Origin of the sequence: Pseudomonas sp. MWU12-2319 (genome assembly GCF_023242525.1) — a bacterium.
GTDB lineage: Bacteria > Pseudomonadota > Gammaproteobacteria > Pseudomonadales > Pseudomonadaceae > Aquipseudomonas > Aquipseudomonas gingeri_D.
Window position 1 is genome coordinate 283,103 of sequence record NZ_JALJES010000002.1, and the last position, 114,572, is coordinate 397,674.

At 63.2% G+C, this 114,572-nt stretch carries 97 protein-coding genes and 7 tRNA genes (2 of these 104 running past the window's edge); 73 read left to right on the forward strand and 31 right to left on the reverse strand.

Translation table 11 applies throughout. The features are described from left to right. Positions 1–548 carry the start of an aldehyde dehydrogenase family protein gene (locus M5C01_RS04000; RefSeq protein ID WP_152737366.1) on the reverse strand. The gene continues 844 nt to the left of window position 1, outside the view, so the window shows 548 of its 1,392 coding nt (coding positions 1–548); it begins with the start codon at positions 546–548; its stop codon lies off the left edge, out of view. Positions 549–648: 100 nt separating this feature from the next. Here M5C01_RS04000 and M5C01_RS04005 point away from each other — a divergent pair, with 100 nt between their 5' ends. Then, positions 649–1,527, forward strand: a complete 879-nt coding sequence (locus M5C01_RS04005) for a LysR family transcriptional regulator (RefSeq protein ID WP_152737367.1) — start codon at positions 649–651, stop codon at positions 1,525–1,527. A gap of 36 nt (positions 1,528–1,563) precedes the next feature. Here the strand turns inward: M5C01_RS04005 and M5C01_RS04010 are convergent, their stop codons facing one another. Then, complete coding sequence (locus M5C01_RS04010; protein ID WP_152737368.1) at positions 1,564–2,103, reverse strand: hypothetical protein; 540 nt, start codon at positions 2,101–2,103, stop codon at positions 1,564–1,566. Positions 2,104–2,351: 248 nt separating this feature from the next. Here M5C01_RS04010 and M5C01_RS04015 point away from each other — a divergent pair, with 248 nt between their 5' ends. From M5C01_RS04015 to M5C01_RS04055, 9 genes are all read left to right on the forward strand, one after another. After that, on the forward strand, positions 2,352–2,774 hold the full coding sequence (locus M5C01_RS04015) for a hypothetical protein (RefSeq protein ID WP_152737574.1): 423 nt from the start codon (positions 2,352–2,354) through the stop codon (positions 2,772–2,774). Between the two features lie 102 nt (positions 2,775–2,876). Further along, complete coding sequence (locus M5C01_RS04020) at positions 2,877–3,218, forward strand: hypothetical protein (protein ID WP_178129750.1); 342 nt, start codon at positions 2,877–2,879, stop codon at positions 3,216–3,218. 101 nt (positions 3,219–3,319) lie between these two features. Further along, entirely contained in the window at positions 3,320–4,585 is a 1,266-nt protein-coding gene (locus M5C01_RS04025; RefSeq protein WP_152737369.1) for a TolC family protein, read from the forward strand. Continuing rightward, complete coding sequence (locus M5C01_RS04030; protein ID WP_152737370.1) at positions 4,582–5,841, forward strand: efflux RND transporter periplasmic adaptor subunit; 1,260 nt, start codon at positions 4,582–4,584, stop codon at positions 5,839–5,841. Before M5C01_RS04025 ends, M5C01_RS04030 begins: the two co-directional genes overlap by 4 nt. Further along, positions 5,838–8,957, forward strand: a complete 3,120-nt coding sequence (locus M5C01_RS04035; RefSeq protein ID WP_152737371.1) for an efflux RND transporter permease subunit — start codon at positions 5,838–5,840, stop codon at positions 8,955–8,957. The genes M5C01_RS04030 and M5C01_RS04035 overlap by 4 nt, the downstream gene beginning before the upstream one ends. Before the next feature lie 257 nt (positions 8,958–9,214). Further along, positions 9,215–9,529: a cyanide-forming glycine dehydrogenase subunit HcnA gene (hcnA, locus tag M5C01_RS04040; RefSeq protein WP_103498975.1), complete on the forward strand. Its 315-nt coding sequence runs from the start codon at positions 9,215–9,217 to the stop codon at positions 9,527–9,529. Beyond that, on the forward strand, positions 9,526–10,926 hold the full coding sequence (hcnB, locus tag M5C01_RS04045) for a cyanide-forming glycine dehydrogenase subunit HcnB (RefSeq protein WP_152737372.1): 1,401 nt from the start codon (positions 9,526–9,528) through the stop codon (positions 10,924–10,926). The genes hcnA and hcnB overlap by 4 nt, the downstream gene beginning before the upstream one ends. A gap of 3 nt (positions 10,927–10,929) precedes the next feature. Then, the gene (gene hcnC, locus M5C01_RS04050) at positions 10,930–12,171 is read left to right on the forward strand and encodes a cyanide-forming glycine dehydrogenase subunit HcnC (RefSeq protein ID WP_152737373.1); all 1,242 of its coding nucleotides are present in this window, start codon (positions 10,930–10,932) and stop codon (positions 12,169–12,171) included. A gap of 61 nt (positions 12,172–12,232) precedes the next feature. Continuing rightward, entirely contained in the window at positions 12,233–13,153 is a 921-nt protein-coding gene (locus tag M5C01_RS04055) for a LysR family transcriptional regulator (protein ID WP_152737374.1), read from the forward strand. 6 nt (positions 13,154–13,159) lie between these two features. On the opposite strand, the gene M5C01_RS04060 is transcribed toward M5C01_RS04055, so the two are convergent. The 3 genes from M5C01_RS04060 to M5C01_RS04070 all read right to left on the reverse strand — a co-directional run bounded on the left by M5C01_RS04060 (position 13,160) and on the right by M5C01_RS04070 (position 14,904). Continuing rightward, a complete protein-coding gene (locus M5C01_RS04060) occupies positions 13,160–14,101 on the reverse strand; it encodes a cupin (RefSeq protein WP_152737375.1) in 942 nt (313 codons plus the stop codon). 148 nt (positions 14,102–14,249) lie between these two features. Then, positions 14,250–14,564 (reverse strand): transcriptional regulator, encoded by a 315-nt coding sequence (locus M5C01_RS04065; protein WP_152737376.1) that lies wholly within the window; start codon positions 14,562–14,564, stop codon positions 14,250–14,252. Beyond that, positions 14,554–14,904, reverse strand: a complete 351-nt coding sequence (locus tag M5C01_RS04070) for a toxin (RefSeq protein ID WP_152737377.1) — start codon at positions 14,902–14,904, stop codon at positions 14,554–14,556. The genes M5C01_RS04065 and M5C01_RS04070 overlap by 11 nt, the downstream gene beginning before the upstream one ends. A gap of 272 nt (positions 14,905–15,176) precedes the next feature. Here M5C01_RS04070 and M5C01_RS04075 point away from each other — a divergent pair, with 272 nt between their 5' ends. The 3 genes from M5C01_RS04075 to M5C01_RS04085 all read left to right on the forward strand — a co-directional run bounded on the left by M5C01_RS04075 (position 15,177) and on the right by M5C01_RS04085 (position 19,289). Then, complete coding sequence (locus M5C01_RS04075; RefSeq protein ID WP_152737378.1) at positions 15,177–16,346, forward strand: aromatic ring-hydroxylating dioxygenase subunit alpha; 1,170 nt, start codon at positions 15,177–15,179, stop codon at positions 16,344–16,346. A gap of 61 nt (positions 16,347–16,407) precedes the next feature. Further along, the gene (locus M5C01_RS04080; protein WP_152737379.1) at positions 16,408–18,069 is read left to right on the forward strand and encodes a choline dehydrogenase; all 1,662 of its coding nucleotides are present in this window, start codon (positions 16,408–16,410) and stop codon (positions 18,067–18,069) included. A 161-nt stretch (positions 18,070–18,230) separates the two neighbouring features. Then, positions 18,231–19,289: a GlxA family transcriptional regulator gene (locus M5C01_RS04085; RefSeq protein ID WP_152737380.1), complete on the forward strand. Its 1,059-nt coding sequence runs from the start codon at positions 18,231–18,233 to the stop codon at positions 19,287–19,289. 156 nt (positions 19,290–19,445) lie between these two features. Here the strand turns inward: M5C01_RS04085 and M5C01_RS04090 are convergent, their stop codons facing one another. The 6 genes from M5C01_RS04090 to M5C01_RS04115 all read right to left on the reverse strand — a co-directional run bounded on the left by M5C01_RS04090 (position 19,446) and on the right by M5C01_RS04115 (position 26,191). Then, entirely contained in the window at positions 19,446–20,207 is a 762-nt protein-coding gene (locus M5C01_RS04090) for a class II aldolase and adducin N-terminal domain-containing protein (protein WP_152737381.1), read from the reverse strand. Positions 20,208–20,301: 94 nt separating this feature from the next. Next, positions 20,302–21,627 carry an Nramp family divalent metal transporter gene (locus M5C01_RS04095; protein ID WP_178129751.1) on the reverse strand — a complete coding sequence of 442 codons (1,326 nt, stop codon included), beginning with the start codon at positions 21,625–21,627 and terminating at the stop codon, positions 20,302–20,304. A gap of 154 nt (positions 21,628–21,781) precedes the next feature. Next, positions 21,782–23,608: a glycoside hydrolase family 15 protein gene (locus M5C01_RS04100; RefSeq protein WP_152737383.1), complete on the reverse strand. Its 1,827-nt coding sequence runs from the start codon at positions 23,606–23,608 to the stop codon at positions 21,782–21,784. A 106-nt stretch (positions 23,609–23,714) separates the two neighbouring features. Beyond that, the gene (locus M5C01_RS04105) at positions 23,715–24,110 is read right to left on the reverse strand and encodes an SH3 domain-containing protein (protein ID WP_178129752.1); all 396 of its coding nucleotides are present in this window, start codon (positions 24,108–24,110) and stop codon (positions 23,715–23,717) included. 62 nt (positions 24,111–24,172) lie between these two features. Next, positions 24,173–25,117, reverse strand: a complete 945-nt coding sequence (locus tag M5C01_RS04110; RefSeq protein WP_152737384.1) for a 2-hydroxyacid dehydrogenase — start codon at positions 25,115–25,117, stop codon at positions 24,173–24,175. Positions 25,118–25,180: 63 nt separating this feature from the next. Continuing rightward, entirely contained in the window at positions 25,181–26,191 is a 1,011-nt protein-coding gene (locus tag M5C01_RS04115) for a helix-turn-helix domain-containing protein (RefSeq protein WP_152737385.1), read from the reverse strand. Between the two features lie 119 nt (positions 26,192–26,310). On the opposite strand from M5C01_RS04115, the gene M5C01_RS04120 reads away from it, so the two are divergent. After that, positions 26,311–26,859, forward strand: a complete 549-nt coding sequence (locus M5C01_RS04120; protein WP_152737386.1) for a cysteine hydrolase family protein — start codon at positions 26,311–26,313, stop codon at positions 26,857–26,859. Between the two features lie 54 nt (positions 26,860–26,913). On the opposite strand, the gene M5C01_RS04125 is transcribed toward M5C01_RS04120, so the two are convergent. Further along, entirely contained in the window at positions 26,914–28,338 is a 1,425-nt protein-coding gene (locus tag M5C01_RS04125; RefSeq protein ID WP_152737387.1) for an aldehyde dehydrogenase family protein, read from the reverse strand. A 103-nt stretch (positions 28,339–28,441) separates the two neighbouring features. On the opposite strand from M5C01_RS04125, the gene M5C01_RS04130 reads away from it, so the two are divergent. Continuing rightward, the gene (locus tag M5C01_RS04130) at positions 28,442–29,341 is read left to right on the forward strand and encodes a LysR family transcriptional regulator (RefSeq protein ID WP_152737388.1); all 900 of its coding nucleotides are present in this window, start codon (positions 28,442–28,444) and stop codon (positions 29,339–29,341) included. Positions 29,342–29,468: 127 nt separating this feature from the next. On the opposite strand, the gene M5C01_RS04135 is transcribed toward M5C01_RS04130, so the two are convergent. Both M5C01_RS04135 and M5C01_RS04140 read right to left on the reverse strand, forming a co-directional pair. After that, entirely contained in the window at positions 29,469–30,959 is a 1,491-nt protein-coding gene (locus M5C01_RS04135) for an MDR family MFS transporter (protein ID WP_177102602.1), read from the reverse strand. Between the two features lie 49 nt (positions 30,960–31,008). Next, positions 31,009–32,055 carry an HlyD family secretion protein gene (locus M5C01_RS04140; protein ID WP_103499117.1) on the reverse strand — a complete coding sequence of 349 codons (1,047 nt, stop codon included), beginning with the start codon at positions 32,053–32,055 and terminating at the stop codon, positions 31,009–31,011. A 228-nt stretch (positions 32,056–32,283) separates the two neighbouring features. On the opposite strand from M5C01_RS04140, the gene gltX reads away from it, so the two are divergent. The 9 genes from gltX to M5C01_RS04185 all read left to right on the forward strand — a co-directional run bounded on the left by gltX (position 32,284) and on the right by M5C01_RS04185 (position 37,459). Then, positions 32,284–33,765, forward strand: coding sequence for a glutamate--tRNA ligase (gltX, locus tag M5C01_RS04145; protein ID WP_103499116.1), 1,482 nt, complete (start codon positions 32,284–32,286; stop codon positions 33,763–33,765). Positions 33,766–34,114: 349 nt separating this feature from the next. Next, positions 34,115–34,190, forward strand: a tRNA-Ala gene (locus M5C01_RS04150). A gap of 79 nt (positions 34,191–34,269) precedes the next feature. Beyond that, positions 34,270–34,345 (forward strand) — tRNA-Glu (locus M5C01_RS04155). 57 nt (positions 34,346–34,402) lie between these two features. Beyond that, positions 34,403–34,478: transfer RNA gene (locus M5C01_RS04160), tRNA-Ala, on the forward strand. Between the two features lie 76 nt (positions 34,479–34,554). Beyond that, positions 34,555–34,630: transfer RNA gene (locus M5C01_RS04165), tRNA-Glu, on the forward strand. A 191-nt stretch (positions 34,631–34,821) separates the two neighbouring features. Next, a complete protein-coding gene (locus M5C01_RS04170) occupies positions 34,822–35,361 on the forward strand; it encodes a TetR/AcrR family transcriptional regulator (RefSeq protein WP_152737390.1) in 540 nt (179 codons plus the stop codon). 50 nt (positions 35,362–35,411) lie between these two features. Continuing rightward, entirely contained in the window at positions 35,412–35,846 is a 435-nt protein-coding gene (locus tag M5C01_RS04175) for a thioesterase family protein (protein WP_152737391.1), read from the forward strand. A 92-nt stretch (positions 35,847–35,938) separates the two neighbouring features. Next, positions 35,939–36,898 (forward strand): tRNA-dihydrouridine synthase, encoded by a 960-nt coding sequence (locus M5C01_RS04180; protein ID WP_152737392.1) that lies wholly within the window; start codon positions 35,939–35,941, stop codon positions 36,896–36,898. A 111-nt stretch (positions 36,899–37,009) separates the two neighbouring features. Beyond that, complete coding sequence (locus M5C01_RS04185) at positions 37,010–37,459, forward strand: Hsp20 family protein (RefSeq protein ID WP_103497622.1); 450 nt, start codon at positions 37,010–37,012, stop codon at positions 37,457–37,459. A gap of 55 nt (positions 37,460–37,514) precedes the next feature. On the opposite strand, the gene M5C01_RS04190 is transcribed toward M5C01_RS04185, so the two are convergent. Next, positions 37,515–40,790, reverse strand: a complete 3,276-nt coding sequence (locus tag M5C01_RS04190; protein ID WP_152737393.1) for a PAS domain S-box protein — start codon at positions 40,788–40,790, stop codon at positions 37,515–37,517. A 69-nt stretch (positions 40,791–40,859) separates the two neighbouring features. Then, positions 40,860–41,750 carry a LysR family transcriptional regulator gene (locus M5C01_RS04195; protein ID WP_152737394.1) on the reverse strand — a complete coding sequence of 297 codons (891 nt, stop codon included), beginning with the start codon at positions 41,748–41,750 and terminating at the stop codon, positions 40,860–40,862. A 152-nt stretch (positions 41,751–41,902) separates the two neighbouring features. On the opposite strand from M5C01_RS04195, the gene leuC reads away from it, so the two are divergent. From leuC to M5C01_RS04365, 34 genes are all read left to right on the forward strand, one after another. Continuing rightward, positions 41,903–43,321 (forward strand): 3-isopropylmalate dehydratase large subunit, encoded by a 1,419-nt coding sequence (leuC, locus tag M5C01_RS04200; protein ID WP_103497619.1) that lies wholly within the window; start codon positions 41,903–41,905, stop codon positions 43,319–43,321. Between the two features lie 10 nt (positions 43,322–43,331). After that, entirely contained in the window at positions 43,332–43,976 is a 645-nt protein-coding gene (leuD, locus tag M5C01_RS04205) for a 3-isopropylmalate dehydratase small subunit (protein ID WP_103497618.1), read from the forward strand. A 169-nt stretch (positions 43,977–44,145) separates the two neighbouring features. Next, complete coding sequence (locus M5C01_RS04210; RefSeq protein ID WP_152737395.1) at positions 44,146–44,910, forward strand: class I SAM-dependent methyltransferase; 765 nt, start codon at positions 44,146–44,148, stop codon at positions 44,908–44,910. A 57-nt stretch (positions 44,911–44,967) separates the two neighbouring features. Further along, positions 44,968–46,050 carry a 3-isopropylmalate dehydrogenase gene (gene leuB / locus M5C01_RS04215; protein ID WP_103497616.1) on the forward strand — a complete coding sequence of 361 codons (1,083 nt, stop codon included), beginning with the start codon at positions 44,968–44,970 and terminating at the stop codon, positions 46,048–46,050. A gap of 68 nt (positions 46,051–46,118) precedes the next feature. Further along, positions 46,119–47,231 carry an aspartate-semialdehyde dehydrogenase gene (gene asd, locus M5C01_RS04220; RefSeq protein WP_152737396.1) on the forward strand — a complete coding sequence of 371 codons (1,113 nt, stop codon included), beginning with the start codon at positions 46,119–46,121 and terminating at the stop codon, positions 47,229–47,231. 145 nt (positions 47,232–47,376) lie between these two features. After that, positions 47,377–48,375: an aspartate-semialdehyde dehydrogenase gene (locus M5C01_RS04225; protein WP_152737397.1), complete on the forward strand. Its 999-nt coding sequence runs from the start codon at positions 47,377–47,379 to the stop codon at positions 48,373–48,375. 208 nt (positions 48,376–48,583) lie between these two features. Then, the gene (locus tag M5C01_RS04230; RefSeq protein WP_152737398.1) at positions 48,584–51,208 is read left to right on the forward strand and encodes a FimV/HubP family polar landmark protein; all 2,625 of its coding nucleotides are present in this window, start codon (positions 48,584–48,586) and stop codon (positions 51,206–51,208) included. Between the two features lie 169 nt (positions 51,209–51,377). Further along, positions 51,378–52,202 (forward strand): tRNA pseudouridine(38-40) synthase TruA, encoded by an 825-nt coding sequence (gene truA / locus M5C01_RS04235; protein WP_177102600.1) that lies wholly within the window; start codon positions 51,378–51,380, stop codon positions 52,200–52,202. A gap of 63 nt (positions 52,203–52,265) precedes the next feature. Then, positions 52,266–52,898 (forward strand): phosphoribosylanthranilate isomerase, encoded by a 633-nt coding sequence (locus M5C01_RS04240; protein WP_103497612.1) that lies wholly within the window; start codon positions 52,266–52,268, stop codon positions 52,896–52,898. 94 nt (positions 52,899–52,992) lie between these two features. Next, positions 52,993–53,913, forward strand: coding sequence for an acetyl-CoA carboxylase, carboxyltransferase subunit beta (gene accD / locus M5C01_RS04245; RefSeq protein ID WP_100942980.1), 921 nt, complete (start codon positions 52,993–52,995; stop codon positions 53,911–53,913). Further along, positions 53,910–55,217, forward strand: a complete 1,308-nt coding sequence (gene folC, locus M5C01_RS04250; RefSeq protein ID WP_152737399.1) for a bifunctional tetrahydrofolate synthase/dihydrofolate synthase — start codon at positions 53,910–53,912, stop codon at positions 55,215–55,217. Before accD ends, folC begins: the two co-directional genes overlap by 4 nt. After that, positions 55,201–55,866 (forward strand): SPOR domain-containing protein, encoded by a 666-nt coding sequence (locus tag M5C01_RS04255; RefSeq protein ID WP_152737400.1) that lies wholly within the window; start codon positions 55,201–55,203, stop codon positions 55,864–55,866. Before folC ends, M5C01_RS04255 begins: the two co-directional genes overlap by 17 nt. Before the next feature lie 96 nt (positions 55,867–55,962). After that, on the forward strand, positions 55,963–56,520 hold the full coding sequence (locus M5C01_RS04260) for a CvpA family protein (protein ID WP_103497609.1): 558 nt from the start codon (positions 55,963–55,965) through the stop codon (positions 56,518–56,520). Between the two features lie 41 nt (positions 56,521–56,561). Then, positions 56,562–58,067 (forward strand): amidophosphoribosyltransferase, encoded by a 1,506-nt coding sequence (gene purF, locus M5C01_RS04265; RefSeq protein ID WP_100942976.1) that lies wholly within the window; start codon positions 56,562–56,564, stop codon positions 58,065–58,067. A 187-nt stretch (positions 58,068–58,254) separates the two neighbouring features. Then, positions 58,255–59,466 (forward strand): O-succinylhomoserine sulfhydrylase, encoded by a 1,212-nt coding sequence (locus M5C01_RS04270; protein ID WP_103497608.1) that lies wholly within the window; start codon positions 58,255–58,257, stop codon positions 59,464–59,466. Further along, a complete protein-coding gene (locus tag M5C01_RS04275) occupies positions 59,463–60,239 on the forward strand; it encodes an SDR family oxidoreductase (RefSeq protein ID WP_103497607.1) in 777 nt (258 codons plus the stop codon). The genes M5C01_RS04270 and M5C01_RS04275 overlap by 4 nt, the downstream gene beginning before the upstream one ends. 214 nt (positions 60,240–60,453) lie before the next feature. Next, positions 60,454–60,529 (forward strand) — tRNA-Val (locus M5C01_RS04280). 57 nt (positions 60,530–60,586) lie between these two features. Then, positions 60,587–60,663: transfer RNA gene (locus tag M5C01_RS04285), tRNA-Asp, on the forward strand. Positions 60,664–60,763: 100 nt separating this feature from the next. Then, positions 60,764–60,840: transfer RNA gene (locus M5C01_RS04290), tRNA-Asp, on the forward strand. Positions 60,841–61,253: 413 nt separating this feature from the next. Then, positions 61,254–62,270 (forward strand): type VI secretion system protein TssA, encoded by a 1,017-nt coding sequence (tssA, locus tag M5C01_RS04295; RefSeq protein WP_152737401.1) that lies wholly within the window; start codon positions 61,254–61,256, stop codon positions 62,268–62,270. Positions 62,271–62,299: 29 nt separating this feature from the next. Then, the gene (gene tssB, locus M5C01_RS04300; protein WP_103495071.1) at positions 62,300–62,815 is read left to right on the forward strand and encodes a type VI secretion system contractile sheath small subunit; all 516 of its coding nucleotides are present in this window, start codon (positions 62,300–62,302) and stop codon (positions 62,813–62,815) included. Positions 62,816–62,853: 38 nt separating this feature from the next. After that, on the forward strand, positions 62,854–64,344 hold the full coding sequence (tssC, locus tag M5C01_RS04305) for a type VI secretion system contractile sheath large subunit (RefSeq protein WP_103495070.1): 1,491 nt from the start codon (positions 62,854–62,856) through the stop codon (positions 64,342–64,344). 75 nt (positions 64,345–64,419) lie between these two features. After that, entirely contained in the window at positions 64,420–64,893 is a 474-nt protein-coding gene (locus tag M5C01_RS04310; RefSeq protein ID WP_103495069.1) for a type VI secretion system tube protein Hcp, read from the forward strand. A gap of 70 nt (positions 64,894–64,963) precedes the next feature. Beyond that, complete coding sequence (locus tag M5C01_RS04315) at positions 64,964–65,458, forward strand: GPW/gp25 family protein (protein ID WP_177102298.1); 495 nt, start codon at positions 64,964–64,966, stop codon at positions 65,456–65,458. Continuing rightward, entirely contained in the window at positions 65,433–67,316 is a 1,884-nt protein-coding gene (tssF, locus tag M5C01_RS04320; RefSeq protein WP_248764280.1) for a type VI secretion system baseplate subunit TssF, read from the forward strand. The genes M5C01_RS04315 and tssF overlap by 26 nt, the downstream gene beginning before the upstream one ends. Further along, positions 67,301–68,302 (forward strand): type VI secretion system baseplate subunit TssG, encoded by a 1,002-nt coding sequence (gene tssG / locus M5C01_RS04325; RefSeq protein WP_152737402.1) that lies wholly within the window; start codon positions 67,301–67,303, stop codon positions 68,300–68,302. Before tssF ends, tssG begins: the two co-directional genes overlap by 16 nt. Positions 68,303–68,383: 81 nt before the next feature. Continuing rightward, a complete protein-coding gene (locus M5C01_RS04330) occupies positions 68,384–68,773 on the forward strand; it encodes a DUF4280 domain-containing protein (protein WP_152737403.1) in 390 nt (129 codons plus the stop codon). Between the two features lie 16 nt (positions 68,774–68,789). Further along, positions 68,790–70,721 (forward strand): type VI secretion system tip protein TssI/VgrG, encoded by a 1,932-nt coding sequence (gene tssI, locus M5C01_RS04335; RefSeq protein WP_178129753.1) that lies wholly within the window; start codon positions 68,790–68,792, stop codon positions 70,719–70,721. Further along, entirely contained in the window at positions 70,708–71,214 is a 507-nt protein-coding gene (gene tssJ, locus M5C01_RS04340; protein WP_178129754.1) for a type VI secretion system lipoprotein TssJ, read from the forward strand. Before tssI ends, tssJ begins: the two co-directional genes overlap by 14 nt. Continuing rightward, entirely contained in the window at positions 71,207–72,544 is a 1,338-nt protein-coding gene (gene tssK / locus M5C01_RS04345) for a type VI secretion system baseplate subunit TssK (RefSeq protein WP_152737406.1), read from the forward strand. The genes tssJ and tssK overlap by 8 nt, the downstream gene beginning before the upstream one ends. Further along, positions 72,544–73,725: a type IVB secretion system protein IcmH/DotU gene (gene icmH / locus M5C01_RS04350; protein ID WP_152737407.1), complete on the forward strand. Its 1,182-nt coding sequence runs from the start codon at positions 72,544–72,546 to the stop codon at positions 73,723–73,725. Before tssK ends, icmH begins: the two co-directional genes overlap by 1 nt. A gap of 60 nt (positions 73,726–73,785) precedes the next feature. Continuing rightward, the gene (locus tag M5C01_RS04355) at positions 73,786–77,049 is read left to right on the forward strand and encodes an ImcF-related family protein (RefSeq protein WP_178129755.1); all 3,264 of its coding nucleotides are present in this window, start codon (positions 73,786–73,788) and stop codon (positions 77,047–77,049) included. Between the two features lie 316 nt (positions 77,050–77,365). Further along, entirely contained in the window at positions 77,366–78,061 is a 696-nt protein-coding gene (locus M5C01_RS04360) for a response regulator transcription factor (protein WP_103495061.1), read from the forward strand. Positions 78,062–78,166: 105 nt separating this feature from the next. Continuing rightward, entirely contained in the window at positions 78,167–79,081 is a 915-nt protein-coding gene (locus M5C01_RS04365; protein WP_152737409.1) for a DUF2242 domain-containing protein, read from the forward strand. A gap of 362 nt (positions 79,082–79,443) precedes the next feature. Here M5C01_RS04365 and M5C01_RS04370 read toward each other — a convergent pair whose 3' ends face one another. Beyond that, positions 79,444–80,484, reverse strand: a complete 1,041-nt coding sequence (locus tag M5C01_RS04370; protein WP_152737410.1) for an AraC family transcriptional regulator — start codon at positions 80,482–80,484, stop codon at positions 79,444–79,446. After that, positions 80,481–81,620, reverse strand: coding sequence for a carbon-nitrogen hydrolase family protein (locus tag M5C01_RS04375; protein WP_152737411.1), 1,140 nt, complete (start codon positions 81,618–81,620; stop codon positions 80,481–80,483). The genes M5C01_RS04370 and M5C01_RS04375 overlap by 4 nt, the downstream gene beginning before the upstream one ends. A gap of 212 nt (positions 81,621–81,832) precedes the next feature. Between M5C01_RS04375 and M5C01_RS04380 the strand changes: the two genes are divergently transcribed. Both M5C01_RS04380 and M5C01_RS04385 read left to right on the forward strand, forming a co-directional pair. Then, a complete protein-coding gene (locus M5C01_RS04380) occupies positions 81,833–83,869 on the forward strand; it encodes an NADPH-dependent 2,4-dienoyl-CoA reductase (RefSeq protein WP_152737412.1) in 2,037 nt (678 codons plus the stop codon). 250 nt (positions 83,870–84,119) lie between these two features. Further along, entirely contained in the window at positions 84,120–85,037 is a 918-nt protein-coding gene (locus tag M5C01_RS04385; RefSeq protein ID WP_103495056.1) for a pyridoxal-phosphate dependent enzyme, read from the forward strand. A gap of 141 nt (positions 85,038–85,178) precedes the next feature. Here M5C01_RS04385 and M5C01_RS04390 read toward each other — a convergent pair whose 3' ends face one another. Then, a complete protein-coding gene (locus M5C01_RS04390; protein ID WP_152737413.1) occupies positions 85,179–85,730 on the reverse strand; it encodes a cytochrome b in 552 nt (183 codons plus the stop codon). A 189-nt stretch (positions 85,731–85,919) separates the two neighbouring features. On the opposite strand from M5C01_RS04390, the gene M5C01_RS04395 reads away from it, so the two are divergent. Together M5C01_RS04395 and M5C01_RS04400 are read left to right on the forward strand one after the other, a co-directional pair. Beyond that, positions 85,920–86,267 carry a metalloregulator ArsR/SmtB family transcription factor gene (locus M5C01_RS04395; protein WP_113024085.1) on the forward strand — a complete coding sequence of 116 codons (348 nt, stop codon included), beginning with the start codon at positions 85,920–85,922 and terminating at the stop codon, positions 86,265–86,267. A gap of 41 nt (positions 86,268–86,308) precedes the next feature. Next, positions 86,309–87,595 carry an arsenic transporter gene (locus M5C01_RS04400; RefSeq protein WP_152737414.1) on the forward strand — a complete coding sequence of 429 codons (1,287 nt, stop codon included), beginning with the start codon at positions 86,309–86,311 and terminating at the stop codon, positions 87,593–87,595. A 23-nt stretch (positions 87,596–87,618) separates the two neighbouring features. Here the strand turns inward: M5C01_RS04400 and M5C01_RS04405 are convergent, their stop codons facing one another. Beyond that, positions 87,619–88,569: a DUF1853 family protein gene (locus tag M5C01_RS04405; RefSeq protein WP_152737415.1), complete on the reverse strand. Its 951-nt coding sequence runs from the start codon at positions 88,567–88,569 to the stop codon at positions 87,619–87,621. Positions 88,570–88,657: 88 nt separating this feature from the next. Between M5C01_RS04405 and M5C01_RS04410 the strand changes: the two genes are divergently transcribed. The 10 genes from M5C01_RS04410 to M5C01_RS04455 all read left to right on the forward strand — a co-directional run bounded on the left by M5C01_RS04410 (position 88,658) and on the right by M5C01_RS04455 (position 99,873). Next, positions 88,658–89,548 (forward strand): NAD(+) kinase, encoded by an 891-nt coding sequence (locus tag M5C01_RS04410; protein WP_103495792.1) that lies wholly within the window; start codon positions 88,658–88,660, stop codon positions 89,546–89,548. Further along, a complete protein-coding gene (locus M5C01_RS04415) occupies positions 89,545–90,519 on the forward strand; it encodes a metallophosphoesterase (protein ID WP_178129770.1) in 975 nt (324 codons plus the stop codon). The genes M5C01_RS04410 and M5C01_RS04415 overlap by 4 nt, the downstream gene beginning before the upstream one ends. Continuing rightward, the gene (locus M5C01_RS04420; RefSeq protein ID WP_152737417.1) at positions 90,516–91,388 is read left to right on the forward strand and encodes a rhomboid family intramembrane serine protease; all 873 of its coding nucleotides are present in this window, start codon (positions 90,516–90,518) and stop codon (positions 91,386–91,388) included. The genes M5C01_RS04415 and M5C01_RS04420 overlap by 4 nt, the downstream gene beginning before the upstream one ends. A gap of 27 nt (positions 91,389–91,415) precedes the next feature. Next, complete coding sequence (locus tag M5C01_RS04425) at positions 91,416–91,676, forward strand: DUF1315 family protein (protein ID WP_100942947.1); 261 nt, start codon at positions 91,416–91,418, stop codon at positions 91,674–91,676. Then, positions 91,673–92,503, forward strand: a complete 831-nt coding sequence (locus M5C01_RS04430; protein WP_103495789.1) for a DUF2797 domain-containing protein — start codon at positions 91,673–91,675, stop codon at positions 92,501–92,503. The genes M5C01_RS04425 and M5C01_RS04430 overlap by 4 nt, the downstream gene beginning before the upstream one ends. A 12-nt stretch (positions 92,504–92,515) precedes the next feature. Beyond that, positions 92,516–95,173 (forward strand): aminopeptidase N, encoded by a 2,658-nt coding sequence (pepN, locus tag M5C01_RS04435; RefSeq protein ID WP_152737418.1) that lies wholly within the window; start codon positions 92,516–92,518, stop codon positions 95,171–95,173. A 405-nt stretch (positions 95,174–95,578) separates the two neighbouring features. After that, positions 95,579–96,631: a YCF48-related protein gene (locus M5C01_RS04440; RefSeq protein ID WP_152737419.1), complete on the forward strand. Its 1,053-nt coding sequence runs from the start codon at positions 95,579–95,581 to the stop codon at positions 96,629–96,631. Between the two features lie 18 nt (positions 96,632–96,649). After that, complete coding sequence (locus M5C01_RS04445) at positions 96,650–99,034, forward strand: RND family transporter (protein ID WP_103495786.1); 2,385 nt, start codon at positions 96,650–96,652, stop codon at positions 99,032–99,034. A gap of 171 nt (positions 99,035–99,205) precedes the next feature. Then, complete coding sequence (locus M5C01_RS04450) at positions 99,206–99,481, forward strand: DUF5629 family protein (RefSeq protein WP_152737420.1); 276 nt, start codon at positions 99,206–99,208, stop codon at positions 99,479–99,481. A gap of 212 nt (positions 99,482–99,693) precedes the next feature. Then, positions 99,694–99,873 (forward strand): hypothetical protein, encoded by a 180-nt coding sequence (locus M5C01_RS04455; RefSeq protein ID WP_103495784.1) that lies wholly within the window; start codon positions 99,694–99,696, stop codon positions 99,871–99,873. 177 nt (positions 99,874–100,050) lie between these two features. On the opposite strand, the gene M5C01_RS04460 is transcribed toward M5C01_RS04455, so the two are convergent. The 11 genes from M5C01_RS04460 to M5C01_RS04510 all read right to left on the reverse strand — a co-directional run bounded on the left by M5C01_RS04460 (position 100,051) and on the right by M5C01_RS04510 (position 113,857). Continuing rightward, the gene (locus M5C01_RS04460; RefSeq protein WP_152737421.1) at positions 100,051–100,659 is read right to left on the reverse strand and encodes a glutathione S-transferase; all 609 of its coding nucleotides are present in this window, start codon (positions 100,657–100,659) and stop codon (positions 100,051–100,053) included. After that, a complete protein-coding gene (locus tag M5C01_RS04465) occupies positions 100,656–104,297 on the reverse strand; it encodes an AAA family ATPase (RefSeq protein WP_152737422.1) in 3,642 nt (1,213 codons plus the stop codon). Before M5C01_RS04465 ends, M5C01_RS04460 begins: the two co-directional genes overlap by 4 nt. Beyond that, the gene (locus tag M5C01_RS04470) at positions 104,294–105,538 is read right to left on the reverse strand and encodes an exonuclease SbcCD subunit D C-terminal domain-containing protein (RefSeq protein ID WP_152737423.1); all 1,245 of its coding nucleotides are present in this window, start codon (positions 105,536–105,538) and stop codon (positions 104,294–104,296) included. Before M5C01_RS04470 ends, M5C01_RS04465 begins: the two co-directional genes overlap by 4 nt. Before the next feature lie 20 nt (positions 105,539–105,558). Next, entirely contained in the window at positions 105,559–107,208 is a 1,650-nt protein-coding gene (locus M5C01_RS04475; protein WP_152737424.1) for a BatD family protein, read from the reverse strand. After that, positions 107,205–108,965, reverse strand: coding sequence for a tetratricopeptide repeat protein (locus M5C01_RS04480; protein ID WP_152737425.1), 1,761 nt, complete (start codon positions 108,963–108,965; stop codon positions 107,205–107,207). The genes M5C01_RS04475 and M5C01_RS04480 overlap by 4 nt, the downstream gene beginning before the upstream one ends. Further along, entirely contained in the window at positions 108,962–110,038 is a 1,077-nt protein-coding gene (locus M5C01_RS04485; protein WP_152737426.1) for a VWA domain-containing protein, read from the reverse strand. The genes M5C01_RS04480 and M5C01_RS04485 overlap by 4 nt, the downstream gene beginning before the upstream one ends. Then, positions 110,031–110,525, reverse strand: coding sequence for a DUF4381 domain-containing protein (locus M5C01_RS04490; RefSeq protein WP_100942933.1), 495 nt, complete (start codon positions 110,523–110,525; stop codon positions 110,031–110,033). The genes M5C01_RS04485 and M5C01_RS04490 overlap by 8 nt, the downstream gene beginning before the upstream one ends. Further along, positions 110,522–111,466 carry a DUF58 domain-containing protein gene (locus M5C01_RS04495; RefSeq protein WP_152737427.1) on the reverse strand — a complete coding sequence of 315 codons (945 nt, stop codon included), beginning with the start codon at positions 111,464–111,466 and terminating at the stop codon, positions 110,522–110,524. The genes M5C01_RS04490 and M5C01_RS04495 overlap by 4 nt, the downstream gene beginning before the upstream one ends. Positions 111,467–111,474: 8 nt before the next feature. After that, the gene (locus M5C01_RS04500) at positions 111,475–112,434 is read right to left on the reverse strand and encodes a MoxR family ATPase (RefSeq protein ID WP_103495776.1); all 960 of its coding nucleotides are present in this window, start codon (positions 112,432–112,434) and stop codon (positions 111,475–111,477) included. A 212-nt stretch (positions 112,435–112,646) separates the two neighbouring features. Then, entirely contained in the window at positions 112,647–113,399 is a 753-nt protein-coding gene (locus tag M5C01_RS04505; RefSeq protein ID WP_103495775.1) for a CDP-diacylglycerol diphosphatase, read from the reverse strand. Between the two features lie 101 nt (positions 113,400–113,500). Next, a complete protein-coding gene (locus M5C01_RS04510; RefSeq protein WP_152737428.1) occupies positions 113,501–113,857 on the reverse strand; it encodes a hypothetical protein in 357 nt (118 codons plus the stop codon). A 271-nt stretch (positions 113,858–114,128) separates the two neighbouring features. Here M5C01_RS04510 and M5C01_RS04515 point away from each other — a divergent pair, with 271 nt between their 5' ends. Next, on the forward strand, positions 114,129–114,572 hold the 5' end (the start) of the coding sequence (locus tag M5C01_RS04515; protein ID WP_283094104.1) for a glycosyltransferase family 2 protein. Its footprint extends 477 nt past the window's final position; the window shows 444 of its 921 coding nt (coding positions 1–444); its start codon is at positions 114,129–114,131; its stop codon lies beyond the right edge, outside the window.

A 114,572-nucleotide genomic window follows, 5' to 3' on the forward strand; every position in this document is an offset into this window, starting at 1 on the left:
GGGAAACCGGCGCGCTTGATGGCATCCAGCAGCAGGTAGGCGCTGCCCATGACGTTGGGCGCATGCTTGAGCACGAAGGTATTACCGGCCAGCAGCGTCGGCACTGCACCGCGCAGTACCTGCCAGATTGGGAAGTTCCATGGCATCACGGCGAGGATCGGACCCAGCGGGCGATACTCGATACGGGCCTTGCCGCCTTCCACCTGGGTCGCTTCGGCACTGAGCATGGCCGGGCCGTTTTCCGCGTACCACACGCACAGCTGTGCACATTTTTCAATTTCACCGCGGGCCTGGGCGATGGGCTTGCCCATTTCCAGGGTGATCATCTCGGCCATCTTCGTGGCGTTGTCACGCAGCGCCTGGGCCAGGGCGAGCAACGCCTGTGAGCGTTGTTCCAGCGCGGTACGGCGCCAGAGCGAAAACCCGGCCGCGGCCCGGGACAGGGCGGCATCCAGGGCCGAATCGGATTCGAAAGGGTAGTGGCCGATCTGCTCGCCATTGGCGGGGTTGATCGACAGGGCATGGGTAAGGCTGGAGATCGAAGACATGACACCGTCCTGCTGAATGGGTATGGCCTCAGATTACGGTGGCGCTAGTTTTCTGGAAACTGAATAATGGTGAGCATATCGTTCACGATTGGAGAATGACTTGGATCTGGTCCAGTTGGAGATTTTCAAAGCCGTTGCCGAGCACGGCAGCATCAGCGCGGCCGCCCAGCAGATCCATCGGGTGCCGTCGAACCTGACCACGCGGATCAAGCAGTTGGAGCAGGATCTGGGGGTGGATCTGTTTATCCGCGAGAAAAGTCGCCTGCGGCTGTCACCGGCGGGCTGGAGTTTTCTCGACTATGCCCGGCGCATCCTCGACCTGGTCGGCGAGGCGCGGGCCACCGTGGCCGGCGAGGAACCACAAGGCGCCTTTGCCCTTGGCTCGCTGGAGAGCACGGCGGCGGTGCGTATTCCGCAACTGCTGGCGGCCTATAACCAGCGCTATGCCAAGGTCGACCTGGACCTGTCCACCGGCCCGTCCGGGACCATGATCGATGGCGTGTTGTCGGGGCGCCTGGCGGCGGCGTTTGTCGACGGGCCGGTGTTGCATCCGGCGCTGGAGGGTGTGCCGGCGTTCGAGGAAGAGATGGTGCTGATCGCGCCGCTGCAGCATGGGCCTGTCCGGCGTGCGCGCGAGGTCAACGGCGAGAGCATCTATGCCTTTCGCGCCAACTGTTCCTACCGGCACCATTTCGAAAGCTGGTTTACCAAGGACGGCGCGGTGCCCGGCAAGATCCATGAGATGGAGTCCTACCACGGCATGCTCGCCTGCGTGAGCGCCGGGGCCGGCCTGGCGCTGATGCCCCGCAGCATGCTGGAAAGCATGCCGGGCTGCAGCACCGTGAGTGTCTGGCCGTTGACCGAGTCCATGCGCTATCTGCGAACCTGGCTGGTGTGGCGCCGGGGCACGGTCTCGCAAAGCTTGAGCATGTTCGTGCGCCTGCTCGAGGAGCAGGGTGTGGTCCGCGAGGAGGCCTGAGCCCCAGGGTAGGTTGGGAAAGTTGCTGCTGGCGGCTTAGCTGACCTCCAGTAAGTAATAGCCGGCGAAGCCCGTGTCGTTGACGGCGGTGACGGTCGCCTTGGGGTTGCTGGTCGTCACCTCGTCGGTGGTGACACCGTTGATCACTGCATGGATCGAGAAGGTGTTGCTGATGTCCAGCGTCTGGGTCTGGAAGCTACTGGTCACTACGATGTTTTGCAGAGGTTTGCCATTCTTGCCGATGGTGAAGGTCACTGGGTTGAGGCAGGTTTTCTGAAAGGCCAGTTGATTGGGGGCGACGTTTTGAAACATGACCATGTCGAAGTTATAAGCCTCTTGAGAGGGCGATTGCAGCACTTGCGCCAGAAAACCCATGCCGCCTGAAGCTGTCATCGGAGCAGAAGTGTAGGTGTTGCCATCGATCAGGGTGGTGGCGCTAACTTCATAGATGTCGTCCACCGGAATGATCGCCCGGGCGTGCGGGTTGACGTCGAGTTGCCTCACAATGACCTTTTGGTCTTTTAGGACGAGGTAAATAGCAGGGTATCGAGTCTGGTTGAGCAAGGTAATACTCATGGACGGCTCCTGGGTGTGGGGTTGGCCATTGCCCGGACAGGTTTTCGGTGGCCGGTGCAAAAAACGCTCTGGAGCTTGGTTGAAATATCCAGAATGTCCAGGCTTGCCTCGATTGGGCTGGCGGTGGAGCTCTGGACCGGCGGTTGCCCGCTGCTTTGACATCAGGCAGTCAAGGGATTAACTTCGCGACTTTTTTACCCGTCGCTCCAAACGGGTGCGGGCAGTTATGGTTAAGGAAGGGCACGATGATGGAAGAAATGGTACTGCAGGACGATTTGTTTCAGACGGACAAGCGACTCTCCCTCAAGCCCGTGACGGACTTCAATGCCTTCCTGCTCCAGGCGTTTGCCGACGGGCCGTGCAAATGCCTGCGCTGTGTGGAAGCAGCGGGTGTAGAAACCGGCTATGCCTTCCAGCACAGCTTCGAACTGGGCAAGGTGGTCAACCGCCAGTTCGCCAGGACCAGCCCAAGCGAGGTGCTCCTGGTGCTGAAGAAGGCCTGGCTGTCGTTCTTCAAGAGCGAACTGGAGGTTCCAGGTGTGCTGGATTTGTCCAAGGTGCATGAGTTCGTGAAGCCGGAGTTGCACGTTCGGTTACGCCCGCTGCTGCTGGCCTGTGGCCTGATCGTGGAACAGGAGGGTGGATGGGTGTTGCAGGCGGTTGCCGAGTAACCCATAGGCAAGCGCCGTCGGCACGAAGATTAATGCTCACTTAACCTGCAACCGTTCAAGTAGCGTATCTTTTCCCGCAACCCTTCTTCATTGGCGTCCTCGATGTTCAGATTTCAGCTGATCTTGACCCTGGTGCTCAGCCTGATGCTGCCGATCTTCGGCAGCGTGGCCGCGGCCGCGTCTTTTGCTGAACCTTGCCCGATGCCGTTGATGAACCACGCCGGGTCGAAAATGACCGGCGCCCCTTGCTGTAATGATATGGAGCATGGCGCCGCGTCCAAGTCGCCCTGCAAATCCGGCGAGGAGTGCAAGATCGGTGGGCTGGTCCAGGTCCTGACGATCAGCACCTTTACCCCTGTTCCGCCGCTCCCGCTTACCCTGCGGGCGCCCGCCGTGCTCCAGTCGGCGCCGGCCGATCTGTGGCGCCCTCCGCGTTACCTCTGATGCCTTGATCCGAATCCCCGCACGCCTGCACAAAGCGGCGTAGGGGCCATCGCGACCGCTATTTGCAGCGGACGCGTCGATCCTGCATTGGAGATGAAAGCATGTTCGCTTTCCTTCCCTCACACCGCGTATTGGCCGGTGTGATCGCTGTTGTCCTGGGCGCCAGCCCGCTGGTGGCCGTCAGGGCCGAGCCGCTGAGTTTCGAGCGGGCCCAGCACCTGGCCGAAAACACCGCCCCCGAAAACCTTGCGCGCCTGGCGCAGGTCGAGTCGGCACAGTCCTCGGTCGGTCCCGCCGATGCGTTGCCCGATCCCAAGCTGATGCTGGGGATCCAGGATCTGCCGATCCAGGGTTCCGGGCGTTATTCCTTTGACAGCGATTCGATGACCGAACGCCAGATCGGCCTGAGCCAGGAGGTACCCAACAGCGACAAGCGCCAGGCCCGCAAGCAGCTTGCGCTGGCGAACGTGGACGTCGCCGAAGCCGAGCGACGGGCCTCGCTGCTGGAGGTCAAGCGGCAAACCGCGCTGGCCTGGCTGAATGTCTATTACGCCGAACTCAGCGTGAAAAACTTCGATCAGCTGGATCATCAGGTCGCGCTGTTGCGCAACACCACCCCGTCGCGTATCGCCGCCGGCGCCGCGCAGGCAGGCGATCTGCTCCAGGCTGATCAAGAAGCCCTGGCGCTGGCCGACCGACGTGACGAACTGGTACAGAACATTGCCATGGCCCGGGCCAAGCTGCGCCGCTGGATCGGTGCCGATGCCGACCAGCCCCTGGCCGACGGACCGCCGACCTGGGGCCCGATCCTGCCACATACCCAGCACACCCTGGCCCGCCATCCGGACCTGCAAGCCGCCATGGCCCGGGTCAGCGAGGCCAACGCGGGACTGGCCGATGCCATCGCGCAGAAGAAGCCCGACTGGGGCGTCCAGCTGGTCTACGGTCACCGTGACCGGCAGCTCGGCGGCGATATGGCGTCGCTGCAATTCACCTTCGACCTGCCGCTGTTCACCGGTTCCCGCCAGGGGCCGCGGATCAATGCCCGGCAGCATGAGGTCGAGCAACGGGAGGCCGAGCAGGAAGTCATGTTGCGTGAGCACAAGGCCGAGCTGGAAAGCGGCCTGGCCGAACTCGAACGCTTGAAGAAAGCCCTGGAGCGTTCGCAACAATCAGCGATTCCCCTGGCCGAGCGCCGCGCCGAGCTTTCATTGGCCTCCTACAAGGCCGGCAAGAGCCCGCTGAACGAAGTGATCGGCGCCCGTCGCGATCTGATCGAGGCACAGCTGCGCAGCGTCAGCCAACAGAATCAGTTCAGCCAACTGTCCGCCAGCCTGTACTACGCCTATGTCGAGGGCCTGAAATGAACAAGCTCACTTACTCGCTGTTGACCCTCACGCTGGCCGGACTCGGTGTTGCCGGTGGCTATTGGCTCGGCCACGGTGGGCCCCTGATGTCCGCTGCGGCCGATGGCGCAAAAAAGGAACGCCCGACCCTGTACTGGTTTGACCCGATGTACCCGACCCAGCACTTCAATGCACCGGGGAAGTCGCCGTTCATGGATATGCAACTGGTGCCCAAGTATGTCGATGGCGCCGAGGACACATCGTCCGTCAGCGTGTCGCCGCAACTGGCCCAGAACCTCGGCATGCGCACGGCCTCGGTGGTACGTGAACGCCTGCCCGGCGGTCTTGATGCCGTCGGTTCGCTGGGCTACAACCAGCGCGATATCGCCAATCTGCAAGCCCGTGCGGCGGGCTTTGTCGAGCGCGTCTATGACCGCGCGCCCGGTGATGTACTGCCGGCCGGCGCGCCCCTGGTGGATCTGTTGATACCCGAGTGGTCGGCCGCGCAACTGGAGTTCGTCGCGGTCCTTGCCAGCGGCGACAGCCGTTTGATCCAGGCCTCGCGCCAACGCCTGCAACTGCTCGGCATGCCCGAGGCAGTGATCGCCCAGGTGGCGAAGACCCGCACGGTGCGTCCGCTGCTGACCCTGACCACGCCGATTGCCGGTGAGCTGCAAAGCCTGGAGGTGCGCGCGGGCATGAGCGTATCCGCCGGGATGAGTCTGGCGCGGATCAACGGGCTGGGCAGCGTCTGGCTCGATAGCGCGATCCCGGAGGCGCAGGCGACCCTGGTCCAGGTGGGGGCCCCGGTGTCCGTGGCCTTGTCCGCTTATCCCGCACAGACCTTGACGGGAAAGGTGGTGGCGATATTACCGAGTGTCGATCCGCAGAACCGCACCCTGACGGTACGCAGCCAGTTGCCCAACCCGGACGGCAAATTGCGTCCGGGCATGTTCGCCAGTGTGCGCCTCGCCGATCCCGATCCGACCCCGAGCCTGCTGGTGCCCAGCGAGGCGGTGATCCGCACGGGCAAGCGCACCCTGGTGATGCTGGCCGGGGATCAGGGCCGCTACAAACCGATGGAAATCCGTATCGGACGCGAGTCCGCCGGGCGTATCGAAGTGCTCGACGGTCTGAGCGAAGGTCAGAAAGTGGTGACCTCCGGGCAGTTCCTGCTCGACTCGGAAGCCAGCCTGCAAGGCATAGTTCCAACCGATGAAGCAATGGCTCCGATGGCGCCAATGGAAGCGACGGACTCGATGGAGGGCAGGAAATGATCAAGCGCCTGATCCACTGGTCCATCGGTAATCGTTTCCTGATCCTGCTGGCGACTCTGTTTATTGTCGCCTGGGGTATCTGGTCGGTGCGCAACACGCCGCTCGATGCACTGCCGGACCTGTCCGACACCCAGGTGATCGTGCGCACCACGTTTCCCGGGCAGGCGCCGCAGATCGTCGAAAACCAGATCACCTATCCGCTGGCCAGTACCTTGCTGTCGGTCCCCGGGGCGAAGACCGTGCGCGGTTACTCGTTCTTCGGCGACTCCTTTGTCTATGTGATTTTCGAGGACGGCACCGACCTGTACTGGGCCCGTTCGCGGGTACTGGAATACCTCAACCAGGCCCAGGGTCGTTTGCCCCGGGGCGTCACCAGCACCCTCGGCCCGGATGCCACCGGTGTCGGCTGGATCTATCAGTACGCCCTGGTGGACCGCACCGGGCAGCATGACCTGGCGCAGTTGCGCGGGATCCAGGACTGGTTCCTCAAATACGAGCTCAAGACCGTGCCCAATGTGGCTGAGGTCGCCACCATCGGCGGCATGGTCAAGGAATACCAGGTGCTGCTCGACCCGCAGAAGATGGTGACCTACGGCATCACCCAGCAACAGGTGAACGAGGCGCTGAAGAGCGCCAACCAGGAAGCCGGCGGTTCGGTACTGGAACTGGCCGAGCGCGAATATATGGTGCGTGCCTCGGGCTACCTGAAGAGCCTGGAGGACTTTCGCAATATCCCGCTGAAAACCTCGGCGCAAGGTGTGCCGGTGTTGCTTGGCCAGGTGGCGACGATCCAGATCGGCCCCGAGATGCGCCGTGGCATCGCCGAGCTGGACGGTCAAGGCGAGGCGGTCGGTGGCGTGGTGATCCTGCGTTCCGGCAAGAACGCCGATGAAACCCTCCAGGCGGTGAAAGCCCGTATCGACAGCTTGCGCGGCAGCCTGCCGCCCGGGGTAGAACTGATCACCACCTACGACCGTTCGCAGCTGATCGACCGGGCGGTGCACAACCTCAGCTTCAAACTGCTGGAAGAGTTCGGTGTGGTGGCGCTGGTCTGCCTGCTGTTCCTCTGGCACTGGCGCTCGTCCCTGGTGGCGATCATCACCCTGCCGTTGGGGGTGTTGATGGCCTTTATCGTGATGCGCATCGAGGGCGTCAACGCCAATATCATGTCCCTCGGCGGTATCGCCATTGCCATTGGCGCGATGGTCGATGCGGCGGTGGTGATGATCGAGAACGCCCATAAACATATCGAAGCCTGGCAACTGCGCCATCCCGGCCAGAAGCTGCAAGGCGAGGCCCATTGGCGGGTGATCGGCGAGGCGGCGGCGGAGGTCGGGCCGGCGCTGTTTTTCAGCCTGTTGATCATCACCTTGTCGTTCCTCCCGGTGTTTACCCTGGAGGCCCAGGAAGGGCGGTTGTTCGGGCCGCTGGCGTTTACCAAGTCCTATTCGATGGCGGCGGCGGCGGGATTGTCGGTGACCCTGGTGCCGGTGCTGATGGGCTACTGGATTCGCGGTCATATTCCCAGTGAGCAGCAGAACCCGCTTAATCGCTGGCTGATCGCGGCCTATCGTCCGCTGTTGGATGCGGTGCTGAAATGGCCGAAGTTGACCCTGGCGCTGGCGCTGATGATCTTCCTTTCCAGCCTCTGGCCCTTGAGCCAGCTGGGAGGGGAATTCATGCCGGCGCTGGATGAAGGCGACCTGCTGTATATGCCTTCGGCATTGCCAGGGTTGCCGGCGAGCAAGGCCAGCGAGCTGTTGCAGCAGACCAATCGGATGATTCGCACGGTGCCGGAAGTCGAGCATGTCTTCGGCAAATCCGGGCGGGCGGAAAGCGCCACTGATCCGGCCCCCCTGGAGATGTTCGAAACCACCATCAAGTTCAAGCCTCGTGAGCAATGGCGTGCCGGTATGACCCCGGAAAAGCTGATCGAAGCGCTGGACCAGGCGGTCAAGGTGCCGGGGCTGTCGAACCTCTGGGTGCCGCCGATCCGCAACCGTATCGATATGCTCGCCACCGGTATCAAGAGCCCGATCGGGGTCAAGGTGGCCGGCACGTCGCTGGCCGATATCGATGAGGTCGCCCATCAGGTCGAAGCGGTCGCCAAGCAGGTGCCCGGGGTCAGTTCGGCCCTGGCGGAACGCTTGACCGGAGGCAGCTACCTCGACATTCGGATCAATCGCCTGGCGGCGGCCCGCTACGGGCTGAGCATTGCCGATGTGCAGGCGGTGGTGTCCGGTGCCGTGGGTGGCAGTACGGTGGGGGAGACGGTCGAGGGCGTGGCGCGTTATCCGATCAATCTGCGTTATCCGAGGGAATGGCGCGACAGCCCGCAGGTCTTGCAGCAATTGCCGATGCTCACCGCCAGTGGGCAGCAGGTCACCCTCGGTGCGGTAGCGGATATCGGCGTGAGCGCGGGGCCGCCCATGCTGCGCAGCGAAAATGGCCGGCTGTCCGGTTGGGTCTATGTGGATGTCCGGGGCCGCGACCTGGCGTCGACCGCTCGTGACCTGCAGCAACAGGTGGCGCAGCAGGTGAAGCTCAAGGCCGGGATGACGGTGTCCTATTCCGGGCAGTACGAGTTCCTGGAGCGGGCCAATGCCCGTCTGATGTGGGTGGTGCCGGCCACCTTGCTGATCATTTTCGTGCTGCTGTACCTGACCTTCGGGCGTTTCAGTGAGGCGGGCCTGATCATGCTGACCTTGCCTTTTGCGCTGTCCGGCGGCGTCTGGTTGCTCTACCTGTTGGGCTTCAATCTGTCGGTGGCCACGGGAGTGGGGTTTATCGCCCTGGCCGGGGTGTCGGCGGAGTTCGGCGTGATCATGCTGCTTTATCTGAAGAATGCCTGGACGGCGCGTCTGGATGCCGGACGGGAGGAGAACGGCGATTTGCTGGAGGCCATCGGCGAGGGCGCGGTGTTGCGGGTCCGGCCCAAGGTGATGACGGTGGCGGTGATTATCGCCGGTCTGCTGCCGATTCTCTGGGGCAGCGGTACCGGGTCCGAGGTGATGAAGCGGATTGCCGCGCCGATGGTTGGCGGCATGATCACCGCGCCGTTGTTGTCGATGCTGGTACTGCCGGCGGCGTATTGGTTGATGAAACGTCGGCGTTAGAGCGATGGACCGTGTCGCCTGCTTCGCGGGCAAGCTCCGCTCCCACATTGTCCGAGTCAAACACAAAACCTGTGTACGACCGCAGACCTGTGGGAGCGGAGCTTGCCCGCGAACGGCGCGACGCGGAACCTCTGACACCACCGGAGCGCCGAAGCGGCCCCCAGGACTTTTGTTTCTCTTTACTGGCCTGGATCAAATGGCCGGAGTGCCGAATCCCTTAGCGTGCACCTCTCACGCTAGTCATGGATGATGCACCTATGCAAAACCTGGATCGACAACACGATATCCAACCCCTTTCCCAGGTGGACATGACCGTCCACCTCAACGGTCAACCCGTACCGGCCGCTGCCGGTGAGACCGTCCTCAGCGTGCTGCAATCGGTCGGCCTGCGACAACTGGCGCGCAACGATCATGGCGAGATCGCCGGAGCCTTCTGCGGCATGGGCGTTTGCCAGTGCTGTCTGGTCTCGATTGATGGCCGGCACAAGCGCCGGGCCTGCCAGACGCTGGTACGGCCCGGCATGCAGATCGAAACCGCTGTCAGCCGCTTCCCCGTGCTGGAGGTGCTATGAGCCGCCTGCCCGTGGTGATTGTCGGCGGAGGTCCGGCGGGCATGGCCGCCGCCGCCGAGCTGGCCCGGCACGCGGTACCCAGCGTGCTGTTCGAGGAAGCCTCGCGCCTGGGGGGCGTGGTCTATCGCGGACCGTTGCGCCGCGGCGTCGACCTCGGCTATCTGGGCACGCGCTACCGCCAAGTGCTGGAGCGTCTGCACGGTGAGTTCGCGCGGTATTCCGACCGGGTCGATGTGCGCCTGGGCACGCGGATTCTCGGTGGTGAAGGCACGCGAACGCTGATGGCCCTGGATGCCGACGAGCACCTGCGGCAGATCGAGTATTCGCAACTGTTGCTGGCGGCCGGCTGCCATGAGCGCAACGTGCCGTTTCCCGGCTGGACCTTGCCCGGAGTCATGCTGCTCGGCGGTTTGCAGTTGCAGATCAAGAGCGGCGTGGTCAAGCCGTTGGGGACCACGGTGATTGCCGGTACCGGTCCCTTGCTGCCGTTGGTGGCCTGCCAGTTGCACGCGGCCGGGGTGCCGGTGGCGGGTGTCTATGAAGCCAGCGCCTTGGGCCGGATCGCCCGCGAAAGCCTGGCCCTGCTGAACAAGCCGCAGATGTTTCTCGACGGTTTGAGCATGCTCGCCTATCTGAAATTGCACGGCATCCCGTTTTACTACGGCTGGGGTGTGGTCGAAGCCCAGGGGCAGGAAGAGTTGACCAGCGTGACCCTGGCGCCGTATTCCAGCGATTGGCAGCCGGACCTCGCCCAGGCGCGGCGGGTCGAAGCGCAGACCCTGGCGGTCGGTTATGGTTTTGTCCCGCGCACCCAACTCAGTCAGCAGATGGGCTTGGCCCATGGCGTCGGTGAGGACGGCTGCCTGCGGCCCGAGAGCAACGTCTGGCAGCAGAGCAGCGAACCGACCATCCATCTGGCCGGCGATATGGGCGGGATTCGCGGCGGCGAGGCGGCGATGCTGGCCGGCAGGATTGCCGCCGTGTCGATCCTGATGCAACGCGATGTGCTCGACGCCGAGGGGGCCCTGGTCCTGCGCCAGATCTACCTGGACAAACTGACGAAAATCCGCAAGTTCCGCGCCGGTGTTGATCGCTACACCCGGCGCGGTACCCGGCAGATCGACTTGCCCCGCGCCGACACACTGATCTGCCGCTGCGAACACACGACTCGCGCCGAGATCGACCTTGCTCTGTCCCAGGGCGTCGAGGACATGGCTGCGCTGAAAATGCGTACGCGGATCAGCATGGGCGATTGCCAGGGGCGCATGTGCGTCGGTTATTGCAGCGACCGCCTGCGGCAGGCCACCGGGCGCACCGATGTCGGCTGGTTGCGCCCGCGTTTCCCCATCGAGCCAATTCCCTTTTCCGCCTTCGAGAGTCTGGGTAAGGACGCCTGAACCATGAACAGAACCTATGATGTGGTGATTGCCGGTGGCGGCGTGATCGGTGCTTCCTGTGCCTACCACCTGTCCCGGCGCCAGAACCTGCGGATCGCCCTGATCGACGCCAAGCGTCCCGGCAATGCGACCCGCGCTTCGGCCGGCGGTCTCTGGGCCATCGGCGAGTCGGTGGGGCTGGGCTGCGGGGTGATCTTCTTCCGCATGATGTCGGCCCAGCGTCGCCAGGCCCATGGTGCGGCGGTGGCGGTGGACGCAAGTACCCCGCATATCCTGCCGCCGGCATTCTTCGAGTTCGCCTTGCAATCCAACGCGCTCTATCCGCAGTTGCACCGTGAACTGATCGAACGCCATGGCATGGACTTCAAGTTTGAACGCACCGGCTTGAAATACGTGATCTATGACGATGAGGACCGACAGTATGCCGAACATATCGTTTCACGCATTCCGCACCTGGCGGACCAGCTGCGCTGGCTGGATCGTGAAGCACTGCGCGAAGCGGAACCGGCGGTAAGCCATGAGGCGCAGGGGGCGCTGGAGTTTCTCTGCGATCACCAGGTCAGCCCGTTCCGCCTGGCCGATGCCTACACCGAGGCCGCGCGGCAGAATGGCGTGGACCTCTACTTCAACACCAATGTCATCGGCGTTCTGCATCAGGGCGACCGGGTCAGCGGCGTGCGCACCGCCGAGCAGGGCACCTTCCATTGCGGCACATTGATCAATGCCGCCGGGGCCTGGGCCGCCGAGCTCAGCGAGCAGGCCACCGGGATCAGGCTGCCGGTCAAACCGGTGAAGGGGCAGATCCTCCTGACCGAGCGCATGCCCAAGCTGCTGGAGGGCTGCCTGACCACCAGCGATTGTTATATGGCGCAAAAGGACAACGGTGAAATCCTGATCGGCAGCACCACCGAGGACAAGGGCTTCGATGTCAGTACGACCTTTCCGGAAGTCGCCGGCCTGGTCCAGGGGGCCATTCGCTGTGTGCCGCAACTCAAGGACATCAATCTCAAGCGCTGCTGGGCCGGCCTGCGTCCGGGCTCGCCTGACGAACTGCCGATACTTGGGCCGATGGCGGGTGTCGGGGGTTATCTCAATGCCTGCGGACATTTCCGTACCGGTATCCTGACGTCGGCAATCACCGGTGTGATGCTGGAGCGGCTGGTCCATCAGGAGCCGCTGCCCCTGGATATCACGCCGTTCCTGGCGGATCGCTTCGAGGTGGGCTTGCTCAAAGGCGTCGGATAACGGTATCTATCCAGGTGTTTCGCTGGCTCACGCATTGAGCCGCACCCGAGTGGATACCCGCATGGACTATTTCGCCGCTCTCACGGCCTTTGTCGAGGCCGCCCAGGCCAACAATTTTTCCCGGGCGGCCGAGAAGCTTTCGATCAAGGCCTCGACCGTCTCGCGTTATATCAAGGACCTGGAGCAGGACCTGGGCATCGCCCTGTTCAATCGTTCCACCCGTACCCTGCGCCTGACCGAGGGCGGCGAAACCTTTCTGCATCACGCCTTGCGGGTACTCGCCGAACTGGATCAGGCCAGGGCCGCGACCTCGGCCCTCAACCAGCAACCCCGGGGGCTGCTCAAGCTCAACCTGCCACCGGCCTTTGCCCGGCACCATGTGTTGCCGCTGCTGGGCGACTTTGCCGAGCGCTTTCCGCAAATCCGCCTGGAGCTGACCCTGGAAGACAGTCACGTCAACCTGATCAGTGCCGGTGTCGACCTGGCCCTGCGGGTCGGAGTGCTGCCGGACTCGTCGCTCAAGGCGCGCAAGCTGGCGGCCGAGCACACGCTGCTGTGCGTCAGCCCCGAGTACGCCCGGCGGCATTCGCCGCCACGCTCGCCGCAAGCGCTGGCGGAGTGTGCTGCGATACTGAATGGCAACCTGCCTGACGAGGTGTTTTTCGTTGCGCGGCAGTCCCCCGGTGCCCAGGCCGAGCGCGTTGCAATCAAGGGCCATCTGCGGATCAACGATCTGGATGCGCAACTGCTGGCGGTGCGCCAGGGCTTGGGCATGGCGTTGCTGCCGGACTGGCTGGTGGTCGATCTGCTCAGGCGAGGCGAACTGGTGCACTGGCTGCCCGATTGGCAGGCCCAGGCCACACAGATCGCCGCATCACTCTGGTTTGTCTATCCGCCCAAGCGCACCGTCTCGTCGAAGGTGCGCAGTTTTATCGACTTCATGCTCGAACGTATCGGCACGCCACCTTATTGGCAGCCCTGATTCTGCTCAGCTGAAGCGAATGTCCAGGGCGCGCAGGTAGGTCTGCAAGCCGGCATCCTGGATCGGAATCAGGAAGGCTTCGCGGTCCGACTCGTTGTAGTGCGCATGCCAATAGCCCGGCGGCGTCACGAACGCCAGTCCGGGCGCCCAGTCGACCCGGGTCGGGTTGCGGATCTGGCCGTGTTCATCGACCTCGGTGCCGACCAGGCTGTAGCAGCCGGGCGGGCAGTCGATGATGAAGTCCAGGGCGATGGACTGGTGACGATGGGGTTTCTGCACCGAGCCCGGCGGCAGGATGCCGTACATCGCCCAGAGCACATGGGTCACGGTGCGAGTCTGGGGGAAGTGCCGATTGCCCAGCAGGATGCTGATCCGGCTGCGGTCCTGGGCGCGTGGGTCGTCGGCGGCTTCGCGCAGCTTGGCATTGGCGGTCTGCGCCGGGTACAGGGTGGCACTGAAGCGGTCCTGCTGGCTGCTGACACCGAGGTAACGCAGCAGCGGTTCGTCGTGCACGTAGTAGAAGCGGCTGTCCTCGCCGGCGGCCAGTTCGACCGCCTGGCGGCCGGGCAGGGCGATAAAGCAGCCCTTGTCCCACTCGAAGCGGGACTCGCCCTGTACCAGGCGGCCATGCCCGGCAATCACATAAAGCACCTGGGACGTGGCGTTGGGTTGCAGGGTCAGCGAGTCGCCGGCATTCAAGCGGATAAAGTTCGCGCACAGCCCGGGACCGGTGGCCGGGCCTTCGCAGCCGAGGGCCTCGCTCAGGTCCAATGGCACCAGCCGCGACGGCCCGCTGTTGTAGAGCGAGGCGGGAAAGTCCTGATAGGGGATGCGCGAGATCAATCCGGCGTTGATCGGGTTGGCGGCCTTGCTGTACTCGAAGTACTCGGCGTCTTGTTCGCAGGCGGGCAGTTCGGTGCTGGCGATCATCGGCTGTTGAAGGTTCATGCTCGGGCCTCTCGACGTTGTGGTTATGGGGCGCAGAGCACTCACTATACGAAGCGTGCTGCTGTGGATTAAGGCCTCAACGGGAACAGCAGTTATGCGCAAAAGGGCAGTGGGGCGACGCTGCTGCATAGCAAACTCGCCCGTCGCTTCAGACCAGGGATGCCAGGCGCTCCACGGTTTCAGGGTACTTCTCGACCAGCCGGATCAGCGTGGTGGCCTGGGCATTGGGCTTGGCCCGGCCCTGTTCCCAGTTTTCCAGGGTTCGGGTGTTGGTGCGCAGGTACAGGGCGAACACCGCCCGTGACAGCTTCAGTTGGGTACGGATCGCCACCAGTTCATCGGCGCTGATCGGTTGCAACTTGTTCAACTGGACCTTGTGGGTGCGCAGGGTGACCTTGCCCCGGCGGTCATCGGCCAGGGCGTCGAAGCCCTCGACCAGTTCTGCAAAAATGTCACGCTTCATGATGGTTTCTCGCCTCTATCTCTGTGTCCAGAAGCCGCTTCAGGATTCCCTTCTGCTGCGGGCTCAAATCGTCCTGCTGGTCTTTGTCGTACAGGGTGAACAGCCAGAACTGGGAACCTGGCGGCCATTTGTAATAGATCACCCGAATGCCGCCCCGTTTACCTTTTTGCCGCTTCATGTCCATGCAACGGACCTTGCGTAGCCCGCCGGTGCCCTGGATGACCTCGCCGGCTTCAGGGTTGCGCAACAAGGCGAGTTGAAAACAGTGGAACGCCTCGTCACCCAGGTAGGCTCTGCGATGACGCTCGAAGGGAGGGAGTTCGATAAACAGAGCATTCATTATTTGTACGCTACTCACGTATAGATTGAAAGAGAGAATATGTGTCTGCTCTTCACCCTAGTTGAGTCCTGACAGTCGCTTTGTGGGGCATTTCCTTTGTGTTTGCAGCTCTTGGGGGCGAGATTTGTCGGGCGATTGCTGTCGGTCGCGGTTGATGTTTTCTCTATCGAACGAGTCGTTTTCCATCAATCCCGGCCCGGGAGGCTGCTCTAGATTAGGTTTCAACGCCGGCAGCCGAACCGAGCGCTCAAATCTGGTCGAGGAGCACGTCCATGCAACCTATTCATATCCAGAAACAACAATCCGGGGTCGAAGGTTGGGATCAGCAGGATCCCGAAGAAGCCTTCACCTTGCCGTCGCGGTATTTCTTCGATGAGGGGCTGTTCCAGGCTGAGCGCGACAATATCTTCATGCGCGCCTGGCATGTGGCCGGGCACAAGAGCGAGTTCGCCGAGCCGGGGCAGTACGTGGTCTGCGACCTGTTCGACCAGAGCATCGTGGTGGCCTGTAATCGGCAGGGGCAGATCCATGCCTTCCATAATGTCTGCCAGCATCGCGGCAACCGCTTGCTCGAACAGCGTCGTGGCACCACCGGCGGCGTGGTGCGTTGTGCCTACCATTCCTGGTGTTATGAAATGGATGGCGGCCTGCGAGGTGCACCACGTTGCGAGCGGATGAAAAATTTCGAGTTGCGGCAGTTCAATATCCCCAAGGTGCGGACCGAGGAACTGGGCGGTTTTATCTACTTCAACCTGGACCCCGAGGCAGCGTCGTTGCGCGAACTGTTTCCCGGGGCCGACGAGGAAATGCGCCGGGTCTTTCCCGACCTTGACCGCATGCAACTGATTGAAGAACAGGATGTGATCGTGCCGGCCAACTGGAAGGTGATCATGGACAACTCCATCGAGGGTTATCACTTCAAGCTTTCCGGGCCTTGTCATATCGACCTGGCCAAACTCATTGACTTCAAGGGCTACCAGTTGACCAAACGCGACAACTGGTGGACCTACGCCGCGCCGGCCAATCTCGCTGCCACCGAAGCTTATGGGGTGAAACTGCGAAGCGACCTGAACCCCGAGGAATGCTTTTTCAATATCGGCCTGTGGCCGAACAATACCTTCTATACCTTCCCGTTTTCCGAGTTCCTCGGCTCGTTCATGATGATTCCGCTGGATGCCGAGCGCTCGCTGCTGCGCTTCGGCTATTACTCCTCCAATGCTCGCACCGCCGAGGTCAGCAGCGCCTGCATGAAGTGGATGAACGAGGATCTGGGCCCCGAGGATATCGCCCTGAATATCTCGGTGCAGAAGGGCCTGCGCTCCCTTGGCTACGATCAGGGCCGCTACATGATCGACGCCCAGCGCAGCAATGAAAGCGAACACCTGGTGCATCACTTTCATCGGCTGGTGTTCCAGGGTATTCACGGCCAGAACGACCGCTGAAACGCCCCGGGGCGAGCCGCGCCGCTGCTCGTCTGAACCTTGCGATGGAGTACGCCCGGTCATGTCCGAACACGAATTCGATTACCTGATTGTCGGTGCCGGCTCCGCCGGTTGTGTCCTGGCCCATCGCCTGGGGGAGGACCCGAACGTGCGCATCCTGCTGCTGGAAGCCGGGCCCGCCGACAGCAGCTGGACCATCGATATGCCGTCGGCGGTGGGCATCGTCGTTGGCGGCAGTCGTTATAACTGGAGCTATCTGTCCGAGCCAGAACCGGGGCTCGACGGGCGTCGGATCGGCACGCCGCGCGGGCGCACCCTGGGTGGCTCATCGTCGATCAATGGCATGGTCTATATCCGTGGTCACGCCCGCGACTACGATCAATGGGCCGCCCAGGGCTGCAGTGGCTGGAGTTACCAGGAGGTGCTGCCGTACTTTATCCGTGCCCAGGCCCATGCCGAGGGGCCGGATACCTACCGCGGCGCCCAGGGGCATTTACATGTCACTCCGGGGGATATCGGTACGCCGTTGTGTGCGGCCTTCGTCGAGGCCGGGGTCGAGGCCGGTTATGCGCCGAGCAACGATCTCAATGGTTATCGCCAGGAAGGCTTCGGCCCGGTGGATCGCACCACCCGTGGCGGCAAGCGCTGGAGTACCGCCAAGGGTTATCTGCGAGAGGCCCTGCTGCGCGGCAATGTAAAGGTGGCCACTGGCGCCCTGGCGTTGCGGATCCTGTTCAAGGACAAGCGCGCCCATGGCCTGGAATACGAGCAGAACGGCCATGTCTGGCAGGCCCGGGCCCGGCGCGAGGTGTTGTTGACGGCGGGGGCGATCAATTCGCCGCAGTTGCTGCTGTTGTCCGGCATAGGTCCGGCCGCCGAGTTGCGTGATCTCGGCCTGCCGGTCCGGCATGATCTGCCGGGTGTCGGCCGACGCCTCAACGACCATCCCGACGCCGTGGTGCAGTACCTGTGCAAGCGGCCGGTGTCGCTCTACCCCTGGACCACCGCGCCGGGCAAATGGTGGATCGGTGCCCGCTGGTTCGTCAGTCACGACGGTCCGGCAGCCAGCAATCACTTCGAGGCCGGGGCATTTATCCGCTCGCGGGCCGGGGTCGAGCATCCGGACCTGCAACTGACCTTCATGCCCCTGGCGGTCAAGCCCGGCAGCGTCGACCTGGTGCCGGCCCATGCGTTCCAGGTGCATATCGACCTGATGCGCCCCAGCAGCCTGGGCCGGGTCACCCTCGGCAGCAGCGATCCACGCCAGCCGCCGCGGATTCTGTTCAACTACCTCAGTACCGAGCAGGACCGTGCCGATATGCGGGCGGGGGCGCGGCTGGTGCGGGAAATCATCGGGCAGCCGGCGATGGCGGCGTTTGCGGGGGAGGAACTGGTGCCCGGTGCCCAGGCGCAAAGCGATGCGCAGCTCGACGCCTGGGCCCGGCGTGTCACCGAAACCGGCTACCATGCCAGCGGTACCTGCAAGATGGGGCCTGGCGACGATCCCGAGGCGGTGGTCGATCCAGAGTTGCGGGTCCATGGCGTGGAAGGATTGAGGGTAGTGGATGCCTCGATCATGCCGGTGATTGTCAGCGGCAACACCAATGCGCCGACGGTGATGATCGCGGAGAAGGCCAGCGATCTGATTCGTGGGCGCTCGCCTTTGCCGGCTGCGCGGGCGCCGGTGTGGATACATCCGCACTGGCAAACCGAACAACGTTGAGAGCTGCGGTCCGATATATTGACCCCCCCACGGAACCTTGTAGGAGCAACTGTCTTGACCGTTTTTTTGAAAATCATTTCAAGGGACGGTCAAGCTCCCACAGGAGGCGTGGGAGATCCCCGCACTGAAATCAACCGTAGAGCCCGTCAAAGAGGCTAGCGATGAACCCGCAAACCAGTACTCAGCCACCCGACTGGCGCCGCGCCGATGCGGCGCCCTTGCGTATCGCCGTCTTGCTGTTGCCGTCGTTCTCCCACCTGGGCCTGGCGGCGGTCATCGAACCGCTGGCGATTGCCAACTGGCTGACCCAGCGCCCGCTTTTCGAATGGACCCTGTTGTCCCTCGACGGTCAGCCGGTCCTCGCCAGTAACGGCTTGTCCACCCTGGTCGCCGGCACTCCCGACGCCGGGCAGGGCTTTGACGCCTGCCTGGTGATCGCCAGTTTCGACGTGCACAAGCACAGCCGCAATCAATCGCTGAAAAGCTGGTTGCGCAAGCAGGCACTGTTCGGTGCGGTGTTGATGGGGGTGGAAACCGGCACCGAACTGCTGGCCGCCGCCGGCGTGCTGGACGGCTATGAAGCGGCGGTGCACTGGGACAACTGGCAGGGTTTCCAGGAAAGCTACCCACGGGTGAAGGCCCGTACCCAGCTCTATACCCTGGAGCGCCAGCGCCTGACCTGTGCCGGTGCCACCTCGACCCTGGACATGATGATCAGTTGGCTGGGGCAGAGCGTGGACAGCGACCTGGCCCGCGAGATTGCCATGCACCTGCTGATGGGCCGCGTGCGCCAGCCGTTGGACAACCAGCTCGACGACGGTTTGGCGAGTACCCGGTTGTCCAGCGCCAAGATGCGCCGTGCGGTGCAGTTGATGGAGCAGGCGCTGGAGGAGCCACTGGACTGCGAGGCGATTGCCGCCAAGGTCGGTTTGTCCCAGCGCCAACTGGAGCGCCAGTTCAAGCAACACACCGGGCTGTCACCGCTCAAGTACTACATGAGCCTGCGCCTGGCGCGGGCCCATAACCTGTTGCAACAGACCCGCATGAGTGTGGCCCAGGTCGCGGCCTGTTCGGGGTTCGGTTCGCTGGAGCATTTCTCCCGCACCTACCGCGCGCGTTTCGGTTGTCCACCGAGCGAGGACCGCAGCCAGGTATTCAGTGCGCCGGTGATGCGCCAGCCGCTGAGTCGCGAACCGCGCTCCTCGCTGATGGAGGAGTGAGGCCGACAAGCCCTGCTCCTACAGTCTTCTGTCGTTCACCCATTTTGTGTATGACACGAACCTGTAGGAGCAGGGCTTGCCCGCGAAGAGGCCCTCGAGACCGCCAAAAGCTTCGCTGGCAAGCCATGCTCCTACAGGTTCCGTGATGGCCGCTGGCTAGTGCGCAAACCCTGGTTCCTCTTCCTCGAGAATCCCCAACAACGCCGCGAAATGCTTCTCGGCAAACCCCGGATAGTCCAGCCATTGCCGCGCAGTCTTGCGCGCCACCTCGTCGCTGGCGATACGCAATGGCCTTCCCGTCGACAACGCGGTGATATACACCTCGCACGCCCGCTCGAAGTAATACAGATCATCGAAGGCCTGGGCCACGCTGGGCGCTGCCACCAACAGGCCGTGATTGCCCATCAACAGGATCGGCTTGTCCCCCAGCAGCCGGCTGACCCGCTCGGCCTCGTCCCCCAGGCCCATGCCATCGAATCCGTTATCGATTGCCACCCGCTCGAAAAAACGCATGGCATTCTGCTCGATGGGCGGCAGGCTTGAATCCGCCAGGCAGGCCAGCGCGGTGGCATATTTCGAATGGGTGTGCAGGATGCAGCGAGCATGGGGCTGGTTGCGATGCAGCGCGCTGTGCAAGGCCGAGGCGGTGATGTCCGGTGCGTTCGGGCCCGCCAGGCTCGACGGATCGTCGGCCTTGACCAGCAACAGGTCACTGGCCCTGATCCGCGAGAAATGTCGGCCGTAGGGATTGATCAGAAACTCCCGCCCATCCGCCGACAGCGCCACGCTGAAGTGGTTGGCGATCGACTCGTGCAACCCCAGCCGTGCGGCCCAGCGAAAGGCGCAGGCCAGCTCCCGGCGCAAGCGTACCTGCGCGGCTGAGGCCTCGACGGCGTGGCGTTCGGTGGCGATGTTCATGCTGGACTCCTGATCCCGGCGGATGATGTCCAGGAGTCTAGGGCTGTCAGCCGTGGCCGCTTGATGGGAAGCGACACGGCTTGACGTCATTGCCTCAGTCCGCGGCGAACAGTTGCACGATCAGCCAGGCATTCGCCGCACTGATCACCACGAACAACCCCCAGGCCAGAGCCTTGGTGTACCAGCGATTGACGAAAGGTCCCATCAGGCGTTCATCGCCGGTCATGCGGATCAACGGGTACAGCGCAAAGGGCAACTGCAGGCTCAGCACCACCTGGCTCAGCACCAGCAATTTGCCCACCGCGTCTTCGCCCATCAGCCAGACCCCGACGAAGGCCGGGATCAGTGCCAGGCCACGGGTGATCAAGCGGCGCTGCCAGCAGGGAATCTTCAGGTTCAGGTAGCCTTCCATGATCACCTGGCCGGCGATGGTGCCGGTAAAGGTCGAGCTCTGTCCGGACGCCAGCAGCGCGATGCCGAATAAAGTGCTGGCGAACGCGCCGCCCACCAGCGGGTCGAGCAGGTGGTAGGCGTCCTGGATCTCCACCACGGCGGTATGCCCGTTCTGGTGGAAGGCCGCCGCGGCCAGGATCAGGATCGCTGCGTTGACCAGCAAGGCCAGGGCCAGGGAACCCAGGGTGTCGATACGCGCCAGTTGCACAGCGTCCTGGCGGCTGGCCAGGTCCGTGCCGATCAACCGGGTCTGCACCACCGAGGTGTGCAGGTAGAGGTTATGGGGCATCACCGTGGCCCCGAGAATGCCGATGGCCAGGTACAGCGGTGCGGCGTCGCTGATGGCCGAGAGGGACGGCTTGAAACCCTGGAACACGTCCGGCCAGTAGGGTTTGATCAGCACCAGTTCGATAAAAAAACACACGCCGATGGTCGCCACCAGCACCAGCATGATCGCTTCCAGGCGCCGGAAGCCGCGGTTCTGCAGGGCCAGGATCAGCACCGTATCGAAGGCCGTCAGGGCAATGCCGAAGGTCAGCGAGCAGCCCAGCAGCAGATGAAAGGCCAGGGCACAACCGAGGACTTCGGCCAGGTCCGTGGCGATGATCGAGATTTCCGCCAGCAGCCATTGGAGTTTGGCGGAGCGCGGGCTGTAGCGCTCGCGGCAGAGCTGCGCCAGGTCGCGGCCGGTGGCGATCCCCAGGCGCGAGCAAAGGCATTGCACCGCCATCCCGGCGAGGCTCGCCAGCAGCACCACGAACAGCAGGTTGTAGCCGTAACGCGAGCCGGCCTCGATGGCTGTGGCCCAGTTGCCCGGGTCCATATAGCCGATGGAAATCAGCAGGCCGGGTCCGGCAAAGCGCAGGGCGCGCTTGAAGAACGGCGCCCCGCGATCGACGGCAATCGAGCCATTCACTTCAGAAGGACAGAAGGGGGCGGTGGCAACTTTCGGCAGGCTGAATTTCACACGGCGTTCCAGGACAACGGGCGGGAAATGCCAGCTTAGACGTTTGGCGCGCGTGGCCCAAGCTATCGAGGTGATTGAAAAGGATATTCAATCTGAAAAGCACCGCTCCCATACAAGCACCGCCCCTCACAAGATATGGGTTCAGCAAGCGGCGTCAGGGTTGCCACGGCGTGACCTCGCCGCTGAGTTTGCGGTCGAGGAAACACGCGGCGCTGATCAGCGCCAGGTGGGTCAGTGCTTGCGGGGTATTACCGAGGTGCCGGGCTTGCGGGTCGAACTCTTCGGCGTACAGTCCCAGCGGGTTGGCATAGCGCAGCAGTTGCTCGAACTCCAGGTGCGCCTGCTCCACCCGTCCGGCCCGGGCCAGGCATTCGACGTACCAGAACGAGCAGGCAGCGAAGGCCCCTTCGCTGCCCGGCAAGCCGTCGATGGGGTGATCGTCGTTGCGATAGCGATAGACCATGCCGTCGCGCACCAGGCTTTTCTGAATCGCCTCCAGGGTCGCCAGCCAGCGCGGATCGGTGGCGCCGACAAAGCGCACCAGTGGCATCAGCAGCATCGAGCCGTCGAGGCCGGTGCCGCCGATATGCTGGACGAAATGTCCACGTTCGGCGTTCCAGAAGTTGCTCCAGATATCGGCGTGGATCGCCTGGCGAGTCTGGTCCCAGCGGGCGAACGGGGCCGGTAGCGAGCGCTTGGAGGCCAGGCGGATGGCGCGGTCCAGGGCGACCCAGCACATCAGCCGCGAGTGCAGGAAGTGGTGTTTCTCGCCGCGCATTTCCCAGATCCCGACATCGGTCTGGTTCCAGGTGTCGCAGACCTGATCGACAATCTGGCCGACATGCAGCCAGCCTTCATGGGAAATCGCCTCGCCGTATTTGTTGGTCAGGTACACCGCGTCCAGCAACTCGCCGAAGATATCCAGCTGGACCTGCTCGTAGGCCTGGTTGCCGATACGCACCGGACGGGCATTACCGTGGCCGGACAGGTGCGTCAGCTCGGTTTCCGGCAGTTCCTGGGTGCCATCGATGGCGTAGAGAATGTTCAGCTTCAACGGCTGATCGCTGCAATCGCCGACCCGTCCGCGCAACCAGCGCATGAAACCGTTGGCTTCCTCGACATAACCCAGGCGCATAAAGGCGTAGATGGTGAAGGAGGCGTCGCGGATCCAGGTATAGCGATAGTCCCAGTTACGCTGGCCGCCGGGGCTTTCCGGCAGGCCGAAGGTAACGGCGGCGAGGATCGCGCCGTGCTTGCGCGAGGTCAGCAGCTTGAGGGCCAGGGCCGAGCGGTTGACCGCCTCGCGCCAGCGCCCGCGATAGTTCGAGCGTCCGAGCCAATGGCGCCAGAAGGTCAGGGTGCGTTGCAGGGCGAGGTCACTGCTGCCGACCTTGATGCGTGGATCGTCGACCGCACCGAGAAGGAATTCGGCGTTCTGTTGCTGTTCCAGGGTGAAGCGGGCGACGGCGGCCTGCCGCTCCAGTTGCAGCGGTTGGTCGGAGCACAGGCGCAGACTCGGCTGGCCCGGCGCCTCGAAGCACACATCGTCGCCGTCGAGACGGGCACGGGTCGCGGCGCGGGCATAGTCATGGCGTACGGCGCAGCGCATCTGGAAGGTGGCTCGACCGCTGATCACCCGGACCCGACGGATCAGCATCGGCAGGTCGTTTTCATCATCGCTGACCGGCAGCAGATCGGTGATTTCCACCACCGCGCTGGCGCTCAGCCAGCGGGTTTGCAGGACATTGGTGTCCGGCAGGTAGATCTGTTCGCGACGGGCATCGGGCAGGTCCGGGGCCAGTTGGAAAATCCCGGCGTCGGGGCTGTCGAGCAAGGCGCAGAAGATCGAGGGGCTGTCGAAAGCCGGCCAGCAGAAAAAGTCGACGCTGCCGCGATCGTTGACCAGCGCAGCGCTACTCATGTCGCCAATGACGCCGTGGGCCTCGATCGCGCTCTGGGGTTCGTTGGAAAGATCAGGCATGGCCGCGAAACTCCGGGTAGAGAGGCCTGCCGCTGCCAGCGCAGGCCTTTGAATGCACTTATTGAGCTGACTGGCATTCCTCGGCGGAGTTCAGGCGGGGAGACGCTTATTGCTCCGGGGTGTCTTCGGGCGCCGGGTCACCGCCGTAGTGCTGGCCCAGTTCGACGCGCTTTTCCTCGACCCAGCCGCTGAAGTCATCGCCGTTCTTGGCGACGTACATGACCTGGGCCCAGCCGTCCTCGGTGCTGGCGTACACCGTGAGGCCGTCGCCAGGCACGACGAAGACCTTCTTGGTGATGCAGGCACTGTTGGGCGCGCTGTGAAAGTAGACCCGGCCTTGGCCGATAACCTTGCCTTCGACGGGTGGGCGGTAGCTGCCGGCTTCGGCGTTGGCCTTTTCATGCAGGGCATCGCAATCGACCGGTGCCTCGGCGGCAAAGGCCGAGGGCGAGAGGCCCAGCAGCAGGCAGGCAAGAGGCAGCAGGCGGGCGGTGCGTTCCATGCGGGAGGTGTCCATCAGGCGTGTGGGAAGGTGGTGATCATAATGGGTTGGCTCGTTGGCCGTCAGCCGGGAAGGGCAATCGGCGTGAGTACCGGCTGGCCGGAAAAATACGCCAGCAGGTTTTCGGCCACCAGCGCTACCGTGGCTTCGGAGGCTTCCGGCGACAGACCGGCCACGTGGGGTGTCAGCACCACGTTGCCCAGGCTCTTGAGGACTTCAGGCACATTCGGTTCGTCGTCAAACACATCCAGTGCCGCACCGGCGAGGCGACCTTGCTGGAGGGCGGCGACCAGGTCGGCGGTCACCACCACGCTGGCGCGTGCAATGTTGACCAGGAACCCTTGCGGGCCGAGGGCTTCAAGAGCCTGTCGGCCGATCAGGCCGTCGGTGCCGGCACCGCCTGGGGTGGCGATGATCAGGTAGTCCGAGGCCAGCGCCAGTTCGGTGGTCGTGGCGCAATAGTGGTAATCGATATCCATGCGCGGTCGCCGGTTGTGATAGCTCACCGTCATGTCGAAACCCAGGGCCGCGCGCTGGGCAATCGCCTGGCCCACCGCGCCCATGCCGAGGATGCCCAGGCGCTTGCCGCCCAGGGATGGACGCATCAGCTTGCGCCACTCGCCACGGCGCACCGAGGCGTCGGCGCGGGGAATATCGCGCACCAGCGACAGCAACAGGGCCATGGCATGGTCGGCCACGGACGAGGCGTTGGCACCGGCACCGTTGGTCACGACGATGCCCCGTTGCGCGGCGGCGTGCAGGTCGACCTTTTCATAGCCGGCACCGATCACGCAGATGATTTCAAGTTTGGGCAGGGCGGCGATTTCCTCGGCGAACAGTCCCAGCGGGCCGCGGGTGAGCACGGCATTGATGCGTTCGCCCTGCTCGGCGATGGCTTGCGCGCGCAGGGCCTGGGTCGGCGCCAGGATCAGTTCGAAGCCGTGCTTCTGGATGATTGGCAGGTAGTCGTCGACGGTTTCCACGAGTACCAGCAGCACCTTGCTCATGTGTTTCTCCGGGCCGTATCAATAAGAGTGACCGGTAGGACATCGCCCTACCGGTGGTTGAGCTCAGGTCGCCCTGACGCCGTAGCGACCTCGGTAATCACTGGGCGAGAAGCCGGTGATTTTCTTGAAGGTCGAACGGAACGCACCGGGGTCCTGGTAACCCACGGTCCAGGCGATATGGTCGACGGTGCCGTTGGTGAATTCAAGCATTTCCCGCGCCTTGCCAACCCGCAGGTGCTGGCAGTACTCCGTCGGACGCAGGCCGGTGGCGGCGCGAAAGCGGCGCAGGAAGGTGCGCTCTTCCAGGCCGGCCTTGTCGGCCATGGCATTTACGCTCACCTCCAGGGCGCCGCTGCTTTGCAGCCAGTGCTGGACCTTGAGGATCGCGGCGTCGCCGTGGCCCAGGATCGGCGCAAAGTTGCCGGCGCATTCGCTGTTGTCACGGTGTTCGATCAGCAGGTAGCGCGCGGTGCGCGTGGCGATCCCCGGCCCCAGCAGCCGTTCGACCAGGCGCATGCCCAGTTCGGCCCAGGCCATCAGCCCGGCGGTGGTGATCAGGTCGCCGTCGTCGATGATCGGCTTGTCGGTGTCGAGGCGTATCTGCGGGTAGAGCGCGGCAAAGGCCTTGGCCGAATTCCAGTGGGTGGTGGCGGGGCGTTGGTCGAGCAGGCCGGTCTGCGCCAGCACGAAGGCGCCCATGCACACGGAACCGATGATTGCTCCGTGGCTATGTTGTTCGCGGACCCAGGCGGCACTGAGTTGCAGGGCGGCGGGCGAGGGCGTATCGCCCAGCGAAGGGGGAATGACCACGGCGACCGGATGGCCGTCCATGCCCGGCTGGCTGTCGTAGATCCGTTCGAGGGACTCGCCCGTGGCTCCGGTGGCCCAATGGCTGACACGCAGCCGCCGGGCCGCATCGCCGTGTTCGGCGACCATGCGATTGGCCACGCTGAACAGGTCGGTCAGGCCGTGGACGGCGGCGGTCTGCGCGCCGGGATAGAGGAGCAGGCCGATCTCGGACACGGCGTTGTCGGCTGGCGTGGCGCGGTCGATGGCGGCCGTGGGCGCGTCCATTGTCAGTTTTCCCCTCGAAAGTGTCGGTCCGGCCAATCCCCGGAACACCGTGGGAACTGGATACTTGATCCGGTAAGGCAAAGCAACCGAACGCTGCACCACTAATCGAGGAAGATGATATGTCCGTACAAGCGCTGATCCTGGTGGATATCCAGAATGACTATTTCCCAGGCGGAAAGTGGACCCTGAGCGGTGCCGACGCAGCAGCCGACAAGGCCGCCGCGATTCTCGCCGCCGCCCGTGAGGCGGGTGACCTGGTGGTGCATGTCCGCCATGAGTTCGCCAGCGCCGATGCGCCGTTCTTTGTGCCGGGTTCCGAAGGGGCGCGGCTGCACGCCAAGGTCCTCAACCGCGCCGACGAGCAGGTGATACTCAAGCATTTCGTCAACTCGTTTCGCGACACCGAACTGAGCGCGGTGCTGGAGCGCAATAAGATCAAGGAACTGGTGGTGGTCGGCAGCATGAGCCACCTGTGCATCGACGCCATCACCCGCGCGGCGGCTGACCAGGGCTACACGGTCACGGTGATCCACGATGCCTGTGCTTCACGGGACCTGGAGTTCAACGGCCTGACGGTGCCAGCGGCCCATGTGCACGGGGCGTTCATGGCCTCCCTGGCGTTCGGTTATGCCACGGTGGTTTCCGCCGAGCAGTGGCTGGCGCGCTAACCCGTCACGGATGGACGCGACTCCCCGGCAGGCACCGGCCTGCCGGGGAGTCGATTATTGAGTCCCTCCCAGAATCGATTTCGGCTCGAGGAACGCCTCGAGTCCGAAGGTCCCGTATTCCCGGCCGATTCCCGACTGCTTGAAGCCGCCGAAAGGCGCCGCCGGCTCGTGGGCCAGGGTGTTGATCAGCACGCGTCCGGCCTCGAGGCGGTCGGCGACCTGGCGGGCCCGTTCGACATTGGCGGACATCACATAGGCCTGCAGGCCGTAGGGTGTGTCATTGGCGATGCGGATGGCTTCTTCCTGGTCGCGGTAGGTGATGATCGACAGCACCGGGCCGAAGATTTCCTCGCGGGCGATGGTCATTTCATTGGTCACGCCGCTGAATACCGTCGGGCGCACGAACCAACCCTTGTCCGCGCCCTGGGGCAGGCCTTCGCCGCCGACCAGCAGACGGGCGCCGTCGTCGATGCCGATGCGGATATAGCGTTGCACCCGCTGCCATTGTTTTTCACTGATCATCGGCCCAACGGTGGTCTGTGGATCAAGGGGATCACCGACCTTGACCACGTCGATGGCCTGGAGCACGGCGGCTTCGACTTCGTGCAGGCGTTCCTCCGGTACCAGTATCCGGGTCCCGGCGATGCACGCCTGGCCGCTGTTCATGAAACCGGCCTGCAAGGCCAGGGGAATGGCCTGGCTCAGATCGGCATCGTCGAGGATCACCACCGGCGATTTGCCGCCCAGTTCCAGAGTGACGCGCTTCAAGGTCTCGGCAGCACTGCGCAGTATGCTTTTACCCACCAGGGTGGAGCCGGTGAAGGAGATCTTCGCGATATCCGGGTGGCTGCTGATCGTGGCGCCGACGGTTTCACCGCGACCGGTGACGATATTGAACAGCCCCGCTGGCAGGTCGGCCTCGTGCAGGGCCTCGGTGACGATACGGGTCTGGATCGCGCTCATCTCGCTGGGCTTGATCACCGCGGTACAACCGGCGGCCAGGGCGGCGGCAAGCTTGCCGCAGATAAAACCGGCGTCGTTGTTCCAGGGGGTGATCAGGCCGGCCACGCCGAGGGGCTGCATGATCACCTCGGCGGTTCCGGCGCGGCGCTTGAAGTCGTACTTTTCGAGGACCTTCGCCGCTTCCAGAAAGACGCTGGCGGCATGCTGGGCCATCCAGCGCGAGCGGGAAGCGGGGGCGCCGTATTCCTCGATGATGGCGTCGTTGAGCGGGTCTTCCCGGGCGACAATGGCGGCGTGCATGCGCTGCAACATGGCCAGGCGTTCGGCCTTGGTTGTGCGGGAGAAGGCTGGGAACGCGGCCTTGGCGGCGGCAATCGCGGCATGGGCATCCTGCTCGTCCGCCAGGCGCACCTGGCCGATGACCTGGCCGGTGGCGGGGTTGAACAGGTCGAACAGTTCCTCGCCGTGGGGCGTGACAAAGGCGCCATTGATATAGATATGGTCGATGCGTTGCATGGCTGCTCCGAGGTGTGCGTCTGTGGTGTGAGTCAGGATAAGCGGCTAGGATTAGCCTGATAAGCCGGACGAAGCGGCATGGGTTAATGAGTGATTTGGGATAATGCGCACATCAGGCCTGACAGAGTTGGAAGCGGTACTGGCCGTGGCCCGGCACCGGAGTTTCCGGGCGGCGGCGGCCGAGCTGGAGGTCTCGACCTCGGCCTTGAGCCATGCGGTGTCGGCGTTGGAGAGCCGGATCGGGGCGCGGCTGTTCAACCGTACAACCCGTAGCGTGGCGTTGTCCGAGGCGGGGGCGCAGTTTGTCGAGAGCATTTCGCCGGCCATGTCGACCATTCGCGCGGCCATGGAACAGGCGGGCAGTCACGCCGGTATTCCCGCCGGTACCTTGCGGATCAATACCGCCGTGGGCGCGGCGAAGCAGGCGATGCCGTTGTTTGTCGAATACATGCGCCGCTACCCGCAGATGAACGTGGATATCGTCACCGAGGGCAAGCTGATCGATATCGTGGTCGAGGGCTTCGATGCCGGGATTCGCCTGCACGACAGCGTGCCCCAGGACATGATCGCCATTCCATTGGGCTTGCCGTTGCGTTTGTTGGTAATGGGCAGCCCGGAGTATTTCTCGCGCCATCCGGTGCCGCAGACGCCGACCGATCTGCTCAAGCATCGGTGTATTCGCTTGCGCTTGCCGAGTGGACGGATCTACCACTGGGAGTTCGAGCGCCATGGCGAGACCCATACGGTGGATGTCCAGGGCGTATTGACCCTGGATGAATCGACCCTGGTGCTGGAGGCGGCGCGGGCGGGGTTGGGGCTGGTGTATGCGACACAGTGGAACGCGGCGGCGGACCTGGCGGCGGGCACGCTGGTGTCGGTACTGGAAGACTGGACACCACCGTTTGACGGCTTGTCGCTGTATTACCCGGGGCGGCGGCATGTGCCGGCGGGGTTGCGGGCGTTGATCGAGTTGATTCGCGAGCGCAATGCTCAAGGGCTTTGAGAGGTGCGTTGTTCGCTCGGGCCTCTTCGCGGGCAAGCCCTGCTCCTACAAAGTTATGTCGTACGCAGTTTTTGTGTTCGACGCAAAACTGTAGGAGCAGGGCTTGCCCGCGAAGGCGTCATCAGGATCAATGCGCTTCCCCAGCCTTGATCCCCGCCGGCAGCGCCTTGGTCAACAGCACCGCCAACATGCTGATCCCCAGGGCGATCCCGACAAAATGGAAGGCGTCGTTATAGGCCATGATCGATGCCTGCTGATGGGTGATCTCGCTCAGCTTGCCCAACGCCGCGCCGTCGCTGCCAAGCTTCTCCGAAAGCATCGTCAGGCGTTCCGCCACCTGCGGATTACCCGGCACGATCGCCTCGCGCAAATAGTCGAAATAGACCTTGGTCCGCGCATCCAGCAAGGTCGCCAGCAAGGCGATGCCAATGGCCCCGCCGAGGTTGCGCAGGATATTGAACAGGCTCGACGCCGACCCCGCGTCCTGGGGCAGGATATAGGCGGTAGCGATCAGCGAAATGGTCACCATGATCAGCGGCTGGCCCAGCGCCCGGATAATCTGGATCTGGTTGAACTGCGGGCCGGCAAAGTCCGGGTTGAGTACCCCGGAGGAAAAACTCGCCAGCCCGAACAGGCCGAAACCCAGGGTACAGAGCAGCTTCGGCGAGATGAATTTCATCAGCTTGGGCACCAGCGGAATCAGGAACAACTGCGGCACCCCCATCCACATGATCACTTCGCCGATCTGCAGGGCGTTGTAGTTCTGGATCTGCGCCAGGTACAGCGGCAGCAGGTAGATCGAGCCATACAGCCCCACGCCCATGCCCAGGCTGGCAATGCTGGACAGGCCGAAGTTGCGGTTCTGCAGGATGCGCAGATTGATCAGCGGATTGGCCTTGGACAGTTGCAGGATCACGAAGGTGATCAGGCTCAGCAGGGCGATACTGCCCAGGGTCACGATCAGATCCGATTCCAGCCAGTCCTTGCGGTGGCCTTCTTCGAGGAACACCTGCAGGCACCCCAGGCCGATGCCGAGGCTGACGATCCCGGCATAGTCGGTGCTCTTGAGCAGTTCCCAATGGGACTCCTTCTTTTCCAGGCCGTAGAGCAGGCCGCCGATCATGATCAGGCCGGGCGGGATGTTGATGTAGAAAATGTACTGCCAGCCCCAGTTCTCCGTAAGCCAGCCGCCTATGGTCGGGCCGATGGACGGGGCGAAGGTGGCGGTCATGGCGAACATGGCCATGCCCTTGGCGCGGTGGTGGTCCGGCAGTTTGATCAGGGTCAGGGTGAACGCCAGGGGAATCAGCGCGCCGCCGGTGAAACCCTGCATGGCGCGGAACACGATCATGCTTTCCAGGCTCCAGGCCATGGAACAGAGCAGCGACGAACCGAGGAAACCCAGGGAGACCCAGACCGCCAGCCGCCGCGCCGAGAGCAATTGCACCAGCCAGGCGGTGAGGGGAATCATGATGATTTCCGCCACCAGGTAGGAGGTGGAAATCCACGAACCTTCTTCCAGGGTCGCCGACAGGGCGCCCTGGATATCCTTGAGCGAAGAGTTGGTGATCTGGATATCGAGCACCGCCATAAAGGCGCCGAGCATCACGCTCATCACCGCAATCCAGTCCCGGCGGGTCGGCTCGCCCAGCGGTCGGATCAGTTGATCACCGGCCATGCTGGGCGTCGCGCAGATCGACCTTGACGGTGACCGACATGCCCGGACGGATCTTGCCCTGCAACGGATTGTCGGCGGCAAAGGTCAGCTTGACCGGAATGCGTTGCACCACCTTGGTGAAGTTGCCGGTGGCGTTGTCCGGCGGCAGCAGGCTGAACTGCGCGCCGGAGGCGGCGAACAGGCTCTCGACCTGGCCCTGGATCGGCGTGTCCTCATAGGCATCGAAGGTCAGCGTCGCGTGCTGGCCCGGCTGCATATGGCCGATCTGGGTTTCCTTGAAGTTGGCCTGGATCCAGATGTCCTGGTCTGGGACGATGGACAGCAGGTAGGCACCAGCCTGCACATACTGGCCATTGCGCGCCGCGCGCTGGCCGACCAGGCCGCTGATGGGCGCATGGATCTCGCTGCGGGTCAGGTTCAGCTCGGCCTGGGCCAGGTCGGCGCGGGCATTGGCGATCTGTGCGTCGAGGCGCTTGAGCTCGGCACTCAGGGCCGTGACCTGCTGGCGCTGGCCTTGCAGGTCGGCCTGGGCCTTGGCCACTTGCGAGCGGGCGATATGGTTGTCGGCGGAGAGCGTGGTGACCCGCTCTTCCGAGACGTAGCCGGGTTTGCGCAGGGTCTGCGCACGGTTCAGGTCGAGTTGCGAGCGGCCGAGGCTGGCCTGGCTGGCCGCGACCTGCGCATCGGCGGAGGCGATCAGGCTGGCTTGCTGGGTCAGCTTGCTCTGGGCCTGCACCCGTTCGGCCTCGCGGGTGGCGAGGACGGCATTGGCGCGGTCGATGGCCAGTTGGAAGTCAGCGCCTTCGAGCCGGACCAGCAACTGGCCTTTCTCCACATGCTGGTTGTCTGCCACCAGCACTTCGTCAATGCGTGCGCCCAATTGGCTGGAGACCCGGGTGATTTCGCCCTGGACATAAGCGTTATCGGTGCTTTCATAAAAGCGTCCCCTGAAAAACCACTGGACGAAAAAGCCCAGGGCAATCACCAGGACCAGGAACAGGAAAATAAACAGTCGACGCTTGAGTTGGGAGGGCATGGGCAGCAACACATCAATGTGTAAGTGAATTTTACGGTAGACGAATCTGGCACAGCAGGATTAATGGGTAAATGCCAGTAACCGAGAAAGCCCGGCTTTCGGGGCCTGGAGCCATTTTTAGACCGAAGCTTGGCTTATATGCCCTCGGCCGGATGCCCTGTACTGGAGCCCGGACGGCTGTGCCTGTTACCATTCGCCCTTTGTTTTATCTCCACTTCGAGACCGCCCATGACCACCGTTCGCACGCGCATCGCGCCATCGCCCACCGGCGATCCCCACGTCGGCACCGCCTACATCGCTTTGTTCAACTATTGCTTTGCCAAGCAGCACGGTGGTGAGTTCATCCTGCGGATCGAAGACACCGACCAGTTGCGCTCGACCCGCGAGTCCGAACAGCAGATTTTCGATGCCCTCAACTGGCTGGGTATCACCTGGGCCGAAGGCCCGGATGTCGGCGGTCCCCACGGTCCGTACCGGCAGAGCGAGCGTAGCGAGATCTACAAGAAATACACCCAGCAACTGGTGGACATGGGCCACGCCTTCCCGTGCTTCTGCACCGCCGAAGAGCTGGACCAGATGCGTGCCGAGCAGATGGCTCGCGGCGAGACCCCGCGCTATGACGGTCGTGCGCTGTTGCTGTCGAAAGAGGAAGTGGCCCGGCGCCTGGCCGCCGGCGAGCCCCATGTGATCCGCATGAAAGTACCGAGCGAAGGCGTCTGCGTGGTGCCGGACATGCTCCGTGGCGATGTCGAGATCCCGTGGGATCGCATGGACATGCAGGTGCTGATGAAGACCGACGGTCTGCCGACCTACTTCCTGGCCAACGTGGTCGACGACCATCTGATGGGCATCACCCATGTGCTGCGTGGCGAAGAGTGGCTGCCGTCGGCACCGAAGCTGATCCTGCTCTACGAATACTTCGGTTGGGAACAGCCGCAGCTGTGCTACATGCCGCTGTTGCGCAACCCGGACAAGAGCAAGCTGTCCAAGCGCAAGAACCCGACTTCGGTGACCTTCTACGAGCGCATGGGCTTTATGCCTGAAGCCATGCTCAACTACCTGGGGCGCATGGGTTGGTCGATGCCCGACGAGCGCGAGAAGTTCTCCCTGGAGGAAATGGTCGAGCATTTCGACCTGTCCCGCGTTTCCCTGGGCGGGCCGATCTTCGATATCGAGAAGCTGTCCTGGCTCAATGGCCAGTGGCTGCGCGACCTGCCGGTGGAAGAATTCGCCAGCCGGGTGCAGAACTGGGCGCTGAACCCCGAGTACCTGATGAAGATCGCGCCGCTGGTCCAGGGCCGGGTCGAGACCTTCAGCCAGGTCGCGCCGCTGGCGAACTTCTTCTTCGCCGGTAGCCTGCCGCTGGACGTCAAGCTGTTCGAGCACAAGAAACTCTCGGCCGACGACGTGCGCAAGTTGATGCAGTTGATCCTGTGGAAGCTGGAAAGCTTGCGCCAGTGGGAAAAGGACAGCATCACCGCGACCATCCAGGCGGTGGTCGACTCCCTGGAGTTGAAGCTGCGCGATGCCATGCCGCTGATGTTCGCCTCGATCACCGGGCAGGCCAGTTCGGTGTCGGTGCTCGATGCGATGGAAATCCTCGGGCCGGACCTTACGCGTTTCCGTCTGCGCCAGGCCCTGGATTTGCTGGGCGGGGTGTCGAAGAAAGAAAACAAGGAATGGGAAAAGCTGCTGGGCGCGATTGGCTGATCAGCGACAGGGGCGGCCCTGAGGGCGTCAAAAGCTTCGCGGGCAAGCCCTGCTCCTACAGTCCCTCGTCGAATACAAAATCCATGTACGACGCAAACCTGTAGGAGCAGGGCTTGCCCGCGAAGAGGCGCATAAGATCACCAAAAGCTTTGCTGGCAAGCCAAGCTGTTACGGGTTCTGAGTGCCTACAGGGTTGTAGAGGATTCCACAGTAGGTGGTATTCCCCCCGGTTTTACCGGGGCAGGGCGGTAAGTGGTTGTTATGCCGACAAAAAATTTTCAAAAAGTTTGAAAATAAGTTTGACAGCTCCCCGATACGCCCTTAAGATTCGCCCCGTCCTCACCGATGAGGGGCTATAGCTCAGCTGGGAGAGCGCTTGCATGGCATGCAAGAGGTCGACGGTTCGATCCCGTCTAGCTCCACCAATTTACACTTCAAGGCCTGGCCACACCGGTCTTGAAGCGATCAGCACTCAGCGTTGATCAGTTGTATAGAAGGGTTTGCGTCCCCTTCGTCTAGTGGCCTAGGACACCGCCCTTTCACGGCGGTAACAGGGGTTCGAGTCCCCTAGGGGACGCCAGTTTTACAGAAGCGATGTTGCAGGTTGATGTCGTTCCGCCTCCGAGGCGAAAAATCCGGGGCTATAGCTCAGCTGGGAGAGCGCTTGCATGGCATGCAAGAGGTCGACGGTTCGATCCCGTCTAGCTCCACCAATTTACACTTCAAGGTCTGGCCACACCGGCCTTGGAGCGATCGGCACTCAGCGCCGATCATGTTAGAAGGGTTTGTGTCCCCTTCGTCTAGTGGCCTAGGACACCGCCCTTTCACGGCGGTAACAGGGGTTCGAGTCCCCTAGGGGACGCCACGATTGCCCGCTCTGCGGGATTTTATAAGGGTCATTCAATTATTGAATGGCCCTTTTGTTTGTCTGGCGTTTGGCCCTTTGCTCCCTTGATTCATTTTTTAATACCCATGGTGCGGACCAGCGGTCAAAATAAAGTCTTGCGGAAAAATATTATGCGAATAATATTTTCTGTGTGATGTCTGGAGGTGGCAATGAACGACAAGAAAGCTCAAACCCGCGAGCGCATCCTGCAGGCGGCCAGTAACGCCCTGATCCAGCGTGGTCCGGTGGAGCCGAGTGTCAGTGAAGTGATGGGCGCCGCCGGGTTGACCGTGGGTGGGTTCTACGCGCACTTCGAGAGCAAGGACGCGTTGATGCTGGAGGCGTTCAAGCAATTGCTCGCCCAGCGCCGGGCGAAGATGAGCGAGGTCGACAGCCAGTTGCCGGGCGAGGAGCGGCGTGCCCTGTTCGCGGCCTTCTATCTGTCGCGCAAGCACCGTGATGCGGTCCAGCAGGCCTGTCCGATCCCGTCCATCGTCGGGGAAATGTGCAACCTGCCGGAGTGTTTTCGCGAAGCCCTGAACGAGCATGTGGAACTGATGGTCGCGCAGTTGGCGTCCAGCCCCGAGGATACTGACAAGGCCCTGGCCGATATCGCCCTGATGATCGGCGGCCTGGCCGTGGCCCGGGCGCTGGGGCCCGGCGAATTGTCCGACCGAATCCTGCGGGCGGCCAAAACGGCGGTGATCTGAGGGTTGTTCCGTTACACTGCCCGGGTCTTTGATTTGACCGGGAGCGGTACATGAGTTGGGATCTGGCGACACCCTTCATCCTCGATTTGCAGGTGGCTGACGAGGATATCGACGGTCTTGGGCACGCCAACAACGCGGTGTATGTCAGCTGGCTGGAACGCTGCGCCTGGCGTCACTCGCAGCGCCTGGGCCTGGACCTGACCGAGTATCGGCGCCTGGATCGGGCCATGGCCGTGGTCCGGCATGAAATCGACTACCTGGCCGCCGCCTACGAAGGCGACGAGTTGCAACTGGCGACCTGGATCGTCGACTGGGACCAGCGCCTGAAGATGACGCGGCGTTTCCAGCTGGTCCGTCCCCGCGACAACCTGACCCTGTTGCGCGCGCAAACCACCTTTGTCTGCATCGAGCTGTCCAGCGGCAAGCCCAAGCGCATGCCGGCGGAATTTATCGAGGGCTACGGGCCGGCGCTGCAGTCGGTCTGAGGGCGTACCGGTTTGTGCCGGAACCCCGTAAACTGCCGCACTTTTTCGCCGGTCGCTTTTTTTCATGACCGCTTTTTCCGATGAGAGTACCCATGCAAATTGCCCTGGCACCCATGGAGGGGTTGGTCGACAACATCCTGCGTGATGTGCTGACCCGCGTTGGCGGTATCGACTGGTGTGTCACCGAGTTTATCCGGATCAATGACTCGCTGTTGACGCCTGCCTACTACCACAAGTTCGCCCCCGAACTGCTGACCGACGCCCGCACGGCGGCGGGTGTGCCGTTGCGGGTGCAACTGCTGGGTTCCGATCCGGTGTGCCTGGCGGAAAACGCGGCCCTGGCCTGCGAGCTGGGGTCGCAGGTGATCGACTTGAATTTCGGTTGCCCGGCCAAGACCGTGAACAAGTCCCGGGGCGGGGCGGTGCTGCTCAAGGAGCCGGAGTTGCTCAACGCGATTGTCGAGCAGGTGCGGCGCGCGGTGCCGGCGCATATCCCGGTGACGGCGAAGATGCGCCTGGGTTTCGACAGCCCGGATGGAGCGTTGGTCTGCGGTACGGCCCTGGCTGAAGGTGGCGCCTCGCAGATCGTGGTGCACGCGCGGACCAAGGTCGATGGCTACAAGCCGCCGGCCCATTGGGAATGGGTGGCGCGGGTGCAGGAAGTGGTCAAGGTGCCGGTGTTCGCCAATGGTGATATCTGGTCGGTGGACGACTGGCGGCGCTGCCGTGAGATCAGCGGTGCCGAGGACATCATGCTCGGTCGCGGCCTGGTCTCGCGTCCGGACCTGGCTCGGCAGATCGCCGCGGCGCGGGCCGGCGAAGAAGTCGTGGAGATGACCTGGGCCGAGCTGCTGCCGCTGTTGCGTGACTTCTGGGTACAGGCAGAGGCGCAGCTGACGCCACGCCAAGCGCCGGGTCGTTTGAAGCAGTGGCTGGCGATGTTGACGCGCAATTATCCGGAGGCGGTGGAGCTGTTCACTCACCTGCGCCGTGAGACCGATTGCGCGGCGGTCGGGCGCCTGTTGAATGTGCCGTTGCCTGAAGCGGCCTGAAAATTTTCACGACAATCTCTTGAAATGCCTGGGCGAGTTCCTATCTAGGGAGTACGCGATGCCGAATTCGGGTCGCGGACTAAACCACTCGCTGAATTTCAGGAGATTGACATGACTACCGCATTTTCGCTGGCTCCGCTGTTCCGTTCTTCCATCGGTTTCGATCGTTTCAACGATCTGTTCGAGACCGCCCTGCGCAACGAACCGGGCAGCAGCTATCCACCCTACAACGTTGAAAAGCATGGTGATGACGAGTACCGCATCGTCGTGGCCGCCGCCGGTTTCCAGGAAGAAGACCTGGAACTGCAGGTCGAGAAAGGCGTACTGACCGTCAGTGGCGGCAAACGTGACGCCCTGGCTGAAAACGTCAGCTACCTGCATCAGGGCATCGCCCAGCGTGCGTTCAAACTGTCCTTCCGCCTGGCCGACCATATCGAGGTCAAGGCCGCCGGCCTGAGCAACGGTCTGTTGAATATCGACCTGCTGCGGGTCGTGCCGGAAGAGGCCAAGCCAAAGCGCATTGCCATTAATGCAGGGCAAAAGCCGGCACTGCAGCACTAAGCGCCAGTCCGCTGAAAAAGAACCCCGCCACGGCGGGGTTCTTTGTTTGGTGCACTCAGATCAGGAGCTTTTTGAACTCCTCCAAAGGCAGCGGCCGACTGTGCAGGTAACCCTGGTACAGATGGCAACCCAAGCCTTCCAGGAACACCAGTTGCTCCGGCAACTCCACCCCCTCGGCAATCACCGTCAGCCCCAGGCTGCGGGCCATGGCGACAATGGCACGGATGATTTCCGCGTCGTTGGGATCGTGGGTCGCGTCGCGCACGAACGACTGGTCGATCTTCAGGGCATCCACCGGCAGGCGCTTGAGGTAGGTCAGCGACGAATAGCCGGTGCCGAAATCATCCATGGCAAAACTGACACCGAGCTTGTTCAGGCGGCGCATCTTGCTGATGGTGTCCTCCAGGTTCTGGATCACGATGCCCTCGGTAATTTCCAGTTTCAGCATCGAGGACGGGATGTTGTAGCGGGTCAGCGTACGTTCCACCCGTTCGACGAAATCGGTCTGGCGGAACTGCCGCGGGCTGATATTCACGCACAGGCTGAAGGCATGAGTGATCAGGCCGTCGCCCAGCAATAAGCCAAAGGCCTCGCAGGCGTGGTCAAGAATCCAGGTGCCGACTTCAAGGATCAGCCCGCTGTCTTCCAGGACCTTGATGAACTCGGTCGGCGATTGCGCGCCGAGTTCCGGGTGGTGCCAGCGCACCAGGGCTTCGGCGCCGATGATGCTGTTGTCGCGGGCGTCCACCTGGGGCTGGAAATGCACGCTGAATTCACCCCGGGAAAGCGCCTGGCGCAGGTCGTTTTCCATGCGCAGGCGCTCGCTGGCGGCTTTCTGCATGGTGCTGTGGAACAGCTGGGTGATGTTGCGACCGGAATCCTTGGCCCGGTACAGCGCGATATCGGCGCGCTTGAGCAGGTCGGCGGGGGTGGTGCCGTGATCGGGAATCAGCGCCACGCCGATGCTGGGGGTCACTTGCAGGCGCTGGCCGTCGAGGAACATCGGTTCGGCCAGCAGCTCGCGAATGGTGTCCGCCAGCTCGCGGACTTTGTGCGTGACCTCGCTACGTGAGCCGTCCAGGCCGCTGAGCAGTACCACGAACTCGTCGCCGCCGAGGCGCGCCACGGTGTCCTCGGTGCGCACGCTGGCCTCAAGGCGAGCGGTCACCACTTTGAGCACGGTGTCGCCCACCGGGTGGCCGAGGGAATCGTTGATATGCTTGAAGTGGTCCAGGTCGAGGAACAGCAGGGCGCCGCGCAGGTTGTGGCGCTTGAGCAGGGCGATCTGCTGGCTCAGGCGGTCCATCAGCAGGGCGCGGTTGGGCAGGTTGGTCAGCGGGTCGTGATAGGCCAGGTGGCGGATCTGCGCCTGGGCGTTCTTCAATTGGCTGATATCCCGGGCCGTCAGCAGCAGGCACGCGGTTTCATTGAGGATGATGGGTTCGACCGACACCTCGACCGTGAGCACGTCGCCGCGTTTGTTGCGCCCGAGCATGTCGCGGTGCGGGACATGGCCCTTTTCCTTCAGCTCCGCCAGCAGGGCGCTGCGCTGCTTGTGATCGGCCCAGACACCGATTTCATACACCGTTCTGCCGATGACTTCGCCGCTGGTGTAGCCGGTCAGCCGGCAGAAGCCGTCGTTGACCTCCAGGTAGCGGCCGCTGTCGCGCTCGGTAATGGTGATGGCGTCGGGGCTGGAGTGGAAGGCCTTGGCGAATTTCTCCTCGCTGGCCTTGAGCGCTGCCTCGGCCCGCTGTTGCTGGGTGATGTCGCGCAAGGTGGTGACGATGCACGGTTGTCCCTCGACCACGATCTGCCGACTGGCGATCACGCAGGTCAGGGCGTGGCCACGCTTGTGGTGAACGATCACCGCCACATTGTTCAGGGCCTGGTCGCGGATCACCTGCTGGATGCGTTGCAGGCGCTTGGCCGAGTCGTCCCACAGGCCGATCTGCTCGGCACTGCGATTGCGCACTTCATCGATGTTCCAGCCGAACACCTGGGTGAAGGCCGGGTTGATCTCGATGAACTGCCCGGTTTCGTGACGGGTGACGCAGATCGGGTCGGGGCTGGCCTGGAACAGGCTGGCGAATTTCTCTTCCGAGGCCACCAGGCGCTGTTCGCGCTCCACCTGTTCGGTGATATCCAGCAGTGTGCCGGCCATGCGCAATGGGTTGCCCTGCTCGTCGCGGTAGAGGCGGGCGCGGCTTTCCAGGTAGCGCGAGGTACCGTTTTCCAACTGTACCCGATAGGTCAGTTGATAGCTGCCTTCCGGACCTTCGCGCAGGCTGCGGTAGGCGTTGCGCATGCTTTCGCGTTCGCTGGCGGGCACGCCGTCGAAAAACGCGTCGAAGGATTCATGGAACGGCTGTGGCTCCAAGCCGTGCAACTGCGCGGCGCGCGCCGAGCCATAGAGCATGCCGCTGGGAATATGCCAGTCCCAGGTGCCCAGTTGCGCCGAGTCCAGGGCCAGATCGAGACGGTCCTGGCTGTCCTTGAGGGCCAGCTCGGCATTCTTGCGTTCGGTGGTGTCGAGAAAGGTGCTCAGCAGATAGGCCTGGCCTTCCAGTTCGACCCTTTGGGCGCTGAGGATACCATCATGAATTTTGCCGTTGCTGGCGCGAAACTGCACCTCCTGGCTGACTGACTCGCCGCGGATGTTGATCGATTTGACCAGGCGCTCGCGTTCTTCGGGATTGACCCAGAGCCCGATCTCCACGGTGGTCCGTCCGATCACCTGGAGCGCCGGCCAGCCGAACAGGCTTTCGAAGTACTGGTTGGCCTCGCTGATCAGGCCGTCTTCCTCGCGGGTCAGCAGCACCATGTTGGGGCATAGATGAAACAGGGTGGCGAAGCGCTTTTCCGAACTGCTGAGGGCATGTTCGCGCTGGCGCTGGTGGGTGATTTCGCGGATGACGCCGATCATTCGCGGCTTGCCGTTTTTGTCCGGCAACAGGCTGCCATTGATTTCCAGCCAGTGCAGGCTGCCGTCGGGCCAGAGGATGCGGTGATGCATGGCCTGTTCGACGGGCTCGCCTTCCAGTACCGCGTGGAAGGCCCGCAGGGTGCGCGCGCGGTCCTCGACCGGCAGCAGGTCGAGGTAGTCCATGTCCTTGGGCAATGGCTGGTGCGGATCGAAGCCGAACAGCGCCTGGGTGCCACGGGACCAACTGACCTGGCCGCTTTCAATATCCCAGCACCAGGCTCCGAGGCGCGCGCCATTGAGGGCCGCCAGCAGTTGCGTGGCGCTTTCCCAGCTCTGTTCCGACACCTGGGGGTCGAGTGCATGAATGCGTGGCAGGGGTGGAATACGGCTGGCGTACTTGGGCATTTACAGCTGTCCTTGGTATGAAAGGAACGTTGTGCCGCAAAAAGCTGTTTGGAATAAAGCAGGCTTGCCTTATGCGGTCAATCCTGGCTTGTCACCCTGTGCATCCAATAAAGCCATGAACGCCCGGGCGGCATTCGACAGAGTCCGTTCCGTGTGCAGGATATAGCCTAGCTGGCGAGTCAGTTGTATGCCCGGTAAAGGAATGCGTGCCACCTGGTCATCGAGCATGGTTCGCGGCAGGACGCTCCAGGCCAGGCCGATGGAGACCATCATCTTGATGGTTTCCAGATAATTGGTACTCATGGCGATGTTCGGCGTCAGGCCCTGGGCTTCGAACAGGCGCTGGACGATATGGTGGGTAAAGGTATTGCCCCCCGGGAAGACCGCCGGGTGATGGGCGATGTCCTTGAGACTGACCGGACCGTGGCTGACCAGCGGATGCTCGAGGGCGACGACGAAATCCAGCGGGTCGTCCCACACCGGCACGGCGCGTACCAGGCTGTGGGGTTCCGGGGCCAGGGTGATGACTGCCAGTTCGGCGCGGCCGTGAAGAATTTCCTCGTAGGCAATTTCCGAATCTAGGAACTGAATATCCAGTGCTACCTGTGGGTAGAGTCGGGTAAAGGCCCGCAGCAGGGGTGGCAGACGGTGCAGGCCGATATGATGGCTGGTGGCCAGAGTCAGTCGGCCGCTGACTTCGCCGGTCAGGTTGGTCAGTGCCCGGCGGGTATCGTCGAGTACATTGAGAATCTGGTAGGCGCGCGGCAGCAGGGCCCGGCCGGCCTCGGTCAGGCCGATTTCGCGGCCCAGGCGGTCGAACAGGCGGACATTGAGTTGTTGTTCGAGGCCGGCGATGCGCTTGCTGATGGCCGGCTGTGTCAGGTGCAGGCGCTCGCCCGCGCCGGAAAAGCTGCCGGTCTCGGCGATGGCGATAAAAGCGTTGAGGTTGGCCAGGTCCATTCTAGTATTCCACTTGGTTATCCAAAGCATAAAAAATATGAATTTGAGTTATTCACTCTAACCCCATAGCATCGACCTCACAAGCCAAGGGGTTATTGAGAACAGCCATCAATAAACCGGGGCATAGAAACAAGCTGATGAGGAAACGTCTGATGGCCGGCAAAACGCTTTACGACAAGCTCTGGGATTCTCACGAAGTGAAACGGCGCGACGATGGGTCGTCGCTGATCTATATCGACCGTCACATTATTCATGAAGTGACTTCGCCCCAGGCTTTCGAAGGCCTGCGCCTGGCCGGGCGCAAGCCCTGGCGTGTCGACTCGATCATTGCCACCCCGGACCACAACGTGCCGACCACTCCGGAACGCAAGGGCGGGATCGAGGCGATTGTCGACCAGGTATCGCGTTTGCAGGTGCAGACCCTCGACGATTACTGCGATGAATATGGCATCACCGAATTCAAGATGAATGACGTGCGTCAAGGCATCGTCCACGTGATCGGCCCGGAGCAGGGTGCAACCTTGCCGGGCATGACCGTGGTCTGCGGCGACTCCCATACGTCGACCCACGGCGCTTTTGGGGCCTTGGCCCACGGTATCGGCACTTCCGAGGTCGAGCATGTGTTCGCCACCCAGTGCCTGGTGGCCAAGAAGATGAAAAATATGCTGGTGCGGGTCGAAGGCACCTTGCCGTTTGGCGTGACCGCCAAGGACATCGTCCTTGCCGTGATCGGCAAGATCGGCACCGCCGGCGGTAACGGCCATGCCATCGAGTTCGCCGGCAGTGCGATTCGCGACCTGTCCGTCGAAGGCCGCATGACCATCTGCAACATGTCCATCGAAGCCGGTGCCCGCGTGGGTCTGGTGGCCGCCGATGAAAAGACCGTGGCCTACGTCAAGGGCCGTCCTTTCGCCCCGAAAGGCGCGGAGTGGGATTTGGCCGTCGAAGCCTGGAAAGAGCTGGTCTCCGATGCCGATGCGGTGTTCGACACCGTGGTCGAACTGGATGCCGCGCAGATCAAGCCGCAGGTCAGCTGGGGCACTTCGCCGGAAATGGTCCTGGCGGTTGACCAGAACGTGCCGGACCCGGCTCGCGAGCCCGATCTGGTCAAGCGTGGTTCCATTGAGCGCGCCTTGAAGTACATGGGTTTGACCGCCAACCAGGCGATCACCGATATCCAGCTGGACCGCGTCTTCATCGGTTCCTGCACCAACTCGCGGATCGAAGACCTGCGTGCCGCTGCCGTGATCGCCAAGGGCCGCAAGGTCGCCTCGACCATCAAGCAGGCGATTGTCGTACCGGGTTCGGGTCTGGTGAAAGCCCAGGCGGAAGCCGAAGGCCTGGACAAGATCTTTCTCGAAGCCGGTTTCGAATGGCGCGAGCCGGGTTGCTCGATGTGCCTGGCGATGAACCCGGACCGCCTGGAAAGCGGCGAGCACTGCGCCTCGACGTCCAACCGTAACTTCGAAGGGCGCCAGGGCGCCGGTGGTCGTACCCACCTGGTGAGCCCGGCCATGGCCGCCGCCGCCGCCGTGAGCGGTCGTTTTGTCGACGTTCGTGAATTGATCTGAGGAGCGCAGCATGAAAGCCTTTACCCAGCACACCGGTCTTGTCGCGCCTTTGGATCGTGCCAACGTCGACACTGACCAGATCATTCCCAAGCAGTTCCTGAAGTCGATCAAGCGCACCGGTTTCGGCCCCAACCTGTTCGACGAATGGCGTTACCTGGACGTGGGTTATGCCTACCAGGACAATTCCAAGCGGCCGTTGAACAAGGAATTCGTGTTGAACGCCGAGCGTTACCAGGGCGCCAGTGTGTTGCTGGCCCGGGAGAACTTCGGTTGCGGTTCCAGCCGTGAGCATGCGCCGTGGGCTCTGGAGGAGTACGGCTTCCGCAGCATCATTGCGCCGAGCTATGCCGATATCTTCTTTAATAACAGCTTCAAGAACGGCCTGTTGCCGATCATCCTCGACGACAGCGAAGTCGACGAGCTGTTCCAGCAGGTCGAGGCGACGCCGGGTTATCAGTTGACGGTCGATCTGCAGGCGCAGACCGTGACCCGTCCGGACGGCAAGGTCTATCACTTCGAAGTCGATGCGTTCCGCAAGCATTGCCTGCTCAACGGCCTGGACGATATCGGCCTGACTTTGCAGGACGGCGAGGCGATTGCCGCGTTTGAAGCCAAGCACCGGGCCAGTCAGCCGTGGTTGTTTCGCGACGCTTGATTTGAGGTAGGCAGGGCCGGCCTCTTCGCGGGCAAGCCCTGCTCCTACAGTTTTGCGTCGTACACAAAAGCTGCGTACGACATAACCTTGTAGGAGCAGGGCTTGCCCGCGAACGCGGCCTGACCGGCGCTACAAAACTTGAATATGTAGCTGATATTAAGGAGCTCTCATGACCGGCAACGCCCACACCGCAGTCGTTCAAAAGCAATTCGGCGAACAGGCCAGCGCCTACCTGAGCAGCGCCGTGCACGCCCAGGGCGCCGAATTCGCCCTGCTCCAGGCCGAGCTGGCCGGACGCTCCGACGCCCGGGTCCTGGACCTGGGCTGCGGTGCCGGTCACGTGAGCTTCCATGTCGCCCCGCTGGTCAAGAAAGTGGCCGCCTATGACCTCTCGCAGCAGATGCTCGACGTGGTCGCAGCGGCGGCCGCCGAGCGCGGCCTGAACAATATCGCCACGGTATGCGGTGCGGCCGAAAGCCTGCCGTTCGCCGATGGCGAGTTCGACTTTGTCTTCAGCCGCTACTCGGCACACCACTGGAGCGATCTGGGGCAGGCCTTGCGGGAAGTGCGGCGGGTGCTCAAGCCCGGTGGCGTGGCCGCGTTCATCGACGTCATGTCCCCCGGCAGCCCGTTGTTCGACACCTACCTGCAAAGCGTCGAGGTTTTGCGCGACACCAGCCATGTCCGCGATTATTCGGCGGGCGAGTGGTTGCGCCAGGTCAACGAGGCCGGCCTACAGGTACGCAGTACCCAGCGTCAGCGCCTGCGCCTGGAGTTCAGCTCCTGGGTCGAACGCATGCGCACCCCGCAACCGTTGCGGACCGCCATTCGCGATTTGCAGCAGGCAATGGGCGCGGAAGTGCGAGAATATTTCGAGATTGAGGCCGATGGTTCATTCAGTACCGATGTGCTGGTGCTGTGGGCCGAGCGATAGACTTTTTCCAGCCGCGCCCGTGACCATGGGCGCGGCGACAGATGACATGAGGAAAGCATGAGCAAGCAGATTCTGATTCTCCCAGGCGACGGTATCGGTCCGGAAATCATGGCCGAAGCGGTCAAGGTGCTGGAATTGGCCAGCGAGAAGTACAGCCTCGGTTTCGAGCTGAGCCACGACGTGATCGGCGGTGCCGCCATCGACAAGCACGGCGTGCCCCTGGCCGACGAGACCCTGGAGCGTGCCCGCGCCGCCGATGCCGTGCTGCTGGGTGCCGTTGGTGGGCCGAAGTGGGACAAGATCGAACGGGATATCCGCCCTGAACGCGGCCTGCTGAAGATCCGCGCGCAACTGGGCCTGTTCGGCAACCTGCGTCCGGCGATTCTCTATCCGCAACTGGCCGATGCTTCCAGCCTGAAGCCGGAAATCGTCGCCGGCCTGGATATCCTCATTGTTCGCGAACTGACCGGCGGTATCTACTTCGGCGCGCCACGGGGTACCCGCACCCTGGAAAACGGCGAGCGCCAGTCCTACGATACCCTGCCGTACAGCGAAAGCGAGATCCGCCGCATTGCCCGGGTCGGTTTCGACATGGCGCGGGTGCGCGGCAAGAAGCTCTGCTCGGTGGACAAGGCCAACGTCCTGGCGTCCAGCCAGCTGTGGCGTGAAGTGGTCGAGCAAGTTGCCCAGGATTACCCGGACATCGAGCTGAGCCACATGTACGTCGATAACGCCGCCATGCAATTGGTGCGGGCGCCGAAACAGTTCGACGTGATCGTCACCGACAATATGTTCGGCGATATCCTGTCCGACCAGGCTTCGATGCTCACCGGCTCCATCGGCATGCTGCCGTCGGCGTCCCTGGATGCCCATAACAAAGGTATGTACGAGCCGTGCCACGGCTCTGCGCCGGACATTGCCGGGCAGGGCATCGCCAACCCGCTGGCGACCATCCTGTCGGTTTCGATGATGCTGCGTTACAGCTTCAACCTGCACGAAGCGGCGCAGGCGATCGAGACCGCGGTCAGCCGTGTGCTGGACCAGGGCCTGCGCACCGGTGACATCTGGTCGGCCGGTTGCACTAAAGTCGGTACGCAGGAAATGGGCGACGCAGTAGTCGCCGCGCTGCGGAATCTGTAATCTCTCGGGCCCACCGCCTCTTCCATCCCTGGAGGCGGTGACCCACTTTTGTAAAAGGTGTAGTTGCGATGAAACGTGTAGGTCTGATCGGTTGGCGCGGTATGGTCGGTTCCGTGCTCATGCAGCGGATGCTGGAAGAGCAGGATTTCGACCTGATTGAGCCGGTGTTTTTCACCACTTCCAATGTCGGTGGCCAAGGCCCGTCCGTGGGCAAGGACATTGCTCCGCTGAAGGATGCCTACAGCATTGAAGAGCTCAAGACCCTCGACGTGATCCTGACCTGCCAGGGCGGCGACTACACCAGCGAGGTTTTCCCCAAGCTGCGCGAAGCCGGCTGGCAGGGTTACTGGATCGATGCGGCTTCCAGCCTGCGCATGCACGATGACGCAGTGATCATTCTCGACCCGGTCAACCGCAAGGTCATCGACCAGCAGCTGGATGCCGGTACCAAGAACTACATCGGCGGCAACTGCACCGTCAGCCTGATGCTGATGGGGCTGGGTGGCCTGTTCGAGGCCGGCCTGGTGGAATGGATGAGTGCCATGACCTACCAGGCGGCCTCGGGTGCCGGCGCGCAGAACATGCGTGAACTGATCAAGCAGATGGGCGCGACCCACGCCGCTGTCGCCGATCAACTGGCCGACCCTGCCAGTGCCATCCTCGACATCGACCGTCGTGTCGCCGAAGCCATGCGCAGTGACGCCTACCCGACCGAAAACTTCGGTGTGCCCCTGGCCGGCAGCCTGATCCCATGGATCGACAAGGAACTGCCGAACGGCCAGAGCCGTGAAGAATGGAAGGCCCAGGCCGAGACCAACAAGATCCTCGGTCGCTTCAAGAGCCCGATCCCGGTGGACGGTATCTGCGTGCGCATCGGCGCCATGCGTTGCCACAGCCAGGCGCTGACCATCAAGCTGAACAAGGACGTGCCGATCGCCGATATCGAAGGGCTGATCAGCCAGCACAACCCCTGGGTCAAGCTGGTGCCGAACCAGCGTGAAATCAGCATGCAGGAACTGAGTCCGACCAAGGTCACCGGCACGCTGAATATCCCGGTGGGGCGTCTGCGCAAGCTGAACATGGGTTCGCAGTTCCTCGGTGCCTTCACCGTGGGCGACCAGTTGCTCTGGGGCGCGGCCGAACCGCTGCGGCGCATGCTGCGTATCCTGCTGGAACGTTGATCCGCTGAAACGCTGAAAAACCCGCGTCTCGTCAGATTCGCGGGTTTTTTTTATACCCTGCATCTCTGCAAGGCCCGCGTGCAATTGCCTGACCGCCTGGTCACGGGTAAAGTGCCGCTCCCCCCGTTTCACCTGAGGTCATCCCATGAGCCAGTCCTTTGATATTGCCGTGATCGGCGCCACCGGCACCGTCGGCGAGACCCTGGTGCAGATCCTCGAAGAGCGCGATTTCCCGGTGGCCAACCTGCACCTGCTGGCCAGCAGCGAGTCGGCGGGGCATTCGGTGCCTTTCCGCGGCAAGAACGTGCGGGTGCGCGAAGTCGACGAATTCGACTTCGGCAAAGTCCAACTGGTGTTTTTCGCCGCCGGCCCCGCGGTGACCGTCAGCTTTGCCCCGCGCGCGACAGCGGCGGGTTGCACGGTGATCGACCTGTCCGGCGCCTTGCCCGCGCCCCAGGTCGTGCCGGAGGCCAATCCCGAGGTGCTGGCGACCCTGGGCAAGCCGGTGCAGGTCGGCAGCCCGAGCGCGGCCGCCACGGCGTTGGCGGTGGTGCTGGCGCCGCTCAAGGGCCTGGATATCCAGCGGGTCACTCTGACCGCCTGCCTGGCGGTATCGAGCCAGGGCCGCGAGGCGGTGACCGAACTGGCCCGACAAACGGCGGAGTTGTTGAATGTCCGTCCGCTGGAACCGCGCTTTTTCGATCGGCAGATGGCGTTCAACCTGCTGGCCCAGGTCGGCAAGCCGGATGCCCAGGGGCATGTCTCCCTGGAAAAACGCCTGGTCAGCGAACTTCGCGAACTGCTCGCCGCACCTTTGTTAAAAATTTCAGTGACTTGCATTCAAGCCCCGGTGTTTTTCGGCGATAGCTATAGTGTCTCTCTGCAAACCGCCGGCGAGGTTGATCTGGCCGCGGTGAACGCTACGCTGGAAGCGGCGGCGGGAATCGAGCTGGTGGAAGCCGGCGACTATCCGACGGCGGTGGGTGACGCGGTGGGCCAGGATGTGGTTTATGTCGGGCGGGTACGTCGCGGTGTGGACGACCCGTGTGAGCTGAGCCTGTGGCTGACAGCCGATAATGTACGCAAAGGCGCGGCATTGAACGCTGTGCAACTGGCAGAGCTGTTGATAAAAGACCTGCTGTAAAAGATACTTGGCGGCAATTTGCAGAATGACTCTAGCCTGACGCTATGCTCAGGCTGGTTGCTGGAGGTGAACCTGTCCTCGGGCATTTGCAAGGGCGTCGGCTGAAACCGCGCGCTGCGGCGATGTTTTCAAGGGCGCGCACGCTGCCGCAAGGCGGGCGACACCACCTTCTCGCTAGCCGAGGAATGCACAAACAAAGGAAGAGGCTATGGTTCAAGTTCGCAAACTGGTGTTAGCAATAGCGGCCGCTTCGGCGCTGTCTTCCGGTATGGCACACGCGCTTGGGCTGGGGGAAGTGACCCTCAAGTCAACTCTGAACCAGCCATTGCTGGCAGAAATCGAATTGCAGGATGTCAGTGGTCTCAGCGCCTCGGATATCGTGCCGAGTCTGGCCTCGCCCCAGGCCTTCGCCGATGCCGGGGTCAGTCGCCAGGATTTCCTCAACGACCTGACGTTCACGCCGGTGATCAACCCCAACGGCCGCAGCGTGGTTCGGGTCACCTCGAGCAAACCGTTGTCCGAAGCCTATGTGCGCTTCCTGGTGCAGGTGCAGTGGCCCAATGGCCGGTTGATGCGCGACTACAGCGTGTTGCTCGATCCGTCGAAATACACCCCGCCCGCTGACGCCGCCAAACCAGCTGCTGCTCCGACGGCAGCCGCCGCGCCTGTGGCGCCGGTTACCGCGCCGACCAAGGCCAAGCAATACACCACCGGCCCCAAGGACACCTTGTGGGATATCGCCCTGAAGGAGAGCAATGGCGCTTCCGTGCAGCAGACCATGCTGGCGATCCAGGCGTTGAATCCGGGGGCCTTCCTCGACGGCAATATCAACCGCCTGAAGACCGGCCAGGTGCTGCGTCTGCCTGATCGCGTGGAAAGCCGCGCCTTGGCACAACCCAAGGCTATCGCTGAAGTGGCGGCACAGAATGCCGCCTGGCGTGCGGGACGGCGCTCGCCCCATGCCGGCAAGCAACAGATCGATGCCACCCGGCACAAAGGGACCGAGGGCGCGCCGACCAAGGCTGCTGCCAAGGACAACCTGAGCCTGATCTCCGCCGAGTCCGGCAAGAAGCACGGCAAAGGTGCCGCCGGCGATAGCAAGGCCCTGAACAACAAACTGGCGGTGACCCAGGAAAGCCTGGACACCACACGTCGCGACAATGCCGAGCTGAAGAGCCGGATGGAAGACCTGCAAAGCCAGCTGGACAAGTTGCAGCGTCTGATTCAGTTGAAGAACGATCAGTTGGCCAAGTTGCAGGCCGACGGTGCGACAACCACGCCTGCGGCACCCACTGCCGGGCAACCGGCCAACGCCATGTCCGCCCAGTTGGCGGCCAAGCCGGAAGTGGCCCCCGCGCCGATCGCTCCGGCGGCGGAAGTGGCCAAGCCTGCAGCGGTTGTACCGCCGATCCAGCCTGACGCCGCCGTGCCCCAGGAGCGCAAGCTCGATGACCTGCTGGCCAGTCCGATCCTGATGGGACTGCTGGCCGGTTCCGTGGTGCTGGTGTTCCTCTTGCTCCTGCTGTTCCTGGCGCGTCGTCGCAAGGCCAAGCAGGAAGCGGAAAAACACCTGCGCATGGCCCGGGCGCTGAACGAGGAAGGTGGTTTTTCCGAAGAGCTGGATATGCCTGAAAGCAGTTTCGAGGGTCTGGAGGTCCCTCCGCCGAGCGTAAAGCTGGCACCCGCTCCGGCCCCGGTCCCGGCCGCTGAGCGTCCTACCGATGTACTGGACCAGGCTAACCTGCATATCCAGCGCGGTCACCTGAACCAGGCGGCCGGCTTGCTCGAAGAAGCGGTGAAATACGAACCACAGCGTACCGATGTGCGCCTGAAACTGATGGAGGTCTACGGCCAGCAGGGCGATCGTGATGCGTTTATCGCCCAGGAGCGGCAGTTGCCTGCCGGTCAGCACCAGGCCGAAGTCGAGCAGCTCAAGAGCCGTTTTCCGTCGATGATCGCGGTTGCCGCGGTGGCCGGGCTCGGAGCGGCCGCGGTGGCGGCTGAACTGAGCGAGGATTACGTCAAGGAATTGCTGGCCGATGAGCCGCCGGCGCCAGTGCCCGCTCCAGCTCCTGTTGCGGCGCCGGCACCGGTGGCGGCAGCGGACGATCTCTTCGACAGCGATTTTGACCTGAGCCTGGATGATCTCGAAGCCGCCTCGCCAACGGTGGTTGCACCGGCCAAGGCGGATCTGGATGACCTGCAACTGGATGACGACCTGAGTTTCGAGTCGATTCTGGGGCAGCAGGCAGGCGCCACGCCGGCGCTGGACGACGATTTGAGTTTCGAGTCGCTCATGGAACAGCATGCCCCGGCCAAGCCGGCCCTCGACGACCTGGCGGATTTCGATCTGGACCTGGGTGGGGAAGCGCCGCTGTCGACTTCAGCGGACGAGGACTTCCTGCTGAGCCTGACCGAAGACCTGAAGGATTCCGACGCCGAGGTCCCGACCCTGGGCGCCGGCGGTCTGGATGATCTGGATCTGCCGGCGGATTTCGATCTGTCGCTGGCGGACGAACTGGAGGCGCACGCCGGCCCGAATGCGTTCACCGACGAGCTGGATGACGTCAACGCCGAGCTGGATCGTCTGTCCCAGAGCCTGGAGCAGCCGCCGCTGGCTACACCGAGCCTGGCGGCCGACGAATTGCCCGAGGACGAGTCGTTCGACTTCCTCTCCGGCACCGACGAGGCGGCCACCAAGCTCGACCTGGCCCAGGCCTATATGGACATGGACGACAGCGATGGGGCGCGGGATATCCTCGCCGAGGTGCTGAACGAAGGCAGCGAGGCGCAGAAAGCCGAAGCCCGGGAGATGCTCAAGCGTCTGGCTTGATCGGTGCTTCAACAAAAAACGGCAGCCTTCGGGCTGTCGTTTTTATTTGTAGGGCCAACTAAAAGTCCCTGGTGCATGGCGTCTCGGCCGGCTGGCCTTATAATGCCCGCCTTTGCGTCAACCAGCAGGCTGTGAGTTCTTGGCAAATATAGATAATCCGGCCGCCGAAGTGGCGGCCGACGGCGTCTTCAGGATCGCCCTGGGCGTCGAGTACAAGGGCTCGCGCTATCGCGGCTGGCAACGTCAGGCGTCCGGTGTGCCGACGGTGCAGCAGACCCTGGAAGAAGCGCTGTCGAAAGTGGCGGATTCGCCGGTTTCGCTGATGTGCGCCGGGCGCACCGACGCCGGCGTGCATGCCTGTGGCCAGGTGGTGCACTTCGATACCCAGGCCGAGCGTTCGCTGAAGGCCTGGGTCATGGGTGCCAATATCAATCTGCCCCATGACGTCAGCGTCAGTTGGGCGCAGGTGATGCCGGCGCACTTCCATGCGCGTTTCAAGGCCATCGCCCGGCGTTATCGCTACGTGATCTACAACGATCAGATCCGTCCGGCCCACCTGAACGAAGAGATCACCTGGAATCATCGTCCGCTGGATGTCGAGCGCATGGCCGAGGCCGCCCGTCACCTGATCGGCACCCATGATTTCAGCGCGTTCCGGGCCGGTCAGTGCCAGGCCAAGTCGCCGATCAAGGAAGTGCATCACCTGCGGGTCACCCGCCACGGCAAGATGATCGTCATCGATATCCGCGCCGGGGCCTTCCTGCATCATATGGTGCGCAATATCGCCGGGGTGCTGATGACCATCGGTGCCGGTGAGCGGCCGGTGGAATGGGCCCGTGAAGTCCTGGAAAGCCGGGTCAGGCGTACCGGCGGCGTTACCGCCCATCCGTTCGGCCTTTACCTGGTGCAGGTAGAGTATCGCGACGAGTTTGCCCTGCCGCAGCGTTACATCGGGCCGCACTTTCTCACCGGCTTCTCGGAACTTGACGGCTGACGCCCGGAAAAGCATTTGTTACCATCCGGGACTTTCTCGGAAAAGCACTCGGGGTTTTACGACATGTCCGCCGTTCGCAGCAAAATTTGCGGAATTACCCGCATTGAAGATGCGTTGGCCGCCGTCGATGCCGGGGCCGATGCCATTGGTTTTGTGTTCTACGCCAAAAGCCCGCGGGCGGTGACGTTCCAGCAGGCACGGGCGATTATCGCCGCCTTGCCGCCGTTCGTGACCACCGTCGGCCTGTTCGTCAATGCCAGCCGTTGCGAGCTGGGGGAAATCCTCGACGCGGTGCCGCTGGACCTGTTGCAGTTCCATGGCGATGAAACCCGCGAGCAGTGCGAAGGTTATCACCGTCCCTATATCAAGGCCTTGCGGGTCAAGGCCGGTGACGACATCGCCGCGGCCTGTGACGCTTACCCGAGTGCCAGCGGGATTCTCCTCGATACCTATGTCGAAGGTGTTCCCGGGGGAACCGGCGCGGCGTTCGACTGGTCCCTGATACCAACGGGCCTGAGCAAGCCGATTATCCTCGCCGGCGGCCTGACCGTCGACAACGTGGCCGAGGCCATCGCCCGGGTCAAACCCTATGCCGTGGATGTCAGCGGCGGGGTGGAGCAGGGCAAGGGCATCAAGGATCGTACAAAGATCGAAGCGTTCATACGCGCCGTACGCGGTTGCCGAGCGCCAATGTGACGGCTGGCAGCCTGCCGCCGTCCATGCATACCGCCGCAGAAAACAGGCGGGCCCGGTTGTTCGACGGGCCGAAAACGAATTGGAGAAAGACAGCATGAGCAACTGGTTAGTAGACAAACTGATCCCTTCGATCATGCGTTCCGAGGTGAAGAAAAGCTCGGTGCCTGAAGGTCTGTGGCACAAGTGCCCATCGTGCGATGCGGTGCTCTACCGTCCGGAACTGGAAAAGACCCTGGACGTCTGCCCCAAGTGCAACCACCACATGCGCATTGGCGCCCGTGCACGCATCGATATCTTCCTCGACGCCGAAGGTCGCGTTGAGTTGGGTGCCGACCTGGAGCCGGTGGACCGTCTGAAATTCCGTGACGGCAAGAAGTACAAGGACCGCTTGACCGCGGCCCAGAAGCAGACCGGCGAAAAAGATGCCCTGGTGTCCATGAGCGGCACCCTGCTGGGCATGCCGGTGGTGGTTTCCGCCTTCGAATTCTCGTTCATGGGTGGCTCCATGGGCGCCATCGTCGGCGAGCGTTTCGTACGTGCCGCCAACTACGCCCTGGAAAACCGTTGCCCGATGATCTGCTTCGCCGCTTCCGGCGGTGCGCGGATGCAGGAAGCACTGATTTCCCTGATGCAGATGGCCAAGACTTCGGCCGTACTGGCGCGCCTGCGTGAAGAAGGCCTGCCGTTTATCTCGGTGCTGACCGACCCGGTCTACGGCGGTGTTTCCGCCAGCCTGGCCATGCTCGGCGACGTGATCGTCGGCGAACCCAAGGCGCTGATCGGCTTCGCCGGCCCACGGGTGATCGAGCAGACCGTTCGCGAGAAGCTGCCGGAAGGTTTCCAGCGTAGCGAATTCCTGCTGGAGCACGGTGCGATCGACATGATCATCGCCCGCCAGGAACTGCGTCCGCGCCTGGGTAACCTGCTGGCGCAGATGATGGGCCTGCCGACACCCGAATACATCGCCTTGCCTGTTGAGCCTGTCATTGTCCCACCGGTGCCTGCAAGCCTATGACCGAACGTACCCTGGGCGAGTGGCTCGCCTACCTGGAGCAATTGCACCCATCGGCCATCGACATGGGGCTGGAGCGCTCGCAAGAGGTAGCGAACCGCATGGGGCTGGGCAGGCCGGCGCCTCGGGTAGTGACCGTGACCGGCACCAATGGCAAGGGGTCGACCTGCGCCTTTGTTGCCTCGTTGCTGCAAGCGCAGGGGCTCAAGGTCGGCGTCTATAGCTCGCCACATCTGCTGCGCTACAACGAGCGCGTGCAGATCAACGGGCTCGAGGCGACGGACGCGCAGTTGTGCGAAGCCTTCGCCGCCCTCGATGCCGGGCGGGGCGAGACCTCCCTGACCTATTTCGAGATGGGCACCCTGGCCGCGCTCTGGCTGTTCGAGCGTGCGGCCCTGGATGTCGTGGTCCTGGAAGTCGGTCTTGGTGGACGCCTGGATACGGTCAATGTGGTGGATGCCGACCTGGCGTTGGTGACCAGCATTGGTGTCGATCATGCCGAATACCTGGGCAACAGCCGTGAATCGGTGGCGTTCGAAAAGGCCGGGATCTTCCGCCCGGGCGCACCGGCGCTGTGTGGCGACCTGAATCCGCCGCAGCCGCTGCTGGACAAGGCTCGTGAGTTGGGTAGCCCGTTCTTCCTGCGTGGCCGGGACTTCGATCTTGGCCTCACCGATGCAAACTGGCAGTGGCGTGGCGTCGACCGCCAGGGCCGGGCGGTCGAGTTGCGCGATCTGCCGCTGCTTGGCCTGCCGATGGAGAACGCCGCCCTGGCCCTGCAGGCTTACCTGTTGATGGATCTGCCATGGCAGCCCGAGCGGATTGCCCAGGCGCTGCTGGATACCCGTATTGTCGGCCGGCTGGATCGGCGTAAGCTGACCTGGCAGGGCAAGTCCCTCAGCCTGATGCTGGATGTCGGGCACAATCCCCATGCCGCCGAATACCTGGCCGAGCGCTTGGCGCACAGTCCCTTGAAGGGGCGGCGTTTGGCGGTATTCGGGCTCTTGTCGGACAAGGACCTCGATGGGGTGGTTGCCCCGCTTGAGCGTCATATCCAGCACTGGGCGGTGACGCCCTTGCAGACGCCGCGCAGTCGCCCGGCGGCTGACCTGCAAACCGCCTTGGCGGCTCGTGGTGCGTCGGTGAGCGTCTACGAAAGTGTCGCCGCTGCGCTGGAAGGGCAATGCGCCCAGGCCACGGCCGATGACGAAATTCTGTTGTTCGGATCGTTTTTTTGTGTTGCCGAGGCGCTGGAGTGGCTGGCCCGGCGCGCCACGGAGGAGGCTGCCAATGGCAATGCTGGATAAAGCGTACAAGCAACGGATGGTCGGTGCCCTGGTGCTGGTGGCCTTGGCGGTGATCTTCCTGCCGATGCTGTTTTCCCGCCAGGACGAGCAGCGTCAGGTTAGGGTCGAAGCGCCGGCCGCGCCCCAGGCCTCGGTGCTGCCCCAGGTCAAGGTCGAGCCGGTGCCGGTTCCCGAGCCGCAGGCATTGCCCCCGGATTCGGTCCCGGCTGATGAGGAAGTCGAGGAAACGCCGGTGCCTCTCGCACCGGCACCGGCACCCAAGCCAGTGGCTCCGGTCGCGGCGGCCAAGCCCGTAGCCCCTGCGCCCGCCACCAAACCGGCTCCGGCCCCGGCGCAAACACCGGCCCAGGTGGTTGCAGTGGCGCCGGCCAAGCTCGATACCACGCAAAATCGCGTAGACCCCAACGGCCTGCCGATCAGCTGGTCGGTGCAGTTGGCCAGCCTGTCCAGCCGTGACAGTGCCGAAAGCCTGCAGAAGACCCTGCGCAGCCAGGGTTACAACGCCTATATCCGTTCTTCCGATGGCAAGAACCGGGTCTTTGTCGGTCCGCTGATCGAGCGTGCCGAGGCCGATCGCCTGCGTGACCTGCTGGGTCGTCAGCAGAATCTGAAGGGCTTTGTCGTGCGTTTCCAACCGGAACGCGGGTAAGCCCGCGGCTTTGTATCGAAATGCTCTGACAATCGCCTTACCAGTGGGGCGGCGCTCTGCTAAAATGCGCCGCCTTATCCGTCTGTAGGCTGCACTGTGCCATTTACCTGGGTTGACTGGGCGATTATTGCGGTAATCGTCGTTTCTGCGTTGATCAGCTTGAGCCGTGGTTTCGTCAAGGAAGCCCTGTCCCTGCTCACCTGGATCATTGCCGGCGCGGTCGCCTGGATGTTCGGTGGCTCGTTGTCCGTGTACCTGACCGACTATATCCAGACACCTTCGGCACGCGTGATCGCGGGCTGTGCAATCATGTTCGTCGCCACCCTGCTGGTGGGCGCCATGGTCAACTATCTTATCGGCGAACTGGTTCGCGTCACCGGCCTGTCCGGGACCGACCGCTTCCTCGGCATGGCCTTCGGTGCCGCGCGTGGCGGGCTGCTGGTGGTGGTGGCCGTCGGGCTGCTGAGCCTGGGGCCGGTCCAACAGGATTCGTGGTGGCAGGGCTCCCAGCTCGTGCCAAAATTTCTATTGGTCGCCGACTGGTCCAAGAACCTCATCCTGGGGTGGAGCAGTCGGTGGTTAGCCAGCGGAATCAGCGTACCCGCTGACCTTCCGTTCAAGGAACATCTCTTGCCGGCCAAAACGCCTCAGTAAGAGCTGTTCAGTTCAGATTCATTAAGTAGGGGTTGCGTCGCATGTGTGGCATCGTCGGTATCGTCGGTAAGTCGAACGTCAATCAGGCGCTGTATGACGCGCTAACCGTGCTCCAGCACCGCGGCCAGGACGCTGCCGGTATCGTGACCAGCCATGACGGCCGGTTATTCCTGCGCAAGGACAACGGCCTGGTCCGCGATGTATTCCATCAGCGGCACATGCAGCGCCTGGTCGGACACATGGGCATCGGCCATGTGCGTTACCCGACCGCCGGCAGTTCGACTTCGGCTGAGGCCCAGCCGTTCTATGTCAACTCGCCGTACGGCATCACCCTGGCCCACAACGGTAACCTGACCAACGTCGAACAGTTGGCCAAGGAAATCTACGAGTCGGATCTGCGCCACGTCAACACCAACTCCGACTCGGAAGTGTTGCTCAACGTGTTCGCCCACGAGCTGGCCCAGCGCGGCAAGCTGCAACCGACCGAAGAAGACGTGTTCGCCGCGGTGACCGACGTGCACAACCGCTGCGTCGGTGGTTACGCGGTGGTGGCGATGGTGACCGGCTACGGTATCGTCGGTTTCCGCGACCCCCATGGCATCCGTCCGATCGTGTTCGGCCAGCGTCACACCGACGAAGGCGTCGAGTACATGATCGCCTCGGAGAGCGTGTCCCTGGACGTGCTCGGTTTCACCCTGATCCGCGACCTGGCACCGGGCGAAGCGGTGTACATCACCGAAGACGGCAAGCTGCACACCCGTCAATGCGCGACCAACCCGTCGTTGACCCCGTGCATCTTCGAACACGTCTACCTGGCGCGTCCGGATTCGATCATCGACGGCGTGTCGGTATACAAGGCGCGTCTGCGCATGGGCGAGAAGCTGGCGGAGAAGATCCTGCGCGAGCGTCCGCAGCACGATATCGACGTGGTCATCCCGATCCCGGACACCAGCCGTACCTCGGCCCTGGAGCTGGCGAACCACCTGGGCGTGAAGTTCCGCGAAGGCTTTGTGAAGAACCGCTATATCGGCCGGACCTTCATCATGCCGGGCCAGGCGGCCCGCAAGAAGTCCGTGCGGCAGAAGCTCAACGCCATCGAGCTGGAATTCCGTGGCAAGAACGTCATGCTGGTGGACGACTCCATCGTGCGCGGCACCACGTGCAAGCAGATCATCCAGATGGCCCGCGAAGCCGGCGCGAAAAACGTCTACTTCTGCTCGGCGGCCCCGGCGGTGCGCTACCCGAACGTCTACGGTATCGACATGCCGAGTGCCCATGAGCTGATCGCCCACAACCGCACGACCCAGGACGTGGCCGACCTGATCGGCGCCGATTGGCTGATCTACCAGGACCTGCCGGACCTGATCGAGGCCGTCGGTGGTGGCAAGATCAAGATCGAGAACTTCGATTGCGCGGTGTTCGACGGCAAGTACGTCACCGGCGACATCGACGAGCACTACCTGGCCAAGATCGAGCAGGCGCGTAACGATGCGTCCAAGGTCAAGACCCAGGCGGTCAGCGCGATCATCGACCTGTACAACAACTGAGTAAAAACCGGCTCTGGGGTGTGGCCGCGGTCCTGAAAACACCGCCGCCCTGTAGGAGCCGGGCTTGCCCGCGAAGCTTCTGGCGGTCTCAAGGGCCCCTTCGCGGGCAAGCCCTGCTCCTACAGGGGTCGTGTCCACCCTTAAAACCGGTTTTAATCTTCAAGAGAATCGAACAAGGAGTGGCAGCATGAGTCAGGAATGGGATGCCGGTCGGTTGGACAGCGATCTCGAGGGCGTAGCCTTCGACACCCTGGCCGTCCGTGCCGGTCAGCACCGCACGCCGGAAGGCGAGCACGGCGACCCGATGTTCTTCACCTCCAGCTACGTGTTCCGCACCGCCGCCGATGCGGCGGCGCGTTTCGCCGGGGAAGTGCCGGGTAACGTCTACTCGCGCTACACCAACCCCACCGTGCGTTCCTTCGAAGAGCGCATCGCCGCCCTGGAAGGGGCCGAGCAGGCGGTTGCCACCGCCACCGGCATGGCCGCGATCATGGCCGTGGTCATGAGCCTGTGCAGTGCCGGCGACCATGTGCTGGTCTCGCGCAGTGTGTTCGGTTCCACCATCAGTCTGTTCGAGAAGTACTTCAAGCGCTTCGGTGTTGAAGTCGACTACGTGCCCCTGGCCGACCTGTCGGGCTGGGACGCGGCGATCCGGCCGAATACCAAGCTGCTGTTCGTCGAATCGCCGTCCAATCCGCTGGCTGAACTGGTGGATATCGCCGCGTTGGCTGAAATCGCCCATGCCAAGGGTGCGATGCTGGTAGTGGACAACTGTTTCTGCACGCCGGCCCTGCAACAGCCTTTGAAGCTGGGCGCGGACATCGTCGTGCATTCGGCGACCAAGTTCATCGACGGCCAGGGCCGTTGCATGGGCGGCGTGGTTGCCGGGCGTGGCGAGCAGATGAAGGAAGTCGTCGGTTTCCTGCGCACCGCCGGGCCGACCCTCAGTCCGTTCAATGCCTGGATTTTCCTCAAGGGCCTGGAAACCCTGAACCTGCGCATGCGCGCCCACTGTGCCAATGCCCAGGCCCTGGCCGAATGGCTGGAGCAGCAGGACGGTATCGAGAAGGTCCATTACGCCGGCCTCAAGAGCCACCCGCAGCACGAACTGGCCCAGCGTCAGCAGCGCGGTTTCGGTGCGGTGGTGAGCTTCGAGGTCAAGGGCGGCAAAGAGGGCGCCTGGCGCTTTATCGACGCCACCCGACTGATCTCGATCACCGCCAACCTGGGTGATAGCAAGACCACCATCACCCACCCGAGCACCACTTCCCACGGCCGCCTGGCGCCGCAGGAACGTGAGGCCGCGGGGATTCGCGACAGCCTGATCCGTGTCGCCGTCGGCCTCGAAGACGTGGCCGACCTGCAAGCCGACCTGGCTCGCGGGTTGGCGGCCTTGTGATCGAGTGGTCCCTGGACACGGCCGTTGCCAATAACGGCCGTGTCGCCCTGGTGACGGGCGCGGCCCGTGGTATCGGCCTGGGGATCGCGGCGTGGTTGATCAGCGAAGGCTGGCAGGTGGTGCTCACCGACCTCGATCGTCGCCGTGGCGCCAAGGTGGCCCGGATCCTGGGCGAGAATGCCTGTTTCATCGGCATGGATGTGGCCGATGAAGCCCAGGTGGCCCAGGGCGTTGCCGAGGTATTGGGCCGTTTCGGCCGGATCGATGCCCTGGTGTGCAACGCGGCGATTGCCGACCCGCACAACATCACCCTTGAAAGTCTCGACCTGGCGCACTGGAATCGTGTGCTGGCGGTCAATCTCGGCGGGCCGATGTTGCTGGCCAAGCACTGCGCGCCTTATCTGCGTGCCCACTGCGGCGCGATCGTCAACCTGGCCTCTACCCGTGCGGCGCAGTCGGAACCCGACAGCGAGGCCTATGCGGCGAGCAAGGGCGGTCTATTGGCCCTGACTCACGCCCTGGCGATCAGCCTCGGGCCGGAGATCCGGGTCAATGCGGTCAGTCCGGGCTGGATCGATGCCCGCGATCCCTCGGTACGTCGGGCCGAGCCGTTGAGCGACGCCGACCATGCCCAACATCCGGCGGGAAGGGTAGGGACGGTCGAGGATGTGGCGGCGTTGGTGGCCTGGTTGCTGTCGAGGAATGCGGGGTTTGTCACCGGCCAGGAATTCGTGGTTGACGGTGGCATGAGCCGCAAGATGATCTACCGGTAGGAGCGAGCTTGCTCGCGATGGACGTCAACGATAACGCGGGAAGTCTGCTAGCCCGTAGTGTTCCGGCTACCATCGCGAGCAAGCTCGCTCCTACAGAGAGCAGGGCTTGATGGTCTTGCCTGTGACACGAATCTGTCTTTTTCTGAAAAACTTCAAGCAGGCTATTGACTTAGGTCCGCTACCTGCGTAAATTTCGCGGCCTCAACGAAGCAAAGGGTGATTAGCTCAGCTGGGAGAGCATCTGCCTTACAAGCAGAGGGTCGGCGGTTCGATCCCGTCATCACCCACCACTCGTTGAGCTTCTCGCAAGAGAATCGGATGTTCCGCAAGGAGCTTCCAACCGACGCGCAGCGGTAGTTCAGTCGGTTAGAATACCGGCCTGTCACGCCGGGGGTCGCGGGTTCGAGTCCCGTCCGCTGCGCCATATTTGTACAGGTCGCCTTGTGCGGTCTGCGATTGAAAGGCACCGAAGCTTTTCGATCACGGGTTTCAAGATTTCAAACGGACGCAAGTCCGAGCGATACGCAGCGGTAGTTCAGTCGGTTAGAATACCGGCCTGTCACGCCGGGGGTCGCGGGTTCGAGTCCCGTCCGCTGCGCCATACACCGCTTCAAGGCCCTTGAACTCCTTGAAGCAAAGAAAATGCCCCGGCTTGCCGGGGCATTTTTTTGCCTTTTTTTTGCCCTCCACTGCCTGGGCTTCTTGTGCTGACTTGAAGTCGTCCCCTTCGATTCTCTTGTGACACGTTTTAAATACGCTGCGAATGTTTAAAAAAGTGTCATGAAAGTTCCTTCTTTGCTCTTCCTTTGAAAGTTGCAAACTTTCGTTATTTATTTCCTTTGCAACGGCACTTCGTGGTTATCCGATCTAGGACGATTCCTATGTTTTCGGCCCCCCCCTTTGACTAGAGTGAATCCACGCAGCGCCTGGCTTGCCGTGTGCGCAGGGCGCTGAGGTTTAACGTCTTTCACTTTGGTTTGGCGTGCCTGAAGGGCATTTTCATGGGGCTGGAATATGTCGATAAAAGAACTGATTCCTTATATTAATACCCTGCCAGACAGGCCCTGCGGTCCGAACTTGGAATACCGCGCGGACTTTATTCAACTGTTAGAAGAAATAGACGGCGGCAACGAAGTTCAATACGGCGATCATGTGTACCCCGCAACGCCGGTGGACTGGCAACGGGTACGCTCGCTGTGCCTGACGCTGCTGGAGGATGCTCTCGACCTGCGGGTGGCGGTTTGCCTGGCGCGGGCCTTGCTGGAATTGCACGGGCTGCCCGGCTTTGTCGATGGCTTGCGGCTGATCGACAGTCTGCTGCGTGAGCGCTGGGAGGATGTTCACCCGCAGCTCCTGGCCGAAGACGATCACGATCCGCTGATGCGCCTCAATACCCTTGCCGAGCTGGCGGTGCCCACCAGTGTGGTCCAGGTGCTCAAGCGTCAGCAGCTGGGCAATGCCATGGGCCTTGAACCGCTGCGTGTGACCGATCTGGCCTGCATCGCCGAGTCCGCCGAGGAGGAGGTCCGGACACAAGGACTGGCGCGTCTGGGTGCGCTGATCGAGTCCAAGGCCCGTGCTGAGCTGATCGAGAACCTGAGCTTGTTGAGGGCTCTGGTCGAACTGATCGCGCGGATCGGCGCTTGTCTGGAGGAAAAAATCGCGGCCCCCGGTATTTCGCCGCTGGACGGCCTCGGGCGGGCCCTGGACAAGTGGTGCCGCATCGCCGAAGAGCGTTGCGATGTCGTCTTGCCGCCGCCAGGCGATGATTTGCCCCAGGCCCTGGCCACCGATGTGACAAGTCGTGCTCCAGCCACCTGGAGCGGTGTCTGCCAGTCCCGTGAGGACGTAGTCCGCGCCCTGGATGCCATTTGCGCTTACTACGCCCAGCACGAACCTTCGAGCCCGGTGCCCTTGCTGGCGGCCAGGACGCGTCGGCTCGCCAGCATGAGTTTTCTCGAAGCGATCGCCGAACTGGTGCCAGGCAGCCTTGCCGACCTGCATGCGCTGGGCGGTATCACCGATGACTAACCTTTCCCTCCCTGCTCAGGTTTATCTGTATGTCCAGTAACAACAGCCAGAAATTCATTGGGCGCAACCGTGCGCCACGGGTCCAGATCGAATATGACGTCGAGTTGTACGGCGCCGAAAAGACCATCGAGATCCCCTTTGTCAACGGCGTGTTCGCCGATCTCTCGGGGGCCAACCGGGACGACCTGCCGCCGGTGGCCGAGCGCAAGTTCCTGGAAATCGATATCGACAATTTTGATGAGCGCATGGCCGCCATCGAACCCCAGGTGCGCATCAGTGTGCCCAACCAACTGACGGGGGAAGGGCAGATGGCGGTGTCGCTGGCCTTCAAGAGCATGGACGACTTCTCGCCCGGTGCCGTGGCCCGCAATGTCGAGCCGCTGCGTGAACTGCTGGAGGCGCGCAATCAACTGGCCAACCTGCTGACCTATATGGACGGCAAGAGTGGCGCCGAGCAACTGATGGCCAAGTTGCTGGAAAACCCGGCCCTGATGCAGTCGCTGCTGGCCCACGCCAAGCCGGCGGCCACCGAGTCCGAAGACTGATGCCTTCGATGATCGCTCCCTGAAACAGGTAAATATCCGTGTCCGCCACATCTCAGAATCAGTCCGGCATCGACCCGACGGCCGAGCTCTCGCCCAGTGAATTCAACGACCTGCTGCAACGCGAGTTCAAGCCCCGCGGCGAGCCGGTGCGCGAAGCCATTGAAAATGCGGTGCAGACCCTGGCCCAACAGGCGCTACGCACGACCCACCTGATTGCCCACGACACCCTCGGCACCATCCAGGCCCTGATCGGTGAAATCGACGCCAAGTTGTCCGCGCAGGTCAATGACATCCTCCATCACCCGGATTTCCAGGCCGTCGAATCAGCCTGGCGCGGCCTCGACTACCTGGTGAGCAATACCGAGACCGACGAGAAACTCAAGATCCGTTTCCTCAACGTCGCCAAGGACGAAGTCGCCCGCGAGCTGAAGAAATTCAAGGGCGCGGCCTGGGACCAGAGCCCGCTGTTCAAGAAAATCTACGAGCATGAGTACGGCCAACTGGGCGGTGAGCCCTTCGGTGTGCTGATCGCCGATTTCTATTTCGATAACAGCCCACCGGATGTGGAGCTGTTGGCGTCACTGGCCAAGATTGCCGCCGCGGCCCATGCGCCCCTGATCAGCGCGGCGTCGCCGGCGGTGATGTTGATGGACTCCTGGCGCGAGGTCGCCAACCCCCGCGACCTGAGCAAGCTGTTCCTCACTCCCGAGCATGCCGCCTGGCGCAATCTGCGGCGCTCCGAGGATTCGCGCTATATCGGCCTGACCATGCCGCGTTTTCTCGGGCGTATTCCCTACGGCGCACGTACCGCGCCAGTGGAGGAGTTCGCCTTCGAGGAGGTCACCGAAGGCCAGGCGCAGAACTACCTGTGGGCCAATGCAGCCTATGCCATGGGCATCAATATCAACCGCTCCTTCAAGGAGTACGGCTGGTGCTCGCGGATTCGCGGCATCGAGTCCGGCGGCGCCATCAGCGGGCTGCCGGTGCATACCTATCCGACCGAGGACGGCGGCGTCGACATGACCTGTCCGACCGAGGTCGCCATCAGTGATCGGCGCGAAGTGGAGTTGGCCAAGAACGGCTTCATGCCCCTGGTGCATTGCAAGAACAGCTCGCTGGCGGCGTTTATCGGCGCGCAGTCCTTGCACGCTCCCCAGGAATACGACGACCCCGACGCCACCGCCAATGCACAGTTGGCGGCGCGGTTGCCGTATCTGTTCGCCACCTGTCGTTTTGCCCATTACCTCAAGTGCATCGTGCGCGACAAGATCGGCTCCTTCAGTGAGCGCGAAGACATGGAGATCTGGCTCAACAATTGGATTGTCAAGTACGTCGAGCATAACCCGGCGACCGCCAGCGACGCCGACAAGGCGCGCAAGCCGCTGGCGGGTGCCGAAGTGGTGGTGCAGGAAGTGGAGGGCAGCCCGGGCTTTTACCAGGCCAAGTTCTTCCTGCGTCCCCACTATCAATTGGAAGGCCTGAGCGTATCCCTGCGACTGGTCTCCCGACTGCCCTCGGTCAAAGGCTGAGGGGTTCATGCCCGACCGGGGCCTTGTCCCCGGAAAGGTACTTAACCATTCAAATAAACAGATGTTGGAGTCCGCATGATTGTATTGAAATTCAAAACCGAGATTAAGGGGAACTGCCAGGAGAAGGATCACAAGGACTGGATCGTCATCGACTCCTGGGGGTTCAGCAGTGGTCGTTCCATCTCCATCGGCAATGACCGTGAGCCGAGTGTCGGGCATGTCACCGAGATAACCTTGAACAAAACCACTGACGTCGCTTCGCCTAATCTGTTTATCGAGTCGGTTAGCGGCAAGTCCCTGGACGAGGCGACCTTGCGCATCATCCAGACCAGCGGTAGTTCGACGGGCAAGAACGAACCCTACGTCGAGTTCACGCTGACGGCGCCGATCATCAGCAGCTACTCCATCAGCGGTAGCGGTGATCGCCCGAGCGAAACCATCCAGATTAGCTTCACCGCCATCAAGTACCAGTACAAGCACTTCGTTGATGGCAAGGCTGTCGCGACCCTTGCAAAGAGCTACGACCTGCTCAGCAACACGACCGTGTGATCGAACGCCGACGGCCCCCGCAGCATGCTGCGGGGGCCGTCGGCGCCGGGTTTTTTTCGGGAGGATTTTCATGAGCACTTCCATGACACCGCTGCTCGAACGTCTGCTGCGTCCCGCCAATCCTGGCGATGAGATGACCCGGCGCCGGGCGGGGGGCGGTGCGCAGCAAGAGCTGGAACACCTGTGCCGAGATTTGACGCTGCTGTTCAATGCCACCGGACTCGGGGCGATCTGCCCGTTGGGCAGCCAGCCCCATGTCACCCGTTCAGTGCTCAACTATGGCCTGGGCAACCTGGCGGGCGTGGTGCTGTCGAGCATCGATACGCAGAAGCTCGAGAGCCGCATCCGTGAAATCGTCCTGGATTTCGAACCGCGCATCCTGCGTTACAGCGTCGCGGTGCAACTGCTGCCGGTGACGTCCTGCAGTGCCAGCCTGAATTTTCTGATCGAGGGCGAGATCCGCGGCCTCGATGCGTTGCACGCCTTTCGCCTGGAGTCGGCCTGGAACACCGAAAGTGGTGAGGTGCGGGTCCGGCCCTATGGTCGACCGTCCACCCATGGATGAGCGGCTGCTGCGGCACTACGAGCGTGAATTGAGTTTCCTGCGTGAAGCCGGTGCCGAGTTCGCCGAGGACTACCCCAAGATCGCCGCCACCCTGGGGCTGCGCCCCGATGAGGTGACCGATCCGTCGGTGGAGCGTTTGCTGGAGGGGCTGAGTTTTCTCACTGCCCGGGTGCAACTGCAAATGGAAGCCGAGTTTCCGCGTTTCACCGAGAGCCTGCTGGAACTGGTGCAGCCGCAGCAGTTGCTGCCGGTGCCGTCCATGGCGGTACTGCAGCTTTCCCCGGACTTGCAGGAGGGCTCGCTGGCCTCGGGGTTCACCTTGCCGGCCGATAGCGTGGTGCGCTCCGTGGGTGAGGCGGGCGGGCAAGACCCGCGCTGCGAGTTTCGCAGCCTGCGCCCGGTGACGCTCTGGCCCCTGGTCCTGGACTCGGCCGAGTACCTGCCCAGCGCGGGACTGCTCAAGGGCTTGCCCGCCAGCGTCGTCAAGGAGGAAGGCGGTGCCTTGCGCCTGCGTCTGCGAACCACCGCCGGGGTGTCCTTCGATCAATTGGCACTGCAGGAACTGACGCTGTTCCTGCGCGGCGATGGCTCGCTGCCGCTGGCGGTCCAGGAAGCCCTGTTGACACGTGCCGAAGGTCTGTTCGTACGTTGCGGCGAAGGCGAGGGCGGATGGAGCCCACGAATCGACCCCGAGCATATCCGGCAACCGCCTGCGCACCCGGTCTCCAGTCAGTATGCACGGTCGTTGAACAGTGACGCGGTGTGCGCGCAACTCAAGACCTTTCTCGCCTTCGCCGAGGGCGAGCGCTTTGTCAGCCTGGGTGGCCTGGGGCCGGCGTTGCGCGATTGTCCGGCGCGCAGCGTGGAGCTGGTGGTGGTGTTCGCGCCCCTGTCACAACCCTTGTCGGCGTTGCTCAATGCCAGCCACTTCGGGTTGTTCTGCGTACCGGTGATCAATCTGTTCAACAAGCGGGTCGAGCGAATCGTCGTCGATCCTTATCGGCATGACTTGCCCTTGGTGGTCGACAAGGCCCGGCCACTCGCCTACGAGATCCAGGAGGTCCTGGCGGTCCATGGCTATGCCGCCGGTTCCAAGGAGCGTCAGGTCATCCTGCCGTTGTATGCCCCGCAACGGCTGGATGGAGACGAGCGTCGCCTGGCGGGTTTCTACCAGATGCAGCGCACCCCCAGCCGCGTTCCGCAGCGCTTTGTCGACGGGCAGCGGCGTTATCGCGGCTGTGACGCCAGTCTGGTCGTGGCGCTGGAGGCGGACGCCGAGTTGCAGCGCCTGGCGGTGGACGTGCTGTGTTCCAACCGCGACCTGCCGTTGCGCCTGCCCCTGGGGGCGGGCAACACCGACTTCGTCCTCGACGTGGGCGCCCCGGTATTGGCGATCCGTTGTGTGGCCGGGCCTTCGCGACCGCTCCCCGCGCCGTCCCAGGGCGACCGGCAATGGCAGGTGGTGCGGCAGTTGTCGCGCAACTACCTGCCCCTGGCTCACCACGACGGGGCGGCCGGGGCCCGGGCCTTGCGCGAGTTGCTGGCGCATTACCTGCCCGAGGGCGACAGCAGCGGGCACAAGTTGCTGCAAGGCATCGTCTCGTTGCGCGCGCAGGTCGTCACCCGGCGTTTGCCCGGGGCCGGGCCGGTGGCGTTCGGTCGCGGGCTGAACCTGACCCTGGTCCTTGATGACGCCGCCTGCGAAGGCACCGGGACCTATCTGTTCGGCGCCGCGCTGGAGCGTTTTTTTGTGCGTTATGCCGCGCTCAATGCCTTTATGCAGACCGAGTTGCACAGTGTGAGCCGAGGCCCTATCAAGACCTGGCAGGCGAGGGCGGGTCAATGCATGATCTGGTAGCGCCACCGCCCGAGTTGGTCGAACAGCCCTGGCGCTACGATTTTTTTGCCGCGATGCGTTTGCTCGAGCGCACCTACCCTGATGCGCCGCGCTGGGGGACGGCGCAGCGCCTGGGCGACGATCCGTTGCGTCTGGCGCAGCACGTCTCGCTGGCGTTCGAGCCGGCGATGATCGCTCAACTGCGCCTGCGTGAGGGCCGTGCCGCGCAGCTGGCGGTGAACTTCTTCGGCCTGACGGGGGCGAACGGGCCGATGCCCCTGCATTTCAGCGAGGATGTGCTGTCGCGCCAGATCAACCATGGCGACAGTACCCTGGCGCACTTTCTCGATGTGTTTCACCACCGTCTGCTGAGCCTGCTTTATCGAAGCTGGGCGCGGGTGCGTCCGGTGGTCTGGGCCGATCGTCCGGCCGACGACCGTTTCGCCGACTATGTGTCGGCGTTCTCTCCGGGCCAGCCCCGCGCCTTGCCCAACGCCACGCGCTACTACGCGCCGCAGTTTATCGATCAGCGCCGCAGTGCCGCCGGTTTACTGGCCCTGGTCCGGGATCTGCTGCGCCTGCCGGTGGCGCTCAGCAGCCTGGGCCGGCATCGGACTGTCCTGGCATCCGATGAACGCTTGCAGCTGGGTCGGCGGCGCGAGTCGGCGCGGCTGGGCGGGGCCGCGTTGCTGGGGCGCCGGCTGTGGAATATCCAGCACAGTTTCTGCTTGCACCTGGGGCCTTTGTCCTGGGCGGACTACCAGCACCTGCTGCCCGGCGGACGTTACTTCGAACCCTTGTGCCAACTGGTCGAATGTTATGTCGGACCGACCTTTCAATGGGATCTCGATGTGTGTCTGGAGGCAGGGCAGCGACCAGGCCTGCAACTGGGCGCACGGCAGGGCCTGGGACGGGCCTGCTGGTTGGGGCACAAGGGTGCGACGGCAGCGGGATGGCGTTTCGAGCCCGCGCGCTTTCAGCGACCCGCACCGGGCCACGTCGGCTGATTTAGGAGTTATCCGATACCCCGCAGGGCACCCTTCACTGACACTGCGCGGGCTTTCCACGGATGTCTGTCTGGAGCACGCATGAATCAGCAAGTTGTAATGGGCGCCTTGCTTTCCTGTTCGTTTGGCGCCGCGCCGGCTCCCCTGGGTGTCCTGCCGCTGGGGCGGGTCAAGGTCGAAGGTCGGCTGGCGGCGAACATTCTCGATCATCAACCCATGGTCAATATTCCCGCCTTCGGCCTCTGTCACAGTCCGGCCAACCCCCAGGTCGCGGCGGCGACGGCCGCCGCCATGGGCGTGTTGACGCCGATGCCCTGCGTGCCCGCCACGCTCACGCCCTGGCAGCCCGGTGCGATGCGAACACGGATTGCCAAGCTGCCGGCGCTGGACCACTGCTGCACCTGCCAGTGCAACTGGGGTGGTCAGATCAGCGTCAATGCCAGCGCCACCCTCAAGACCACGATTGCCTGAGCGAGCCCTTGTCACCATGTCCGAAAACACCTACTACCGTGTCCAGGTGCCTGGCGTCGATGCCACGCTATTGCTGCTGGCGCTCACCGCCCAGGAGGGGTTGAGCCGGCTCGGCGAGTATGAGCTGACGCTCTCCTGTGCAGACGATGGCTTACAGGCCGATGACTTGCTCGGGCGACCCCTGGCACTGGGCCTGGGTGTCGAGGAAGGGCGGGGACGTTTCATCCAGGGTTATATCAGTGCCTTCAGCGCCATGGGGCGAGTCGGTCGCGATGCGCGCTACCGGGTTTCGCTCAGGCCTTGGTTATGGTTCCTGGCGCAGTCGCGGCGCCACCGGATTTTCCAGAACATGACCTTGAAGGAGGTGCTGGAGGACGTATTCAAGGACTATTCCGACTGTTTCGATTGGCGGGCCGAAGAATCTACGGAGCCGATGGAGTACTGCGTGCAGTTCGCTGAAAGCGACTTTGCTTTTTTCAGTCGTTTGCTGGAGGACGCGGGACTGTACTACTTCTTCGAAGACCAGGATGAGGTTCACCTGTTGGTCATCGTCGACTCCATGGGGATGCACAAGCCGGTGCAACACCTGCGTGAAATGAGTTATCGGCCCAACCTGGACAACAACCCGGGCATCATGCAGCGCTGGGAGTCCCGCGCCGAGCTGCGTCCTGGGTTGTTCAGCCTGGTGGACTTCGATTTCTCCAAGGCCAGTAACCGTGAAGCCAGCGTTCTCTCGGTCAGCCACGCGAGCGCGGCGACGTCGCGCCATGGTGATTATCGCCAGGAAGGTTTTCCGGGGCGCTTCAAGGGACGCCGGTCCGGCGAAGCCCTGGCACGGATTCAGCTCGAAGCCGCGCAGGTCTGCCAGCAGTCGCGATGGGGTGTCAGCCAGTCGCCTTACCTGGTGCCCGGTCAGTGTTTCAGCCTGGTCGATCACCCTCGAACCGAGCAGAACGGCGATTACCTGATTGTTGCCGCGACCTTGCAGTTCGATGAAGGGGCTGGGTTACGCTGCGAAGTCGAGGCGATCCCGACCACCCAGGTGTTTCGCGCGCCGATCCAGACACCGCGTCCGCTGATCGCCGGACCACAGACGGCCTTTGTGGTCGGTAAGGAAGGCGATCCGATCTGGGTCGACGAGTACGGTCGGATCAAGGTGCAGTTTCACTGGGACAGCAGCGGGCGACGCAACGAGACGTGTTCCTGCTGGGTCCGGGTCGCCCAGCCGATAGCCGGCAAGCGTTGGGGGGCGCTGTTCGTGCCGCGGGTCGGGCAGGAGGTGGTGGTGGAGTTCCTCGGCGGCGACCCCGACCGGCCCCTGGTCACCGCCGGGCTCTATAACGCCGGTCACCGGCCACCCTGGGAGCTGCCGGCCCAGGCGGCCCGCAGTGGTCTCAAATCACAGTCCCTGGGCGAGCAGGATGTCTACAACGAGTTGCGCTTCGACGACAGGAAGGGCCACGAGCAACTGCTGATCCATGCCGGACGCAATCAGGACCTGACGGTGCGTAACGATGCGTTCGCCAGCATTGGCAACGACTGGCACCTGACGGTGGGCGCCAATCAGTTTCTCAAGGTCGAGGATGACCTTCATGAGTCCGTGGGCGGCCGGCGCAACACTCGGGTCGACGCCGATCAATCGCTGGATATCGGTGGCGATAGCCATTGTCGGATTGCCGGCCAATGGCAGTCGAGCGCCACCGATATGGATTTCAAGGCCAACGGCAAGCTGGTGCTGGAAGCCGGCAAGAGCCTGACCCTCAAGGTCGGTGCCAGTACCCTGGTACTCAGCGCCGCGGGTGTGGCGATCAACGGCAAGACCGTGACCCTCGACGGTACCGCCTCGGTCGACATCAATGGCGGCGCCGCCGCGGCCACCACCTCGGCCAAGGCGGCGGCACCTGCGAAGGCCAAACAGCCCAAGGAGGCCGACGATGGTCGCGATTAAGCCGGTGTTTCGACGCGCCCTGTGCCTGCTGCTGGTGTCGACGCTCCCGGGCTGTGCCTGGTTCTGGTCGGACGAACCGCCGCCTGAACCGCGTATCGCGTTGTCCCTGGAAGCGGCACTGGACAGCAATCCCGACCTGCATGGGCGGCCGTCGCCGGTGATCGTCAGGCTTCTGCAACTGGCGGACAGCAAGCGCCTGGAACAGGTCGAGCTGTTCCAGTCCGAAGCCGCGGCCGAGCAGGCGCTGGGCCGTGATCTGCTGCGCCAGGAATCGGTGCTGCTGCGCCCGGGCCAGCAGCAGGAGCAGAACTTTCTTCCCGTGCCCGGCACCCGCTTTATCGCGCTGGTGGCCGAGTACCGCAATATCGACCATGCCCAGTGGTGGGCCTGGGCCGAAATCGACCCGACGCGCCCCTCGCGGCTGAAGGCCCAGATCGCTCGCCAGCGCGTGGCGTTGACGTCGGCGCCGGCAGAGGAGAACGCCGATGAGTAGTCACGACGGCGTCGTCTGGTCCGAAGGCATGTTTCTGCTGCCGCAGCACTTCCAGCAGCAAGAGCTCCATCATCGGGCCCGGCTGGCGCAGGTCCTGCGTGCCGTGCAACCCCATGGCTGGGGCTTTGCCACACTGAAAATCGATGCCGCGCAGTTGGCGCTGGGCAACCTGGCCCTGAGCGCCTGCGAAGGGATCATGCCCGATGGCAGTCCCTTCGCCCTGACGGACGAGGAACTGGTCCGGCTGCGTTATCCGGTGGCCGACGGCGAGCGTGACGTGCAGTTGGTGCTGGCCCTGGCCCTCAATCGCCCTGGGGCGGCGGACACCGAAACCGCCCCCGGGGACGACAGCCTGGCCCGTTACCGGATCAGCGAAGTCCTGGTGGCCGACGCCAATACCGAGGGCGGCGATCCGGCCTGTTTGCAGGTCTGTCGTCTGAACCTGAAGCTGGCGCGGGAGGCGGATGTCGCCGCCTCCCATGTCTTTTTGCGGGTGGCCCGGGTGGTGGAGCGCACGGCCGCCGGCCTGGTGGTGCTCGACCGGCAACAGGTGGCACCGTTGCTGGCCTGGCGTAGTTCGCCGGTGTTGGCGCGCTCCGTCGACGAACTGATCGCCCGCGCCCGCCAACGCGGTGTGGCCCTGGCTGGCGGGTTGGGCCAGGGCGGGCTCGGCGGGATGACCGAGATCCAGCAGTACGTGATGCTGCAGAGCGTCAATCGCGCCGAAAGTTTACTGATGCACCTGGCCAGCCAGCCGGCGCTACACCCCGAGTTGCTATACCGCGAGTTGGTGCGGCTGGCCGGCGAACTGGCGATTTTCGGCCAGGAGCGCAAGCGCCCCAGGGCGTATCCGCCGTACCGCCATGACCGCCTGGGCGAGAGCTTTGTGCCGTTGATCCAGGACCTGTTGCAGGCGTTGAGTGCGGTGGCCGGTGCCGACGTGGTCGCCCTGGCGCTCAAGAGCGGTGCCTTTGGTTTCCGTTTTGCCCAGGTGCCGGATATCAACCTGTATCAATCGGCGCGTTTTATTCTCGCGGTGCGTGCGCAGGTGCCCGACGAGGAACTGCGCAAAAGTTTCCCCAGCCGCTTGAAGATCGGTCCGGCCGAGCGCCTGCACGACCTGGTGAACCTGCAATTGCCGGGGTTGGCGATCCAGGTGTTGCCGACGGCGCCCAGGGAGCTGCCTTACTACCCCGGCTTCAGCTATTTCCAGCTGTCGAACGACCATCCCTTGTGGGCTGATCTGGTGGACACCAGCGGCTTCGGCCTGCATGTGGCCGGTTCGTTTCCGGGACTGCAATTGGCGTTCTGGGCCATCAGGGAGGCGTGATGGCGTTTGCCAGAACGGCTCGCGGATCGCGCAAAAACGCTCGCGAGCGTGTCCAGGCCGGACCGGCGGTTGCCGATGAAAACCTCTGCGTGCTGGCTGACGACCTGCTGCATGAGGTGGTGGTGTTCCAGCGGCTGAAGCGCCAGCCCGACCTGCCGGCGCTGCGTTTGCGCCTGATCGCCCGGTTGCGGACCTTCCAGCGGCAGGCCCTGGCTTGCGGTATCGAATCACGCATCGTGTTGCGTGCCCGTTATGCCCTGTGCACCTTGCTCGATGAAATCATCGCCAGCAGCGAATGGGCCCGGGGCGCCTGGTCACGGCACAGCCTGCTGATGACCTTTCATCAGGAAGCCAAGGGCGGCGAAGGATTCTTCGCCTATCTGGACGAGGCGCAGCTCAAGCCTGTGGAGCACCTGGCGCTGCTCGAACTGATGTACCTGTGTCTGGCCCTGGGCCTGGAGGGGCGTTATCGAATCGAACGCGAAGGCCGTTCGATCCTGATCCTCAAACGTGCCCGACTCTACGAAACCCTGCGCCTGCATCGCGAGCGTTATCCGCGTCCGTCGCCGAAAACCGCGCTACCGAGCCGCTGGCCACGGCGTGCGCTGCGCTGGACCTTGGGCGGCCTGCTGGTATTGCTGATGGGCCTCGCCGTCGCGGGTGCCTATGACTTGCAGGTGCGTTCCGCCCAGCAGCGGCTTGGATTGTCGCGGCTGTCGTCCACCGTGGCGGCATTCCCTCCTGCGCCGGCAGCCCTGCCCACGCTGGCTGAACGCCTGGCCGAGGATATCCGCGCCGGACGCCTGACGTTGCAGGAGGAGGCCGGCGCCGTGCGGCTGTTGCTCGGTACCAGGCAATTGTTTGCCCCAGGCGGCAGCGTGATCGCGCCAGAAAGTCGAGCCACCTTGCAGCGTACTGCCACGGTGCTGGCGGATTGGCCGGGGCGTATCCGGATCATCGGCCACAGTGACGACACGCCGGTGGGCAAGGGCCGGGTCTCCAACCAGCAGCTCTCGCTGCGGCGCGCCCGCGCGGTGTTGGTCGAGATGTTCGGTGCGGCGGCCGACCCCGGGCGGGTCCAGGCCCTGGGGCGTGGTGCCAGTGAACCACGGGTGCCGAATGACAGCGCGGACAACCGGGCGCGCAATCGTCGGGTGGAGATTGTGCTCGAACCGCTGTGACCGCCAGCGCCCCGCCAGGGGGCGCGTCACCCCATTTGCCCTCGCCGGATGACTGCCACCATGCTCTTGAGATTGCTGAAAAACCTGTTGCGGGCGCTGCCGCTGGTGGTGGGGCTTTATCTGCTGACCCTGCTGGTCCGCCATCAGGGGCCGCGCTTGTCCATCGATGGTGTTGCGCCGCTGGCCCAGGACTGGCAGCAGTGGCTGTTGCTGGGCCCTATGTACCTGGTGGGGCTGATTTTTTTCGGGTGGGCCCGGCGACGGCGCAAGCGTCGGGAGTTGCTCCGCGCCGAGGCGGCGCAGTCGGCGTTGCAGGAACTCAATCCTCCTGGCACCCGGGAACGGCGCTTGCGCGAGCGGTTGGAGCACTGGCGCCTGGAAAGCCAGGCCAACGCCAGCGGCCCGGTGTTCCTGCTGTTGGGGGCGACCGGTGCCGGCAAGCGCAGTCTGATGGGAGAGAAGGGCCGTCGCGCACCCACGGGCGACGAGTTGCCGCATGATGATTTGCACCCGGGGCGTATCGGCGCTTTTTCCGTCATGGCCGTGAGCTCCGCGTTGCTGACCCAGGCCGATCCTGACGGCAAAGGGTTATGGCGTTGCCTGCTCGATGAACTGAGCCGCTCGCATCGTCACGGCTTGGGGGTTGCGGGAGCGGTGCTGGTGCTCAATGCGGTGCATCTGTTGCGTCTGGCGCCCGCCGCCCGCGATGCCCAGGCGTTGATCCTGCGGGCGCGCCTGGAAGAGCTGGGCGCCCGGTTCGGTCAGGGCTTGCCGGTGCAGGTGATCGTCACCCACTGTGATCGCTTGCCGGGATTCGAGCCGTCGTTGCTGGCCTTGCCGGCCGAGGAACGAGACCTGGCGCTGGCCTTTGCCCATGGGCGCAATCGGCAGAACCTGTCGGGGCTGGCCGAGCGCCTTGTCCGCGCCTTCGCGGCGGTGCAAGACACAATACCCGAGCGTTTGCAGAGAGAGACACAGACCGCTGCGCGGGTTCAACTCTACGGTTTCCCGCGCTTGTGGCGACAGTTCGGCGAGGTCTTGCAGCCTTATCTGCAAACGGCGTTTTTCGAGCAGCCGCGGGTTGCGCAGGCCCATCTGCAATCGCTGCATTGCAGCGGCCACTTGCGGTTCGAGCCGGGCACCCGGGCTGCCAGCCAACGCTTGGTCCGTTGTCTGCAACAGAGTCGACGTCACGGGCGCTGGCGGGGATTCTTGTCGCGGGGTGCGGGCGGGGGGCGCTGGTTGCTGGTCTTCGGCGCGGCGGCCCTGGTCATTCTGTTGGCAACGCTGCTCGGCAACGGTTACTGGCTGCAGACCCGGCAGTTGCAGTGGCTGACCGAGCAACAAGTTTTGCTTGAGCAGTTACCGGCCAGCGCTACCGGAGCAAGTGTGACGCCGACGCTGCTCGAACGCCTGGCGCATTTCAGGAACCTGGCCTATCCACCCTCGGGCGCCGGGTTGTTGCCCGGCTTCTGGTTGAGCGAGTATCGCCGCTTGCTGGGCCAGACCCGCAGCCTTTACCAGCAGGCGTTACTCGATGAATTGCTGCCCGGCGTCGTACAAAGCTTGCAGCATTCCCCGTTGAACGAGCCGTATAGCGAGCGCCAGGAGCGTCTGCGCTTTTACCTGATGCTGGGCGGCCAGGGCCGCTTCGAATCGGCGGCCTTCGACGACTGGCTGTTGGCCCGGGTGCGGGGCGATCTCGGTCAGTCGCTGGCCCCGGAGCAACGCGAGCAATTGCAGGTTCATGCCCGGGCACTGATACCGCTGCTGGCGACGGGGCCGGTGCTGAGCGTCGATCCGCAGTGGGTCGAGCGGGAGCGTCGACAACTGCGTAGCGAGCCGCAACAGCAGCGTCTGTACGCCCGGTTGAGCACAATGTTGGCCAGTGCCGACGCGGAGGATTTCAGTGTCGTCGCGGTCAGCGGCAGCGAGGGCCTGCTGAGTCTTGCCCGGCGTAGCGGCGAGCCCTTGAACCGAGGTGTTCCCGCACGCTTCAGCCCCAAGGGCTATGAACAACTGCGGATCCGCCTGCCGTTACTGGTGGCCGAGGTGCTCAAGGATGAAGACTGGGTCATGGGCGAGGGGCTGCGGCTGGACGCACTGACCTTGCACAACGAAGTGTCGGCGCTTTATGCACAGGACTATATCCGTCACTGGGAAAACTTCTTTGCCGACTTGCAACTGGTTGGCCTCGACCAGCCCGAATCCCTGGCCCTCAGGCTCGAGCGGTTGTCGCGGGCCGACTCGGCGCTGTTCAGTCTGCTGCGCGCGGCAGGGCGTGAAACCCGCCTGGAGATCCCCGAGGTTCCCCAGCGTCTGGTCGACAGAGCGCGTCAGCAAGTGTCGTCACTGGCCTCCGGTTTCTCCTCGGAGGTGGCCAAGGCGCTGCCTGCCACGATTGCCGCCGAGGAGCACCTGGTCAACCGGCACTTTGCGCTGCTGCAACAGCTGACCGAAGGCAGCGCCGCCGGGCTTGAGGCATTGCGCGAAGCCCTGGCCCAGGCGGCGGTTTACCTCCAGGCCCGCGAGCAAGCCTTGGCGATGGGCTTGCCGAGCCCGCCGGTGGATGCCCTGGAGCAGCTGAGACGGCAGATCGACAGCCTGCCGCCGCTGCTGCATCCGCTGTTCGCCGATATCGTCAGTGTCGGCCGGCAACATCTGCATCAGAAGACGGTGGCGACGGTCGGTGCCAACCTGAACCTGCAACTGGGCCCCGAATGCTCGCGGCTGCTCGCCCAGCGCTATCCCTTTGACCGGCAGGCCCGGGAGCAGCTATCGCTGGCGGACTTCAACCGCTTGTTCGCACCTGCCGGGTTGCTGCAGGATTTCCAGCGCAGCCATCCGGACGTCACGCTGCTGGAGGGCAAAGTGGCGGCGCAGTTCCGACGTGCGGAGCAGATTCGCCGGGCGTTCTTCCCTGCTGCGTCCGACGTCGCACGGGTCGATTTCGAGCTCAGTCCCGTGTCCATGGATGAAAGCATCGCCCAGGTGCGCCTGACCCTGGACGAGTTGCAGCTCAGCTATGCCCATGGTCCGATCCGTCCCAGCCTGTTCACCTGGCCGACCCGGGCCCTGGGCAGCCAGTTGAGGATGGTGGTCACGCTGATCGACGGTCGGACCCTGGTGCGCTCGGCCGAAGGGCCCTGGGCCTGGTTCCGCTTTATGGAACAGGGGCGCCTGGTGCCGGCGCCGAGCGGAGAAGGTTACTGGTTGACCCTGGGCTTCGAGGACGTCGAGGTGGTGCTGCAATTGCGCAGCGCCAGCCTTGACCATCCCTTCGGCCGCAAGATCCTCAGCGATTTCCGATGCCCATCGACGTAGCGACTGTCGGTATTTGGCCTGTCCTGCACCATGAAGGTCGGTTTCGTAATGGGCCCGTGGAAATATCCTATGTCGGATGCACCGACGACTGTTTAGCATGACCTCCCATAGCCCACGCCAGAGGCGCCGATCGTCATCGTGGCGCGGCTGGCCGGGTGGGAGTCTGGCGCAGGGTGAGGGGCCCTGCGGATCAGGGGATGTATCGGTTGGGCAGGATGCCATGGTGAAGGGGTGGCGGTCCGCACAACGATTTTGCGTCGGTCGGACCTGACCACTGCCGAGTCAGTTTTTCATTGGCAGCAGTGCAGGAGAGTCCATGCTCGAGAAAAAGCCTACCCGCCTCATGATTCTGGACGACCACAGCCTGGTCCTGTGCGGCATGGAGATCAAGATCCAGGCCGAGGCCGATCTCTTGTTGCTGGGCAGCTTCAGCCGTGGTTCGACGCTGATGGCCGCCTTGCGCGAGGAGGAAGTCGACCTGGTGGTGATGGACTACTCGTTGCGCTCGGGCGAGGTCGACGGCCTGAACCTGATTCGTACCTTGAAGATCCGCTTTCCCAAGCTGCGGCTGCTGATCATTTCGTCCCTGTATGTACCGGCGACGGTGGCCCTGGCGCTGCGCTGCGGGGCCAGCGGCTTTATCGGCAAGGAGCTGAATTCCGACGAGTTCGTCCTGGCCATTCGTCAGGTGGCGGCCGGCAAGGTCTACCTGCACCCGGACATGGCAGAGGCATTGCAGGTGCATGAGGTGTCGCGGCTCGACATCGCCACGCCGGCCTCGGAATCCGAGGTCGCCAGCCTCGACGTGCTGGCCAGGACCTCCGAACTGACGGTGCGCGAGCACGAGGTGCTGCGCTGCTGCCTGGACGGCTTGTCGGTGAGCCATATTGCGCGCAAGTTCTCACGCAGTATCAAGACCATCAGTACCCAGAAGCAGGCGGCCTTTCGCAAGCTGGGACTGCGTGGCGACAACGAGTTGTACAAGGTGCGTTACCAGATGGAGGGGCGCTGATCTGCATTTTCCTGAAAATTCGCTGTCACAACCTGTTCAGTGTGCGCTCAGCGATGTCGAACTGATGCACAATACGCCCCGGACCGTTTTTCCTCAGGATTTTCAATGTCGACATCATTCCACTTGCGTGCCGTTGCATTGGCACTGATGCTGGCGGGCGCCGCGGGCTGCTCGTCGACCACCAAGACCGCCGTTTACGAACGGGAAAATTTCGACGACGCCGGCACGTTCTCACGCAATTACGGTGTGAGCGACGCGGCGTCCTGTGAAGCGGCCCGGCGTGCCTTGCTCAGCCAGGGCTATATCATCACCAGCAGCGACCCGAAGCTGATCAGCGGCAACAAGAGCTTCCAGCAGACCGGCGATACCCACATGCAGATCAGCTTCAGCGTGGTCTGTGCGGCGGATGGCGCGGCCAATCATCGCTCGACCATGTTCGCCAACGCCCTGCAGGACCGTTATGCGCTGAAGAAGGTCAACAACTCCGCGAGCCTCGGCGTGGGCGTGCTGGGCTCGGTGTCGATGCCGATCGGCTCGACGGATGACTCGATGGTCAAGGTGGCCAGCGAGACCGTGTCCTCGGCGACCTTCTATGACCGTTTCTTCACCCTGGTGGAGCTGTTCCTGCCACCTGAAGTGAAAAAAGAAAAACATACCGACGAGAAACCCAAGGCCGAACTGGGGATGCCCGAAGCGGTGCCGGCCAAGGCGGCGGATCCCAAGGCGGCAGAGCACAAGGCCGTCGACGCCAAGCCGGCGGACCCGACGCCTGCGCCGGCAGCGAAGGCCGCGGACCCTGTGCATAGTGCTCCTGTAGCTCCTGTAGCTCCTGTAGCTCCTGTGGCCCCTGCTGCTCCTGCCGCGTCCGAACCGGTCGCCGCGCCAGCCGAAGCCGCTCCGGTAACGCCGCTCGAGAAGGCTCCCGCCACTCCAGCCGCCCCGGCAACCCCCGCCGAGCCGACGCCTGCCCCGACGCCAGCGGCCAGCGAACCGGCGGCTCCGGCGCCTGCGGCTCAGTAAGCCGAGCACAAGGTGGCGGGGTCGGGTTTGTCGACCTCGATCCCGTGACCTTGTGACAGGGGACGCTGCCCGCAAAATAAAAGTGGGTAAATTCTGACCGTTCTGCTAGTTTTTTATTTCAGGCCCTTATTCAAGTGCCTGGGCAGACGGGGTGCTTCATTTTTCCTTCACATGGGACCCCTATGCTGGATCCAGCCCGTTCCCAAAGGCGCGGTCAGCAAGACAGCAGTTTACCCACGAGCGAAAAAGGAGTTTGACGATGGATGACTATCAAGAAGAGCTGTTGGAGTTCAGTGCTTTCGAATTGGACCCCGTTGAGCCGGCTGAAGACGCGACCGAGCTGTAAACGGTCGTTTTTCGGCTCAGGCCGAATGCCGCTGGCTGCGGCGGAACTCGCCGGGTGTCTGGCCGTTCCAGCGTTTGAAAGCCCGTTGAAAGGCCTCGGCTGAGGCAAACCCGAGCAGGTAGGCGATTTCGCCAAAAGCCAGTTCGGTGTCGCGAATATAGGTCATCGCCAGGTCACGGCGAGTGTCGTTGAGAATGGCGCGAAATTGCGTGCCTTCCTCGGCCAGTTTGCGACGCAGTGTCCAGGTCGGCAGCTTCAGGCGTGCCGCCACTTCTTCCAGGTCGGGTTCCCGACCGCCATTGAGCAAAGGCCCCAGCAACTGAGTGATACGTTCACGCAGACTGCGGGTGCGCGTCAGTTGTTCCAGTTCCCGTTCGCACAGTTGCAGCAGGTGCCGCCAGGTCCCGGGGCAATGGTTCGGGTTGCGCAGGCCGAGGCTGGCCTGGCTCAGGCGCAATTGATTGTGCTCGGCGGCGAAGTGCACCTGGCAGTCGCCCAGCCCCTTGTAGGCCGCCGCATAGTCCGGTTCGGCGAATTCGATGTCGATGCGTTCGGCGTGCAGCGTTTCGCCGCCGACGCTGGCCAGCTGTTGTAGCCAGCCGGCGATGATCGAGTCCACCACGAAGCGGTTATAGGCGTTGTACGGGCTGATGGAGTAGAAGCGCAGCCAGGCGCCGTCGGTGTCTTCGTGGAAACTCGACTGCCCGCGATAGTTGGAGCCGTAGAGCGCTTCGAAGCGGGTCAGGGTTCGCGCCGCTTCACGTACCGTCGGTGCCTGGGCGGCGGTGATACCGGCAAGGCCCGCCTGGGGGAGTCGGCTGAAACGACCCATGCGCAAGCCCAGGGCCGGGTCGCCGGTCAGTTGGATCGCCGCGTGCCCGAGGCGCATATAGCGCGGAATCGACAGCCGGGCGCCGGGCTCGGCCAGGCGCGCCGGGTCCAGCCCATATTGCTCCAGCAGCGCCCCAGCGTCCTGGTCATGGCTGCTCACCGCCTCGGCGAGGCTGTGGACGAAGCTCACGGACAGGTCGCCCAGGCGCATTGATACCGGCTTCATGGCAGCCACAGGTTCAGCAGGCGGGCACCGCGATCACTGCCGTCCTGCCCGTCGATGGAGCGCCCGTCCCGGCTGATAAAGCTCTGTCCCGAATAACGCTGGTTCCAGAACTGGCCACGGAGAAACACGGTCATGCCGGCCGTGGACTGGCTGGCGGGGGCGCGGCTGATCAGGGTCAGGCGATGCCAGGCTTCACCTTCGCCCAGTTCGCCGGGCCTGAGGCTGATCTCCGCCGGCGTGGCCGCGTTCTTGAAGCCGCGCCAGGGCTGTTCCCAGCTGTTCTTGCCGGGTAGCGAGGCGCTCACCGCAATCAGTGACACGCCGAGTTCGTCAAACCGGCGGTAGTTGTCCGGGTACCAACTGTCACTGCCGATCAGTACGCCGAGGCGCCCGGCCGGGGTCTCCACGGCATTCAGCTCCTGGCGTTCGCCACCCTTGATATAACCGCGTTCGTCGAAGGTCGGGTAGAGCTTGCGCTGGGGCTGGCCGAGGGGACGGCCGTCGGCGGCGAAGACCAGGCTGACGTTGTACAGCGCGCCCTTGCCGATTTTCAGGCTGCCTTGCTCGACGCTGGGATCCGGCAGGACGATGGAGCCGGCCACCAGTGTGACGCCGAATTCTTTCGCCAGGCCGCCGAACACCGCCTGGTAATCCTGGGCCATGCCTTTGGCCTTCATGCGCAGGCGGGCGTCTTCGAGGAAGCTGCGGCCCTTGGCATTGAACAGGGCACCGAGCAGCTTCAGCGGGTTGCCGAGCATCAGCCAGTTCATCGCCTCCTGCTGGTCGAGGGCCTGGTAGAGGTCATCCTTTTCCCCGCGCAGCAGCAGCCAGGTGCCGATATGTTCGGGCAGTACCACAATGGTCTTGGCGTTCAGTAGTCCCAGGCCACGGGCCTGTTGCAGATAGGCCGCCAACTTGCGGTGCAGGCGCGCCGGGCTCTGGTAGTCGTTGGGAAACAGCTCCGGTTGCAGGCCCAGCAGGTTGCCGTGCTCGCCCGCCACGCCCTGGTTCACGGCCAGGCGGATACGCAGGTCCGAGAGGTAGTGGCCGCTGCCACGTTGCTGGGTCCACACGCCATAACCGACGACGGTGGCGAGCAGCAGGACCGATAAGGAGAAGAGCAGGAATTTGTGCATGGGGGCGGATAACGAACGACCGTGTGCGGGAGTCGTCGACTAGGGTAGGGCCCACGGGCGTGCTTGCCAAGGGGCGCTGCACATTTGGATCAATAAGTTGTCAGTTTCGGTCATTGAGCCAGGGCCTGGGCGTCTTTAATGTGCCAGTCATACAACTGACGGGGGCCGAAGAGCTTCCCGCATCCCGTGATCTTGCCCGTTGTGGAGTTTCTATGACCGCCGCCCAATACCCGCACCTGCTGGCCCCGCTCGACCTGGGTTTCACCACGTTGCGCAACCGCACCCTGATGGGCTCGATGCACACCGGCCTTGAGGAAAAGCCCGGCGGTTTCGAGCGCATGGCGGCTTATTTCGCTGAACGTGCTCGTGGCGGCGTCGGCCTGATGGTGACCGGCGGTATCGCGCCAAACGACGAGGGCGGGGTGTATTCCGGCGCGGCCAAGCTGACCACCCAGGCCGAAGCCGACCAGCATCGCATCGTCACCCACGCGGTGCATCAGGCCGGCGGCAAGATCTGCCTGCAGATCCTCCATGCCGGGCGTTATGCCTACAGCCCGAAACAGGTGGCGCCGAGTGCGATCCAGGCCCCGATCAACCCGTTCAAGCCCAAAGAGCTGGATGAGGAAGGTATCGAGAAACAGATCGCCGATTTCGTGACCTGTTCAGCCCTGGCCCAGAATGCCGAGTACGACGGCGTCGAAATCATGGGTTCGGAAGGTTACTTCATCAACCAGTTCCTCGCGGCCCACACCAACCACCGCACCGACCGCTGGGGCGGCAGCTACGAGAACCGCATGCGCCTGCCCGTGGAGATCGTGCGCCGGGTGCGTGAGGCGGTGGGTTCGGACTTCATCATCATCTTCCGCCTGTCGATGCTCGACCTGGTGGAAGGCGGCAGCACCTGGGACGAAATCGTCCAGTTGGCCAAGGCCATCGAGCAGGCCGGCGCGACCATCATCAACACCGGTATCGGCTGGCACGAGGCGCGGATTCCGACCATTGCCACCAAGGTACCGCGCGCAGCGTTCAGCAAGGTCACCGCCAAGTTGCGTGGCTCGGTGGGCATTCCGCTGATCACTACCAATCGGATCAACACCCCGGAAGTGGCCGAACAGATCCTCGCCGAGGGCGACGCCGACATGGTTTCCATGGCCCGGCCGTTCCTGGCCGACCCGGAGTTCGTCAACAAGGCGGCCCAAGGGCGTGCCGACGAAATCAATACCTGCATCGGCTGCAACCAGGCCTGCCTGGACCATACCTTCGGCGGCAAGTTGACCTCCTGCCTGGTCAACCCGCGGGCCTGCCACGAGACCGAGCTGAATTACCTGCCGGTCACCCAGGTGAAGAAAATTGCCGTGGTTGGCGCCGGGCCGGCGGGTCTGTCGGCGGCCACCGTGGCGGCCGAGCGCGGGCACCAGGTGACGCTGTTCGATTCGGCCAGTGAGATCGGTGGCCAGTTCAATGTCGCCAAGCGTGTACCGGGCAAGGAAGAGTTCTTCGAAACCCTGCGTTACTTCAAGCGCAAGCTGCAGACCACCCATGTCGAGGTTTGCCTGGATACACGGGTGGATGTGGCGCAACTGGTGGCTGGCGGGTACGACGAGATCATTCTCGCCACGGGCATCGCGCCACGGTTGCCGGCGATTCCCGGCATCGATAATCCCAAGGTGTTGAGCTACCTGGATGTGCTGCTGGAGCGCAAGCCGGTGGGCCACAAGGTGGCGGTGATCGGCGCTGGTGGTATCGGCTTCGATGTCTCGGAGTTCCTGGTGCATGAAGGTGTGGCCACCAGCCTGGATCGCGAGGCGTTCTGGAAGGAGTGGGGTATCGACACCCACCTTGAGGCGCGTGGCGGGGTGGCCGGAATCAAGGCCGAACCCCATGCACCGGCCCGTGAGGTGTTTCTGTTGCAGCGCAAGGCCTCCAAGGTCGGCGATGGCCTGGGCAAGACCACCGGCTGGATTCACCGCACCGGGTTGAAGAACAAGCGGGTGCAGATGCTCAACAGCGTCGAGTACCTGAAGATCGACGAGGCGGGCCTGCATATCAGCATCGGCGGTGGCGAGCCGCAGTTGCTGGCGGTGGACAACGTGGTGATCTGCGCCGGGCAGGACCCGTTGCGCGAGTTGCAGGACGGGCTGGTGGCGGCGGGGCAGAATGTGCACCTGATCGGCGGTGCGGACGTGGCGGCGGAGCTGGATGCCAAGCGGGCGATCGACCAGGGTTCGCGGTTGGCGGCTGGGCTGTAGGTCTGAGCAGACTGAGCGCGGCTTTTCTCCTGTAGGCGCCGGCTTGCTGGCGATGGCGCCTCGATGAGCGCTGCAAGGCTTAAGGGCCTCTTCGCGGGCAAGCCCTGCTCCTACAACCTTGTGTCGTGCGCAAATTTTGTGATCGGCTCGAATCTGTAGGAGCAGGGCTTGCCCGCGAAGAGGCCCTCGAGAACGCCACAAGACCTGAACTGTTAAACTGGTGGGTCTCCTCCCATCGGACCACCCCGCAATGCTACCCCCTGCTGACTGGCACCCCCACGCCCCCCTCGAACCCCTGCACCTGGACTGGCTGACCCAGGCCGAGGTCGAGGTGGCCATACTGCGCCTCGACCTGATCGATCCGCTGATCAGCGGCAACAAGTGGTTCAAGCTCACCGAACATCTGGCGGCGGCCCGGCAGGCCCGTGCCGAAGGCCTGATCAGCCTGGGTGGCGCGCACTCCAATCACCTGCACGCCCTGGCGGCGGCGGGCAAGCGTTTCGGTTTCCCCACCGTCGGCCTGCTGCGTGGCAATCCGGTACAAACTCCCACCGTCGTCGATCTCCAGGCCTTCGGCATGGAGCTGCACTGGCTCGGCTATGGCGGTTATCGGGCGCGGCATGCGCCAGGCTTCTGGGAGTCGTGGCAGCAACGCTATCCACATCTGCGCGGCGTTCCGGAGGGCGGTGGCGGTTTGATGGGCGCGCGTGGTTGTGGGGTCTTGCTGGAAAAGGTCCATGAGCAACTACCGGCACTCGGCTGGGATGACTATCACGGCTGGTGGCTGGCTGCCGGAACCGGCACCACCCTGGCCGGGCTGGTGCTGGCCGAAGCCGGGCGTCGACCGGTATATGGTGCCCTGGCGGTGCCGGCTGACCATGGCGTGGCACCTTTGGTCGCGGCGATCCTGGAGGAGGGCGGGGTAATGAGCCCGGCGTTTGAACTGATCGACGCCTGCCGTGGCGGTTTTGCCAAGGTCGATCCGACGCTGCTGGATTTTATCGTGCAAAGCGAGCAACAGAGCGCAGTACCGCTGGAGCCGCTGTATACCGGCAAGGCTTTACTGGCGCTTCAGGAAGAGGTGAACGCCGGACGTTTTGCCCCTGGCACGCGCCTGGTCTTCGTGCACACCGGTGGTTTACAGGGTCGCCGAGGTTTTACTTTGTAAACCCGGTCCTTGTAGGAGCAGAGCTTGCTCGCGAAGGGGCCCTCAAGATCGCCAAAGGCTTCGCTGGCAAGCCATGCTCCTACAGGTTGCGCAGGGCTCCGAGACCTCGCGTTATCGTTGCGAGCAAGAAGGCATCGGGGCTCAAGCACGACGCTTGGGCAGTATGCGTAGCAGGGTGTTATCCCGCACGAAGTAGTGGTGATACAGACCGGCCAGGGCATGCAGGCCGATCAGCCAGTAGCCGATCGTCGCCAGCAGTTCATGCCAGCCCTTGATCTCTTTGGCAAAATCCAGGTTTTCCCCCGTCAGCGCCGGCAGCTCGACGCCGTAGAACAGCACCGAATGTCCTTGCGCACTGACGACCAACCAGCCCAGGACCGGCGTAGCGATCATGAACAGGTACAAAGCCCAGTGCATCAGCTTGGAAATCAGCATCTGCCAGACCGGCGGCGCGGGGACGATCTTCGGTGCCACGCCGAGGGCACGGGCCAGCAAACGCAGCCACACCAGCAGGAACACGGTCAGGCCGAACATGTAGTGCGCCTCGACGATCAGCGCCCGGCCGCCGCTGCCCTTGGGGAATATCCCGCGAAACTCGATACAGGCGTAAACCACCGCCAACAGCACCAGCATCAACCAGTGCAGTGCAATCGACAGGCTGCTGTAGCGACTGTCGGTATTTTTCCACGGCATACGGTGTTCCTCGAATCATCAGGGCTGGAACCTCCATTCTTGAGCGACGGAGTCCCTACACTTTAATAGGTTTAGCAGCATTTCGCCCAAGGCAACTCAAGGAAGGACCTGCATTATCCGCAACTGGGATTTGCTTTTATATATGCTTATCCATATATTCGATAAAACATATGTGTCGAGTGGCTCGCGATGTCCTGTTTTGCCTCCCCTGTGGAACTCTTCAAATGCCTGGCTGACGAAACCCGTAGCCGCGTTGTGCTGCTGGTGGCTCGTGAGGGTGAGCTCTGCGTGTGCGAATTGACCGCCGCCCTGGAATTGAGCCAGCCGAAAATCTCCCGGCACCTGGCGCAACTGCGCCAGGGCGGGCTGCTGGCTGACCGACGTCAGGGACAATGGGTGTTTTATCGTCTGCACCCGGAGCTGCCGCAATGGGTTTCGACCTTGCTGCAAGGCACCCTGCAGGCCAGCGAGCAGTGGCTTGCGGCGGATATCCGGCGCCTGCAGGCCATGAACGACCGACCACTGCGCTGTTGCTGAGCGTTTACTCCCCCTCTTGCTAACCTTGAAGGTTGTTGTGCATGTTGATTGCCGCGTTGATTTTCCTGCTGACCATTACCCTGGTGATCTGGCAGCCCAGGGGCCTGGGCGTCGGCTGGAGCGCCTGTCTGGGCGCGCTGCTGGCCTTGCTCTGCGGTGTAGTCCATCTCACTGATATTCCGCTGGTGTGGGAGATCATCTGGAATGCCACCGGCACCTTTATCGCCCTGATCATCATCAGCCTGTTGCTTGACGAAGCCGGCTTCTTTGCCTGGGCGGCGCTGCATGTGGCGCGCTGGGGGCGGGGCAGCGGACGCAAGCTGTTCGCCGCCTTCGTGCTGCTGGGAGCGTTGGTGTCGGCGCTGTTCGCCAACGACGGCGCGGCGTTGATCCTCACGCCGATTGTGATCGCCATGCTCCTGGCCCTGCGTTTTTCCAAGGCGGCGACCCTGGCATTTGTCATGGCCGCCGGCTTTATCGCCGACACCGCGAGCCTGCCGCTGGTGGTGTCGAACCTGGTGAACATCGTCTCGGCGGACTATTTCAAGATCGGCTTCAATGCCTATGCCTCGGTGATGCTGCCGGTGAACCTGGTCAGCGTGGCGGCGACCCTGCTGGTGTTGCTGTGGTTCTTCCGACGTGACATTCCCCGTGACTACGATCCGCAGCAGTTGGAGCTGCCCGCCAGCGCAATTCACGACAAGGCGACTTTCATTGCCGGTTGGTGGGTGTTGATCATCCTGCTGGTGGGGTGTTTTGCCCTGGAGCCCTTGGGGATTCCCATCAGCGCGATTTCGGCGGTGTGCGCGGCCTTGCTGCTGGGGATCGCTGCACGGGGTCACAAGATCTCGACCCGCAAGGTGCTGAAAGAGGCGCCGTGGCAGATCGTGATTTTCTCCCTGGGCATGTACCTGGTGGTCTATGGCCTGCGCAATGCCGGGTTGACCACTTACCTGGCCGGTTGGCTGGATCACTTCGCGAACTACGGGATCTGGGGCGCGGCCATGGGCACCGGGCTGTTGAGCGCGTTCCTGTCCTCGGTCATGAACAACCTGCCGACGGTGCTGATCGGCGCCTTGTCCATCGATGCCAGCCAGGCCAGCGGCGTGGTGAAGGAGGCGATGATCTACGCCAACGTCATCGGCAGCGACCTGGGCCCGAAAATCACCCCCATCGGCAGCCTGGCCACCTTGCTCTGGCTGCATGTGCTGGAGCGCAAGGATATCCGTATCGGCTGGGGTTACTACTTCAAGGTCGGGATCGTCCTGACCCTGCCGGTGCTGCTGGTGACCCTGGCGGCCCTGGCCTTGCGTTTGTCACTGGTTTGACGGGTGGTGACGTGCTTTGGCGATCAGCCGGTACCCGGCACATTCGGCCAGAGATCAGCCACCAGGAACAAGCGCTCGGCCTCTTCCCAGTCGCCTTGCGCATTCTGGGTCAGGCGCACCAGCAACTGCGCTGGCGCGTGCGGGTCTAGCTCCTCCAGCCACCGGGCCAGGTGCTCCCGCGACCAGGCGTCTGCCTCGGCATAGTGCGCCGGCGCCAGCCAGGCATGGCGGGGCAGGGGTTGCCAGCGGCCCGCCGGGCTGCGCTTGATAAAGTCCGCCCAGTCGCGCTGATGCAGCCAGCGCCCGTGCAGATGCTGCGGATGAGCCCCCCGGGGCGGACGCGCCGTCCCCGGCCACGGATACAGCAGGTAACCGCCCAGCCACAGCTGTGCGCTGAACTGATGGATATCCAGCGCCGCCAAGGCCTCGCGGCTTTCCGGCCGGGCGGAAATCGGCAACTGGTGCTCGCTCAGGTGCGCCAGCTTGCGGTCCAGCCGATCATGGCAGCCCGGGCCGAGCCAGCGTGCCGGGTCTTCGCCGCCGCCGTGTTGCGGGCCAAGGTACAGCTTGATCGCCAATTCCAGGTGATGCACACCATCGCGATCGCGCAACAGCAGGTCCAACTCACCCAGGGTGTGGCCCTCGCGGCGGATCGGCAGGTTGGCACCGATCAGCTCGATCCCCGGCGCCTGCTGTACCGCGAACTGCCACAGTCGCTCGTAATACAACCCCAGGCGCCGGGTCGCCCCGCGTACCAACCACCCCTGCAACTCGACGGGATTGCGATCCAGCCTATGCAACCACCGCTCCAACAGGTCCGGTGCCTGGACCCAGTCACTGCCGGCCAACGGGTGGCGCTGCGGCCACGGCGTGTCTGCCAGCATCGGTGGCGCCAGGATGACCCAGGCCAGGTCGCGCACTTCGGGATGGCGCAACTGTCGGGGCAGGTTGAGCAAGTCGGGGAAGAGGATCATCCTGCGAGCATAGCTGAAAGGGTTTTGTCTCGGGCCGGCTTTCGCCCATAATCTCCCCTTTGCCCGTCCCAGACCCCGCAGGAGCCCCATGGAGCAATTTCGCAATATCGGCATCATTGGCCGCCTGGGCAGTTCGCAGGTGCTGGAAACCGTTCGCCGGTTGAAGAGATTCCTCCTGGCGCGGCACCTGCACGTCATCCTCGAGGACACCATCGCCGAGGTCCTGCCGGGCCACGGCCTGCAAACCTCGTCGCGCAAGATGCTCGGCGAAGTCTGCGACATGGTCATCGTCGTCGGCGGCGACGGCAGCCTGCTCGGCGCCGCCCGCGCGCTGGCCCGGCACAATATCCCGGTGCTGGGGATCAACCGTGGCAACCTGGGCTTTCTCACCGATATCCGCCCGGACGACCTCGAGGTCGAAGTGGCCAAGGTCCTCGACGGCCATTACCTGGTGGAAAACCGCTTCCTGCTGCAGGCCGAAGTGCGTCGCCATGCCGAAGCCATCGGCCAGGGCGATGCGCTCAACGACGTGGTCCTGCACCCCGGCAAGTCGACGCGGATGATCGAGTTCGAGCTGTATATCGACGGCCAGTTCGTCTGCAGCCAGAAAGCCGACGGCCTGATCGTCGCCACACCCACCGGTTCCACCGCCTATGCGCTGTCCGCCGGCGGTCCGATCATGCATCCCAAGCTCGATGCCATTGTGATCGTGCCCATGTACCCCCATACCTTGTCCAGCCGCCCCATTGTGGTCGACGGCAACAGCGAGTTGAAAATCGTGGTGTCCAAGGACATGCAGATCTACCCGCAGGTTTCCTGTGACGGGCAGAACCATTTCACCTGTGCCCCCGGCGATACGGTGACCATCAGCAAGAAACCGCAGAAGCTGCGGCTGATCCACCCGCTGGATCACAACTATTACGAAGTCTGCCGCACCAAGCTCGGCTGGGGCAGTCGGCTGGGTGGTGGAGGCGACTGATGCTCGATCCCGCGCGTGGCTACGATCTGATCGGTGATGTGCACGGTTGCGCCCATACCCTCGAACATCTGCTGGACATGCTCGGCTACCAGAAGCTGGGGGGCGTCTGGCGTCATCCGTCGCGCATGGCGGTGTTCCTCGGCGATATCATCGACCGTGGCCCACGTATCCGCGAAGCCCTGCATATCGTCCATGACATGGTCGAGGCCGGGCAGGCGCTGTGCATCATGGGCAACCACGAGTTCAACGCCCTGGGCTGGAGCACCCCGGCCGCCGCGGGCAGCGGCAAGCAGTTCGTCCGCGAGCACACGCCACGGCATGCCCGGCTGCTCAATGAAACCCTGACCCAGTTCGAACAGCACCCGGCGGACTGGCATGACTTTCTCGCCTGGTTCTACGAGCTGCCGCTGTTCATCGATGCCGGACGTTTCCGCGTGGTGCATGCCTGCTGGGATGGCGGCTTGATCGCGCCTTTGCGGGCGCAGTACCCCGACGGCCGGATCGACGAAGCCTTCCTCAAGGATTCGGCGCTGCCCGGCAGTTTTGCCGCGACGGTGTTCGACCGCCTGCTGCGCGGCACCGATATGCGCCTGCCGGACGGCCTGACATTGACTGGCGGCGACGGCCTGACCCGGGCGTTCTTCCGCACCAAGTTCTGGGAAGACGACCCGCAGACCTACGGCGATATCGTCTTCCAGCCGGATGCCTTGCCTGAATTGGTGGCGAGCAAAGCACTGTCCTCGACCGAAAAGAACGCCTTGCTGCGCTACGGCCTCGAAGAACCGATGCTGTTCGTCGGTCACTACTGGCGCAGCGGCAAGCCCGCGCCGATCCGTCCCAACCTGGCCTGCCTGGATTACAGCGCCGTGCTCTACGGCAAGCTGGCGGCTTACCGGCTGGACCAGGAAACCACTCTCGACCCGCAGAAATTCGTCTGGGTCGACGTCGAACGTCCCGAGGCTTTGCGATGAGTGCCACTGCTGTCTTACGCCTGCCGTTGACCACTGATTTGAGTGGCTTCGTCAAACTGCTGGAGCGCATGCAGGTGCCGCACCGGGTCAACGAGGAATCCGGCGAGCAGGTGCTGTGGGTGCCCGAGTCGATCAGTGCCGACGTGCTGTCGCTGTACCAGCGTTTCCCCGCTGGCGACCCGGATAACCACCTGGAAGTCCCGGACAAGCCCGTGGCCATGACCCGGCCGAACTTTCTCACCCAGGTGCGTCAGAGCCCGGCCACCGCCAGCATCCTCTTGCTGTGCCTGATCGTCGCCGGCGTGACCCTGCTCGGTGACAACCTCCAGACCCTGCACTGGTTGACCTTCCTCGACTTCCGGGTGAATGGCGACTACGTCCAGTTCACGCCCCTGGCCGATGGCCTGGCGGCGGGGCAGTGGTGGCGGTTGGTGACGCCGATGCTGATCCACTTCGGCATCCTGCATATCGCCATGAACGGCATGTGGTACTGGGAGCTGGGCCGGCGCATCGAGCTGCGCCAGGGCAGCATCAACCTGATCGGGCTGACGCTGCTGTTCAGCCTGGTTTCCAACTATACGCAGTACTACGTCAGCGGCCCGACCCTGTTCGGCGGCCTGTCCGGGGTGCTCTACGGTTTGCTCGGGTATTGCTGGATCTACCTATGGGTGTCGCCGAACCCGGTCTATCGTCTGCCGCGCGGTGTGCTGGTGATGATGCTGGTCTGGCTGTTGTTGTGCCTGTCGGGCCTGGTCTCGATGATCGGCTTCGGCGAAATCGCCAACGGCGCCCATGTCGGTGGACTGCTCATCGGATGTTTCAGCGGTTTGTTGGGCGGCCTCTGGTCTCGTCGTAAACTGGCCATCTAGTCGACTTTTTTCAAGCGTGGAGAGCGCATGTCCTCTTTTATCGAAATGATTGAAAACATCACCCCCGACATCTACGAAAGCCTGAAACTGGCGGTGGAAATCGGCAAATGGTCGGACGGGCGCAAGCTCAGCGCCGAACAGCGCGAATTGTCGTTGCAGGCAATGATCGCCTGGGAAACCCAGAACCTGCCGGAAGACCAGCGCACCGGCTACATGGGCGCGCAGGAATGCGCCTCGAAGTCGGCGCCGGTGCCGAACATCCTGTTCAAGTCGGATGCCATCCATTGATCGAGCTTGGCCGCGGTGCAATCAGCAAGATGTCGACGCGCCTTGAAGGCGCGGATGTGCAGTACGCCTTTCGCCTGGGTGACAGCGAGGTGCCGGTCAATCCGTTGATCGGCCAGAAGCTGCGCCTGGAATTCCTCGGGGCGATTCATTGCACCCATTGTGGACGCAAGACCAAGACCAGCTTCAGCCAGGGTTATTGCTACCCGTGCATGACCAAGCTGGCCCAGTGCGACACCTGCATCATGAGTCCCGAGCGCTGCCATTACGACGCCGGCACCTGCCGCGAACCGTCCTGGGGCGAAAAATTCTGCATGACCGACCACGTGGTCTACCTGGCCAATTCGTCGGGGATCAAGGTCGGCATCACCCGTGCCACCCAGTTGCCGACCCGCTGGCTCGACCAGGGCGCCAGTCAGGCGCTGCCGATTGTCCGTGTGGCGACCCGCCAGCAGTCCGGTTTCGTCGAGGACCTGTTTCGCAGCCAGGTGGCCGACAAGACCAACTGGCGCGCCTTGCTCAAGGGTGATGCGCCGGCGGTGGACCTCAAGGCGGTGCGTGATCAACTGTTCGAATCCTGTGCCGAGGGCTTCACGGCCTTGCAGGCGCGTTTCGGTCTGCAGGCGATCCAGCCGGTGCATGATGTCGAGCCGCTGGAAATCCGCTATCCGATCGAGCACTACCCGACCAAGGTGGTCAGCTTCAACCTGGACAAAGACCCGATTGCCGAAGGCACGTTGATGGGGATCAAGGGCCAGTACCTGATCTTTGACACCGGCGTGATCAATATCCGTAAATACACGGCTTACCAGCTCGCCGTGCATCAGTAAAAGGACACCCTCATGCGCACCGAACAACCGAAGATGATTTATCTGAAGGACTATCAGGCACCGGACTACCTGATCGACGAGACGCACCTGACCTTCGAGTTGTTCGAGGACCATACCCTGGTCCATGCGCAGCTGGTGATGCGCCGCAACCCGGCTGCCGGTGCCGGTCTGCCGCCGCTGGTGCTGGATGGCCAACTGCTGGAACTGCTGTCGGTGCAACTCGACGACCGCGTGTTGTCGAGCAACGACTACCAGATCGACGATAGCCACCTGACCCTGCACCCGGGCAGCGAGCACTTCAGCGTCGATACCAGCGTGAAGATCCACCCGGAAACCAATACCGCCCTGGAAGGCCTGTACAAGTCCGGCTCGATGTTCTGCACCCAGTGCGAGGCCGAAGGCTTCCGCAAGATCACCTACTACCTCGACCGCCCGGACGTGATGAGCAAGTTCACCACCACGGTGATCGCCGAGCAGCATCGCTACCCGGTGCTGTTGTCCAACGGCAACCCGGTGGGCAATGGGCCCCAGGACGACGGTCGGCACTGGGCGACCTGGGAAGACCCGTTCATGAAACCGGCCTACCTGTTCGCCCTGGTGGCGGGTGACCTGTGGTGTGTCGAAGACAGCTTCGCGACCATGAGCGGTCGCGACGTCGCGCTGCGTATCTATGTCGAGCCGGAAAATATCGACAAGTGCCAGCACGCCATGAACAGCCTGAAGAAGTCCATGCGCTGGGACGAGGAAGTCTATGGTCGCGAGTACGACCTGGATATCTTCATGATCGTCGCGGTCAACGACTTCAACATGGGCGCCATGGAGAACAAGGGCCTCAATATCTTCAACTCCAGCGCCGTGCTGGCCCGGGCTGAAACCGCCACCGACGCCGCGCACCAGCGGGTCGAGGCGATCGTCGCCCATGAATACTTCCACAACTGGTCGGGCAACCGCGTGACCTGCCGCGACTGGTTCCAGCTGTCGCTCAAGGAAGGCTTCACGGTGTTCCGCGATGCGGGCTTCTCCGCCGACATGAACTCGGCCACGGTCAAGCGTATCCAGGATGTCGCCTACCTGCGCACCCACCAGTTCGCCGAAGACGCCGGCCCCATGGCCCACGCCGTGCGCCCGGACAGCTTTATCGAGATCTCCAACTTCTACACCCTGACCGTGTACGAGAAAGGCTCGGAAGTGGTCGGCATGATCCACACCTTGCTCGGTGCCGAAGGTTTCCGCAAAGGCAGCGACCTGTATTTCCAACGCCATGACGGCCAGGCCGTGACCTGCGACGATTTCGTCAAGGCCATGGAGGATGCCAATGGCGTCGACTTCAGCCAGTTCAAGCGCTGGTACAGCCAGGCCGGTACACCGCGTCTTGCCGTCAGCGAAAGCTACGATGCGAGCGCCAAGACCTACAGCCTGACCTTCCGCCAGAGCTGCCCGCAGACTCCGGATAAACAGGAAAAACTGCCGTTCGTGATTCCGGTGGAGATCGGCCTGCTGGATGCCCAGGGCGCTGAAATCGCCCTGCAACTGACGGGTGAAGCGGCCGCCGGCGCCACCAGCCGTGTGCTCTCGGTGACCGAAGCCGAACAGACCTTTACCTTTGTCGGCATCGCCGCCAAGCCGCTGCCATCGCTGCTGCGGGGTTTCTCGGCGCCGGTGAAACTGAGCTTCCCCTACGACCGCGACCAGTTGATGTTCCTGATGCAGCACGACAGCGACGGTTTCAACCGTTGGGACGCCGGCCAGCAATTGTCGGTGCAGGTGTTGCAGGAACTGATCTCCCAGCATCAGAAGGGTGAAACGCTGGTGCTTGATCCGCGTCTGGTCACGGCCTTGCGCAGCGTGCTGGGCAACGAGCAGCTTGATCAGGCGATGGTTGCTGAAATGCTCTCGTTGCCGGGCGAGGCCTACCTCACCGAGATCAGCGAAGTGGCGGATGTCGAGGCGATCCACACCGCTCGCGAATTCGTTCGCCGGCAGCTGGCCGAGCAGTTGTTCGACGGTTTGTGGCAGCGTTACCAGGCCAATCGCGCGCTGTCGAAAACCACGGTTTACGTGGCCGAGAACGAACATTTCGCCCGGCGTGCCCTGCAGAACATCGCGCTGTCGTACCTGATGCTCAGCGGCAAGCCTGAAGTGCTGGCGGCGACCCTGGAGCAGTTCGAAAGCGCCGACAACATGACCGAACGCCTGACCGCCCTGGCGGTGCTGGTGAACTCGCCGTTCGAGGCCGAGAAGGCGTTGGCGCTGGCCAGTTTCGCCGAGCACTTCAAGGACAATCCGCTGGTCATGGACCAGTGGTTCAGCGTCCAGGCCGGTAGCCCGTTGCCGGGTGGCTTGCAGCGGGTCAAGGCGTTGATGGAACACCCGGCGTTCACCATCAAGAACCCGAACAAGGTGCGGGCGTTGATCGGTGCCTTTGCCGGGCAGAACCTGATCAACTTTCATGCGGCGGACGGTTCAGGTTATCGCTTCCTGGCGGACCTGGTGATCCAGCTCAATGCGCTGAACCCGCAGATCGCTTCCCGGCAGTTGGCGCCGCTGACCCGCTGGCGCAAGTATGACGACGCCCGCCAGGCCTTGATGAAGGCCGAGCTGGAGCGGATTCGCGGTTCGGGCGAGTTGTCGGCCGATGTGTACGAGGTTGTCAGCAAAAGCCTGGCCTGATCACGTCCTAACGGCAGACACCTATCCTTGTAGGAGCAGGGCTTGCCCGCGAAGGCGTCCTTGAGGGCGCTAAAAGCTTCGCGGGCAAGCCCTGCTCCTACAGTTGATCGCATTCAGCCAGCGGGACCGTCGCCGCACCGTGGATTTCCGCCAAAGGCCACGCTCGTGGCCTTTGTTCATCACCTCACCTGATGCCCCATCATTCAGGCTCCCCCTCAACGCCCCGGGTTAACAAAAGATAACGTGGCGTCGATTGTCAGACGATTCCAAAGCCCGATAGGATAGCTCCAGCTTTAGAAGGGGCTCTAGATTGCCGGTTTCAGACGAACCGGCCGTCATGAAAATGCCCTCGAAGGCGCCCTGATAGGTTGGATGACCTGACAATAATAATGGGGAGAAAGGTCTATGAATGAGCCTGTGAGGCCTACGGGTTCTGGCTGTCCGCCGACATGGCGCGGTACGGCATTGCTGGTGGCGGCGCTTTCGCTGTCGGGACTGGCGGCACTGCCGGCCAGCGTATACGCGGCAGCGTCCACCACTGCCGACACCGTCTACTCCATCGAATCCTCCAAGGCCATCAAGAGCCTGCTGCTCGACGTGGTGCATGCCGGCAAGCGGCTGGTGGCCGTCGGCGATCGCGGGCACATCCTCTTCTCCGACGACCAGGGCGGCCACTGGACCCAGGCCACGGTCCCGACCCGGCAGATGCTCACCGCGGTCTATTTCGTCGACGACCAGCACGGCTGGGCCGTCGGCCACGACGCGCAGATTCTCGCCAGCAGCGACGGCGGCGCCACCTGGACCCGCCAGTTCCAGGACCTCAAGCGCGAAGCGCCGTTGCTCGACCTCTGGTTCAAGGACGCCAGCACCGGCTTTGCCGTGGGCGCCTACGGAGCCCTGCTGGAAACCACCGACGGCGGCCAGCACTGGGAAAACGTCAGCGACCGCATCGACAATCCCGACCAGTTCCACCTCAACGCCATCGCCGCGGTCAAGGATGCCGGGCTGTTCGTCGTGGGCGAACAGGGCAGCATGTTCCGCTCCGCCGACTGGGGCCAGACCTGGGAACACGTCGACGGCCCTTACCAGGGTTCGTTGTTCGGCGTGATCGGCACCGCTCAACCCTCCACGTTGCTGGCCTACGGCTTGCGCGGCAACCTCTACCGCTCCACTGACTTCGGCAGCAGCTGGGAACCGGTGGAACTCAAGGCCGCCCGTGGCGCCCTGGAGTTCGGCCTGTCCGGCGCGACCTTGCTGGATGACGGTTCGCTGGTGATCGTCGGCAACGGCGGCAGCGTGATCCGCAGCACCGATGACGGCGTGACCTTCAGCGTGTTCAACCGTCCCGACCGGATTTCCCTGTCGGCAGTGACGGCGGCCGGCAACGGCAACCTGATCCTCGTCGGCCAGGGCGGCGCCCACACCACCACGCCCACGGGCGCTGAGCTGGGCCAATAACAAGAAAGGCGGGAATGTATGAGCAGTCAGCAAAGTCATCATCAAGACAAGGCGACGTTTCTCGAGCGCCTGATTTTCAACAACCGCCCGGCAGTGATCGTTATCTGCCTGCTGGTCAGTGTCTTCCTGTTCTGGCAGGCCACGCTGATTCGGCCGTCCACCAGCTTCGAAAAAATGATTCCGCTCAAGCATCCGTTCATTGAAAAGATGATGGAGCACCGCAACGACCTCGCCAACCTGGGCAACACCGTGCGGATTTCGGTGGAGGCCAAGGACGGCGATATCTTCACCAAGGACTACATGGAGACCCTGCGTCAGGTCAACGACGAGGTGTTCTACATTCCGGGTGTCGACCGCTCCGGCCTCAAGTCCCTGTGGAGCCCCAGCGTGCGCTGGACCGAGGTGACGGAGGAGGGCTTTGCCGGCGGCGAAGTGATCCCGCAGAGCTACAACGGCTCGGCCGACAGTCTCGAAAAGCTGCGCAACAACGTGCTCAAGTCCGGCCAGGTCGGACGCCTGGTGGCCAACGACTTCAAGTCGAGCATCGTCGATATCCCGCTGCTGGAGTCCTACCCCGACCCTAAGGACCAGGGCAAGTTGCTGGCACTGGACTACCAGAAGTTCTCCCACCAGCTCGAAGAAAAGATCCGCGACAAGTTCGAAGCACAGAACCCCAATGTGAAGGTGCATATCGTCGGCTTCGCCAAGAAAGTCGGTGACCTGATCGATGGCCTGGTCATGGTGGTGCTGTTCTTCGGCGTCGCCTTCGTTATCACCCTGGTGCTGCTGTACTGGTTCACCCGGTGCATCCGCAGCACCGTCGCCGTATTGAGCACCACCCTGGTGGCGGTGGTCTGGCAACTGGGGCTGATGCACGCGTTCGGCTTCGGCCTGGACCCGTACTCGATGCTGGTGCCGTTCCTGATCTTCGCCATCGGGATCTCCCATGGCGTACAGAAGATCAACGGCATCGCCTTGCAATCCAGCGACGCCGACAACGCCCTGACGGCGGCGCGACGGACCTTCCGGCAACTGTTCCTGCCGGGCATGATTGCGATCCTCGCCGACGCCGTGGGTTTTATCACCCTGTTGATCATCGATATCGGCGTGATCCGCGAACTGGCCATCGGCGCTTCCATCGGCGTGGCGGTGATCGTGTTCACCAACCTGATCCTGCTGCCGGTGGCCATCTCCTATGTCGGCATCAGCAAGCGGGCGGTCGAGCGCAGCAAGAAGGATGCGACCCGCGAGCATCCGTTCTGGCGCCTGCTGGCGAACTTCGCCAGCCCCAGGGTCGCCCCGGTGTCCATCGTCCTGGCCCTGTTGGCCCTGGGCGGCGGCCTCTGGTACGGGCAGAACCTGAAGATCGGCGACCTCGACCAGGGCGCGCCGGAGCTGCGTCCCGACTCGCGCTACAACAAGGACAACAGTTTTATCATCAACAACTACTCCACCAGCTCCGATGTGCTGGTGGTGATGGTCAAGACCCCGCCCGAGGGCTGTTCGCACTATGAGGCGATGGCGCCCATCGATGAACTGATGTGGAAGATGCAGAACACCGAGGGCGTGCAGTCGGCGATTTCCCTGGTGACCGTGTCCAAGCAGATGATCAAGGGCATGAACGAAGGCAACCTGAAATGGGAAACCCTGTCGCGCAACCCGGATGTGCTGAACAACTCCATCTCCCGGGCCGATGGCCTGTACAACAACAATTGCTCGCTGGCGCCGGTGCTGGTGTTCCTCAACGACCACAAGGCCGCGACCCTCGACCGTGCGGTGCATGCGGTACAGGACTTCGCCAAGGAGAACAACAAGGACGGCCTGGAATTCCTTCTTGCCGCGGGTAACGCCGGGATCGAGGCGGCCACCAACGAAGTGATCAAGGAGTCGGAACTGACCATCCTGATCCTGGTGTACGTCTGCGTGGCGACCATGTGCATGATCACCTTCCGCTCCTGGGCGGCGACCCTGTGCATCGTCCTGCCGCTGGTGCTGACCTCGGTGCTGGGTAATGCGTTGATGGCGTTCATGGGCATCGGCGTGAAGGTCGCGACCTTGCCGGTGGTGGCGCTGGGTGTGGGGATTGGCGTGGACTACGGCATCTACATCTACAGTCGCCTGGAAAGCTTCCTGCGTGCCGGGCTGCCATTGCAGGAAGCCTATTACCAGACGCTGAAATCCACCGGCAAGGCGGTGTTGTTCACCGGCCTGTGCCTGGCGATCGGGGTTTGCACCTGGATCTTCTCGGCGATCAAGTTCCAGGCCGATATGGGGCTGATGCTGACCTTCATGCTGCTCTGGAACATGTTCGGCGCGTTGTGGCTGCTGCCGGCGCTGGCGCGGTTCCTGATCAAGCCGGAGAAGCTGGCAGGGAAGGTGGGCGGGTCGTTGTTTTCCCATTGAGAACACCTGATGTGCAGGCGCTGAATCCCCCTGTGGGAGCGGAGCTTGCCCGCGAAGAGGCCCTTGAGGCTGCCAAAAGCTTCGCGGGCAAGCTCCGCTCCCACAGGTAATGGCGCCGCTACAGGGCAATATCGCCTATCATGAGCACTTCCCCAAACACGATAGAACACCATGACCGCTGCAACCGACACCCTGCTCAGTGCCCTTGAAACCAGCAACATGCTTGAAGTCGACGGCCTGCACGCCTTCGATTTCACCCTCGACGACAGCCGCCTGTTGATCGAATGCATGGATGGCCGGGCCGAAAAACGCTGGAGTTTCACCCGTGCCCAGCTTGAAGCGGCGACTTTCGACGAGGCCCTGCAAAGCTGGACCCTGAGCGACGACTCCAGCGAGCATCGGCTGGTCTGCATGAGCGCCTTCACCGGTCGCGATGAAGAAGAGTAAGGCGTTCGCTGCATCGGTTCACCTCGTCCTCCGAGGTGCGCGCGCTGCGACAATAGACCGCAGCCCCTGATGAATCAGGCACTTGCGCTTCTATTAATGACGCTGATATCCGCTACTGCTGCAATGAATTTCAACGATGTCCACCCTCGGATGTACTTTTGACTCACGGCCTGAAAGGGCAAGCAAGCCAACTGACATCGAGGGTTACCATCATGAACTTCAATCTTTTCTCCATCATCGCCGCTTCCGCTGTTTCCGCCACCGTAGCCCTGCCTGCCAGCGCCAACGTGGAAATCAACAGCCCTAAAAGCCACACCCAGAGCTACACCCAGAAATACCTGCAACAGAGCGCCAACTTCTACGCCGCCCTGGATCACAAAGCCCAGCACTGAGCACCGACGCCTGGACACATACCTTGTGGGAGTTTGGACCGTCGCGAAGAGGCCCTTGGGGCCACCAAAAGCTTCGCTGGCAAGCACCGCTCCCACACCACTCCCACAAGGTATGTGTCCAGGTTCGGGTTATGTTGCAGGTTTCAGATTGAGCGCTTTCAAGTGAACAAGCCCCTGTCAGGGCTTGGCCATGACGGAGTTGAACAGTTCCGATGCCAGGAACTGTTCCAGCCAGCTCTGTAGATGTTTGTACGGCGCTTGCGCAAACCACACCTGATCCACATGGGCAAATTGACGCACGAAAGGTGCGACTGCAATGTCCGCCAGGCTCAGGTGTTCGGCCAGCAGAAGGCCGTTACGCGCAAGCAGACCGTCCAGTTTCAAGAGAAATTGCCCGCCCTGTTCCCGATAGTGCTCCATGGGGAACTCCGGGTAGCGCACCGCGTACTTGTAGCGGTCCAGCCACCGTTTGAAAACCGTGTCATTCTCTTCGATCAGCAGCCCCGTGGCCTGTGCCGCCACGGGATCGCTGCCGAGCAGCCAATCCTGCGGATCATGCTGGGCCAGCGCCCAGTGCATGATCTCCAGGCTCTGTTCGATCACCCGCCCATCAGCACACGCCAGCACCGGCACCGTGCCCTTGCTCGATAATTCCAGCATCCGCGCCGGCTTGTTCTTGAGGCTGACTTCCTCGATGTCTACCGCCACCCCCGAATACCGTAGCGCCATGCGTGCGCGCATGGCGTAAGGGCACCGGCGGAACGAATACAGCGTGGCCGGCGTCATTTCACCTCCAGGGTGCTCAGCCCGTTGCCTTGGCGGCGTACCTGAATCTGCACCGGTATCCGCTCGTGCATTTCCTGCACATGGGAAATCACCGCGACCTTGCGGCCCTGGGCTTGCAGGCCGTCCAGCGCATCCATCGCCAACTGCAGGGATTCCGGGTCAAGGCTGCCGAAGCCTTCGTCGATAAACAGCGATTCGATCTTCAGCGTGCTCGAAGCCATCGACGCCAGGCCCAGGGCCAGGGCCAGCGAGACCAGGAAGGTTTCGCCGCCGGACAACGAATGCACCGAACGCAGTTCGTCGCCCATTTCCGTGTCCATCACCAACAACCCGAGCATGCTGCCGCCACGCTTGAGGCGATAACGCCGCACCAGTTGGCGCAATTGCGCGTTGGCATGGTGCACCAGCAGGTCGAGGTTGTAGGCCTGGGCCAGTTTGCGGAAGCGATCGCCGGTGGCCGAGCCGATCAGCGCGTCCAGGCGTGCCCAGCGCTGATACTCGTTGTTGGCCTCGGTGATCCGCTGTTGCAGCTCCTGGTTGGCGTCCTGGCGGCGCTGGTCTTCGGTTTGTCGCGCGCGCAATTCCGCACAGTGGTGTTCACTGGCAATCAGCTGGGTTTGCAGATCGCTCAAGGCGGCGTCCAGTGCTGGCGCGTCGAGGTTGCCATTGTGCTGGGCTTGATGCTGCTGAAGGTGTTTCTCCCGCTCCTGCAGCAGCACCCGGGCTTGCTCGACGGCTTTTTCGCTGACTTGTAATTGCTGGCGCAGTTGGCTGACATGTTCATCGTCGCAGGCCAGCAGTTGCTCAAGTCCGGCGTCGTCCAGTTCCGGGTGGCGGGCACGCCAGTCCGCGACTTGTTGCGCCAGTTCCAGGCTTTCCTGTTCCAGGGCCTGCCGGCGTTCCTGGCGGGCCTTGATGTCGGCGCCGAGCTGGATCAGTTGACTACCGAGTTCCTGTAACTGCAGGTTGGCCGAAGCATCGGCCTGCCGCGCATGCTCCACCGCCTGGTCCATCTGCTGCTGCCAGGCTTCGACGCTGGCGTGTTCGCCGATCAGGCCGACCAGCTTGAGCTGGCTGGCCTGCTGCTGCTCAAGGAGTGCGGCGCAACGTTGTTTCAGCCCTTCGAATTGTTGTTCTCGGGTTTGCTGACGAACTTGCTCCAGTTCGATTTTTTCCTGGCGCTCGCGCTGTTCCTGCTGCTCCTCGCGCTGCTGTTCCAACTGGCCGAGACGTTGCGCGACCTGTTGATCGAGCTGCATGAAGGTCGCCGCCGGATCCTTGCGCAGGCCTTGCAGGGTCTCGTCCGGCAGCAGGCTGGCGAAGGTGCCCAGTTCCTGTTCCAGTCGTTCCTGATCGGCACCCATCTGGCGTTGCTGATCGAGCAAGTGCTGGCGCGCGGCCTGGCTGGCTTCGGTGGCGGCCTGCAATTGTTGCTGGAGCCGCGCGGCATCCTGTTGCAGGGTGAGCAGGGCGGTTTGCCGTTGCTCGTCCTGGCCGATGTTCTGCTGCAACTGGTGCAACTGCTGGTTGAGCCAGGCCTCGCGGCGAGCGCCATCCTGTTCCAGTAGCGCGCTGTGCAGCGGATGGGCTTGCAGGCTCGGCGCCAGTTCCTGATGCTGCTGGGCCAGTTGTTCCTGCTGGGTGAGCAGTTCTTTCTGCTGGGCAATCAGCCCGCCGACCTTTTCCCGCAGTTGGTTGAGCTTTTCCGTCAGCGTGTCGACGGCCTGCCGTGCGGCGGCCTCTTCGCTCTCGTCGTGACGACCCAGGCTCTGCAACAGCGCCTCGGGTTGATGGTAGGGATGTTCATGGCTGCCGCATACCGGGCAGGGCTGGTTGTCCTGCAACTGTCCGCGCAGTTCTTCGACGCTGGCGCTGCGGGCCAGGCGCTGGCGTTCAAGCAACTGCCGGGTAATCGTCAGGGCCTGTTCGGCGACCTTGAGTTCATCCCGTGCCTGCAGGCCTTCGCGGTTGAGTTCATCGCGTTGCTGCTGGGCGTTCTGCTGCCGTTCCTGCAACTGCTGGGTGCGCTGGTCCAGCTCGCGCTGGCGGCTCCACAGTCGTTGCAGTTCTTCGAAGGCGCGCAGTTGCTTGCGATTGTCCTGCAGCAGGCTGCCGAGAATCTGGATCTGTTCGCCGACAGCGGCCGGTTCCGCTCCGGCTTCGCTGTACAGCACTTCGAGCGCGCCACGCTGCTCAGCAAGCTGTTGGTCGGTGTGGGCGACCCGTGCCTGCAACTGCTCCAGCTCGCGTTGGCCCTGGTTCAGTCGATTGCCGATCAGCATCAACTGTTGCAAGCGATCGCGATAGGCGTTCCAGGCCTCGCTCAACGGGGCGAGGGCGGCGCTGTGCCGCAACTGTTCGGCGATTTGCTCCAGGCGCGTGGCGACCTGCTGTTGTTGCTCCAACAGTGAGGTGAGCTGCGCGCGGCCTCCGGTACTGGACTGCTCGGTAGCCTGCTTCTGCCCCTCGGCATCGTCCAGGTCCTTGCCCAGGTGGGTCAGCGTGGCCTGTTCATCGAAGGCCTGGCGTAGCAGTGGCGCGCTATCGCTTTGCCGGGCCAGGGCTTCGGTCAACTGGGTATGGGCATTCGATCGGCTCTGTTCAAGCTGCTGCTGACGGGCCTGCAAGTCGGCCTGCTGGTCCAGATGCTGCTGGATCTGCGCGGCCAGTGGTGCCAGTTGTTCGTTCAACTGGCGCTGACGGGCGAACTGATGCCGTTGTGGCGCCAGTTGTTCCAGGCGGGCGAGTTGCTGGCGCTCGGCGCCATGGGCCTGCCAGTCCTGTTCAGCGCCTTGCAGTTGCTCGGCGGCGGCCTGGTGTTGTTCCTGCCGTTGCAGCAGTTCCTTGAGCCAGGTGTGCTGTAGCTCAAGCTGCTTGAGCTGGGCTTGCCCGGTCTTGAGTTGCTGTTGGGCTTCACCGAATTGTCGATCCAGCTCGACCCGTGCTTCAGCGTCCATGGGTGCGATGCCACCGGCCTGGTCCAGCAACAGCTTGTGGGCCTCGCGGGCCTGCTTGGTCTTGTCGAAGGCACGCCGGCCGAGGCGGGTATAGAGCGCGGTATCGGTAAGCTTTTCCAGCAGTTCGCTACGCTCGTTGTCGTCAGCCTTGAGAAAGGCGCTGAACTCGCTCTGGGCCAGCAACACGGCACGGGTGAACTGTTCGAAGTTCAGGCCCAGGCGGCTTTCCAGCAGGGTCTTGTATTCGCCTTTCTGGCTGGCCAGCAGTTGGTCGCTGTCCAGATCGCGCAGGCTCTGGCGGCTGGCCTGCAACTTGCCGCCGGCTTTGTCCCGGGCGCGGTTGGCTTCCCAGCGTGCGCGGTAGCGGCGGCCGTCAATACCGACAAAATCCACTTCGGCATAGCCGGCACCGGTGCCACGGCGCAGCAGGGTGCGCGGGTCGCCAGTGCCGATCTCGCCATCGGCGTCCGGCACCTTGGCATCGCGCGACGCATTGTTCAGCCGGGGTACGGCGCCGAACAAGGCCAGGCACAAGGCATCGAGCAGGGTACTTTTACCGGCGCCGGTGGGGCCGGTAATGGCGAACAGGCCGGCGCTGGCCAGGGGCTCGGCGGTGAAGTCCAGTTCGAAGGGGCCGGCCAGGGAGGCCAGGTTTTTCAGGCGGATGGCGAGGATCTTCATGGCTGTTCGCCCTCCAACTGGACTTCCTGCAACAGCAGGGCAAAGTCATTGAGGGTCGCTTCGTCCACCGGGTTGCCGTAGCTGTCCTGCCAGGCACGGCTGAACAGTTCCTGCGGGCTGAGCTGATCGAGATTGATCAGTCGCTCGTTGTCCGTTTCGCCTTCACCCCCGTTTGAGCCGGCGTACTCGGCGGCGATCCGCACCAGGCGCACGGCCTTGCCTTGCAGGGCGGTTTCCACTTGCTGGCGCAGGTCCGGCTGCGGCTCATCCAGGCGTACCCGCACTTCCAGCCAGGGTTGGCGTTGCAGGTCGGCCAGCAGGTCGACATCGGGCAACTGCGCCAGCTGTTCGAGGATCTCGGCAAATGGCACCGGGCCCAGGCGCTGCAGGTTCACGGCGCGGGGAATCAGGCGGCTGTCGACGCTGACCAGGGTTTCGCCGTCGAGGACGATGTCGAGGATCTGGTGTTGGTAGGCGATTTCCGAGAACGACAGGGGAATTGGTGAGCCGCAGTAGCGAATACGTTCCTCGCCGTTGACCTTCTGCGGCTTGTGCAGATGGCCAAGGGCGACATAGCTGACACTGGCGTCGAACAGGCTTGCCGGCAGAGCCTCAGCGCTGCCGATGATCAGGTTGCGCTCCGAATCCTCGGAGACCGAGCCGCCGGCCATATGTGCGTGGCTGATGGCGACCAGGGCCTGGCCCGGCTGGCGCTTGGCGTTGGCCGCGGCGATCAGTCGGCGATGCACCTCGCCGATACCCTTCAGGTAGTGGTCACCCAACTGCGTGCCGGTGACTTCGGCGGGCCGCAGAAAGGGCAGGGCCAGGCACCAGGCGGCGATTTCACCGTTCGCGGCGGGCAATGGCAGCAGCAGGCGTTCACTGTCCAGCTCGCCATCGTCGAGCCACAGCACCCGGCCCACGGCGTGGGTGCGCAGTCGGCGCATCAGCGGCGCGGGCAGTTCGATACGGGAACCGGAGTCGTGGTTGCCGGCAATCATCACGATGGTCAGCAGCGGCTGTTGTTCGTGGGCGCTGACGATAAAGTCGTAGAGGCGCTCCTGGGCTTTGACCGGCGGGTTGACGGTGTCGAAGATATCGCCGGCGATCAGCAGGACATCGGGCTGCTGTTGCTTGAGTTGGGCCAGAAGCCAGGTGAGAAAACAGGCGTGTTCGAAATCTCGCTCCTGGCCATGAAGGTTCTGGCCAAGATGCCAGTCGGAGGTGTGAAACAGGCGCAAGGCAAACTCCAACTTATCGATTATTTGGGGTAGAGCGGCGGCAGGCTGCTGTCGCTGGCCGGGTCCTGGATGCGCTCGGCGACCGGGATCGCGCGGATCGCCCGCCACAGTTCCTCACCCTGCCAGTACTGGCCGCTTTCGCTGTAGAGCGCGCCATTGAGGCCGTCCAGGGCATCGGACAGGGTGACAAAACGCGCGGCCATGTCGGCCAGGGTTTCCGGTTGCTGCCGGGCCCAGGCATCCAGGGCCTGGCGGGTGGCCTGGGGATCGTTGGCCAGGCAGGTCCGTTTGAGGTCGTCGAGCAGCGTCCGTGGGCTCGGGCCGGTCTGGGCGGCGCGGTGCACCGCCGGCTGCGAGCGGGCCCGCCACCACAGGCCGAAACCCAGCAGGGTGGTGCAGGCGAGGATCAGCGTGCTGAGTTTCCAGGCCCACAGCAGCGGCGGTTGCGGCGGCGTGTTGTTGGCGGCACTGCTCACCGGCGTGTCCACCGCCAGGCTCGGGTTGTTCGCCACTTGCAGGGTCCGCGCCGGCAGTGTGCTGCGCTCCATATGCTCTTCATGGGTATTCCACCAGGTCACTTCCACCGCCGGCAGGTCGAAGCTGCCGCTGTGGGTCGGCACCAGCGCCTCACGTTCTTCGCGGGTGCCGATCAGGCCGCGTTCGGTGTTCTGGTTGCTCAGTTGCGCCTGGTCCGGGTAGCGCCGCAAGCCATTGAGGGTGGTCGCCGGCAGCGGCGGCAGTTGCCCGCTGGAGAGCCCTTCGGCCTTGAGGGTCAGGCTGCGGGTCAGGGAGTCGCCGACCTGGCTGTGATCCGGTTCCGGGCTCCAGCTTTCACTGAGGCTCAGGCTACGGGCCGGCAGCCACGGCACGTCGGCGGGCCAGGTATCGGGCTGGGGTTTGACCTGCAAGCGCATCTGCTCGGAGCTGACGCGCATCAATTTGCCGGGTTTGGCGCCCTGGGGCACCTGGCCCTGGTTTTGATTCGGCTGGGCGTCCACCAGGGTGGCGGTAAACACCTGCGCGGGGATCGTCAGTTCACCGCTGTGCTGCGGGTAGATCGCATAACGCCACTCGATCACGCCATGGCGCACGCCATTGATCAGCTTTTCGTAAGTGCGCGACTCGCCCAACTGCTCGATACGGGCATCGGGGATCTGCAAGGGGGTGAGGCTGCTGTCGTCATACAGCGACACCGAGTGATAGATGCGCAGGGTCAGCACGGCCTGGGCCTGGACGTAGACGCTGTCCTGGTCGAGGCTGGCGTCGATGAACACCGGCGCCAGGTTGCTGGCCGCGGCCTGGTCCTCGCCTTGCAGCACCTGCAGGGTGATCGGCTCGCTGCTGAGTTCGCCCAGGTGCAATTCCGGGATCGTCACGTTGCCGTTTGCCTTTGGCGTCAGGGTGACGATCCAGCGCGTGGTGGCCTGGCTTTCGCCGCCCAGGGTGGTCAACTGGTTGACCTGGCGGGTGCCGCGCACTTCGAACTGCGGGTCCAGCGGGGCCAGGTCGGGTTTGCCGAACTGGGTGACATCCTTCGATTCGAGGGTCAGTTCCACCGACTCGCCGGAGTTCAGGCGCGTGCGGTCGACGCTGGCCAGCAAGCCCTCGGCATGGGCCGACAGGTTGGCGCAGAGCAGCAGCGTAAGGAACAGGGAGAAGCGCAGGGTCATCGGGTCTTGTCCTGATGGAGCTGTTGTTCGTACCAGAATTTGCGCCGCAGCAGTTCTCCCGGGTCATCGGGGATCTGTCGCAGCCATTGTTCCAACGCCTGGTGGCGTTCACCGTCGATGATATCGGCGGCGGCCCGCAAGGGCGGATGGGTGGTCTGTTCGTCGCCCAGCTCGCTGCCGGGTACCTCGTTGCCGCCGGGCTGATTGCCCGCTTGGCTGGCCTGGGCGTCCGGCGGCTGGTTGCCGGTCGCCGGGTTCTGTTCCTGGGGCGCGGACTGCGCCGTGGCGGTGCTGGACGAATTCGTCCCGGCCGGGGCCGATTGCGCGGCGTTTTGTTCGTTGCCGGTTGTGGCGGCGTCGGCGGGCTTGCTTGGCTCAACCGGTGGCTTGGCCTGTTTTTCCCTGAGCAACTCTTCCACCAGTGTCCGGTTCTGCAAGGCTGGTCGCAAGTCCGGCTGACGTTCCAGGGCCTGTTCGTAGGCGTCCAGCGCTGCTTCCAGCTCGCCGCTGCGGGCCAGGGCATTGCCCCGATTGTAGTGGGCGTTGGCATCGTCGCCTTCGGCAAACTTCTTCGCGGCGGCGGCGTAGTCGCCGGCTTCATAGAGGGCCAGGCCTTGCCATTGCGGGTCCTCGAAATGTTGTGCGGCTTCGAGCGGGCGCTTTTGCTCAAGCAACTGCTGGCCCTGTTGGTCTGGCCGCAACCATAGATCCCTCAGCTCAAAGGCCTGGCTCGGCTGTGGGAACAGGAAGAACAGTGGCAGGCAGAACAACCAGCCACGCCGTCCGGCACAGGCGGCCAGCAGCAGGAGCGGCAACAGCAACCAGTAGCCCTGGTCGGCCCAGCTGTCGAGCTGCACGGTCTGGCCGTCCTTGCGCAGGTGGCGCGGGCCGTCCAGTAGGCCTAGGCCGCGCAGGTCGCTGTCGTCCAGGCGGGCCTGGCGGTAGCGGCCGCCGATTTCGCCGGCGAAGTCCTTCAGGCTCTGGCTGTCGAGATGCGGCACCAGGATCGTGCCCTGGTCGTCCTTGAGGAAACCGCCGTTCTCCTGGGCCACCGGCGCACCATCGCGGGTGCCGATCCCGAGGATCAGCAGGCTGTGGGGCTTACCGTCCAGGGCCTGGCGGATGCCTTGGCGTTCCTGCCCGCTGAGGGACGAGCCGATCAGCAGCAGCCGGCCTTCGCCCAGGGCGCCACGTTCGAGCAGGGTCAGGGCCTTTTTTACTGCAAGGTCGGCGCGATGGCCTTCCTCGGGCATGATCGAGGGTTTGATCGCGTCCAGCAGATTGCGGCTGGTGCCCAGGTCATCGGACAGCGGCACCAGCGTATGGGCGCTGCCGGCGTAGACGATGATCGCCGTCTGCGAGTCGCTGCGAGCGCGCAACAGGTCGAACAGTTTGCGCCGGGCCTGTTCCAGTCGATTTGGCGGGGTGTCGGTGGCGAGCATGTCCGGCGTCAGCTCGAGTAGCACCACCAGCGGGTCCAAGGGTTTCTGGGTGGACTCTTCGACCCGCTGCCAGCTCGGCCCGAGCAGGGCCAGGGCGGCGAGAGTCCAGCCCAGGCCGAGGACGATCAGGTGCAGTTTGCTGCTGTTGCGGCTGCCACCATTGAGCAGGACCCGATGGAACGCCGTCGGCAGGATCATCTGCCAGCGGCCGGCGCGCTTCTGCCGGTGCCAGAGTTGCCACAGCAACCAACCCAGCAGCGGCAGGACCAACAGCGAGATAGGGCGGAACCAGTGTGGCCAGAGGGCTTCGATCATCGACGCCTCCGCAGACGCAGGCGTTCCAGGCGTTGGCGCCATTCCGGGCGCTGCGGCAGGAACTGCCGGCGTGCCAGCCAGCGTTGCAGCAGGTTGTCCGGCCAGCGTTCGCGGATCACCAGCAACACGCTGATCAGCAGGGCCAAGCTGAGCGGCCAGTGATACAGCGCTCGGGCGGGGCGGGCCTGGGTGGGTTGTTGGGCGACAGGTTCAAGCTGGTCGAGGGTTTCCTTGATGGCTTGCAGCTCCTGGCCGTCGCGGGCACGGAAATAGCGACCGCCGGTGATGCTGGCGATCTCCTTCAGCGCCGGCTCGTCGAGGTCCATGCTCGGGTTCAGGCCGAGCATGCTCAGGGTCCCGGTTTGTTGCGGATCGGCACCCATGCCGATGGTGTAGATCTTCACGCTTTCTTCGGCGGCCAGGTGCGCGGCGGTGATCGGATCGATTTCGCCGGCGTTGTTGGCGCCGTCGGTGACCAGGATCAGCACCCGGCTTTGCGCCGGCCGCTGGCGCAGGCGCTTGATGGCCAGGCCAATGGCGTCGCCGATGGCGGTGTTCTTGCCGGCGATGCCGATCTTCGCTTCATCCAGCCAGATGCGCACGGTGCGTCGGTCGAAGGTCAGGGGGGCCTGCACATAGGCCTTGCTGCCGAACAGGATCAGGCCCACGCGATCGCCTTCGCGGTGCTCGAGAAAATCGCCGAGCAGGTGCTGGACCAGGCCCAGGCGGCTGATGTCCTCGTCCTGCCAACGCATGTCGGGGTATTCCATGGAACCGGACAGGTCCACCGCCACCAGCAGGTCACGACCGCTGGCGGCCAGCGGCAAGGGGTCGCCCAGCCATTGTGGCCGCGCAGCGGCGCATAACAGCAGCAGCCAGAGCAGGATGAACGGCAGTTGCTGGCGCCAGCTCGGCAGGCTGACCCGGGCGCGGCGGCGGGCCAGGCTTTCCAGATCGGCGAGAAAGCTGATCTTCAGCGATGCTTCGCCGCTGTCGGCCACCGGCAGCAGGATGCGCATCAGCCAGGGCAGCGGCAGCAAGGCAAAGAGCCAGGGCCAGGCGAACTCAAACATGTTTGCGGATCCAGGTGTCGATCGCCTGGCTCAACCCGGCGATGGCCTTGTCGTCGAGCTTGCATTCGGGTTTGTAGGCGCCTTCCACCAGCACCATCCAGCGGGTCAGGCCGGCGGCTGGACAGCGGTTGTCGAGGAACGCCAGCCATTTACGGCCATTGAGGGTGTGGCTCTGGCTGTAGGGGTAATGGTTGCGGCACAGGCGCTTGAGCAGGCCGTTGAGTTGTTGCAGCCAGGCTCCGGCCGGTGCGCCATCATAGGGCTTGGGCAACTGCGCGAGTTCCGCCAGGGCGGCCAGGCGCACCGGGTCCAGGGGCTGTTCGGCGCGGGCGACGGGGCGCTTGGCCGGCAGGAAGCGACGCAGGTACCAGAGCCCGACGCCCAGCAGCGGAATCAGTGCCAGCAGCAGCCACCAGCCCGGTGCCGGTGGCCAGAAACCCTGGATCGGCGGGGTGATCAGCGGTTGCAGTTGCTCCAGGCTGCTCATGGTTGTTTCCCCGGTCGCTGGGGGTTCAGGTACTCGCGTAACTGCTCGACCATTTCGCTCTGGGTGCTCAAGGGCATCAACAGCACCCGCAGTTTCTGCGCCAGCAGCTCCCAGCGGGCAATCCGTGCTTCACCCTGGGCGCGGTAGGTCTGGCGCAGCTCCAGGTTGAGGGTGTCGAGTTCCAACTGCGCACCGCGCTCGGCAAAACGCAACAGGCCGGCGGCGGGGAGGGCATGGTCGAGGGGATCGGAGACCGGCAGCATCAGCAGGTCGCAATGACGCGAGAGCAGGCTGAGTTGTTGTTCGGCGGCATCGTTCAGGGCTCGCTCGTCACAGATCACGATCACCAGGCTGCCGGGGCGCAGCACCTTGCGCGCGCGGATCAGCGCCAGGCCCAGGGCATTGGGATCGGCGGCGGTTTCGGTGTGCAGCGAGTGGTTGACCCGCACCAGGCGGTTGAGCAGTTGCAACAGGCTTTGCTTGCTGCGCCGCGGCTTGATCTCGTAGTGCTCGTTGTCGCCGTAGACCAGGCCGCCGACCCGGTCGTTGTGGCCCAGGGCGGCCCAGCCGATCAGGCTCGCGGCCTGGGCGGCGAGCACCGACTTGAAGGTCAGCCCCGAGCCGAAGAACAGCTGGCGGCTCTGTTCCACCAGAATGAAGATCGGCCGTTCGCGTTCTTCGTGAAACAGCTTGGTATGGGGTTCCTGGGTGCGGGCGGTGACGCGCCAGTCGATGGTGCGCACATCGTCGCCGGCCTGGTAGACCCGCACCTGGTCGAAATCGACCCCACGCCCGCGCAGTTTCGAGTGGTGCAGGCCGATCAGCGGGCTGCGCTGGCTCGGCGTCGAGAACAGCTGCACTTCGCGCACGCGATGGCGCATCTCGATCAGTTCGGCGAGGGTGGTGCGGATACCGGGTTCGGCGGGCAGGGGCGCGATCATGGTCCGGGTCAGGCGACGGCGACGACATCGAGGATGCGCTGCACCACCCGATCCTGGTCGATCCCGGCGGCTTCGGCCTCGAACGACAGGATGATACGGTGGCGCAGTACGTCGAACAGCACCGCCTGGATATCCTCGGGGCTGACGAAATCGCGACCGGCCAGCCAGGCATGGGCCCGCGCGCAACGGTCCAGGGCGATGGAGCCGCGAGGGCTGGCGCCGTAGGCGATCCATTCGGCCATCTCCGGGTCGAACTTGGCCGGCGTACGGGTCGCCATCACCAGTTGCACCAGATACTCCTCCACCGCATCGGCCATGTACAAGCCGAGGATTTCCTTGCGCGCGGCGAAGATCGCCTGCTGGCTGACCCGGCGCTCGGGCTTGGTTTCGCCGTTCAGGGCTTCGCCCCGGGCCTGTTGCAGGATGCGCCGTTCGACCGAGGCATCGGGGAAACCGATCTTGACGTGCATCAGGAAACGGTCGAGCTGGGCTTCGGGCAGCGGGTAGGTGCCTTCCTGCTCGATCGGGTTCTGGGTCGCCATCACCAGGAACAATGGCGACAGGTCGTAGGTGCTGCGCCCGACGCTGACCTGGCGTTCGGCCATGGCTTCCAGCAGGGCCGACTGGACCTTGGCCGGCGCGCGGTTGATTTCATCCGCCAGCACCAGGTTGTGGAAGATCGGGCCTTGCTGGAACACGAAACTGCCGGTTTCCGGGCGATAGATCTCGGTGCCGGTGATGTCGGCCGGGAGCAGGTCGGGGGTGAACTGGATGCGATGGAACTGCGCTTCGATGCCTTCGGCCAACTCCTTGATGGCCTTGGTCTTGGCCAGGCCCGGGGCGCCTTCGACCAGTATGTGACCGTCGGCCAGCAGGGCGATCAACAGGCGCTCGACGAGTTTTTCCTGGCCGAGGATCTGGGCTGAGAGAAAGGTTCGCAGCGCAAGCAGCGCTTCACGATGTTCCATCGATGAGTGTTCCTGGAGAGGGTGGCCGACGGCATTCGAATGAATGTCACGGCTGGGGGCGTTACTTTAATGCATCGGGGGTGGTGGCGACTAACGGCTATGGGGATTTTTATGGATTTTGAGGAAAAGTCTTACCTGGTTGGGAATCATCTCCTGTAAGCAGCCCCGCCCAGGTGATTTCTCACTGGGCGGGGGGGCGCTCGCGTTACGGGTTATTGGGCCAGTGCGCAGCCATAGTCCTGGATCTCGCCGGCGGAGCCGCGGCTGAAACCGACCAGGCTCAAACGGTTCGCCAGCAGCAACAGGTCACCGCCGGGCGCTACCACCAGGGCCAGGCCATAGTGGGACAGGCTGTCACCCTGTTGTCGGGCATATTCACCCAGCACCTTGAACGGGTTTTCCTGTTTCAGGTCCTGGCCGTTCAGGCGTTTCGCCAGGTACTCATGGCCGTTCAGCCTGACCGCCAGGGGCTGCCACGCCTGGGTCACCCGCGGGGCTTGTTCGACCAGTTGCTGGTAGATCCCGGGGCGCAGGCAGGCCAGATGGATATGCAGTTGGCCCTGGGAGCGGCCATACGGCGAGTTGATGGCCAGCGAGAGAAACTCGTCCTTGATCGGTTTGCCGGCTTCGGCGGACAGGCGCCCACGTTGCTGCCAGGCACTGGCGAAAAAGGCGTAGGCATTGTCCTCGAGCAGCAGCGGACTCTCGATGCCGGTGACCCGGTCAGTGGGAATGGTCAGGTCATGCAGCGGGCCCTGGCGATCCTTGAGCAAGGCAACGTGCTGCTGCAGATCCACCCTCAGGCACGGCGCGGGGTTCTGGGCGTCCTGCTGATGGGGCACGCATTGCTGGCCGACAATCTGCCAAAGCGCATTGCCTTTGCCGAGTCCCCAGATCAGCCAGGACCCCGCCGCCAGTACAGCGACCACCAACACCAGCCCTGAAATTTTCAGCCACTTGCTCATGCCACTTTCCTGATCAGAAGTAAAAACCGGGACACTCTAAACCAGCTCTTCGTGCTTTTTTGTGTCGATTCTGATCGCGGATGTTTCAAGCCAATCGGCTGTCAGCCCAGTTCGCTGACATAGGTGCCGGTGCCGGCAAGAATATTTTTCAGGGTTTGCTCGACTTCGGCCAGGTCGGCCGCGGCGGTCTGGTGCTGGATCTCGAGGTGATCGTCGCCGTTGAGCGCATCGGCATCGGCGGCGGCGATTTCGATCAGCAGGCGCGTGGCGCTGAGGGTCACCTTGATGCCGTCCAGGGTGGAGGGTTCGCCATCGAGGGTGATCTCCAGCTCATCCTCGTCGGGATAGCGGGTCATCAGGAACATTTCGCCCTTGTCGCTATGGCAGCAGAGCATGGCCATCTTGTCTTCTTCATCGTCGCAGGGGTTGGCGATAAGGTGGGCGGTGCTGAGCTGCATGGGGGAATGTCCTGTCTGGGCGGGGGGAGCGCTATTTTGCCTGTATTCGGGATATTTTTCAGGGTTGAGTGACTGGAAAGCTTAATGGTTATAAGACGCATCCGGATATGGTTTGATTATTTCTATCGTCAGGGGGTACTCGTACAGACCTGTCATTTCTGACAGTAGACGTTGTCGCCGGAAGTCTTGATAATCACCGTCAAGCCGAGTTCCAGCATTTGTCGTCCGGTTGAAGATTTTTCGTAAGAATCTTTTGACGGAGGGCTGGGCCTTGAAAGTCTCAATCTTGATGTGTACCTATAATGGCCAGCGGTTTCTGGCCGAACAGATCAACTCCTTTGAGCGTCAAAGCCATTTCAACTGGAGCCTGGCAATATCCGACGACGGCTCCACGGATAACACTCTGGAAGTCGTCCGCCGTTGTGCCAGTGATTGGCCGCGAGATCGCCTGAAAATATTTTCCGGGCCGAAGAAGGGCTTTGCGGCCAACTTTCTCTCATTGACCTGTCGTGCTGAAGTTCAGGCGGATTTTTACGCCTGGTCCGATCAGGACGATATCTGGAACGAGGACAAACTCGAAACGGCGCTGATGTGGCTGCAAAGTGTGCCTGAGCAGGTCCCGGCACTTTATTGTGGTCGCACCCAATTGATCAGTGAGTTGGGCATCGCCGCCGGCCAGTCGCCGAAGTTTTCCCAGCCGCCGAAGTTTGCCAAT

Bases quoted from the DNA above. Each gene is read 5' to 3' on its own strand.
- hcnA (WP_103498975.1), top strand. From the start codon at position 9,215: ATGCAAAACCTGGATCGACAACACGATATCCAACCCCTTTCCCAGGTG.
- M5C01_RS04070 (WP_152737377.1), bottom strand. From the start codon at position 14,904: ATGAATGCTCTGTTTATCGAACTCCCTCCCTTCGAGCGTCATCGCAGA.
- icmH (WP_152737407.1), top strand. From the start codon at position 72,544: ATGGCGTTTGCCAGAACGGCTCGCGGATCGCGCAAAAACGCTCGCGAG.
- M5C01_RS04410 (WP_103495792.1), top strand. From the start codon at position 88,658: ATGGAGCAATTTCGCAATATCGGCATCATTGGCCGCCTGGGCAGTTCG.
- gltX (WP_103499116.1), top strand. From the start codon at position 32,284: ATGACCACCGTTCGCACGCGCATCGCGCCATCGCCCACCGGCGATCCC.
- M5C01_RS04180 (WP_152737392.1), top strand. From the start codon at position 35,939: ATGCAAATTGCCCTGGCACCCATGGAGGGGTTGGTCGACAACATCCTG.
- M5C01_RS04510 (WP_152737428.1), bottom strand. From the start codon at position 113,857: ATGCAGCTCAGCACCGCCCACCTTATCGCCAACCCCTGCGACGATGAA.
- M5C01_RS04175 (WP_152737391.1), top strand. From the start codon at position 35,412: ATGAGTTGGGATCTGGCGACACCCTTCATCCTCGATTTGCAGGTGGCT.
- M5C01_RS04255 (WP_152737400.1), top strand. From the start codon at position 55,201: ATGGCAATGCTGGATAAAGCGTACAAGCAACGGATGGTCGGTGCCCTG.
- hcnC (WP_152737373.1), top strand. From the start codon at position 10,930: ATGAACAGAACCTATGATGTGGTGATTGCCGGTGGCGGCGTGATCGGT.
- leuC (WP_103497619.1), top strand. From the start codon at position 41,903: ATGGCCGGCAAAACGCTTTACGACAAGCTCTGGGATTCTCACGAAGTG.
- M5C01_RS04035 (WP_152737371.1), top strand. From the start codon at position 5,838: ATGATCAAGCGCCTGATCCACTGGTCCATCGGTAATCGTTTCCTGATC.
- tssK (WP_152737406.1), top strand. From the start codon at position 71,207: ATGAGTAGTCACGACGGCGTCGTCTGGTCCGAAGGCATGTTTCTGCTG.
- M5C01_RS04025 (WP_152737369.1), top strand. From the start codon at position 3,320: ATGTTCGCTTTCCTTCCCTCACACCGCGTATTGGCCGGTGTGATCGCT.
- M5C01_RS04120 (WP_152737386.1), top strand. From the start codon at position 26,311: ATGTCCGTACAAGCGCTGATCCTGGTGGATATCCAGAATGACTATTTC.
- M5C01_RS04500 (WP_103495776.1), bottom strand. From the start codon at position 112,434: ATGGAACATCGTGAAGCGCTGCTTGCGCTGCGAACCTTTCTCTCAGCC.
- asd (WP_152737396.1), top strand. From the start codon at position 46,119: ATGAAACGTGTAGGTCTGATCGGTTGGCGCGGTATGGTCGGTTCCGTG.
- M5C01_RS04380 (WP_152737412.1), top strand. From the start codon at position 81,833: ATGACCGCCGCCCAATACCCGCACCTGCTGGCCCCGCTCGACCTGGGT.
- M5C01_RS04270 (WP_103497608.1), top strand. From the start codon at position 58,255: ATGAGTCAGGAATGGGATGCCGGTCGGTTGGACAGCGATCTCGAGGGC.
- M5C01_RS04060 (WP_152737375.1), bottom strand. From the start codon at position 14,101: ATGAACCTTCAACAGCCGATGATCGCCAGCACCGAACTGCCCGCCTGC.
- folC (WP_152737399.1), top strand. From the start codon at position 53,910: ATGACCGAACGTACCCTGGGCGAGTGGCTCGCCTACCTGGAGCAATTG.
- M5C01_RS04450 (WP_152737420.1), top strand. From the start codon at position 99,206: ATGACCGCTGCAACCGACACCCTGCTCAGTGCCCTTGAAACCAGCAAC.
- M5C01_RS04455 (WP_103495784.1), top strand. From the start codon at position 99,694: ATGAACTTCAATCTTTTCTCCATCATCGCCGCTTCCGCTGTTTCCGCC.
- M5C01_RS04130 (WP_152737388.1), top strand. From the start codon at position 28,442: ATGCGCACATCAGGCCTGACAGAGTTGGAAGCGGTACTGGCCGTGGCC.
- M5C01_RS04465 (WP_152737422.1), bottom strand. From the start codon at position 104,297: ATGAAGATCCTCGCCATCCGCCTGAAAAACCTGGCCTCCCTGGCCGGC.
- tssJ (WP_178129754.1), top strand. From the start codon at position 70,708: ATGGTCGCGATTAAGCCGGTGTTTCGACGCGCCCTGTGCCTGCTGCTG.
- M5C01_RS04440 (WP_152737419.1), top strand. From the start codon at position 95,579: ATGAATGAGCCTGTGAGGCCTACGGGTTCTGGCTGTCCGCCGACATGG.
- pepN (WP_152737418.1), top strand. From the start codon at position 92,516: ATGCGCACCGAACAACCGAAGATGATTTATCTGAAGGACTATCAGGCA.
- M5C01_RS04185 (WP_103497622.1), top strand. From the start codon at position 37,010: ATGACTACCGCATTTTCGCTGGCTCCGCTGTTCCGTTCTTCCATCGGT.
- M5C01_RS04125 (WP_152737387.1), bottom strand. From the start codon at position 28,338: ATGCAACGCATCGACCATATCTATATCAATGGCGCCTTTGTCACGCCC.
- M5C01_RS04080 (WP_152737379.1), top strand. From the start codon at position 16,408: ATGTCCGAACACGAATTCGATTACCTGATTGTCGGTGCCGGCTCCGCC.
- M5C01_RS04140 (WP_103499117.1), bottom strand. From the start codon at position 32,055: ATGCCCTCCCAACTCAAGCGTCGACTGTTTATTTTCCTGTTCCTGGTC.
- M5C01_RS04405 (WP_152737415.1), bottom strand. From the start codon at position 88,569: ATGATCCTCTTCCCCGACTTGCTCAACCTGCCCCGACAGTTGCGCCAT.
- M5C01_RS04065 (WP_152737376.1), bottom strand. From the start codon at position 14,564: ATGAAGCGTGACATTTTTGCAGAACTGGTCGAGGGCTTCGACGCCCTG.
- M5C01_RS04055 (WP_152737374.1), top strand. From the start codon at position 12,233: ATGGACTATTTCGCCGCTCTCACGGCCTTTGTCGAGGCCGCCCAGGCC.
- tssI (WP_178129753.1), top strand. From the start codon at position 68,790: ATGTCCGAAAACACCTACTACCGTGTCCAGGTGCCTGGCGTCGATGCC.
- M5C01_RS04495 (WP_152737427.1), bottom strand. From the start codon at position 111,466: ATGATCGCGCCCCTGCCCGCCGAACCCGGTATCCGCACCACCCTCGCC.
- leuD (WP_103497618.1), top strand. From the start codon at position 43,332: ATGAAAGCCTTTACCCAGCACACCGGTCTTGTCGCGCCTTTGGATCGT.
- M5C01_RS04385 (WP_103495056.1), top strand. From the start codon at position 84,120: ATGCTACCCCCTGCTGACTGGCACCCCCACGCCCCCCTCGAACCCCTG.
- tssB (WP_103495071.1), top strand. From the start codon at position 62,300: ATGTCCAGTAACAACAGCCAGAAATTCATTGGGCGCAACCGTGCGCCA.
- M5C01_RS04390 (WP_152737413.1), bottom strand. From the start codon at position 85,730: ATGCCGTGGAAAAATACCGACAGTCGCTACAGCAGCCTGTCGATTGCA.
- leuB (WP_103497616.1), top strand. From the start codon at position 44,968: ATGAGCAAGCAGATTCTGATTCTCCCAGGCGACGGTATCGGTCCGGAA.
- M5C01_RS04105 (WP_178129752.1), bottom strand. From the start codon at position 24,110: ATGGAACGCACCGCCCGCCTGCTGCCTCTTGCCTGCCTGCTGCTGGGC.
- M5C01_RS04100 (WP_152737383.1), bottom strand. From the start codon at position 23,608: ATGCCTGATCTTTCCAACGAACCCCAGAGCGCGATCGAGGCCCACGGC.
- M5C01_RS04210 (WP_152737395.1), top strand. From the start codon at position 44,146: ATGACCGGCAACGCCCACACCGCAGTCGTTCAAAAGCAATTCGGCGAA.
- purF (WP_100942976.1), top strand. From the start codon at position 56,562: ATGTGTGGCATCGTCGGTATCGTCGGTAAGTCGAACGTCAATCAGGCG.
- M5C01_RS04395 (WP_113024085.1), top strand. From the start codon at position 85,920: ATGTCCTGTTTTGCCTCCCCTGTGGAACTCTTCAAATGCCTGGCTGAC.
- M5C01_RS04230 (WP_152737398.1), top strand. From the start codon at position 48,584: ATGGTTCAAGTTCGCAAACTGGTGTTAGCAATAGCGGCCGCTTCGGCG.
- M5C01_RS04030 (WP_152737370.1), top strand. From the start codon at position 4,582: ATGAACAAGCTCACTTACTCGCTGTTGACCCTCACGCTGGCCGGACTC.
- M5C01_RS04445 (WP_103495786.1), top strand. From the start codon at position 96,650: ATGAGCAGTCAGCAAAGTCATCATCAAGACAAGGCGACGTTTCTCGAG.
- M5C01_RS04505 (WP_103495775.1), bottom strand. From the start codon at position 113,399: ATGAGCAAGTGGCTGAAAATTTCAGGGCTGGTGTTGGTGGTCGCTGTA.
- M5C01_RS04425 (WP_100942947.1), top strand. From the start codon at position 91,416: ATGTCCTCTTTTATCGAAATGATTGAAAACATCACCCCCGACATCTAC.
- M5C01_RS04360 (WP_103495061.1), top strand. From the start codon at position 77,366: ATGCTCGAGAAAAAGCCTACCCGCCTCATGATTCTGGACGACCACAGC.
- M5C01_RS04370 (WP_152737410.1), bottom strand. From the start codon at position 80,484: ATGAAGCCGGTATCAATGCGCCTGGGCGACCTGTCCGTGAGCTTCGTC.
- accD (WP_100942980.1), top strand. From the start codon at position 52,993: ATGAGCAACTGGTTAGTAGACAAACTGATCCCTTCGATCATGCGTTCC.
- M5C01_RS04420 (WP_152737417.1), top strand. From the start codon at position 90,516: ATGAGTGCCACTGCTGTCTTACGCCTGCCGTTGACCACTGATTTGAGT.
- M5C01_RS04240 (WP_103497612.1), top strand. From the start codon at position 52,266: ATGTCCGCCGTTCGCAGCAAAATTTGCGGAATTACCCGCATTGAAGAT.
- tssA (WP_152737401.1), top strand. From the start codon at position 61,254: ATGTCGATAAAAGAACTGATTCCTTATATTAATACCCTGCCAGACAGG.
- hcnB (WP_152737372.1), top strand. From the start codon at position 9,526: ATGAGCCGCCTGCCCGTGGTGATTGTCGGCGGAGGTCCGGCGGGCATG.
- tssF (WP_248764280.1), top strand. From the start codon at position 65,433: ATGGTCGACCGTCCACCCATGGATGAGCGGCTGCTGCGGCACTACGAG.
- M5C01_RS04190 (WP_152737393.1), bottom strand. From the start codon at position 40,790: ATGCCCAAGTACGCCAGCCGTATTCCACCCCTGCCACGCATTCATGCA.
- M5C01_RS04460 (WP_152737421.1), bottom strand. From the start codon at position 100,659: ATGACGCCGGCCACGCTGTATTCGTTCCGCCGGTGCCCTTACGCCATG.
- M5C01_RS04355 (WP_178129755.1), top strand. From the start codon at position 73,786: ATGCTCTTGAGATTGCTGAAAAACCTGTTGCGGGCGCTGCCGCTGGTG.
- M5C01_RS04010 (WP_152737368.1), bottom strand. From the start codon at position 2,103: ATGAGTATTACCTTGCTCAACCAGACTCGATACCCTGCTATTTACCTC.
- tssG (WP_152737402.1), top strand. From the start codon at position 67,301: ATGCATGATCTGGTAGCGCCACCGCCCGAGTTGGTCGAACAGCCCTGG.
- M5C01_RS04075 (WP_152737378.1), top strand. From the start codon at position 15,177: ATGCAACCTATTCATATCCAGAAACAACAATCCGGGGTCGAAGGTTGG.
- M5C01_RS04090 (WP_152737381.1), bottom strand. From the start codon at position 20,207: ATGAACATCGCCACCGAACGCCACGCCGTCGAGGCCTCAGCCGCGCAG.
- M5C01_RS04330 (WP_152737403.1), top strand. From the start codon at position 68,384: ATGAATCAGCAAGTTGTAATGGGCGCCTTGCTTTCCTGTTCGTTTGGC.
- M5C01_RS04490 (WP_100942933.1), bottom strand. From the start codon at position 110,525: ATGAGCAGCCTGGAGCAACTGCAACCGCTGATCACCCCGCCGATCCAG.
- M5C01_RS04195 (WP_152737394.1), bottom strand. From the start codon at position 41,750: ATGGACCTGGCCAACCTCAACGCTTTTATCGCCATCGCCGAGACCGGC.
- M5C01_RS04020 (WP_178129750.1), top strand. From the start codon at position 2,877: ATGTTCAGATTTCAGCTGATCTTGACCCTGGTGCTCAGCCTGATGCTG.
- M5C01_RS04365 (WP_152737409.1), top strand. From the start codon at position 78,167: ATGTCGACATCATTCCACTTGCGTGCCGTTGCATTGGCACTGATGCTG.
- M5C01_RS04485 (WP_152737426.1), bottom strand. From the start codon at position 110,038: ATGTTTGAGTTCGCCTGGCCCTGGCTCTTTGCCTTGCTGCCGCTGCCC.
- M5C01_RS04115 (WP_152737385.1), bottom strand. From the start codon at position 26,191: ATGGACGCGCCCACGGCCGCCATCGACCGCGCCACGCCAGCCGACAAC.
- M5C01_RS04170 (WP_152737390.1), top strand. From the start codon at position 34,822: ATGAACGACAAGAAAGCTCAAACCCGCGAGCGCATCCTGCAGGCGGCC.
- M5C01_RS04310 (WP_103495069.1), top strand. From the start codon at position 64,420: ATGATTGTATTGAAATTCAAAACCGAGATTAAGGGGAACTGCCAGGAG.
- M5C01_RS04085 (WP_152737380.1), top strand. From the start codon at position 18,231: ATGAACCCGCAAACCAGTACTCAGCCACCCGACTGGCGCCGCGCCGAT.
- M5C01_RS04375 (WP_152737411.1), bottom strand. From the start codon at position 81,620: ATGCACAAATTCCTGCTCTTCTCCTTATCGGTCCTGCTGCTCGCCACC.
- M5C01_RS04480 (WP_152737425.1), bottom strand. From the start codon at position 108,965: ATGATCGAAGCCCTCTGGCCACACTGGTTCCGCCCTATCTCGCTGTTG.
- M5C01_RS04110 (WP_152737384.1), bottom strand. From the start codon at position 25,117: ATGAGCAAGGTGCTGCTGGTACTCGTGGAAACCGTCGACGACTACCTG.
- M5C01_RS04400 (WP_152737414.1), top strand. From the start codon at position 86,309: ATGTTGATTGCCGCGTTGATTTTCCTGCTGACCATTACCCTGGTGATC.
- M5C01_RS04315 (WP_177102298.1), top strand. From the start codon at position 64,964: ATGAGCACTTCCATGACACCGCTGCTCGAACGTCTGCTGCGTCCCGCC.
- M5C01_RS04225 (WP_152737397.1), top strand. From the start codon at position 47,377: ATGAGCCAGTCCTTTGATATTGCCGTGATCGGCGCCACCGGCACCGTC.
- M5C01_RS04015 (WP_152737574.1), top strand. From the start codon at position 2,352: ATGGAAGAAATGGTACTGCAGGACGATTTGTTTCAGACGGACAAGCGA.
- M5C01_RS04475 (WP_152737424.1), bottom strand. From the start codon at position 107,208: ATGACCCTGCGCTTCTCCCTGTTCCTTACGCTGCTGCTCTGCGCCAAC.